This is a genomic window from Stutzerimonas tarimensis (genome assembly GCF_042648805.1).
Taxonomy (GTDB): Bacteria; Pseudomonadota; Gammaproteobacteria; order Pseudomonadales; family Pseudomonadaceae; genus Azomonas; species Azomonas tarimensis.
In genome coordinates this window covers 57,463-167,567 of record NZ_JBHRXZ010000022.1, presented here as the reverse complement: position 1 = coordinate 167,567, position 110,105 = coordinate 57,463, and the positions used below count along the sequence as shown (strand labels likewise).

Sequence of the window (110,105 nt, the reverse complement as noted above, 5' to 3'; positions counted from 1 at the left end):
ACCCTTGTGTCCTATACCGCGATGGCCGGTGTGGTGGGCGCTGGTGGCCTCGGTGACTTGGCGATTCGCTTCGGTTACCAGCGCTTCCAGACCGATGTGATGGTGGTAACGGTGGTCCTGCTGCTGGTTCTGGTACAGCTGCTGCAAACCCTGGGTGACCGGTTGGTCGTCCACTATTCCCGCAAATGAAGGAGAGTCCATGAGAATCCTGCTGACTGCCCTCGCCGCCTTCGCGGCGCTTTCCGTGCAGGCTGCCGAACGGCTGCAGGTGGCCGCCACCGCGGTGCCCCACGCCGAGATCCTCGAGTTCGTCCGCCCGGTCCTGGCGGAGGATGGCGTGGACCTGCAGGTCAAGGTGTTCACCGACTACGTGCAGCCCAACGTGCAGGTGGCCGAGGGCCGGCTGGATGCCAACTTCTTCCAGCACCAGCCCTATCTGGACGAATTCAACCGCAGCCGCGGCACCGCACTGGTGAGCGTGGCTGGGGTGCACATCGAGCCGTTCGGCGCTTATTCCCGGCGGGTGGACAGCCTCGAGGCGCTGCCCGAGCGGGCCGAGGTGGTGATCCCCAACGATGCCACCAACGGCGGCCGGGCATTGCTGCTGCTGGCCCAGGGCGGCGTGATCGGCCTGGCCGACCCGGACAGCATCACCGCGACCCCGCGGGACATCACCGACAACCCCAAGCGCCTGCGCATTCGCGAACTGGAAGCCGCCACCCTGCCCCGGGTGCTGAACCAGGTGCACCTGGCGCTGATCAACACCAACTACGCGCTGGAAGCCGGCCTCAACCCCGGCGAGGACGCCCTGCTCATCGAAGGTGCCGAGTCGCCCTACGTGAACATCCTCGTCGCCCGGGAGGACAACGCTACCAGCGAGGCGGTGCAGAAACTCGCGGCGGTGCTCAACAGCGAAGCGGTGCGGGCCTTTATCAAGGAGCGCTACCAGGGCGCGGTGGTGCCGGCGTTCTAGCGCCGCTCGATCAGCGCAGCGCCGGATCGCGCTCCACCAGCCGCGGCAGCACCTCGGCCAGCTTGGGCACGTCCAGCGGATAGCGCACGAAACCGTGCAGGCGTGCATCCGGGCCGATGATGGCGAGGTTGCCGCTGTGGTCGACGGTGTAGTTCTCGCGGCTGGTGTCGCCCGGGATGAAGGGGATGCCAAGCACGTTCGACAGCGCCTGGATATGCTCGAGGTCGCCGGTCAGGCCGAGGAACTCGGCGTCGAAGAAGCCCAGGTAGGTCCGGAGCTGTTCGGGCGTGTCGCGGTGTGGATCGACCGTGACCAGTACCGTGCGCAGGCGCTCCAGGGTGGCTTCCGGCAGGCGCGCCTGCAGGTTGCGCAGCTCCGCGAGGGTGGTCGGGCAGATGTCCGGGCAGAAGGTGTAGCCAAAGGACACCAGGCTCCAGCGTCCGGCCAGCTGATGCAGGCGCAGGGGTTCTCCGTTCTGGTCGATCAGCTCGAGATCCGGCGTTTCGCGTGGCTGCGGGAGCATGATGACCCCGGCTTCGCTGAGCACGGCCTCGTCCTGCGGGGCGTCATCGAGCCCCCGGTAGAGCTGCGCAGCTATCACCGCAAGGATCAGGGGTATGAGTAGCAGCAGGCCTTTCTGGGCAGTCTTCATCGGTCGCCGGGCTCGATCATCCAAATAGCCGCCAATAGTGATCCAGCAGCAGCGCGATGAACAGCAGAAAGAGATAGAGGATGCTGTAGCGGAAGGTGCCCATGGCCACATCCGGCCGGCTGTCGCGGTAAAGCGCCAGGGACCAGTAGAGAAAGCGTGCGCCGAGCAGCCCGGCCGCCAGCAGATACGGCAGGCCGGACATGCCCAGCGCGTAGGGTAGCGAGCTGACCAGCAGCAGCAAGAGGGTATAGAACAGGATGTGCTGCTTGGTGTGGTGCACGCCGTGGGTCACCGGCAACATGGGTATCGCGGCCTTGGCGTATTCGTCACGGCGGTGGATGGCCAGTGCCCAGAAGTGGGGCGGCGTCCAGGTGAAGATGATCAGCAGCAGCAACAGCGGCTCGGTGCTGACCTGGCCGGTGACCGCCACCCAGCCCAGCAGCGGCGGTGCAGCGCCGGCCAGCCCGCCGATAACGATGTTCTGTGGGGTGGCGCGCTTGAGAAACACCGTATAGATCACCGCGTAGCCGAACAGCGAGGCCAGGGTCAGCCAGGCGGCCAGCGGATTGGTGAAGGTCAGCAGCAGGGCCATGCCGCAAAGGCCCAGGCCCAGCGCGAAAAGCAGGGCACTGGCTGGCGGCACCCGGCCCTGGGCCAGCGGCCGCTGCTGGGTGCGCCGCATCTGCGCATCGATGCGCCGGTCGAGCACATGGTTGACCACCGCGGCCGCGGCCGCGCAGCAGGCGATGCCGAGATTGCCGAACAGCAGAATTTCCAGGGGCAGGGCACTGACACTGGCCAGCAGCATGCCGACCAGGGCGGTCACCATCAGCAGCATCAGCACCCGCGGCTTGGTCATTTCCAGATAGTCGCGCCAGCGCGCGCGGTGGGTCTGGGTCAGGGCCGTCATGGCTGTATCTCCGGGCGAATCGCATGAAGGGGAGGCGTCCGGACAGGCTGCCCGGATGCCTGCATCGGCCGCAGCCGGTAATTGACCAGCACCAGGGCCAGCAGCAGGGCTGCGGCACCGCCGTTGTGCGCCACCGCCAGCGACAGCGGCATGTGCAGCAGAACCATGGCGATGCCGATCGCCAGCTGCGCCGCCAGCGCCATCAGCAGCAGGCCGGCCAGCCCCCGCAGCCCCCGGCGCCAGAGGCTGAAGGCCAGCGCCAGCAGCACCAGGCTGAGCAGCAGGGCGCCGAGCCGGTGGGTCAGGTGGATGGCGGTACGGGCGTCGTTGTAGAGCAATCCGCCCAGGTAGTTGGGGCCCACGTCCTGGGTGAGGTGAAAGCCGTTGGCGAAGTCCGCCGTGGGCCACCACTGCCCCTGGCAGGTGGGAAAGTCCAGGCAGGCCACTGCTGCATAGTTGCTGCTTACCCAGCCGCCCAGGGCGATCTGCAACACCGCCAGGATCAGCGCAGCCAGGCCCAGGCGACGCAGCCCCCGAGGAATTCCCGGCGCCGCCGGGAAACGCCCCGACAGGCGCAGGCAGAGCAGAAACACCAGCGCCAGGGTGGTCATGCCGCCCAGCAGGTGCAGGGTGACCACCTGGGGCCAGAGCTTGAGGGTGACGGTCCACATGCCGAACATCGCCTGGGTGATCACCACCGCGAGCAGCAGCAGGGGCAATCGGCGCGGCATTTGCGGACGCCGGAGCGCCAGTACCGCCAGGCCGAGAATCGCCAGCCCGAGGGCACCGGCAAAGTAGCGGTGGACCATCTCGAACCAGCCCTTTGCCACCTCCAGCGGCGCATCAGGAAAGCGCTCCAGCGCCAGGTTCTGCTTGCCTTCGCTCATGGGTACGCCAAGAAAGCCATAGCAGCCCGGCCAGTCCGGACAGCCGAGTCCAGCGTCCACCAGCCGGGTAAAGGCGCCGAGCAGCACCACCAGCAGGGTCAGCAGCAGGGTAGCCAGGGCGAGGCGCATTCCGGGGCGGGCCATCTAGATCTCCTTGCGGCTCAGCCAGGCGTCCGGGGCTCGGACGCCGGCCGTGGGGGCGGGCGCGGCGGCTCGCTGCCGGCTGGTCGCAAGCCGACATACAGCCACAGGCCAAGCACCGCGGCCGCCAGGGCGAACCATTGAAAAGCGTAGCCGAGATGCCGGCCGACGGTCATCGCCGAGCCCGGCCAGTCGACGCGGTAGGCGGCAGGGCCGGCTTCCAGCCTCAGTTCGTAACCGACACCGTCTCGCTCCAGGAGTGCCCAGACGGCTTCCATCTCGATGTGCTGCAGGCGCAGCGGCCATTCACCGCTGCTCGGCGGCGGCAGCCTGAAGGGTTGCGCCTGGGGATGGGCGACCCAGGCCGTCAGCCGCAGACGCTCGCGCGGGGTGTCCATGGGCAACGGCAGATGCCGGTCCGGCCAGGCCTGCCAGCCACGGTTGAGCAGTACCCAGCGGCCGCTGGGAATGTCGAAGAAGGGCTGCAGGAGTTCGGCGCCCACCTGGCCGTCGCGGCTGCGGTTATCGAGGATGAAACTGTGGTCGGCATCGAAGCGGCCGTCCAGGCGCACCCGCTGACGCGCCTCGAACGGCTCTTGCAGGCTGGCCAGGGGCTGCGCCGGGGCGGTTGCCTGCTGTTCCAGCAGGCTCTGCCTGGCGGAGCGCTGCTCGGCGCGATCGAGCTGCCACAGCCCGAGCCAGACGAACAGTGGCAGGCCCAGCAGCAGGAGCAGGCTCGCCGGCAGGCCCGGCCGGAACCGGAGCGGCGCTAGCGGCCCGGGCATCGGGCGCATCCGTTGCGCTTGCTCATGCCTTCGCCTGCTCGTTTTCGTGCAGCGAGTGCTCGTTCTTGCGCAGCCCGCGAATGTTCATTCCGGCGAGAAACACCTGCACCAGGATCAGGCCCCAGGCGTCTGCCTGCAGCCCCCAGGCGATCCACAACACGTTGCTCAACAGAAAGCACCAGAAACCGATCATCCGCCGCGCCGGGCGCAACGAGCCGATCATCCAGGCAGCGATGATGGTGACCACCATGGCAGGCCACTCGAGCAGATCGATCCAATCCACGACAATCCTCTTCACAGGCCGGAGAGTGTCGTCGCCGGCTGGCAGCGACAAGGGTTGGTGCGGTGCCGGCAGTGCTTAGTTCCGTCTACGCATTGCCCTAGAGCAGGCTCATCTGTTGCCCGGGCGGGGCGAAGCGGCTGCAGTCGAGGCCGAACGCCTCCTGCCGCTGGCCATAGCCGAGGCGTTTGCAGGCCAGGCGGAAGCGTTGGGCCAGCAGCGCGGCGAAGGGGCCTTCGCCGCGCATGCGGCTGCCGAAGCGGCTGTCGTAGTCGGCCCCGCCGCGGCATTGGCGAACGAGGCTCATCACATGCTCTGCGCGCTGCGCAAAATGCTCGGCGAGCCAGGCTTCGAACAAGGGTCCCACTTCATGGGGCAGGCGCAGCAGTACGTAGCCGGCCGAACGCGCCCCCGCGTCGCGGGCCGCCTCCAGCATCGCTTCCAGTTCCCGATCGTTGATCATCGGAATCATCGGTGCGCACATCACGCTCACCGGCACGCCGGCGTCGTCCAGCGTACGCAGCGTTCGCAGGCGGGCCGATGGCGAGGCGGCGCGAGGCTCCATGATCCGCTTGAGTTCGTCGTCCAGCGTGGTGAGGCTGACCGAGACGCTCACCAGTCGTTGCTCGGCCAGGGCAGCCAGCAGGTCCAGATCCCTGAGCACCAGGGCACTCTTGGTGATCAGGTGCACGGGATGCCGGAAACGCAGCAGAACCTCCAGCGCCTGGCGGGTCAGGCGCTGCTCGCGCTCCAATGGCTGATAGGCGTCGGTGTTGACCCCAAGGGCGATGGGCTGAGGGACATAGCCCGGCTTCGACAACTCGGCCTCCAGGCGTTCGGCCAGATTGGTCTTGGCGATCAGCCGGGTCTCGAAATCGAGGCCGGGGGACAGGTCCCAGTAGGCATGGCTCGGCCGCGCAAAACAGTAGATACAGCCGTGTTCGCAGCCACGATAGGGATTGATCGAGCGATCGAAGCCCACATCCGGCGACTGATTGCGGCTGATCACCGTTTTCGCCTGTTCCAGACGAACCTCGGTGAGGCACGGCGCAGGGACCTCCTGCTCCCAGCCGTCGTCACAGGCCTCGCCAGTGATCGGCGCGAAGCGGTTGGGTGGGTTGTGTGCGGTCCCGCGTCCGCGGGGCGTGATAGGGGGACGCATGCCGGCCGGCTCCATAAGCTGTATGTATGCACAGTAATGAGAGCGGCAGAGATTGACCAGCACCGATGATCGGTGACGACTTTGTGCCAATTCAGGAAAACCCTAGTTTTTATCAGCGTCCGGATTGGGCAGGCGTCAAAAATTGGGCTGATGTAAGTGATCGAAGATGTAAGTTGTAAGCCTTTTTCACAATGAGATAACGCCGAGCTTACATATAACAATAAAGTTTAAGAACTCGATGCCTTCTTACCGGCGGCCGAATCTTTCCTGAAATTTCCGGAACTAAGAGAAACGCAGTTCGGAATGCTTTACGGAAAAACTACTGCCACTTGCATGCATGGAGTATGGACATATGCGCCCTACGGGTTCCTTTCATTCGCGGGAAAACAATTTTGATTTCCTGAGATTCTTCGCAGCCTCTGTCGTTATTGTTTCTCATTGCTATTTCATGCTGGGACTGGAAGAGATGGAGCCTTTTCTGCTGACTACAGGCTATGAAGATGGCGGTGCGATAGCAGTTGGGGTGTTCTTCGTCATTAGCGGCTATCTAATTACCGGCTCGTACCTGAATAGTAGTTCAAGATTTAGTTATTTCCTCAAGCGCGCACTTCGTCTGTTTCCAGCGCTGTTCGTAGCCATACTCTTGACCGTATTTCTAGTCGGGCCGCTGGTGACGACGCTGAATCTGACCGAATACGTCAGTGAGACGCGAACATGGATGTATCTCCGCAACATCATGCTTATGACGAGTTATGACCTTCCGGGGGTTTATCTGGACAATCCCTATACCGGAGTGGTCAACGGTTCGCTGTGGACACTACCGATGGAGGCGAGCATGTATGTCGGCGTGGCGGCGCTGGGCATGATCGGCTTTCTCAGGCGCGGCCTGATCTTCATCCCCCTGGCGGCATTGGCGGCTGGGGAGTTCTGGCTGATCGCCTACCTGGGTATCAGTTCGTTCACGGTAGGCAAGTTCTTTCAGCTGGGGTTGCTGTTCTTTATCGGCGCCGCGTTCTATCTCTACCGTGACCTGGTGCTCTGGAAGGGCTGGATCGCACTGCTGCTGGCGCTGGCCATGGTGCTCAGCTTCCGCACGCCACTGGGCTACCCCATGTATTTCGTGGCGATGCCCTACGTGGTCCTCTATCTCGCCTACGCGCCGATTCCCTGGCTGTCGCGCTTTGGCAAGTACGGCGATTTTTCCTACGGCATCTACATCGTGCATTTCCCTCTGATGCAAGCCTGGGTGCTGATGCTCGGGAGCGGGGTGTCGATCCTGCAATTGCTGCTGCTGACCTACGTGCCGACCTTGGTCCTGGCAGCACTTTCATGGCATTACGTCGAAGCGCCAGCGCTCAAGCTCAAGCGACTGTTTGCTGCTGCGCCAGACCCCGGACAGGCCGCTCCCGCGCGTGGAGACAGCGATGACACAGGAGCTGGCAGCGAAGACCACCAAGACCATCCGGGGGTGGCGGTCTTGGTGAGAAAATAGCGGGAGGAAGCTAAAAGAGCCGGTTATTCCGGCTTCTTCAGCTTGGGGTTGGGGAAGAACTGCACGGTCTGCACGCCGGGAACTGCCGGCCGGGGCTGGCCGCCGTTGACCCGGGTGTTGAGCTCCAGGGGCACGGCCTGGCCTTGTTCGTTGAGCGTGTCGGCGTAGCCACAGGCGACGCATTCCCGATGTGGGACGCCGTCCAGGTCCCACATCCTGACGCTGTCATTGGCACTGCAGGCCGGGCAGACCGCCCCGGCGATGAACCGCTTCGGCTGGCTCATGCGGCGTCCTCGGAAAGGCCCAGGTGGCGCAGCAGTGGGTCGATCGATGGCTCGCGACCGCGGAACTCGACGAACAGCACCATGGGCTCGCGAGAGCCGCCCTGGGCAAGGATCGCCTCGCGGAAGGCGCGTCCGGTCTCCGGGTTGAACACACCCTCTTCCTCGAAACGCGAGAAGGCGTCGGAGGAGAGCACCTCGGCCCATTTATAGCTGTAGTAACCGGCCGCATATCCGCCCGCGAAGATGTGCGAGAAGCTGTTGGGAAAACGGTTTTCAGCCGGCGGACGCATCACCGAGACCTCGTCGCGCACGCTTTCGAGCACCTCCGACACGCTGCGGCCGTCGCCATGGGTGGCGTGCAGTTCGAAGTCGAACAGCGAGAACTCCAGCTGGCGCACCATCATCATGCCGGACTGGAAGTTGCGCGCCGCCAGCATGCGATCGAGCATCGCCTGGGGCAGGGCTTCGCCGGTCTGGTAGTGGCCGGAGATCAGTGCAAGGCCCTCGGGCTCCCAGCACCAGTTTTCCATGAACTGGCTCGGCAGTTCCACGGCATCCCAGGCGACGCCATTGATGCCGGACACCCCCGCGTGTTCGACGCGGGTCAGCAGATGATGCAGGCCGTGGCCGAACTCGTGGAACAGGGTGGTGACCTCATCGTGGGTCAGCAGCGCGGGCTGGCCGCCTACCGGCGGGGTGAAATTGCACACCAGGTTGGCCACCGGGCTCACCAGGCGACCGCTGCTGTCGCGGCGCTTGTCGCGGGCGCCATCCATCCAGGCGCCGCCACGCTTGTGCGAGCGGGCGTAGAGATCGAAGAAGAAGCGTCCGACGTGCTCGCCATTCTCGCGAATCTCGAACAGGCGCACGTCGGGGTGCCAGCTGTCGAACTCCTCCAGTTCGCAGATCTCGATGCCGTAGAGCTTCTGTACCATGGAGAACAGCCCCGACAGTACCTTGTCGATGGGGAAGTAGGCACGCAGCTCTTCCTGATTCAGGCTGTAGCGGCTCTGGCGCAGCTTTTCCGCGTAGTAGCCGGCATCCCAGCTCTGCAGATCGTCCAGGCCCTGCCCGGCGGCAAAGGCGCGCAGCTCGGCCAGGTCCTTCTCGGCGAATGGCTTGCTGCGCCGGGCCAGATCGTGCAGGAAGCCGAGCACCTGCTCGGTGGACTCGGCCATCTTGGTCGCCAGGGACAGCTCGGCATAGCTTGAGAAACCCAGCAGTTGCGCCAGCTCGCGGCGCAGGTCGAGGATTTCCTGCATCACCGGGGTGTTGTCGAACTGCCCGGCGTTGGGGCCCTGGTCCGAGGCGCGGGTGGAGTAGGCGGTGTACAGCTCGCGTCGCAGTTCGCGGTCGTCGGCATAGGTCATCACCGCGTAGTAGCTGGGAAACTCGAGGGTGATCAACCAGCCGTCGAGTCCCTTGGCCTCGGCGGCATGGGCCATTTGCGCCTTGGCCGAATCGGTGAGACCGGACAGGGCGGCTTCGTCGGTGACGTGCTTGGTCCAGGCCTGGGTGGCGTCCAGCACCTGGTTGGAAAACTGGCTGCCGAGCTCGGAGAGCTTCATGCGGATGGCGCCGAAGCGCTGCTGTTGTTCGGCAGGCAGGTCGATACCGGACAGGCGGAAGTCACGCAGCGAATGCTCGAGGATGGTCCGCTGGGCCACATCAAATGCGGCCGCTCCGAGGCTCTCGGACAGGGCCTGGTAGGCTTCGAAGAGACCACGGTTCTGGCCCAGCTCGGTCCAGTAGGCCGAAAGCTTGGGCAGGCACGCCTGGTAGGCGTCGCGCAGGGCCGGGCTGTTGCACACGGCGTTGAGGTGGCTCACCGGACCCCAGGCATGCGCCAGGCGTTCGTTCATCTCGTCCAGACCCACCACCAGGGTTGCCCAGTCCAGGCTGTCGGCAGGACGCGTCAGCAGTTCCTGCAGGGCGATGCGGTTGTCGGCGAGAATGCAGTCCACGGCCGGCTCGACGTGCTCGGGACGGATCTCGGAATAGGGAGGAAGGTCGAAATCTTGAAGCAGGGGATTATTCGCGCTCACGGTTCACCTGGATTTTCAGTCGGTTCAACGTCTGACCACAGCGGACGCATGGCAGGCGCTCGTGGTTCCATCTTAAAGACAAATGCACGCCACCGCAGCTTGAGGGTTTCTATCGTGACGATTCGCAACTATCGCAACATGACGCCGGATATCGGCGAACGCACCTTCATCGACGAGTCCGCCGTGATCATCGGCGACGTGGCGTTAGGCGCCGACTGCTCGGTCTGGCCGCTGGCGGTGATCCGCGGCGACATGCACCACATTCGCATCGGTTCGCGCACCAGCATCCAGGACGGCAGCGTGCTGCACATCACCCATGCCGGGCCGTTCAATCCCGACGGCTATCCGCTGGTCGTCGGCGATGAAGTGACCGTCGGCCATCAGGTCACCCTGCACGGTTGCCGCATCGGCAATCGGGTGTTGGTGGGCATGGGCAGCATCGTCATGGACGGTGCCGTGGTGGAGGACGAAGTGATGATCGGCGCCGGTAGCCTGGTGCCACCGGGCAAGACCCTGGAGAGCGGCTTTCTCTATGTGGGCCGGCCGGTCAAGCAGGTTCGGCCGCTGAACGATGACGAGCGTCGGTTCTTCAGTTATTCGGCGGACAACTATGTGCGGCTCAAGGAGGGCTATCTGGAGCACGGTGGCTGGGAGGCGGCTCAGGCGCTGTCGACCTGAGGGAGGGTCAAGGCTTGAGGAGGCGTAGCCGCTGACTCGGCTGTCGGCCAGGCGCAGGCAAAAAAAACCGGCGGGCCCAGGGGCGTCGCCGGCAAAGCTCACGCACAAGTCGTTTACTGCACGTCGTTCAGAAGATCGCGCCGCATCATGCTCTTGATCTTGATCAGGTGTTCATCCTCCTGCACCTTGCAGCGCACGAAGCTGTCGGCGATCTGCTTGTGCCCGGCGGCTTCGGACAGTTCGATCAGCAGCTCCCAGGCGGCGTTGTCCGCCAGCTCCACGGTGAGCAGGGCGTTCAGGCACTGCGGTACGTTGGTGCGCGGATCGCTGAGCACCTGCACGATCCCCATGGCCATGACCCCGACCACGTCGGCGCAGGGAGTCTGGGCGGTCGGATCGGCGCCAAGGCTCTCGATGGCGTGGGCAATGGTGAGCATGTGCTCGTACTCTTCGTCACGGATCTGCTGGAGGGCGCCCACCATCGCCGGGTCAGCCTTCTCCATGCCGCCGACCTTGGCGATCATTGCCTCGTAAAGGCGCACGCCATTGCGTTCGTAGGCCAGCCGCTCGCCGAGCTTGTCGACCAGCAATTCGGGGCTCTTGCCGCGCACCATGTCGAAGGTGGACTTGAGCATGCCCTTGGCCGAGCCCGGCACCGGCACCGAACCGATGCGATCCGCCTCGTTGCTGCGCAGGGTGCGCTCCTCGAGCATGCGCATGCGGTCACCGGGTACATCCGGCATCCAATGGTTGGCGGCTTCCATCATCTTCTTGGAGTCTTTTGGCGACATCTGTACGCCGGTGAAGTTTGTGCCCAGTTTCGCTGCGTCTGCCATGTGTGTTCTCCTCAGGAAGCCTTGCGCATGAGTTCGGTGCCGGGCGCCCACTGGTAGCCGGCCGAGACGATGTCCGAGGCGATGCCGTCGGCGTGCAGGCCGTTCCGGTAGGCCAGCGAGCCCTCGGCTTCCTGCGACTTGTCGACGTAGTCGATGCCGTGGGCGCGCAGGTCCACCTCGGCGGAGAGCACCTTGCGCACGAAGTCGCGCTGGCTCTTGAATTCGATCATCTTCGGCAGCGGCCCGCCGAGAATCTCGGCCGGGTCGCGGCCCTCGATTTTCTTCAGTGCTTCGCAGGCGACGTTGAAATGGCCCAGTTCGTAATCCAGGAAGCGCTCCCAGATCGCCTTGATGCGCGGGTTGGTTTCCTGATCGGCGCAGCTGGCGTAGGCGTAGACCTCCATCGCTTCGTGCACGATCCACTTCTCGATGTGGCTTTCGCCCGGGTCGGTGAGGGAGCCGTACTGGGTTACATGCTGCTCCTCGACCGAGGCGATTTCAGCGTACAGCTGGCGCGCCAGGGGGTCGGCGAACAGCGGGCCGACATTCATGTAGTAGTCGTGGGTCTGGTATTCCGCGGCGGTAATCATCGCCGCGTGGATCTTGGTGATGAGATCGGCGTGCTGGCGATCATAGTGATCGCGCACGTCGTCAGCCGGATGGCGGTGATGCTGCGAGGTTGGCCGACCGGGAATGATGTCGGTATAGCCCTGCAGGATGTTGTTCGCATCCTTGCCCTCGAGACGGTCGAGCATTGCCGAATAGCGGTAGAGGTGGTCGAAATCTTCCAGCAGGCCGAAGCGGTAGGTCTGCGCCTGGTAGGGATCGGGCTCGGTCTGGGCGACCGCCGCGGTCACTTCGATGGCCACCTGCTCGTAGGCCACGGTGGTTTCCAGTGGCGAATGGTCAGCGGAGAGCAGCCAGTTGACCGTAGTGGCCTGATGTTGCTCGCTGCGGCGGATCTCCGCCAGCGGCAGGCGCAGTTCCTTGTTGAAGCGGGCGATACCGTGCTTCAGGCGCAAGGCGTCGGTTTCGATGCCGTTCATGAGAATGACGCGTACCCGGGTGAAAGCATCGTCGTCGAGCTTGCTGATGGGCTTGCCCGCCATCTCCCTCCAGGTGAACGTCTGCTTGTCGAGGGGAGTGCCCTTGTTATCCAGGATGCCGGAAATGTCCATGTCGCCTCCACAGTGGGAAATTCGGTCCCGTGAGGGACAGCTTGCTGAAAGGGACCGGGGCTCTGCGATGACAATTCCCTCGGGTTCCAGCTATCGATTCGCCTTGATTGATAGATGAACTAGATGGAACCCGCTGGGCTAAGGCTAATACCGCCCAGTTTAGTGGGCTAAGCGCTCCGCTTGTTGTTTTTCCAGACGTTCAAGTCGCGTTCGCCGCTCGTCGGGTGGTTTTCTCGCCAGACGTGCGACCGTTTGGTGGAACGCTACCCAATCCCGCTCTGACGCTTCGAACAGGGCGGCAAAGGCTTCCACCCAGCGATGGTAAAGACCGAACGGCAGGAGGCTGGCATTGTTCAGTGGTCTGGCGAACCAGTGGTCGAAATAGCCACGTCCCTGCCAGGCTTCGTCGCGCAGCTGGCGATAGCGGGTGCGCAATGCGCTGAACTCTTCACGCTTGCGCTGCCGCATCTCGCCTTCTGCAAGCGGCTGCGCGTAGAGAAGGCGCAGCCGCTCCCGGGCGTCGAGCATCAGTTCGATGAGTTGCTGCTGTGCCTGGGCGCGCGTCTCGTCCGGGTCGGACAGGCCCCGATGGGCCCGCCACTGGCGCAGCCCTTCGCGCTCGACGAAGGTGGCATAGGATTCGTTGAATTCGGTATCGCCGGGAAGGTACAGCCGTTGATGTGCCAGTTCGTGGAAGATGAGCGCAGCGAGTCCGTCGTCGTCACGGTACAGCATGCTGCTCAGCAGGGGATCGGCAAACCAGCCGAGGGTGGAATAGGCCTCGATGCCGATGACCTGGGTATCCAGGCCCCGATGACCGAGCCGGGCGGCTTCGGCACGGGCCGCGCCCTGCCGGTAATAGCCGCGATAGGCGACGCAGCCGGCAATCGGAAAGCACCAGGTGTGCGGCTCCAGGGAATACGCCTCGGTGGCGAACAGGTTCCATACCGCATAGGGCTGTGACAGGGTGGCATAGGCACGGTAGCTGTCGTTGTCCGGCAGGCCCAGGTGTCCGCTGGCAAAGGCGCGTGCACCGAGCGCCTGGGCCAGGCGCGCCTGCAGCTGTGGATCGGCTGCCTTGTCGTCGAGAATCGCCTGGATCGGCTGACGCTGGCTCATCAGCTGCAGATGGCCACCGGCGAGCTGGCCATAATAGGTTGTACAACCGTTCAGCAGGAGCAGTGCCAGCAGCGGAACCGGTCGCAGTCGGGCGAGGTCCATGCCGACGGCCTTGCGCCGTAACCCATGCTGGCTGGCCGAAGTCGTGTCGCCGCGCCGGTTCATCGATTTCAAGGAGCTCCCCCATGCGTGGACTGCTGCCCGGTCTGCTGATCCTTTCCCTGACAGGTTGTGCCACCCTGCTGCCGCCGCCCCGCCACGACCCGGCGCAGGCCTGGATCGACCTGCAGACCCTGCAGCAGGACGCCGCGTTCGAGGCCGCGGCCGTGGATCATCAGGCGCTCAAGGATGGCCGCTATTTCCAGGTGGCGCCAGGCGGTCGCCGGCTGGACATGAATTATCGCTTCGTGGTCAGCCCGGCCAACGTGGGTGGCGACCAGGGCATGGAGCGCGACTGCCGGCTGGTGCTGCACTACGACCGCTTCGACGCCGGCAGTCGCTACCGGCTGGTGGCCGGTGGCCGCGGCTTCCGGCCTTGGGCCAAGCTCTACGACGAGCAGGACTTCCTGATCGCCCAGGCCGAAGAGAAGGGCTGCGGCAGCACCCTGGCTGGCGGCTGAACCGTGGCCTGGCGGGTCTGGCCAGGGCTCCTCGGCCCTTTGCTTCTCAGCGGTTGCGCGGGCGTGCTGCCGAGCCCCTCACCCGAACAGGCCTGGGTCGAGTTGCGCGTGACACCACCCAGCGCCGTGTTCATGGCCGACCGGCTCGATGGCCAACGCACGCCCGATGGGCGTTATTTTCAGCTTCCGTCGGCTCGACATGAACTGCAGACACGCTATGACTTCGAAATCGGTAGCGCTGGTTTCGGCGGCGACATCCAGTACCTGCACTGTCTCATGGTGCTAGTGTACGACGGCTTCCAGCCAGGCCAGCGCTACCTGCTCGAGGCACGAGCGCTGGGCTACCAGCCTCAGGTCTGGCTCTATGATGACAACCGCCAGGTGCTGGCCGAAGCCCAGGTCGCCCGCTGCCATTGAGCGCCGCCGACCGTCAACCTGCAGCCGAGTATTCCGATGTCCCGACTCGATGATGTGCGCTTTTCCGTGCTTGACCTTGCGCCCGTGCGTGATGACGGCACTGCCGCCCAGGCCCTGAACAGCTCCCTGGCCCTGGCCCGCCATGTGGAAGGGCTCGGCTTCGAGCGATTCTGGGTGGCCGAACACCACAACATGGACGGTATCGCCAGCTCGGCCACCGCGGTGCTGATCGGCCATCTGGCGGGCGGCACCTCGAGGATTCGCGTCGGCGCCGGCGGGGTGATGCTGCCCAACCATTCTCCCTTGGTGGTAGCCGAGCAGTTCGGCACCCTCGATGCACTGTACCCCGGACGCATCGATCTGGGGCTGGGCCGGGCGCCGGGCGCCGATCCCTTCACTGCCCGTGCGCTGCGCCGCGACCGCCTCGGCAGTGCCGACGACTTTCCCTCCGATGTGGAAGAACTGCAGGTCCTGCTCGGTCCTCGCCAGCCCAACCAGGGCGTGATCGCCATGCCGGGGATGGACAGCGGGGTCGTGCTCTGGCTGCTCGGCTCCAGCCTGTTCAGCGCCCAGCTCGCGGCGCAGAAGGGTCTGCCCTACGCCTTCGCCTCGCACTTCGCGCCACGCTACATGCACGACGCGATCCGCATCTATCGGGAAAACTTCACGCCTTCCGAGACGCTGCAGCAGCCCTACGTGATGCTCGGCGTGCCGCTGATCGCCGCCGACAGCGACGCGCGGGCCGAGTACCTTGCCACCACCGCCTACCAGCGGGTGCTGGCGCTGCTGCGCGGCCAGAGCCTGGTGCTGCGCCCGCCGGTGGAGAGCATGCAGGGGCGCTGGTTGCCCCACGAGCAGGAAGCCGTGGGCAGTTTCCTTGGCATGGCGCTGGTGGGCGGACCGGGCAAGGTGCGCGGGCAGCTGGAGGTGTTGCTGGAGCAGACGGGCGTCGACGAGCTCATCTTCACCAGCGACCTGTACGAGCCAGGGGACCGGCACCGGGCCTTCGAGATTCTCGCGGGCCTGCGCTAGATCTGGCGGGACAGGCATCACCCCAGGGTAACGCAGGCCCGCCTGGCAAGGTCTGTCTCTAGCCGCGCGTGGTGCTGCCCGCGTCGAGTTCGCGCATCAGCAGGGCGTAGGACAGGTCGACGTTTTCCGGCACCGGCAACCAGAGGAGGTGGCCGTCGCCGGGAGCCACGTCGGTGCGCTCGCCGGTTTTCTTCTCCAGCGCTTCGAGGTTGAAGCTGAGGTTACCCTGCGGGGTCATCAGCTCCAGCCGGTCGCCGACGGCAAAGCGGTTCTTGACGATCACCTCGGCCAGGCCGCCGCGGCGCTCACCGGAGAGCTCGCCAACGAACTGCTGGCGCTCGGACAGCGAATAGCCGCGTTCGTAGTTCTGGTATTCGTCGTGCACGTGGCGACGCAGGAAGCCCTCGGTGTAGCCGCGATGGGCGAGGGATTCCAGGGTGTCCATCAGCGACCTGTCGAACGGCCGGCCGGCCGCCGCGTCGTCGATGGCCTTCCGATAGACCTGGGCGGTGCGCGCGACGTAGTAGTGGCTCTTGGTGCGACCTTCGATCTTCAGCGAGTGCACGCCCATCTGCACCAGCTTCTCCACGTGCTGCACGGCGCGCAGGTCCTTGGAGTTCATGATGTAGGTGCCATGCTCGTCCTCGAAGGCTTCCATGTATTCGCCGGGGCGCTTGGACTCCTCCAGCAGCATCACCTTGTCGGTGGGCGCGCCGGCGCCCAGGGTCGGGTCGACCCGGTCAGGTGAGACCTGCCTGACCGGGATCGGCTCGTGGACGTGGACGATGTTGCCCAGCTCGTCTTCCTTGCCCTCGTGGGTCTTGTACTCCCAGCGGCAGGCGTTGGTGCAGCTGCCCTGGTTGGGGTCGCGGTGGTTGAGGTAGCCGGACAGCAGGCAGCGCCCGGAGTAGGCCATGCACAGCGCACCGTGGACGAACACCTCCAGCTCCATGCCTGGCACTTGCTCGCGAATCTGGCCGATCTCCTCGATCGACAGCTCCCGCGAGAGGATCGCCCGGGTCAGTCCCTGGCGCCGCCAGAACTCGACACTGGCCCAGTTGACCGCGTTGGCCTGCACCGAGAGGTGAATGTTCATCTCGGGGAAATGCTCGCGAACCATCATGATCAGCCCGGGATCTGACATGATCAGCGCGTCCGGAGCCATTTCGATCACCGGCTGCAGGTCCTTGATGAAGGTCTTGAGCTTGGCGTTGTGCGGGGCGATGTTGACCACCACGTAGAGCTGCTTGCCGAGCGCGTGGGCCTCGTCGATGCCCTGCGCCAGGTGCTTGTGATCGAACTCGTTGTTGCGCACCCGCAGGCTGTAGCGCGGCTGGCCCGCGTACACCGCATCTGCGCCATAGGCGTAGGCGTAGCGCATGGATTTCAGGGTGCCGGCGGGGGAGAGCAATTCGGTCATGGCAGGATTCGCGGGGTAAACGGAAAGGTCGGGATTCTACCCGGTCTGGCCGGCCCCGTGCGCGGTGGCCGGGGTTCGGCGGTCGGAAGGTCGCCGGGTAGGCCTCAGCTGCCGGTGCGCAGGGTGAGGTTGCTGGTCACCACCCCGTCCTCGACCCGCTGCAGGCTGGCTTCGTCGAGGCGCACGCCCTGCGCCTGCAGGGTGGCGATCCAGTCGAGCAGCGCGGCGCTGGAGGCTTCCGGCAGGCTGACGGTAAGCCCGCCGTTGCGTGCACTGTCGAAGCTCTCCACGGTCAGCCCGTGCTGCAGGGCGGTGGCGGTGACCAGACCCTGCAACTGGTCGGGGGCCAGGGTCGGTCGGCTGACCCGGGACATCTGCCGTGCCAGTTCGGTGTTCTGTTCGATGTAATGGTAGAGGTCGCGCTGTTGTGCGTAATAGCCGCGCGCCTCTTCCAGCGAGCGCTGGGCGGGCTGCCAGATGGCCAGGTAGAGCACCACCAGGCCGACGAAGGCGCCGAGCGCCAGCAGTGCCATCCGGTCGCGCGGCGACAGGCCTTGCCAGCGGTGCCACAGGGGTGAGCGGGCGAGCCCACCGGTCAGACGTTGCATGAAGGGCATCGGGTCAACCTCCTATCACTACGCGTGCGCTGACGCCCAGGCCATCACGGCTGGCCGAACCAAGCTGCACCGGCTGGCCGGTTTCGCCCAGCCGCTGGCGAAACTGCTCCAGCGCGGAGAAGTCCGGCGCATTGACCTGCATCGCCAGGGCGCCGCCCTGTTCGTCGTACTCCAGCTGCTGGATGGTGACCGGCGTGCCGCTGGCGACGGCGTTGGCGGCCTGATCGAGCAGGCGCAGGAAGTCGGCCGAGGGCGTGGCGGCCAAAGACAGGTGCTGGTCGAACTGGGCCCGCAGGTTGACGATGCGCTGGTCTTCGGGAAACAGCTCGAGGTACAGCGCGCGGCTGGATTCGGCGAAGGCGTCGCCCTGGCGCTCGAAGTACCAGGCCTGGCCGAGGGTCAGCGCCACCTGCACGGCAAGCAGCACGGCGGCCAGGGCCAGCACCGGCTTCCAGCGACCCAGGCCGTCGCCGTCCCGGCCCACGGCAAATTCGCCCTGGGCCAGGTCCAATGCCGCCACTCGGCCGTCGGCGAGAAAGCGGAAGGGATCGGCCAGGCGGTGGTACTCCTCCACCTGCTCGGGTGCCTCGGCGGCGCTGCCATGGGCCTGGCGGGGTGGTGGGCAGCCCCTGGCCAAGTCTGGCCAGTTGGCCACGGCAAAGGCCAGGCGCGCTTCGGGCCCGCCGCCGAGCAGGCCGCGGTTACCGAGAAACAGCAGCTGCAGGCCATCGCGGGGCAACAGGTCGGCATCGGCATGAATGGCGCCGATGGTCAGCTCCAGTGCCTGCAGCTGGGCGAGCCAGTCGGCCAGCAGTCGGCGACGGATCGCCACTACGCGATGACGTCCATCCTCCATCAGCTCGCCCCGCGCCAGGTGCAACTCGTCGACATTTTCGGCAAGCAGCTCCTCGACCGCATAGGCCAGCGCCTGGTCGATCCAGCGCGCCTTGCGGGTCGGCAGTTGCACGGCGAAAAAGCTGCACACCTCGGCCGGAAGCACCAGTGCGACGGGCGCGTCGCTGGCGCACTCGGCCAGCGCTTGCCAGCTGCCGGTGCCCTCGCCGGGCTGCCAGTACACGCGGGTCTGGCCGTCGAGCGGGTTGGGTGTGTCGGGGGGCAGGAACAGCATGTCCATGGAGGCTCAGTTTCCTTCTCTGGAGAGGCGGGCCGGCTGGCCCAGGTGGCGTTGCAGCACGCGCACGCTACCGTCGGTTTCGCGTTTGAGCAGGCTGACCAGCACCTGCCGGCGATCGCCCAGCTGAACTTCGCTGGTCGCCTGAAAAAATTGACTGTTCACCGCCAGCTCGGTGCCCTTGAGTTCGGTGCCGGCCAGCGCCGGCTGGGCCAGGAACGCCGCCATATGGGCATGGCCACGGGCCGGGCGGTCGCGCACCGCGGCCTCGGCGGCGGCCAGGCTGATGTCATCGTCGAGGCTGGCGATCACCAGCGCGCCGGCGCTGTTGAGGTTGAGCGCCACGTCTGCCGGAAGTGCCGCGACATGCGGTGCCAGGCGCTGATAGTGCTCTTCGGTCATGTCCAGCAGCAGGCGCAGCTCGGAAACATCGTAGAGGCGCCGGCCGCCGGTGCGGTAGGGCGGATCGAGCAGCAGGTAGGCGTTGTCCTCGGCGCCGTAGGCACCGCTCGGGTCCTGGTCGGGGTCCAGCCAGTCCAGCAGACGCTCGGGGTAGGGCGCTTCGATGTCCAGCCGCGCCAGCAGACGGCGGAACTGGGCAATGGCGGCCTCATTGGGTTGCTGGCTGCGCATCAGGCTGTTCAGGTTGAAGCGCCCGGCCAGGTCTTCGATGTGCAGGTGGATCTCACCGTGATCCACCGGAAACGGCGGCCGGGGCTGCGCCCAGGCTTCGCCGGGATGGTCGACCAGCCGCTGGGCGTCGTTTTCGCGGTCACGCTGCAATAGCGATTTGGCCAGGATCTCGCCGCCCAGGGCATAGTGCAGCGCCTGTTGCGCATGCAACTGGTTGCTGCTGGCGCGAATCGCCAGGTGCTGGCGGGCGATCATCCCGGCGCTGACCACGGTCACGATGGCCACCACCAGCAAGACGGTGATCAGCGCCACACCGCGCTGCGGGCGGTTCATGGCTGGACTCCTTCGGGCACACCCTCGAAGGGGTTGCCGGCCGGCTGGCGGAAGGGCCCGTCGGGCAGCCGCAGCAGGCGCTCGATACGTCCGTAGCGCGGATGCTCGAAGCTCAGCTGCAGGGCGCGTGGCATGCGCTCGGAGGCGGCCTCGGGATCGCCGCGCTGGTTGTCGAAGGGCGGCCACTCCTCATGCCAGGCCGCTTCCTCGTCCTGGAAGCGCACCTGCAATTCGCGCACCCCGCTGAGTACCGACTGCACCCGCGGCTGGCTGCCGACGTCGCGGTCGAGCACCACCCAGTAGAGCCGCTCGAGGCGGTCGCCGCTCAGCCGCCAGCCGACCCGCTGGTAGTCCGAGCGGACCAGCCCGGTGGGGTTGCGCCAGCCGCCGCGGGTGAACTCGAACAGGGGGTCGCCAGGACGCCGGTCGGGACGGGCGACAAAGGCCGCCTGCTCCTCGCCGTAGCCATCTCGCACCGGACGTGGCGAGGCATGCAGGATGTCGCGCTCGAACGCCCAGACTGCGCGGCTGAGCTCGCGCAGCGCCTGCTCCTGTTCCAGGGTCGCGGCGTCGCTGCGCAGCACCGCGTCAAGCATGCGATAGGTGCCAAGTCCCAGCAGTGCGAACAGGGCGATGGCGATCAGCAATTCGAGCAGGGTGAAACCGGCCTGGCGGGGCATCAGGGCACCTCGACGAAACCGGTGAGGCTGGTCAGCGCGCGCTCATTGGGTGCGGTGCGCGCCGACGCTTCCGCCAGGGCAACCCAGACTGTCGCGCGCAGCATGCCGGGGTCGCTGCTGGCTTCGACCGCGCTTTCCACCTGCCACTGGCGGCCGGCGTAGTGCAGCTGCTGGGTCTCGCGGCCGGGGGTGGGCGTCGGGCGTGCCAGTTGCAGCTCGGTGAGGCGATTGTCGGCGATCCACCCGGCCAGGGTGAGGTCGGTGAGCCGCGAGGCGTTGTTCAACCCGCGTCCGGTGGCGGTCAGCACCGCAGCCGCGACGGTGGCGAAGATGGCCAGGGCGACCATGACCTCGAGCAGGGTGAATCCTGCAGGGCGACGGCGGCTCACTGGCGCTCCACCGGTTCGGCGCGGGGCAGTGCGAAGCCGTCGCTGGCCAGCAGCCAGGCGCTGCCGGCCGTGCGCCGCTCGCTCAGGCGCAGGCTGAAGGGCGACAGTTCGCCACTGGAGAGCAACAGCAGCTGCGGTTGCAGGCCGGCCGGCTCGCGTGGATTGCTGCCGGTCAGGCGCAGCGCGGCGCCGTCGAGCTGCAGTTCCAGCCGCGCCCAATCCGGCAGGCTGTGCCGACGCTCGTGCCCGGTCGCTTGCCAGGTGCCCTGCGCCGGATCGTAGCTCAATACCCGATAGCCCTGGCTGTCGAGCAGCAGGCCGTACTCGCGGTTGTCCAGTACCGCTTCATCGGCCAGCACGCCGATCAGCGCAGCCAGACGCTGGGCCTCGCTGCGCAGCTCGCGCGCCTGGCCGCCGCCGCTGGAAAACACCGCCAGCCCGATCAGGCTGCCGATCACCACCAGCACCACCAGCAGCTCGACCAGGGTAAAGCCGCGGGCGCGTCTGGCGCTGCCCGGCCCGCCGGTTCCGCGGCCTTTTGCCATGGGGGTCACTGATCCCAGTTACCGATGTCGGCGTTCATGCCGCTGCCGCCTTCCTTGCCATCGGCACCCAGCGAATACAGGTCGAAAGGACCGCGGGTACCCGGCGCGAGGTAGCGGTAGTCGTTGCCCCAGGGGTCCTTGGGCAGGCGCTTGAGGTAGCCGTCGGGGTTCCAGTTCTTTGGCTGCGGGTTGCCGCCGGGGCGCGTGACCAGCGCTTCGAGGCCTTGCTGCGTGCTGGGGTAGGCGAAGTTGTCCAGCCGGTACATGTCCAGCGCGGCGGCCACGGCCTTGATGTCGCCCTGGGCGACGGTCACCTTGGCCTGGTCCGGCCGGCTCATCACCTGGGGCACGACCAGTGCGGCAAGAATGCCGAGGATCACCACCACCACCATGATTTCGATGAGGGTGAAGCCACCCTGTTTGCGCACGTTCATCGTTTACTACCCTACGAGTTGATTGAGAGAGAGCACGGGCATCAGGATCGCCATGACGATCACCAGTACCACCGCGCCCATGAACACCAGCATGAACGGCTCGAACAGGCCCACCAGCAACGCGATCTGCGCGGCCAGGTCGTTTTCCTGGTTCCGCGCCGTACGCGCGAGCATCTGTTCCAGTTCGCCGGACTTTTCCCCGCTGGCGATCATGTGCAGCATCATCGGCGGAAACTCGCCGGTGCCTTCCAGGGCGCGGGTCAGGCTGCTGCCCTCGCGCACCTTTTGCGCCGCCTCGACCACCTTGTCGCGGATGCGCAGGTTGCTGATGACCGCCGCTGCGATCGCCAGCGCTTCCACCAGCGGCACGCCGCTCCTGGTGAGAATGGCCAGGGTCGAGGCGAACCGCGCGGTGTTGGCCGCCCGGCTGAGCCGGCCGACCAACGGCAGGCGCAGCAGAAAGCCATGCCAGCGGCGTTTGAAGCCCAGTTCGCGCAGGGCCTGGCGAAAGCCCAGCACGGCGCCGGCCGCCAGCAGCAGAAACAGCCAGCCCCAATTCTTTACCAGGTCGCTGGCGGCGATCAGCGCGACGGTCAGGCCAGGCAGCGCCTGGCCGGAGTCGACGAACACCCGCACCACGTCCGGTACCACGAAACCGAGCAGGAAGCCGACGATCGCCAGCGAGGCGACCATCAGGATCACCGGGTAGAGCAATGCCAGCTGGATCTTCTGCCGCGACTGCTGGCGCTGGTCGGTGTAGTCGGCCAGCTGGTCGAGAACCGGCCCCAGATGCCCGGCATGCTCACCGGCCGCCACGGTGGCGCGGTACAGCTCGGGGAACGCCGAGGGATAGGCGCGCAAGGCCGCGGCCAGGCTGTGGCCTTCCATCACCTTGGCGCGGATCGCCAGCAGCATCGACTTGATCTTCTGCGAGCTCGATTGTGCCGCGGCGGCGCGCAGCGCTTCCTCGATGGGCAGCGCCGCCTGCACCAGGGTCGCCAGCTGACGGGTCACCAGCGCCAGGTCGCGCGCCGAGAGGCCGCGGCCGAAGCCAGTGCTGCCCTTGTCTTCGCGTGCCTTGGCCGGCCTCACGTCGAGAGGCGCCCACTGCTTCTCGCGCAGCTGCTGGCGCGCCTGGCGCGGACTGTCGGCCTCGATGACGCCCTTGAGTTCACGGCCCCGGGGGTCGAGGGCGCGGTATTCGAAAGCGGCCATCAGTGCAACGCCTCAGGCAGAAGGGATCGCCCGCGAGCGGCGACTGGAAGCGAGAACGCCATGGACCTATTCCTCCCGCGTCACGCGCAGGACTTCTTCGAGGGTGGTCACGCCCTCGCGGACCTTGCGCATGCCGTCCTCGCGGATGCCGGGGCCGAGGGTGCGGGCGTGGCGGGCCATCTCCTGCTCGGCGACCCGGGTGTGGATCATGCTGCGCAGTCGGTCGTCCAGCAGCACCAGTTCGTAGATGCCGGTCCGGCCGCGATAGCCCAGGCCGCGGCAATGCTCGCAGCCCTCGGCGTGAAACAGGGTCGGCGGCTGGGTCGGGTCGACGCCCAGCAGCGCGCACTCGGCGGCGTCGGCGACATAGGGGCGGCGGCAGTCGGGGCAGAGCACCCGGACCAGCCGCTGGGCGAGCACCGCCAGCAACGAGGAGGAGATCAGAAAGGGCTCCACGCCCATGTCCACCAGGCGGGTCACCGAGCCGATGGCGCTGTTGGTGTGCAGGGTGGAGAGCACCAGGTGGCCGGTGAGCGAGGCCTGCACCGCCATGTCCGCGGTTTCCTGGTCGCGGATCTCGCCCACCATCACCACGTCCGGATCCTGCCGGAGGATGGCGCGCAGACCGCGGGCGAAGGTCATCTCCACCTTGGTGTTGACCTGGGTCTGGCCAATGCCTTCGAGGTGATATTCGATCGGGTCCTCGACGGTTAGGATGTTCCGCGATCGGTCATTGAGGGTGGTCAGCCCGGCATACAGCGTGGTGGTCTTGCCCGAGCCGGTCGGGCCGGTGACGAGAATGATGCCGTGTGGCTTGACCAGCGCATCGGCCAGGCGTGTCCGGTCGCGATCGCTCATGCCCAAGTGGCCGAGGGTCAGGCGCCCGGCCTGCTTGTCCAGCAGGCGCAACACCACCCGTTCGCCGTTGGCCGAGGGCAGGGTGGAGACGCGGATGTCCACCTCGCGCCCGCCGACGCGCAGGGAGATGCGGCCGTCCTGCGGCACGCGCTTCTCGGCGATATCCAGGCGCGCCATGACCTTGATCCGCGATACCAGCAGGGCGGCCAGTTCGCGCTTGGGCTCGACGATCTCGCGGAGGATGCCGTCCACCCGGAAGCGCACCACCAGGCGCTTCTCGAAGGTTTCGATATGGATGTCCGACGCATTCTCGTTGATCGCCTCGCCAAGGATGGCGTTGATCAGGCGAATGATCGGCGCGTCGTCCTCCTGCTCCAGCAGGTCCTCGGTCTCGGGAACCTGCTCGGCAAGGCTGGCGAGGTCCAGGTCGTTGCCCAGGCCTTCTGCCATGAGCATCGCCGAGGAGCCCTCGTGCTGGTAGGCCATGCCCAGCGCCTGCTCGAAATCGGCAGCGGGCACCCAGCTCACCGGCAGTGCGGTTCCTGCCAGGCGCTGGGCTTCCTGCAGGGCGGTGAAGGGCGCGCCTTCGCGGGCGCAGAGCCGCAGCCCCCCCTGCTCGACGAGCAGTACACCGTGACGGCGGGCAAAGGCGAAAGGCAACCTGCGGGGCGCGGGGGTCTCGATCGGATAGCTGTCGGTCATGTCCGTTTCAAGCATCGGGTCTCTCTGCAAGCGTAGCGGCCAAAAAGGCCTGGCGGTGAACTGCTCTGATCACCTGCTCGAGCAGGCACCGGACAAGCGAAGAATATGAGCGCCAGAAAGGCGGGCCCGCGCGGAGGCTGCCGGTGATCGGCAGGCCTACCATTAAGGGTGGCGTATGTTGCAATCCTGTGTCGGCGGAAGCCGTCGCTGCCGGTGCAGGCGCGACGGTCAACTCGTCGAGGGAGTGCCAGTCAAACAATCTGTGACCGCGTTCACGAAAAAAGTTTCGCACAGCACTGCGGAGAGGCAAGCTGATTCCGATGGCCGGGGCGCCGCGCCTGTCGACCGGAGCTGTATCGGCCACGCAGAGCGGCTTCCTTTCGTCGTGCCGGCGACGGAACGCAGCGGGGCCGTGGCGGTCTGCAGGGAAATAACCCGACGAGTACCCCTTCATGAAGACTTCCCTGCTTGCCCTTGGCACCGCTGCACTGTTGCTGGCCGGCCCGCTGTCGGCTGCCAGCTTTGTCGCCACCACCGATGTGCTGGTGCGCGGCACCGTAGACATCACCAATGCCACCACGCGAGCGACGGCAGCAGTGTTCGGCGACGACAAGGTAGTGCTCGATGCCCGCGACGACGCAGCCCGCTACGTGGCCAGCGAGGGTGCCCAGCGTGGCGCCTTCCTCGAGGCGGCGCTGGTGCACATCCGCGGCAAGCTGCCCGAGCTGCAGGCCGATGACGGCGCGCTGGCCGAGGCTATCCTGATGCTCTGAGGCGGCCTCGCATGGCCGTTTTCCTCCGTGGCCGATATTCGCTGGCCACGGCCCTGGTGCTGGCGCTCCTGAGCCTGGGAGCCCGCGCCGAGCTGCGCCTGGAGCTGGTCGGGCCGCTGACCGCGGCCGAGCGCGAGGCCAGCCAGGCACTGCTGGATGAGGCGTTGCTGGCGTTGCCGCCTGCCTTTGCTCAGCGTCTGGACCGCTCGGTGAGTGTGAGCTGGAGCGGAGGACTGCCCGAGGCGGTCTATGGCCGCGCCAGCGGAGATCGTCTGCAGCTCAACCGCCGGCTGCTCGCCAGGCTCAGCGATGGCCGCGCCGCGAACGAAGCGTCCGACCGTGCCCACCGGACCTTGCGTCGGGAGCTGCTGGCCACCGTGCTGCACGAGCTGACGCACCTCTACGATCACGCCCGGCTGTGGACGGCGCCCGAGCATGCTCTGCAGGCACGCTGCCGTCAGCAGTCGAGGCGCCTCGGGCAGGCGGGTCTGTCCCATGACTGCCGGGGCCAGAGTGATCGGCGCTTCACCCTCAGCGATGACCCGCGACTGCTGGATCTCGCCGGCTGGCCACAGCAGGTCGGCCAGCGCGGTGCGCGCGAGCGCGACAACGGCCATGTCGCCCGAAGCCCGGACGCCTATGAGCTGGCCAGCCCGCGTGAGTACGTCGCGGTAAACATGGAATATTTCCTGCTCGATCCGAGCTTCGCCTGTCGACGGCCCGCACTGTATCGCCACCTGTCCGAACACTTCGGCTGGCAGCCTCCGTCCAAGCCCTGTGAGACCCGTCTGCCGGTGCTCAACGCCGGACGCGATTTCGCCAGCACGCCGCTGGCGAATCTCGACCCCCGACGGGTCTACGAGGTGGACTACCTGTTCGCCGACGCCAACCAGAACATGATGAGCCGCTGGGGCCACAGCATGCTGCGGCTGGTGATCTGCGCGCCCGAGCGAGTCGAGCCGGGGCCGGACTGCCGGCTCGACCTGCAGCACCATCTGGTGCTGTCGTTTCGCGCGTTCATCGACGACGTACAACTGTCGAGCTGGGACGGCCTGACCGGTGAATACCCCTCGCGGCTGTTCGTCCTGCCGCTCGACCAGGTGATCGACGAATACACCAAGCTCGAGCTGCGCGGGCTGTCCTCGGTGCCGCTGAAACTCTCGCGCGAGGAACTGCAGGCGCTGGTCGAGCGCAGCGTCGAACTGCATTGGAGCTATGACGGGCAGTACTACTTCCTGACCAACAACTGTGCCGTGGAAACCCTCAAGCTGCTTCGCGCGGGCATCGACCGGCCGGCGCTGGCCTCGCTCGACAGCATCCTGCCCAATGGCCTGCTGACCCTGCTGATCCGCCGCGGACTGGCCGACGACGGGCCGCTGCAGGACGCCGATCAGGCGCGGCGGCTGGGCTATCGCTTCGATTCCTACCGCGAGCGCTACGAGGCGATGTTCTCGGTCGTGAAGAAGCGCCTGGCGATCGACCAGTCGCGGGTCGAGGACTGGCTGGCGCAACCGGCAGAAGCCCGCCATCGCTGGATGGGTCAGGCCGATCTGCAAGCCGGTGCGGCCCTGCTGCTGCTGGAGCAGGCGGCTCGGCATCGCCAGCTGCTGCTGATCCGCGACGAGCTCAAGCAGCGCTACCTGAGCGGCCGTGGCACCGATGACCAGCGCCTGGCCCGCGCCGACGAAGCCCTGCAGGGCATCCTGGCGAACAGCGGTTATCTGAGTCGACCGGCCGAGCTGCTCGAAGGAGAGGGCTACGGCATTCCCCAGCAGGCCGAACGGGCGCGACTGGAAACCCGAAGCAGCGAGCGCCAGGCGCGGTTGCAGCAACTGGCCCAGGTACTCGACGAGGAAGCACGCAGCCTGCTGAGCGACGCGCGGCGCGAGGAGCTCGAGCAGATCGACAGCAACCTGGCCGCCCTGGGAAGCCATCTGCGCGGGCTGCACCGTCAGCGGGGCGGCCTGCAACTGCCTTAGCCGGGCACGCCCGACATTGGGCAACAAAGGGTAACGCCTTGCCCTGGGCATCGCCGTGGGCCCTGCCGTCAGGCTACAGCCTGCTGAAGTCGCGGACTGCAGAGCAAGCGGGGGGCTGCGCCAGCGTTACGCTGGTCCGGAAGGGTTGAACGTTGCCACAGAGGCTCAGTCGGTAACTTTAAGCCCATGCAACGGAGGAGACACCCATGTTGAAGTTTCTTGGCAGCACCGTCGGCATCATCTTCCTGATCGGCCTCGCCGTGGTAATCGGTTTCTTCATGCTGATTTTCTGATCGTCCCACATCCGTATCTGCCGCCCCGCTTCCTGCGGGGCGCATGCGGTTGAGCGCCATGGTTCTTCATTCCAGCTCTTTTTCCCTGCCCAACCTGCTGCGGCTGCTGCTGGCGATGTGGCTGGTGTTTCCGGCCCTGGCCACGGCCCAGGTGGAGGACAACTTCGGTACGGTACGCCTCGACGGCCGCGCATTGTTCCGCGTCGGGCCGACCGCCGAGCTCGAGGCACGACCACGGGCGCGGCAGATCGAGCAGCAGCTGCAAGCGGTGCTGGAAACGCCCCAGGCGATCCGCCCGGCGCGGATCCAGCCGGCCGAGGGCGGGCAGGGTCGGTTGGTCACGGTGGCCGGGCGAACCTTGCTGAGCGTCAGCGCCGAAGATGCCGAGGCCAACGCGCTGTCGCTGGAAACCCTGGCGCGGGACTGGGCCGCGGTGATCGACGATGCGCTGGCGCGCGCGCTGGAACGCCGGGGTTCGGAGCGCGGGCGCTTCGTCACCGGCGTTCGCGCCAGCGTCGAGACGGCTTTTGCTCGACTGGTCGAAGCCGGCATCAGCATCATTCCCCGAGGTCTTGCGGTGCTGGTGGTGATCCTGGTGTTCTGGGGACTGGCGGCCGGGGTGCGGCAGCTGGTTCACATGCTGTCGGGCCGGATGATCCGCGACCGTACCGTGGAAAACCTGATCAAGCAGGTGAGCTATTACGCCATCTGGCTGATGGGACTGGTGGTGGCGGCCTATGCGTTCGGCGTCGAGCCCGGTTCGCTGGCCACCGGGCTTGGCCTCACCAGCCTGGCGCTGGGTTTCGCGCTGAAGGACATCCTTTCCAACTTCGTCAGCGGACTCTTGATCCTTACCCTGAGACCGTTCGAGCTCGGCGATCAGATCATCATTGGCGAGACCGAGGGCAGCGTCGAGCGTATCGAGCTGCGCGCCACCCAGATTCGCACATACGACGGCCGCCGGGTGCTGGTGCCGAACGCCGAGATCTTCACGTCGCGGGTCACCAACAACACCGCGGCTCCGGTGCGCCGCGGCAAGGTGCTCTGTCACTTCGAGTATCAGGACGCCCCGCAGGAAGTGATACGCCTGCTCAGCGAGGCGGCCCAGGCGACGCCGGGAGTGATGGCGGACCCGCCGGTCACGGTGCGGGTACATGAGCTGGCCAAGGCGGATGTGATCTACGAGGTGTGCTTCTGGGCCGACTCGCGTCGCTCGGATTTCGTCCTGACCGCGTCGCAGATCCGTGGCTCGATCATCCGAGCCTTGCAGCAGGCACGTCAGGCGGCGCCGCGCTTCGACAGCTGAGCGGCCTGAACGACAGGCAAAAAAAACCTCGAACTTCGTTGGGGGAGGGGGAAGTTCGAGGTTCAACCCGGACCCTTAGGGCGGGGGTCCGCAGATCTGCCAACACTTAACACAACAAGGAGCATCGAAAGGCTTGCGGGCCCTTCAAGAGCTCAGACAGGGCGGGGTGCGGAAAAGTTCAGCCCTGTCGGTAAAAATGATCTCAATGTGCCTCATCCCAGTTACGGCCAACACCGGTATCCACCCGCAGCGGCACGTCCAGGGTGGCAGCGCCGCTCATCAACGGGACGATCGCCTGGCGAATCGGCTCGATGAGGTCGTCGCGAACTTCCAGTACCAGTTCGTCATGCACCTGCAGGATCACTCGGGCGTCCTGGCCGCTGTCGAGCAGCCAGCGATCCACGGCGATCATGGCGCGCTTGATGATGTCGGCAGCGGTGCCCTGCATCGGCGCGTTGATCGCGGTGCGTTCGGCGCCCTTGCGCATGGCGCCGTTCTTCGAATGGATTTCGGGCAGGTACAGCCGGCGCCCGAACAGCGTTTCCACGTAACCCTGCTCGGCGGCCTGGCGACGGGTACGCTCCATGTAGTCGAGCACGCCCGGGTAACGGGCGAAGTAGCGGTCGATGTAGGCCTGCGCCTCGCCGCGGCCCACGTTGATCTGCTTGGCCAGGCCAAAGGCGCTCATGCCGTAGATCAGGCCGAAGTTGATCGCCTTGGCGCTGCGTCGCTGATCACCGCTGACCTCCTCCAGCGGCACACCGAATACCTCGGCGGCAGTGGCGCGGTGCACGTCCAGATCGTTCTGGAAGGCGTGCAGCAGGCCTTGGTCCTGCGCCAGGTGGGCCATGATGCGCAGCTCGATCTGCGAGTAGTCCGCCGCCAGCAGCGAGTAGCCTTGGGGTGCGACGAAGGCCTGACGGATGCGCCGGCCCTCGGCGGTGCGAATCGGGATGTTCTGCAGGTTCGGATCTGATGACGACAGCCGCCCGGTGGCAGTGACGGCCTGGTGGTAGCTGGTGTGGATACGCCCGGTGCGCGGGTTGATCTGCTGCGGCAGCTTGTCGGTGTAGGTACCCTTGAGCTTGCTCAGCGAACGATGCTGCATGATCACCTTGGGCAGCGGGTAGTCCCGCTCGGCCAACTCGGCCAGCACGCTTTCGGCCGTGGAGGGCTGGCCGCCGCTGGTCTTGCTCAGTACCGGGCAGCCGAGCTTGTCATAAAGAATGGCGCAGAGCTGCTTGGGCGAGCCGAGATTGAACTCTTCACCGGCGACGTCGAAGGCCTCGCGCTCGAGCGCCACGAGTTTCTCACCCAGCTCCTGGCTCTGCAGGCCCAGCAGTCGGGCGTCCACCAGGGCCCCGGTACGCTCGATGCGCGCCAGCACCGGCACCAGGGGCATCTCGATCTCGTCCAGCACCCGCTTCAGCGAGGGGGTGGCGTCGAGCTTGCCGAGCAGGGCCTGGTGCAGGCGCAGGGTGACATCGGCGTCTTCGGCCGCGTAGGGCCCGGCCTGTTCGATGGCGATCTGGTCGAAGGTGAGCTGCTTGGCGCCCTTGCCCGCGATGTCCTCGAAACGGATGGTGCCGCGTCCGAGGTATTTCAGTGCGAGGCTGTCCATGTCGTGGCGGGTGGCGGTGGCGTCGAGCACATAGGACTCGAGCATGGTGTCGAAGGCCAGGCCGCGCATTTCGATGCCGTAGTGCATCAGGACGTTGATGTCGTACTTGCCATGCTGGCAGATCTTCGCCTTGCCCTCGTCTTCGAGCAGCGGCTTGAGCGCGGCGAGCACGGCGTCACGATCGAGCTGCTGCGGCACGCCCATGTAGCTGTGGCACAGCGGAACGTAGGCCGCCTTGCCCGCCTCGATGGCAAAGGATACCCCGACCAGCTCCGCCCTCTGGGCGTCGATGCTGGTGGTCTCGGTGTCGAAGGCGAAACTGTCGACCGCCTGCAGGGCCGCCAGCCAGGCGTCGAAATCAGCCTGCTCGAGGATCGTCTGGTATTCGGCTTCGGCCTGGATCGAGCCGCCCGCTGGCGACGTCTCAGCCGTGCCGTCGGCCTTGGCTTCGCGCAGCAGTTCGTCCAGCCAGTTCTTGAACTCGAGTTCGCGGTAGAGCCCGATCAGCGCCTCGCGCTGGGGCTCGCCGGGCATCAGCGCGGCGACCTCGACATCCAGCGGCACGTCCAGCTTGATGGTCGCCAGCTCGTAGGACAGGAAGGCTGCGTCGCGATGTTCGGCCAGCTTGGTGCCCAGCGACTTGGCGCCGCGAATCGGCAGCCCGGCCACCTGGTCGAGGTTGTCGAACAGGCCGCGAAGGCCACCCTCGATGCCGTTGAGCAGCCCGCAGGCGGTCTTTTCGCCGACCCCGGGAACGCCGGGGATGTTGTCGACCTTGTCGCCCATGAGCGCAAGAAAGTCGATGATCAGCTCCGGACCGACACCGAATTTCGTTTTCACGCCATCCACGTCCAGCACGCTACCGGTCATGGTATTGACCAGGGTAACGTGCGGGCAGACCAGCTGGGCCATGTCCTTGTCGCCGGTGGAGATCACCACGTCGCGCTCGAGGGCCGCGCAGCGCCGGGCGAGGGTGCCGATCACGTCATCGGCTTCCACCCCGTCGACACACAGCAGCGGCAGTCCGAGCGCCCGCACGCTGGCGTGCAGGGGCTCGACCTGCGCGCGCAGATCGTCCGGCATGGGCGGACGATGGGACTTGTAGTCGGCGAAGAGTTCATCGCGGAAGGTCGGTCCCTTGGCGTCGAACACCACGGCGAACGGGCTCTCTGGATACTGGCGGCGCAGGCTCAACAGCATGTTCAGCACGCCCTTCACCGCCCCGGTCGGCTTGCCTGTGGAGGTGGTCAGCGGCGGCAGGGCATGGAAGGCGCGGTAGAGATAGGAAGAACCGTCCACCAGGACGAGAGGCGTTTGGCTCATGAGCAGAATCAACCTTTTCACATGGGCCAGCAGCTAGACTTTGCTGACCACTCTACAAAGGACACAGAGTACCATGCGCGCCTTCAAACACCTGTTGCTCGCCAGCCTGCTGAGCCTTGCCCCTCTGGCCGGCATCGCCCAGGAAGCGGGCGCCGAGGAGCCGGAGGTCACCATCCGCCAGGATGCTGACCGCACCGTCGAGGAGTACCGCATCAACGGTTTCCTTTATGCGATCAAGATCACCCCCAAGCGCGGCAAGCCCTATTTCCTGGTGCGTGCCGACGGCGACCAGCATTTCGTGCGTGCCGAGCATCCGGACATGCTGATCCCGGCCTGGGAAATATTACGTTGGTAAGCGAGTAGACCCATGTCCGTGTTCACCCCGCTGGAGCGATCCGAGCTGGAAGACTTCCTGGCGCCTTATCGGCTCGGCCGCCTGCGCGATTTCCAGGGCATCGCCGGCGGCAGCGAAAACAGTAACTTCTTCGTCAGCCTGGAGGGGGGCGAGTTCGTCCTCACGCTCGTCGAGCGCGGGCCGATCGCCGACCTGCCGTTCTTTGTCGAGCTGCTCGACGTATTGCACCAGGCCGGCCTGCCGGTGCCCTATGCCTTGCGCAGCGAGGACGGCGCGGCGCTGCGCGCGTTGGCGGAAAAGCCGGCATTGTTGCAGCCGCGGCTGCCCGGGGCCCATGTCAGCCAGCCCAATGCGCACCACTGCAGCGAGGTGGGCGGACTGCTGGCGCGCCTGCACCAGGCCACGCGCACGCACATTCTAGAACGCCCCAGTGACCGCGGCCTCGACTGGATGCTGCGGGAAGGCCCGCTGCAGGCGGTGAGCCTGGCCGATGAGCCGCTCGCGCTGTTGCGCTCGGCGCTGGAGGAAGCCGTGCGGGTCAGGCCGCGTGTCGCCGAGCTGCCGCGTGCCAACCTGCACGCCGACCTGTTTCGCGACAACGTGCTGTTCGATGGTCCGCACCTGTCGGGGGTCATCGATTTCTACAACGCTTGCTCGGGGCCCATGCTCTATGACCTGGCCATCGCGGTAAACGACTGGTGCTGTGCCGCCGATGGCAGCCTGGACTTGCCGCGGACCCAGGCGCTGCTGGCCGGATACTCGGCGCAGCGCCGCTTCACCACTCAGGAGTCCGAGCTGTGGCCGGCCATGCTGCGCATCGCCTGCCTGCGCTTCTGGCTGTCACGGCTGATCGCCCGTGCCGAGCATGCCGGCCGCGAGGTGCTGATCAAGGACCCGGACGAGTTTCGCCGCAAGCTCGAGGTGCGTCAGCAGATATCCATCGCCCTGCCGCTGGCACTCTGATCGCCTGGGCCGACACGCTGGCCCGAATCCCACCGGGTGGGATTGCTCGAGGCTTCAACTGGGGCGGCCCGAATGGGAAGATTGGGGTCACTGAAGCGGCTGGAGCCTCGACCTTGAACCGACCCTTGCTCAACTGCGACATGGGCGAAAGCCTCGGCGCCTGGCGCATGGGTGCCGACGAAGCGGTGATGCCTCATGTCGACTGCGCCAACATCGCCTGCGGCTTTCATGCCTCCGATCCCGGCACCATGCGCCGCACTGTCGCCCTCGCGCTGGCCCACGGCGTTCGCATCGGCGCCCACCCGTCCTATCCGGATCTGGTCGGCTTTGGCCGCCGTTCCATGGCCTGCACACCCGAGGAGGTGGAGGATATGGTGCTCTACCAGCTTGGCGCGCTGGACGGCCTGTGCCGCGCCGAGGGCGGCCGGGCGAGCTACGTCAAGCCGCATGGCGCGCTATACAACGACATGATGAAACGACCCGAGCTGCTGCGTGCGGTGCTGCGTGCGCTGGCCGGTTACGGCGGTGGACTGGCGCTGATGCTGCTGGCCCGCCGCGACAACGTCGAGGCCGAGGCGCTGGCCGCCGAGGCGGGCGTGCCCTTGCTGTTCGAGGCCTTTGCCGACCGCGGCTATGATGCCCAGGGTCATCTGCTTGCCCGTGATCTGCCGGGGGCGGTGCACCATGACCCGGCACGGGTGGTGGCCCAAGCCCTGGCGCTGGCGCGCGGTGAAGCCCTGACCGCCAGCGATGGCAGCCCGCTGCGGCTGCGGGTCGACACGCTCTGCGTGCATGGTGACAACGAGGCGTCGATCGCCGCGGTGAAGGCCATCCGCGAGGCGCTGGGGTGACGCCGCAACTGGCCACCGTCGCCCTCGATTGCCTGCTGGTGCGACTGTTCGAGCGCATCGAGGAGACCAACCTGCCTTGGCTGACGGCTGCTGCCGAGCGGCTCAGGGCAGTGTTCGGCGAGGCACTGGTGGAGCTGGTGCCCTCGTACACCACCCTTCTCGTGCAATACGACCTGCTGGTCCTGGACGAGCGCCAGGCGCGGGAGCGCGTCGAGGCAGCGCTTGTCGATCTCGACGCGGCGCCAGCACAGGGCGGGCGGCGGCACGAATTGCCGGTGTGGTACCACCCCTCGGTCGGCCCGGATCTGGAACGTCTCGCCGCACGCGCCGGCATGGGCATCGACGAGCTGATCAGGCATCACGGCGCGCGGGACTACGCGGTGTTCGCCCTTGGCTTCGCGCCTGGCTTCGCCTTTCTCGGCCTGGTGGAAGAAGCGCTTGCCGCGCCGCGTCTGGCCAGCCCGCGCCCGCGCGTCGCCGCCGGCAGTGTGGGCATTGCCGAGCGGCAGACTGCCGTTTATCCGCTGGCCTCGCCGGGTGGCTGGAACCTGATCGGGCGCTGCCCGCTGCGCTTGTTCGATCCGGCCCGGGAGGGCTACAGCCTGCTTCTCCCGGGCGACTGTGTGCGCTTCGTGGCCATCGGCCACGCCGAGTTCGTCCGCCTGGGTGGCGATGACAACCCGCTGGAGGGTCCATGAGCCTGCGTGTCGAACGCACATTGGGATTGGCCCAGCTGCAGGACGGCGGTCGCTTCGGTGTGCGCCATCTCGGGGTGACCCAGGGCGGCGCGCTGGACTGGGTGGCGCAATACTGGGCCAACTGGCTGCTGGGCAATCCGCTGGCCGCGGCCGTGGTGGAAATTCCACTGGGTGGGCTGACCCTCTGCGCTGAAGCGGATACCACCCTGGCACTCTGTGGCGCCGAACTCGCGGCGAGCCTCGACGGCGTGCCGCTGCCGGCCTGGGCGAGCTTTGCCGTGCGCGCCGGCCAGCGGCTCGAGTTCGGTCCGCCACGGCAGGGTGTACGCGGTTACCTGGCCGCGCCCGGTGGCTTCGAGGCTCCAGGCGTGCTTGGCGCCTGCGCCACGGTCACCCGAGAAGGTCTTGGCGGCCTGCACGGCGACGGCCGGTCGCTGGCGGTGGGTGATCGGCTGGCATTCGCCGCGGCGAAGCGGGCAACCCGCGCGGTACCTCCGGCGCTGCGGCCGGAGATCGAGGCTACGGCCGTGCTCGACCTTCTGCCCGGCGCGCAGATCGGCGATTTCGCCGGACTCAGCCTGTTCGAGGCGTTCAATGCCGAATGGCACCTCGATGCGCGCAGCGACCGCATGGGCGCACGCCTGCGTGGGCCAGTGCTGAGGTATCAGGGCGCCCCGATGGTGTCGGAGGGCATCCCGCTGGGCGCTGTTCAGGTACCGCCGGACGGCCAGCCCATCGCGCTGCTGAATGACCGCCAGACCATCGGAGGCTACCCACGGCTAGGCGCCTTGACACCCACCGCGGTGGCGCGGCTGGCGCAGGTACCGGCCGGTTCCCCGGTGCGCCTGCGGCCGGTCGCCCAGGGCGAGGCGCGCCGTCGGCTGCTCGCGCTACTGGCGCAGTGGCAAGCCTGACCTAGGTGTTTGGTGCCGTTTCGTCGCGAGCCGCGTTGCAGCGTCAAATGGCGCCAGGTCGGGCGGCGTTCCGCAGGCTCCGGCGCGGCCGCGAACGAAATGGCAACAGACCCTAGAGGGCGACCTCGCAGCGATTGCGGCCGCCATGCTTGGCCTGGTAGAGCGCGCGGTCGGCCCGTTGCAGCAGGGGCTTGTAGTCGGGGTGGCCGTCGTGCACCGCCAGGCCGATGCTTACGGTCAGGTGCAACTCGCCCTGGGGAATCCTGAAGGGCTCGCGGGAAATCAGCTGGCGCAGTTTCTCCGCCGTGGCCAGGGCTTTTGCCGGATCGATGTCGACCAGGATCAGCAAGAATTCCTCACCACCCAGGCGAAACGCATAGTCGCCGCCACGGGTGTTGCACAGGAGCAGCCCGGCGAGCTGTTGCAGGACCATGTCGCCCGCTTCGTGACCATGGGTATCGTTGATTGGTTTGAAATGGTCCACGTCGATCATCAGCACCGCAAAACTGTGGCCGGACTGGCGACAATGCAGGACTTCCTTGCCCAGCACCACCGGCAGAAACTTGCGGTTGAGCAGCCGCGTGAGCACGTCGCGGCCGGCGTCCAGGTCGCAGGCCTGCTCGAACAGGCTGTCGAGCAGGAACTTGATGGACTTGGTGGCCTCGCGTACCTGCCGCAGCAGATGCAGGCTGTCCTCCGCCGTACGGTACGGCCCGGAGACGCCCATCAAGGGCAGGCCGAGGTCGATGTCCTCGATCGACTTGAGGATGCTGGCGCACTCTGGCGAGCCCTGGAAAGCATGCGAAGCCTTGTGGCGAAACCACAGGCCGAATTCCGAGCTGGCCAGCGAGGGCAACTCATCGGCGCTGTCCCCGGATGCCAGGGCAAACATCAGCTGGTTTTCCCAGTCGAGCAAAGCGGCGCGCTGGCGCTCCTTTTCGGCGCCGACATTCTGCGAAACGGAAAACAGGCGGTAGGCTTCCTCCGCACGCGAGTTGCGATCATGGGACTGGGAGAAGGCGTGGCACATGATCTCGATGGCCAGATCCACCAGGCCGTTGGCCAGTCCGCTCGCCTCGCGCCAGGTTGCAGGCGGGAAGCTCTCCTGGACCTGGATTGCCAGGCGCTCTTTCAGACAGCGCGCCCCGCGCAGGACCAGGCTGACGGGAATTTCGATGCGCGCATGAACATGCCCCACCCGGTGCTGCAGTTCGATCAGCTCCTGCACGTCCGCTAGCGTGCGGGCAGCAAAGAGCGTGGCGATCCAGCCGCTCATGGACCGGTGCAGACCCGAGCGGACCTGGTCATGGTGAAGAAAGCTGGCCGATGCCGGGTCGGCCAGCATCTCATCGTAGAACTGGGTGGCCAGGTCGCTGGCGAAATCCTGGGCGATGTCACGCAGCGCGCTGGCCACATCCATCGGGTAACGCTCGACCAGACCCTGCCACTCGGCGATGAGCTGTTCGGTGGGAAAAGATTGCATCGACACACTCGTTTCCTGGCAGGAGCAGTTCCTGCGTGACCTATGACCGCGGCGCCGGAAGCTGGGCCTCCAGTTCCCTCACCTGCGCCTGTACCCAGGCTTCGGCGCGCTGGTTCAGTGCTGCCACTGCCCGCGGCCCTTCGCCTTCGAGCCACATCGGCGGGCCGATCACCACGTCGATGGTGCCGGGATGCTTCTTCCAGCCCAGCCGCGGCCAGAAACTGCCCGCGTTATGCGCAATGGGCAGCACCGGAACGCCGGCGCTGGCGGCCAGCGCGGCACCGCTGCGGGAGAACTTGCCGGGCTCGCCCACGGGGGCACGGGTGCCCTCGGGGAAGATCAGCACCCAGACCCCCTGCTGCAGCCGTTCGAGGCCCTGGCTGGCCACCTGGCGCAGCGCTTCCTTGGGGTTGTCGCGGTCGATGGCGATGGGCTTGAGCAGGCGGATCGCCCAGCCAAAACAGGGCACATGCAGCAGCTCGCGCTTGAGCACCTGGGTCATGGGCTCGAATTGCGCGGTGAGAAAGAAGGTTTCCCAGGTGCTCTGGTGGTTGGCGAGGATCACACAGGGCCGTTCCGGCACCTGCTCGAGACCGCTGATCCGGTAGTCGATGCCCACGATCGTCCGCGCCAGCCACACTGCCGCGCGGCACCAGCGCTGGGCAACGAAACGGTAGCGGCCGCGAAACGACAGGAAGGGGCCGACCAGTATGCTGGCGACGCACCAGACCACTGCGCTGAGGCACAGGGCCAGGTAGAACAGCAGCGTACGCAGATTCTGCAGCAGGTTCATCGCTGGATTCCCAGCAGATGGTCGGCGACCGCCGCCAGGTCGTCGAAGACCTTTGTCCCCGGCGGCAGCGATCCCTTCAAGGTACGCAGGCCCTTGCCGGTCCTGACCAGGTAGGGCAGGCCGCCGAGGAGCATGCCGGCATGCAGGTCGCGATGGCTGTCGCCCACCACCGGCACGCCCTTGAGATCAGGCATGTGGAAGTGTTCGGCGACGCTGCGGAACAGCCCGGGCAGCGGTTTGCGGCACTGACAGCCGTCATCCGGCCCGTGCGGGCAGTGCACGATGAGTTCGATGCGTCCGCCCAGCGCCATGACCTGCTGCTGCAGGTGAAAGTGCATGTCGCTCAGGGTCTGGGCGTCGAGCAGGCCGCGTGCCAGCCCCGACTGGTTGGTGGCCACGGCCACCGTCCAGCCGGCGCGGCAGAGGCGTGCGATGGCCTCCAGCGAACCGGGGATCGGGAGCCACTCCTGGACCGACTTGACGAAGGCGTCGGAGTCCTCGTTGATCACGCCGTCGCGGTCGAGCACGATCAGTTTCATCGGTCTAGCCAAGTGCGGAAATATCGGCGACACCAAGGAACAGTCCTCTCAGCTTGGCCAGCAGGGCATAGCGGTTGGCCCGCACGTCGGCATCCTCGGCATTGACCAGCACCGCCTCGAAGAAGGCGTCGATCGGGTCGCGCAGGTTGGCCAGACGCTCCAGTGCCTCACGGTAGCGGCGTTCGGCAGCCAGCGGCACGACGGCATGGTCGGCCTGTTGGATCGCCGAATACAGCGAGAACTCGCAGGCGTTGTCGAAGTAGCGTGGCTCGATGGCCTCGGGCAGCCGGCCGTCGTACTTGTCCAGCAGGTTGGAGACGCGCTTGTTGGCGGCGGCCAGGGCCTCGGCTTCAGGCAGCGCGCGGAAGGCCTGGACAGCCTGCACCCGCTGGTCGAAGTCGAGTGCCGAGCGCGGCTGCACGGCGCGTACCGCCAGGTACACCGTCACCTCCACGCCCTCGTCCTCGTAGCGCGCACGCAGGCGATCGAAGATGAACTCCAGTACCTGGGAGGCCAGGCCGTCGGCCTTGACCTTGTCGCCGTAGCCGGCCACGGCGATCTCTACCGCACGCACCAGGTCCAGCTCCAGGTTCTTTTCGATGAGGATGCGCAGCACGCCAAGGGCGGCACGACGCAGGGCATAGGGGTCCTTGCTGCCGGTGGGCAGCATGCCGATGCCGAAGATGCCGACCAGGGTGTCGAGCTTGTCCGCCACCGCCAGGGCAGCGCCTGTCAGGGTCTCGGGCAGCTCGGCACCGGCGCCGCGTGGCATGTACTGCTCGTTGAGGGCCAGGGCCACGTCGCGCGGCTCGCCATTGTGCAGGGCGTAGTAGTAGCCAGCGATGCCCTGCATCTCCGGAAACTCGCCGACCATCTCGGAGGCCAGGTCGCACTTGCTCAGCAGGCCGGCGCGGGCGGCGTGCTCGGGCTCGCCACCGATCTGCCCGGCAATCTGCGCGGCCAGGCGCGAGACGCGCACGGCCTTGTCGTAGACGCTGCCAAGCTGTGCCTGGAAGACCACGTGGGCCAGGCGCTCGTTGAAGCTTTCCAGTGGCTGCTTCTGGTCCTGCCGATAGAAGAATTCGGCGTCGGTGAGGCGCGGGCGCACCACCTTCTCGTTTCCGGAAACGATCTGCGCCGGGTCAAGGCTCTCGACATTGGCCACGGTGATGAAGCGCGGCAGCAGACGGGCCTCTTCGTCCAGCAGGCAGAAGTACTTCTGGTTGTCCTGCATGGTGGAGATCAGCGCCTCCTGGGGCACTTCGAGGAAGCGCTCCTCGAAAGAGCAGACCAGAGGCACTGGCCACTCGACCAGCGCGGTCACCTCGTCCAGCAGCTCGGTGGGAACCACGGCGCGGCCTTCCTGCTCCTTGGCCAACTGGTTGACGCGGGCTTCGATCAGCGCGCGGCGCTCGGCGAAATCAGCGATTACCGAGGCCTTGCGCAACTCCTCGGCATAGGCCGCCGGCGAGGTGATCAGCACCGGCTCGGGATGGTGGAAGCGATGACCGCGGGACTCGCGACCGGCGCGCTGAGCGAGCAGCTCGCAGTCGATGACCCCGTTGCCGAACAGCATCACCAGCCACTGGGTCGGACGGACGAACTCTTCCTTGCGCGCGCCCCAGCGCATCCGCTTGGGAATCGGCAGATCGTTCAGCGAGGCTTCGACGATATCCGGCAACAGACTGGCCGCCGGCTGACCGGGAATGGTACGGGAAAAGCGCAGCTTCGGCCCGCTGCGGTCGATCTCGGCCAGGTCCACGCCGCACTTGCGGGCGAAGCCGAGGGCGGCCTGGGTCGGCAGTCCTTCGGCATCGAAGGCGGCCTGCAGCGGCGGACCGTCGAGATTGATGGCGCGATCCGGCTGCTCGGTGGAAAGCGCCTCGACCAGCACTGCCAGGCGCCGCGGCGCCGCGTAGACGCGCACCGCGCCGTGCATCAGGCTGGCATCTTTAAGACCCAGCAGAATGCCGTCGCGGAAGGCATTGCCGAGGGCTTTGAGCGCCTTGGGTGGGAGTTCTTCGGTACCCAGTTCGACCAGAAAATCGAGAGCACTCATTCAGCAGCCTCCAGCTTGGCCAGGACTTCGTCACGCAGTTCGGGGGTGGCCATCGGGAAGCCAAGGCGCGCGCGCGCCTGCAAATAGCTCTGGGCGACGGCGCGGGCCAAGGTGCGCACGCGCAGGATGTAGCGCTGGCGCTCGGTTACCGAGATGGCCCGGCGCGCGTCGAGCAGGTTGAAGGTGTGCGAGGCCTTGAGGACCATTTCGTAGGTCGGCAGCGGCAGCTGCAGCTCGCTGAGGCGGTTGGCCTCGCTCTCATAGAAGTCGAACAGCTCGAACAGCTTCTCGACATTGGCGTGCTCGAAGTTATAGGCCGACTGTTCCACCTCGTTCTGGTGGAACACGTCGCCATAGGTCACGACGCCGAAGGGGCCATCGGAATAGACCAGGTCATACACCGAGTCGACGCCCTGCAGGTACATGGCCAGGCGTTCCAGGCCATAGGTGATCTCGCCGGTGACCGGGTAGCACTCGATGCCGCCGACCTGCTGGAAGTAGGTGAACTGGGTCACTTCCATGCCGTTCAGCCAGATCTCCCAGCCCAGGCCCCAGGCACCGAGCGTGGGCGATTCCCAGTTGTCCTCGACGAAGCGCACGTCGTGCACCAGCGGGTCGATGCCAATGGCCTTCAGGGAACCGAGGTAGAGCTCCTGGAAGTTGGCCGGGTTGGGCTTGAGAACCACTTGGAACTGGTAGTAGTGCTGCAGACGGTTGGGGTTGTCGCCGTAGCGACCGTCGGCAGGGCGGCGGGAAGGCTGCACGTAGGCGGCGTTCCAGGATTCCGGGCCGATGGCGCGCAGGAAGGTGGCCGTGTGGAAGGTTCCGGCGCCCACTTCCATGTCGTAGGGCTGCAGCAGTACGCAACCCTGCTCGGCCCAGTAGTGTTGCAGGGCGAGGATCAGGTCCTGGAAGGTGCGCACGGCGGGCATTGTCTGGCTCAAGAGTTCACCTGTGCTGGGCTTCGACGTAAAACGCCGGAGTATACCCGATCGCTCCGCTGCTGACCCAGCGCACAGGGCCCCGTCGCAAGGCCTGCCGCGCCTCCCGCCAGGCGAAGCGCGAGCGGTCCCGTGCAGGAGCGGCAGGGAGCTGGCGCAGGCGTTAGACTAGGCGCTGGTAGCTGAGCTGGAGTGTCCCGGTGGAAAAGATCAAAGGCGCCATCGTCGTCGGCCTGTTGCGCGCCCTGGCCAGCCTGCCCTGGCCGATGGTGCAGCGACTCGGCGGGCTGATCGGCTGGCTGATGTGGCGACTGCCCAACCGCTCGCGGAAAGTGGCGCGAATCAACCTGTCCAGGTGCTTTCCCGAGCTGAGTGCGGCCGAGCAGCAGGCGTTGCTTGGTCGAACCCTGAAAGACACCGGCAAGACCCTGGCCGAGAGCGCCTGCGCCTGGATCTGGCCGCCGGAAAAGTCGCTGGCACTGGTGCGTGAGGTGGAAGGGCTCGAGGTGCTGCAGGAAGCGCTGGCCTCGGGCAAGGGGGTGGTCGGCATCACCAGCCATCTGGGCAACTGGGAGATGCTCAACCATTTCTTCTGCTCGCAGTGCAATCCGATCATCTTCTACCGACCGCCCAAGCTCAAGGCAGTGGACGAGTTGCTGCGGGTGCAGCGGGTGCAGCTCGGCAACCGGGTCGCGCCGTCCACCCGAGAAGGGATTCTCAGCGTGATCAAGGAAGTGCGCCGGGGCGGTGTGGTGGGAATCCCGGCCGATCCGGAGCCGTCCGAGGCCAGCGGCATCTTCGTGCCCTTTTTCGCTACCCAGGCGCTGAGCAGCAAGTTCGTTCCCGGCATGCTCGCCGGTGGCAAGGCGCTCGGGGTGTTCCTGCACGCGGTGCGCCTGGAGGACGGCTCGGGCTATAAAGTAATTATCGAAGCGGCGCCGGATGCCATGTACAGTCTCGAACCGGCAACCGGGGTCGCTGCGATGAGCCGGGTGGTGGAGCGCTACGTGCGTACCTGGCCCAGCCAGTACATGTGGACCATGAAGCGCTTCAAGAAACGGCCCCCCGGAGAAGCGCGCTGGTATTGACGCAAGGAGGTGGAAAGCAGATGAAAAACATGCGGCAGCACCCGCGCACCAATCTGAATTGCCGAATCCGGATCTGTCACGAGAGCCTTGGCGAAGTGGTGGCGCAGACCCGCGACCTCTCCGATGGCGGGGTGTACGTCAAGCACCCGCTGCTGGCCAACCTGAGCTGCGGCACGCTGGTCACCGGCCAGGTTCAGGACCTGCCGATTCCGGCGCCCCTGCTGGAGATGGAAGTGATGCGCGTCGACGCCGAAGGCGCCGGCCTGCGCTTTGTCCGCCGCGAGGAGTCGTAGGGCCGGGCTCCGGGCCGATCAGAAGAACGTCAGTCCCGCCTGGAACAGGCGCTCCACATCGCGGATGTGCTTCTTGTCCACAAGGAACAGGATCACATGGTCGCCCGATTCGATTACCGTATTGTCATGGGCGATCAATACCTCTTCGTCGCGGATCACCGCGCCGATGGTGGTGCCGGGCGGCAGGCCAATGCGGTCGATGGTGCGGCCTACCACCTTGCTCGAGCGGGCATCGCCGTGGGCGATGACTTCGATGGCTTCCGCCGCGCCTCGCCGCAGGGAATGGGCGCTGACGATGTCGCCACGACGCACGTGGGTCAGTAGCGAGCCGATGGTGGCCAACTGCGGGCTGATGGCCACGTCGATCTCGCCGCCCTGGATGAGGTCGACGTAGGCGGGGTTGTTGATGATGCTCATCACCTTGCGCGCGCCGAGCCGCTTGGCCAGCAGCGAGGACATGATGTTGGCTTCGTCGTCATTGGTCAGGGCGAGGAAGATGTCCGCCTCGTTGACGTTTTCCTCCACCAGCAGGTCGCGGTCCGAGGCGCTGCCCTGAAGCACGATGGCACTGTCCAGGACATCGGACAGATGCCGGCAGCGAGACGGGTTCATCTCGATGATCTTGACCTGATAGCGACTCTCGATGGCCTCGGCCAAGCGCTCGCCGATGTTGCCGCCGCCAGCGATGACGATCCGCTTGTAGCTGTCCTCGATCCGCCGCATCTCGCTCATGACAGCGCGGATATGGGCCTTGGCGGCAATGAAGAACACTTCGTCGTCCGCCTCGATGACGGTGTCGCCCTTGGGCAGGATCGGCCGGTTGCGGCGGAAGATCGCCGCCACGCGGGTGTCCACGTTGGGCATGTGGTTTTTTAGCTGGCGCAACTCCTGGCCCACCAGCGGGCCACCGTAATAGGCCTTGACCGCCACCAGCTGGGCCTTGCCCTGGGCGAAGTCGATCACCTGCAGCGAGCCGGGGTATTCGATCAGCCGCTTGATGTAATTGGTGACCAGTTGCTCGGGGCTGATCAGTACGTCGACCGGAATCGCCTCGTTGTCGAACAGGTCGCCGCGCACCAGGTAGGCCGCCTCGCGCACCCGGGCGATCTTGGTCGGGGTATGGAACAGGGTAAAGGCGACCTGGCAGGCGACCATGTTGGTTTCGTCGCTGTTGGTCACCGCCACCAGCATGTCCGCGTCGTCGGCGCCGGCCTGGCGCAGCACGGTCGGAAAGGAGCCGCGGCCGACCACGGTACGGATGTCCAAGCGATCATTGAGGTCGCGCAGGCGGTCGGCGTCGGTGTCGACGATGGTGATGTCGTTGGCTTCGCTGGCCAGGTGTTCGGCAAGGGTCCCGCCCACCTGTCCCGCACCCAGGATGATGATTTTCACGAACGCGCTGCTCCTCTGGCGGACACTCGCCCAGGCTGTGCTGTCATCGGCTGGCTGGCGCGGCGGCCACCTTGATCAGTTTGGCGTAATAGAAGCCGTCATGCCCCTCGGCCTGCGGCAGCAGCTGACGACCGTGGGGTTGCGCCAGGCCGAACGCGCCGGCAATGGCCAGCTCGCGGGCGCCGGGTGTGCGGGCGAGGAAGGCCGCGATGGTATCGCTGTTTTCCTCTGGCAGCACCGAGCAGGTCGCGTAGAGCAGGATGCCGCCGACTTCCAGGGTTTCCCAGAGCGCATCGAGCAGTTGCCCCTGCAGCGCGGCCAGGGCGGCGATGTCGGCTTCCTGGCGGGTCAGCTTGATGTCCGGATGGCGACGAATCACCCCGGTGGCAGAGCAGGGGGCGTCGAGCAGAATGCGCTGGAACGGCTGGCCGTCCCACCAGGCCGCGAGCTCGCGGGCATCGGCCGCGATCAGTCGGGCCTGCAACTGAAGACGGCTGAGGTTCTCGCGGACTCGGCCGAGGCGGCCTGGCTCCCCGTCGATGGCCACCAGTTCAGCCAGCGCCGGTTGCCGTTCCAGCAGATGGCAGGTCTTGCCGCCGGGCGCGCAGCAGGCATCGAGCACGCGCTGCCCCGGGGCCAGTTCGAGCAGCCCGGCGCTGAGTTGGGCGGCTTCGTCCTGCACGCTGAAGCGGCCCTCGGCGAAACCCGGCAGGCCCGGCACCTCGCAGGGTATGGCCAGGCGGATGCCGTCCTCGCTGTAGGGGCAGGCAAAGGTCTCGATCGAAGCATCGGCGAGTTCGGCCAGATAGTCGTCGCGGCTTGTCTGGCGGCGGTTGACCCGTAGCGTCAGCGGTGGGTGCAGGTTGTTTGCCGCGCAGATCGCTTCCCAGTGTTCCGGCCAGTCGGCCTTGAGGCGCTTCTGCAGCCAGCGCGGATGGGCGACGCGAATCACCGGGTCGTGCTCCAGCTCCGCCAGCAGGGCCTCGCCTTCCCGTTGCGCGCGGCGCAGCACGGCATTGAGCAAACCCTTGGCCCAGGGTTTCTTCAGCTTGTCGACGCAGCCGACGGTTTCGCCGATGGCGGCATGCGGCGGGATTCTCGTGTAGAGCAACTGGTAGAGGCCGACGAGGAGCAGCGCCTCGACATCGCGATCGCCTGCCTTGAACGGCTTCTGCAACAGGCTCGCGGCAAGGCCGGCCAGACGCGGCTGCCAGCGAGCGGTGCCAAACGCCAGCTCCTGGGTCAGCCCGCGGTCACGTGGGGCGACCTGGCTCAGGGGTTCCGGCAGGCTGCCGCCGAGCGAGGCCTTGCCGCCGAGTACCGCGGCCAGGGCGCGGGCGGCAGCGAGACGCGGGCTCAGGCTCACTGGCCGAGAACCGTGCCGACGGCGAATTGCTCGCGGCGGCTGTTGTAGAGGTCGGCAAAGTCCAGCGGCCTGCCGCCAGGCAGCTGCAACCGGCTCAGGCGTAGCGCGGCCTCACCACAGGCTATCAGCAGTCCGTCGCGGCTGGCCTCCAGAATTTCGCCCGGCTTGCCCTGGCCCTGGGCTTCACAGGCGCCGTGGATTTTCAGCGTGGCACTGTCAAGCGTGCTGTGGCAGATCGGCCAGGGGTGAAAGGCCCTGATCCGTCGGGCCAGCTCGGACGCTGGTCGGCTCCAGTCCAGCCGGGCCTCGTCCTTGTTCAGCTTGTGGGCGTAGGTGGCCTGGCTGTCGTCCTGCCGGACAGCATTCAGAGTGCCCGCGGCCAGTGCCTCGACACCCTCCACCAGCGCCTGTGCGCCCAGCCGGGCCAGCCGGTCGTGCAGGCTGCCGCCAGTGTCTCCAGGCTCGATAGGGGTGCGGACCTTGAGCAGCATCGGGCCGGTATCGAGTCCGGCTTCCATCTGCATCAGGGTCACGCCGGTCTCGGCGTCACCTGCCTCGATGGCGCGCTGGATCGGCGCGGCACCGCGCCAGCGTGGCAGCAGCGAGGCGTGGCTGTTGATGCAGCCGAGGCGCGGGATGTCCAGGACCGCTTGGGGCAGGATCAGGCCGTAGGCGACCACCACCAGCAGGTCGGGCTGCAGCGCGGCCAGTTCGGCCTGGGCCTCGGGGTCGCGCAGCGATGCCGGCTGCAGCACTGCGATGCCCTGCTGGCTCGCCAGCTGCTTCACCGGGCTCGGCATCAGCTTCTGGCCGCGCCCGGCAGGACGGTCGGGCTGGGTATAGCAGGCGATGATCAGGTGACGGCTGGCCAGCAACGCCGCCAGGTGTTCAGCGGCGAAATCCGGCGTGCCGGCAAAGACGATGCGCAAGGGCTGGGTCATGGGGCTCTGCTTGAAACGTGGAAAAGGCCTGCATGCAGGCCTTGCGGGACGGTCAGGCGCGTTGGCGGTGCTGCTTTTCGAGCTTCTTGCGGATGCGATCGCGCTTGAGATTGGACAGGTAGTCGACGAACAGCTTGCCGTTGAGGTGATCGCATTCGTGCTGGATGCACACGGCCAGCAGGCCCTCGGCGATCAGCTCGTAGGGCTGGCCGTCGCGGTCGAGGGCCTTGACCCGGACCTTCAGCGGGCGATCGACGCCTTCGTAAAAGCCGGGCACCGACAGGCAGCCTTCCTGGTATTCGCCCATCTCCTCGCACAGTGGCTCGATCTCAGGGTTGATGAACACCCGCGGCTCGGCATCGTCCTCCAGGTCCATCACCACCACCCGCTGGTGAACATTCACCTGGGTCGCGGCCAGGCCGATACCCTGCGCGTCGTACATGGTTTCGAACATGTCATCGACCAGTTGCCGGATGTCGTCGTCCACCTCCTCGACCGGCTTGGCAACCGTGCGCAGGCGCGGATCGGGAAACTCCAGAATGTTCAATATGGCCATAGATGTTTGTGATCCACTTATGGAATCGGGTCATTTTCCGCTGCTAAGATGGCGAGCGGCTTAATACCCTGCCAGGCCGGTGCGTGGCAGGTCCGGCAGGACCGCCCGGCGAGTCCGGACCACGCACAGCGGATTGCATAGGCCTCGTAACGAGCAGCCACATCATAAAGGGATTCACCATATGAGGAAAACACTAGTCGTCCTGCTGCTGGTCGCTGCCGGGGGGCTGGCTCAGGCCGCGGTAGAGCTCAAGGAAGGGCATCCCGAGCAATACACCGTGACTCAGGGAGACACCTTGTGGCACATCTCCGGGCGTTTCCTCAGCAAGCCCTGGGAATGGCCGCAACTCTGGCACGCCAATCCACAGATCGAGAACCCGCACCTGATCTATCCCGGTGACGTGCTCAGCCTCGTCTACATCGACGGCCAGCCGCGGCTTAGCCTCGAGCGGGGGGCCTCGCGCGGGACCATCAAGCTGTCGCCGCGCATCCGCACCACGCCGATGGCCGAGGCGATCCCGAGCATTCCGCTGGACGCCATCAACAGCTTTCTGCTGAAGAACCGCATCGTCGAGGATACCCAGGAGCTGCAGCGCGCGCCCTACATCGTCGCCGGCAATGCCGAGCGCGTGGTCAGTGGTCAGGGCGACCGCATCTATGCGCGTGGTGCCTTCGACAGCTCGCTGCCGAGCTACAACCTGTTCCGCCAGGGCAAGACCTACCTGGATCCAATCAGTGGGGAGATGCTCGGCATCAACCTGGACGACATCGGCAGCGGCGACATGGTCGCGGTCGAGGGCGACATCGCCACCATCAGGCTGACCCGCACCACCCAGGAAGCTCGCCTCGGCGACCGCCTGCTGCCTGGCGAGGAGCGTGCCATTACCTCGCGCTTCATGCCGAGCCCGCCGTCGTCGTCCATCGACGGCCTGATTCTCGACGTGCCGCGCGGCGTCTCGCAGATCGGCCAGCTCGATGTGGTCACGCTGAACAAGGGTGCGCGTGACGGCCTTGCCGAGGGGAACGTGCTGGCGGTCTACAAGACCGGCGAGACCGTGCGTGATCGTCTCACCGGCGAACAGGTCAAGATCCCCGATGAGCGCGCCGGCCTGCTGATGGTGTTCCGCACCTACGACAAGCTCAGCTATGGCGTGATCCTGCAGGCCGAGCGGTCGCTGGCCGTGATGGACAAGGTCCGTAACCCCTGATCGCCAATCGCTGGTCTCTCTCGCGCGCCGCCAGGATGCGGCGCCGCAGGACAAGGAACCGTCATGTCCCTGCTGTCTCCTTCCGAGTGCGAGGCGCGCCTGCGCCTGCATGCACTGCCTGAGCTTGGTCCGCGCCGCCTGCGCAAGCTTCTGCAAGCCTTTCCCGATGCTTCCTCGGCGCTGAGTGCACCTGCAAGTGCCTGGCGCGCGCTTGGCCTGCCGGCTGCCTGTGCCGAGGCGCGGCGTACCGAGGCGGTGCGCCGCCAGGCTGGCCGTGCGCTGGCCTGGCTGGAGGCGGCGAACCACCACCTGCTGTGCTGGGACGACCCGCGCTATCCGGCGTTGCTGGCGGAGCTGCCCGATGCGCCCGCGCTGCTGTTCGTGGCGGGCGAGCCTGCCCTGCTCGAGCGTCCACAGCTGGCCATGGTCGGTAGCCGGCGTGCCTCGCAGCCAGGGCTCGACAACGCCAGTGCCTTTGCCCGGAGCCTTGCTGGCGCCGGCTTCGTCGTCACCAGCGGGCTGGCGCTGGGCATCGACGGCGCGGCCCACCAAGGCGCGCTCGCCGTCGGCGGCGACACCGTGGCGGTTCTCGGAACCGGGCTCGAGCACCTCTATCCGTCGCGTCACAAACCGCTGGCGGCGAATATCCTTGCCAGGGGCGGGGCCCTGGTGTCCGAGTTGCCGCTGGACTGCGCGCCCCATGCGAGCAACTTCCCCCGCCGCAACCGCATCATCAGCGGGCTTTCGCTGGGCGTGCTGGTGGTCGAGGCAAGCCCTTCGAGCGGTTCGCTGATCACTGCGCGGCTGGCGCTGGAGCAGGGGCGCGAGGTGTTCGCGATACCAGGTCCCATCCATCATCCGGGCGCGCGTGGCTGCCATGAGCTGATCCGCCAGGGTGCGACCCTGGTGGAATGCGTGCCGGACATCCTCGAGGCGTTGCGCGGTTGGCAGCAGGTGGCGCCGGTCGCCTTGCCATCGCGGCCATTGCCTGCTGACGGGGCGGACGCCAGCCATCCGCTGATGCGCCACCTGCGTGCGGCGCCCATGAGCAGCGAGGCCCTGGCCGCTGCTGCCGGTCTGCCGCTACCGGAACTGCTGAGCGCACTCACCGACCTGGAGATCGAGGGGCGCATCCTCTGCGAGGGAGGGCTCTGGCTGCCACGCAATTAGCTTTGGCAACGATCCGTGCTTGGGTAGACTGCCGGCAGCAACGAGGGGGCGGGATATGGTCAGCGAGTGGCGAATCGGGCAGGCGGCACGGGTAGTCCAGGCAGGGGGGGTGATCGCCTATCCGACCGAGGCGGTGTGGGGGCTGGGCTGCGACCCCTGGGACGGCGAGGCGGTGCTGCAATTGCTGGCGCTGAAGGCCCGGCCGATGGAGAAGGGCTTGATCCTGGTCGCTGAAAACATGGCGCAGTTCGACTTCCTGCTGCATGACCTGCCGGAGATCTGGCTCGACCGCCTCGCTGGCAGTTGGCCGGGCCCCTACACCTGGTTGGTGCCGCACCAGAATCGGCTGCCGACCTGGATCTGCGGTCAGCATGATTCGGTGGCGCTGCGGGTCAGCGACCATCCGCTGGTGCGCCGGCTGTGCGCGCAGACCGGCCCCCTGGTCTCGACCTCGGCCAACCCCGCCGGCCGCCCGGCGGCACGCAGCCGCCTGCGGGTGCAGCAGTACTTTGGCGACAGCCTCGACCTGGTGGTCAGTGGCGCACTCGGCGGACGGCGAAATCCCAGCCTTATCCGCGACCTGCGCAGCGGCGACGTGGTGCGCGCCAGCTGATCCGGGCGGACGGATCAGGGCAGCAGGATGGTCGACCCGGTGGTCTGCCGGCTGGTCAGTGCCTCCTGTGCCTGGGCCGCGTCAGCCAGGGCGAAGCGCTGGCCGATCTCCACCGAAATGTGCCCGTTCTCGATCATCTCGAACAGCTCGGCGGCCATGGCTCGCAGCCGTTCCGGCGTGTCGGCGTAGCCGGCGAGTATCGGTCGGGTAACGAACAGCGAGCCCTTCTGCGCCAGGATGCCCAGGTTGACCCCGGTCACCGGGCCCGAGGCGTTGCCGTAGCTGACCAGCAGCCCGCGCTTGGCCACGCAATCGAGCGAGGTATCCCAGGTATCCTTGCCAACCGAGTCGTAGACCACCGGACATTTCTGCCCATCGGTCAGCTCCATCACCCGCTGGACCACGTCTTCCCGGCTGCGGTCGATCGTCTGCCAGGCGCCAAGCGCGCGGGCCTGCTCGGCCTTTTCGGCTGAACCGACCACCCCGATGAGCCGCGCGCCCAGGGCCCTGGCCCACTGGCAGGCAATCGAGCCCACGCCTCCGGCAGCGGCGTGGAACAGCACGGTTTCTCCGGCCTGCAGCGGGTGGATCTGGCGCAGCAGATACTGTGCGGTCATGCCCTTGAGCATCACCGCGGCCGCCTGCTCGAAGGAGATCGCCTGCGGCAGGCGGACCAGGTTCGCGGCAGGCAGCACATGCTGTTCGGCATAGGCACCGAGCGGGCCGGTGCCGTAGGCGACGCGGTCACCCGGCTGGAAGTCCTCGACCCCCGCGCCCACCGCCTCGACCACCCCGGCACCTTCGTTGCCCAGGCCTGACGGCAACGCGGGCGGTGGGTACAGCCCGCTACGGTAGTAGGTGTCGATGAAGTTCAGCCCGATCGCATGGTTGCGCACCCGCACCTCACCCATACCTGGCTCTGGCTCGGGCCTGTCCACCCATTCGAGGACTTCGGCTCCGCCGTGCTGGCTGAATTGAATACGCTTGGACATGCGACCTCCTGGGGTGGGGAAAGCCCTATCCAACCCGCTGCGGGGGCGCCCGTCAATCCGCCGGATGCTATGCTTGCCGGCTTGAGTAGCCGTTGGCACCCGCTGGTGCCTCTGTCCGAGGACATTCCGTGAACGACATGACCCTTGCCGTGAAGGCCTACCTGCTCGATCTGCAGGACCGCATCTGCCAAGCCCTGGAAGCGGAGGACGGCCGGGCACGCTTCCACGAGGACAGCTGGGAGCGTCCCGACGGTGGCGGCGGGCGTACCCGGGTGGTCGAGGGCGGTGCGCTGATCGAAAAGGGCGGGGTCAATTTTTCCCATGTTCACGGGGTGAACCTGCCGCCATCCGCCAGCGCCCACCGCCCGGAACTGGCCGGGCGCAGCTTCGAGGCACTGGGGGTGTCGCTGGTGATCCACCCGGAAAACCCCCACGTCCCCACTTCCCATGCCAATGTGCGCTTTTTCATCGCCGAGAAGGAGGGGGAAGCACCGGTATGGTGGTTTGGCGGAGGCTTCGACCTCACTCCGTACTACGCCGTCGAGGAAGACTGCGTGCACTGGCACCGGGTCGCGAGCCAGGCCTGCGGGCCGTTCGGCATGGAGATCTACCCGCGCTACAAGGAATGGTGCGATCGCTACTTCCACCTCAAGCACCGCAATGAGCCGCGTGGCGTGGGCGGACTGTTCTTCGACGACCTCAACCAGGGCGACTTCGGCACCTGCTTTGCGTTCATGCGCTCGGTGGGCGACGCCTACCTGCCGGCCTATTTGCCCATCGTGCAGAAGCGCCGCGATACCCCCTTTGGTGCCCGCGAGCGTGAATTCCAGGCCTATCGCCGGGGCCGCTATGTCGAGTTCAACCTGGTCTATGACCGAGGCACCACCTTCGGCCTGCAATCTGGCGGACGCACCGAGTCGATCCTGATGTCGCTGCCGCCCGAGGTTCGCTGGGGCTATGACTGGAAGCCCGAACCCGGAACCCCCGAGGCACGGCTGACCGAGTACTTCCTGACCGACCGGGACTGGTTGGCGGAATAGCCGCAAGCCGTGCCGGCTTCGGCTCTTGCTTGCCGCTAACCTCTTGAAGTTGCTCCGACAGGATTTCCCATGGACCGCTACGCCGTATTCGGTAACCCCATCGCCCACAGCAAGTCGCCGATGATCCACCGGCTGTTCGCCGAGCAGACCGGGCAGGCGCTCACCTACGAGGCCATTCTCGCCCCGCTCGACGATTTTGCCGGTGCGGCGCGCACCTTCTTCCGCGACGGCCGTGGGGCCAATGTCACGGTGCCCTTCAAGGAGGACGCCTATCGCCTGGCCGACAGGCTCAGCGAACGTGCGCGCCGGGCTGGCGCGGTGAATACCTTGATGAAGCTGGAGGACGGCAGCCTGCTCGGTGATACCAGCGACGGCGCCGGACTGGTCAACGACCTGAACAATGCCGGGGTCGAACTGACCGGTCGGCGAATCCTGCTGCTGGGCGCCGGTGGCGCCGTGCGCGGGGTGATCGAGTCGCTCCTGGAGCGTCGGCCAGCGGCCTTGGCGATCGCTAACCGAACCCCGGAAAAGGCCCAGGCCCTGGCGCAGATCTTTGCCGATCTGGGCGAGGTCGCGGCCTTTGGCTTCGATCAGCTGAGCGAGCCGGTGGATGTCATCATCAACGGTACCTCGGCAAGCCTGACGGGCGCGCTGCCGCCGATCCCGGCGAGCCTGATACAGGCTGGGCACACGCTTTGTTACGACATGATGTACGGTCGTGAGCCGACTGCCTTCAACCGCTGGGCCGAGGCCCAGGGCGCTGGGCGGACCCTGGACGGGCTCGGCATGCTCGTCGAGCAGGCGGCCGAATCCTTTGCTCTCTGGCGGGGCGTGCGACCCGATGGCTCAGTGGTACTGGCTGAGCTGCGACGCGGACTCGCGATAACAGCCTAGGCCCTGCCGCCGGGTTTCTTCTGCACCTCTGTGGTCACTCGTAGTCTATATAAAGACATATCCAACCGAGTGGAGGAGCCCGCTAATGTCATTCCTATCGCACAAGTCGACTGCCCGCAGCGAAATGGAGAAAGAGATCCGTCGCCTGAGTGCCGCGCTGGAAAGTCTCAAGAAGGATGCCGCGAAGGAGTCGGAGCACCGGTTCGACAGCTTGCGTCACAAGCTCGAGTCGCTGTTCGAGGATGCCCACCTGGACGAGCGTGGCGCCCGGGTGGCGGAAACCACGCGTGAGGCGAGCGAAGCCGCACGCGAATGCGTGCGCAGTCATCCGATGACCAGTGTGGTGGTGGCCGCGGGTGCCTTCGCCCTCATCGGCTTTTTGCTGACCCGTCGCTGAGCCGCCATGCGTAATCTGGAGACGCCGGTTCGCAAGTTCGCCGTCTACGGAGCGCACTCCAGCCTCGGCAGCGCCCTGCTGTACGAGTTGCTGACGCGTCAGCACGAGGTGCTGGCGCTGCTCGACGATCTCAACTCCATCGCCGCCCGGCCTGGCCTGCGCGCCAAGCTGGCCGAGCCCTGCAGTGCCGAGCATGTGGGCGAGAGCGTGGCCGGCTGCGATGCGGTGCTCTATCTGTTTCCCCGTCGCGATGGTGAGGCAACCGAGCTCTATGAGGTGCTCGACGGCCTGCTCACCGGGCTGCCTCCGGTGCATGTGCAGCGATTGATCCTGATCGGCGACTTCGCCGGCTTCGATGGAGACCCGGAAACCGCCGCTGCGCTGCAGCGGCTAGCGCTGCATCCCCTGCACTGGACGTTGGTCGATACACCCGATTCCGGCTTCGATCTGTCCCTCGATGACTTTCTCGACGATCTTGATGGACGCAGGATGTCGCTGCTGCGCCTGGCTTCGGGGATCGTCGACGAGCTGGAGAGTCCCGAGCACATCCACGAGCGTGTCCGTTTCCATACAGAATCCGACCGCTGACCCCGGTGATGCCCTGCCATGACTGTCGCAAAGGCGACAGGCCAACCCTCGATAGGCGCTAGCTGTCCCGTGGCCGCTGGCCTGCAGCCAACCGGCAGAGGTCTTGCAGGTGATCGCTCATCACGTCATGAGCGATCCCATGTCCAGCCAGACCGCGCCCGATTGCACCGCCGCCCTCGCCAGCGTGCGGGCCTACCACCAGCGGACCAAGCACCGCTTCGAGGGCTATGCTCCGGGCCCGGACACGCTCGACTGGGACGAACAGCCCGCGCCCTTCCGGCATTTCACCGGTGCCCCGCAGATCGCGCTGCCGCGGCTTGCCGAGGTGACTGCCGGGAGCCCACTGGAAGATGCCCTGGCGCGCCCCTTCGCGGCCTTGTCAGTGCCGTCGGCAGCGCTGCCGGCTGAGTTGCCGACGCTGGGCGCCCTGCTGCAGCTTTCGCTCGGCCTGACCGCCTGGAAAAGCCTCGGGCCGGATCGCTGGGCGGTACGGGCCAATCCCTCCAGCGGCAATCTGCATCCCACTGAAGCCTACCTGCTGGCTCAAGGCATTCATGGCCTGGGCGACGGGCTTTATCATTACCGTCCGGAAACCCACGCACTGGAGCTGCGCGCCCGCCATCCGAACCGCGCCGGCGAGCCGCGCCTGGGATTGCTGCTCAGTTCGGTGATGTGGCGCGAGGCCTGGAAGTACGGTGCGCGTGCCTTTCGCTATTGCCAGCTCGACTGCGGTCACGCCATCGGCGCGCTGCGCTATGCAGCGGCCGCGCTGGGCTGGACATTGAGCGAGCAAGCGCACCTCGGCCAGGCGACGCTGGCCTGGCTGGCCGGGACCGACCGTCAGGCCGAGTTTCCCGCGCGTCGCCAGGCCGAAACCGAACGGGAGGAAGTCGAGCTTCTGCTGGCGGTCGGTCTGGACGGCGGCCCCGCCGCGCCCTGGACGCCTGAAGAACTCGCGCAGCTTGCCGATCGTGCAGTCTGGCAGGGCATGGCCAGCCCCATCGATCGCCACCCCATGTACCGCTGGCCGATGATCGAGGAAGTCGCCGCGGTCACCCGCCATGTCGACCGCCCCGCTGCGCCGGCGGCCCCCCGGCCGTGGCTGGTGGGGTCCGTTTCCGGTGAGGTGGGCCAGCAGCCGGTGCGACAATTGCTGAGCGAGCGGCGCAGCGCCCAGCGTTTCGATCACTACCACCAGATGCCGCTGAGCCAGTTCGCCTCGCTGCTCGCGCCGCTGCAACCGTCCGGCCTGCCCTGGGATGTCATGGAGCAGCCCTCGCGGATTGCCCTGGTGCTGTTTGTCTCGCATGTCGAAAGCCTCGTGCCAGGGCTCTACCTGCTGCCGCGCACCCTCAGCCAGCTCGCCGAGCTGAAACAGAACCTTTCAGGTGAGTTCGTCCATGAGCCAGTCGCCGGAGTGCCTGGCCTGCTGCAGCTGAAAACCTTCGAACCCATGCCCCTGCAACGCATCGCCCGCAGCCTGCACTGTCATCAGGACCTGGCGGCCAATGCCTGTTTTGCGGTGTGCATGCTCGCCGAGTTCGACGCGACGCTCGCGGCGCAGGGCCCCGCAGGCTACCGGCAGCTGCACCGTGAGGCGGGATTGATCGGTCAGGTGCTTTATCTGCAAGCCGAGGCCCACGGGCTTCGTGGCACTGGTATCGGCTGCTTTTTCGACGACCCGGTGCACGCCTTGCTCGGCCTGGAAGGCAGCGCCTGGCAGAGCCTCTATCACTTCACCGTCGGGCGAGCGATCACCGACCGGCGTATCGAAACCACCCCGGCCTACAGCTGACCTGCGGAGACACCCCATGACCATCGCCGAACGCGCCCCCCTTCAATGCCTCAGCGCCACCGAGGCCGCGGCCCTGATCCGCGCCGAGCCGGACATCAAGGTGTTCGACGTGCGGGACATGCAGAGCTTCAAGCAGGAGCACCTGGCCGGCGCCATGCATCTGACCGAGGACCGCGTGCCGCTCTGGCTGACCCGTCTGGAGAAGACGACGCCGGTGCTGATCTACTGCTACCACGGCAACTCCAGCAAGACCTTCGCCCAGATGTTCTCGGACTTTCGTTTCGCCCGGGTCTACAGCGTCGACGGCGGCTACCGGCCGCTGGCCAATGCCCTCGCCGAGCCTGCCAAGGCGGCGGTAGACGAGCTGAGCGAGGCGCTGGCGGCCTTCATGGTGCAGTGGGATTTCGACCCCAGGGACCTGAACGCACCGGGCGAGCATGGCCTTACGCCGCTGATGCGTGCTGCCCTCAGCGGCGAGCAAGGACTGGTCACCGAGCTGCTGGCCCTCGGAGTCGACGTGCATGCACGCAATGACGACGGCAATACCGCCCTCTGGCTGGCCTGCGTGCCGCGCAGCACGGCCATTGTCCAGGCGCTGATCGAGGCCGGAATCAGCCTGGACAACCGCAACGACGCCGGGTCCACCGCGCTGATGTACACCGCGTCGAGTGACCGACCGGAACTGCTCAAGCTGCTGCTCGACGCGGGCGCCGACCCGCAGGTGCGCAACTTCGACGACCTGCGCGCGGTGGAGCTGGCAGCTTCGGCCGCCTGCCTCAAGCTGCTGCGCCATACGGCAGACTAGCGGTGATGCGCTTTCCACTGCGGCTGGCGGTGGCCAGCAAGGACGGCCTGGCCATCAGCGAACATTTTGGCCACGCCAAGCGCTTCGCGGTGTACGAAGTGGCCCCGGAGTGCTGCCGGCTGCTCGAGCAGCGGGAGGTGGAGCATTACTGTCTGGGCAACAGCTCCAGCCAGACCGCCATGGCCGGCATTCTGGAAGCGATCAAGGATTGTCACGCGGTGTTTGTCGCCAGGATCGGCGACGGGCCGACCGACAAACTGACTGCCATCGGTGTGGCGGCGGTGTCCGGCTATGCCTGGGAGCCGATCGAGGCGTCGTTGCTCGATTATGTCAGGCGCCTGGCTGCCGGCGAGGCGCTGGCATGACCCCGGCGGGGGTAGCGGACTGGGTCGCGGCCCATCCGCTGGCACCGGCCGAGGTCGATTGCACGGTGGCGGTCATGCTCAAGATCCTCGACGGCAAATGCAAGATGCGTCCTACCGAGAAAAGGGTGATGGAATGGCTCTACGACAGCGTTCGCGATTGCCCGGGTGAACGACTCGATGCCGATACCCATGCGCTGATCGATGAGGCGCGCCGACAGCCTGACGAGTCGATGAGACTCTGCGTATACGAGCGGCGGGTGCTTGCCGAGACGGTCATTTCACGGCCGGTCATGAAGGCGTTCAAGGCCATGATCCGGCAAAAGGGGCTGCTCGACCCAGGGCACGACCAAGAGGAAGCCGAGGCATGACCCTCAAGTTCTACATGACGCCGGGCTCGTGCAGCACCGGCATCCATATCCTGCTCGAGGAACTGGAGCTGGCGTTCGAGGCCCATGTGCTCAACCTGCCCGCAGGGGACCACCTGAAGCCAGAGTATCTGGCGATCAACCCCAAGGGCACCATTCCCGCGCTGGTGCGCGACGACGGGTCGGCACTGACCGACTTCATCGCCATCGCCAGATGGCTGGGAGAGGCCTACCCGCGCGCCGGACTGCTGCCGCGTACGCCTGACGACGAGGAACGGGTCAGGGATATCATGGACTATGCCGGGCATGTGATGCACGGCCAGGGGTTCACCCGCATCTTCACCACCGAGCGCTACAGCCATGATCCGGAGCGCCATGCCACGATCCAGGCCGAAGGCAGGGCGATCGTCGAGCGCGGCTTCGATTACCTGAATCGCCTCATGGCGGGCCGCGAGCATGTCGCCGATGACTTCGGTATCGCCGATGCGTCGCTGTTCTACATTGAGTTCTGGGCCGACCGCATCGGCATTGCACTGCCGGGGCACTGCCGGGCACATTTCCAGCGCCTGCTCCAGCGCCGGGCCGTGCGCCAGGTACTGGCCGAGGAAGGCTACGCTTCGCTGCTGCGCGGGTGAGTCAACCGATGCAACGATGATGGCCTGTTCGACTCAAACGAAAGACCTCTCATCAGCGCAGCGGGAGCAAAACCTCGGATGGGTACGCCGGACAAGCAATACATCGAATGGCTGGTCAGTCAGTCCATGCTTCACGCCGCCAGGCAGCGCGCCCGGCTTTATTCGGGACAAGCCCGGCTCTGGCAGCGGCCGTACGCACAGGCGCGGCCGCGTGACGCCAGCGCCATCGCTTCGGTGTGGTTTACCGCCTATCCGGCCTCGATCATCACTCCGGAGGAAGGTTCGGTGCTCCAGGCGCTGGGTGACGAACGCCTCTGGCACGCGCTCTCCGAGCTAGGCGTGCAAGGCATCCACAACGGCCCGATGAAGCGCTCCGGTGGGCTCAAGGGGCGCGAGTTCACCCCGACCATCGACGGCAACTTCGACCGCATCAGCTTCGACATCGACCCCGCCCTGGGCACCGAGGCGGACATGCTCTACCTGAGCCGGGTGGCCGCGGCGCACAACGCGGTGGTCATCGACGACATCGTCCCGGCGCACACCGGCAAGGGACCGGATTTTCGACTCGCCGAGATGGCCTACGGGGACTATCCCGGCCTTTATCACATGGTCGAGATCCGCGAAGAGGACTGGCCTCTGCTCCCGCCAGTGCCCGAGGGGCGCGATGCGGTCAACCTGTCGCCCGCCGTGGTCGACCAGCTCAGGGACAAGCACTACATCGTCGGTCAATTGCAGCGGGTGATCTTTTTCGAGCCTGGCATCAAGGACACCGACTGGAGTGCCACCGACGAGGTGGAAGGGGTCGATGGCAAGCGGCGGCGCTGGGTCTACCTGCATTACTTCAAGGAAGGCCAGCCTTCGCTCAACTGGCTCGACCCCACCTTTGCTGCGCAGCAGCTGATCATCGGCGATGCCCTGCACGCCATCGATGTGGCTGGGGCGCGGGTGCTGCGCCTGGATGCGAACGGCTTTCTCGGCGTCGAGCGGCGCGCCGAAGGCACGGCCTGGTCGGAGAGCCATCCGCTGTCGGTGACCGGCAACCAGCTGCTTGCCGGAGCCATTCGCAAGGCTGGCGGATTCAGCTTCCAGGAGCTCAACCTGACGCTTGATGACATTGCGGGAATGTCCCAGGGTGGGGCCGACCTGTCCTACGACTTCATCACCCGGCCGGCCTATCATCACGCGTTGCTGACCGGTAATACCGAGTTCCTGCGGCTGATGCTGCGCGAGGTGCATGCCTTCGGCATCGACCCGGCCTCGCTGATCCATGCGTTGCAGAACCACGATGAGCTGACCTTGGAGCTCGTGCATTTCTGGACCTTGCACGCCTATGACCATTACCACTACAAGGGCCAGACCCTGCCCGGCGGCATCCTCCGCGAACATATCCGCGACGAAATGTACGAACGCCTGGCCGGCGAGCATGCGCCCTACAACCTGCGCTTCGTCACCAACGGCGTGGCCTGCACCACCGCCAGCGTGATCACCGCGGCGCTGGGCATTCGCGATCTGGACAGCATCGGCCCGGCCGATATCGAGCAGATCCAGCGCCTGCACCTGCTGTTGGTGATGTTCAATGCAATGCAGCCCGGTGTCTTCGCGCTGTCGGGCTGGGACCTGGTCGGCGCGCTGCCGCTGCCGCCGGAGCAGGTCGAGCATCTCATGGGCGACGGTGACACCCGCTGGATTCACCGCGGAGCCTATGACCTGGCCGATCTGGACCAGAGCGCGCGGGAGTCGGCCGAGGGGCTGCCAAAGGCGCGGGCACTCTATGGGAGCCTGGTCGCCCAACTGCAGCAAGACGGCTCCTTCGCCTGTCAACTCAAGCGCATCCTCAGCGTACGCCGCGCCTACGATATCGCCGCCAGCCGGCAGATCCTCATCCCGGACGTCGAGGCGCCTGGGCTGCTGGTGATGGTGCACGAGCTGCCGGCTGGCAAAGGCGTGCAGATCACCGTGCTGAACTTCAGCGCAGACCCCATCAGCGAGACTTTGAACCTGCCCGGCGTCGCGCCCGGCCCGGTGGTGGACATCATCCATGAAAGCGTCGAAGGTGACCTGACCGAGAGCGGCGAAATGCTGCTCAACCTCGACCCCTACGAAGGCCTTGCCCTGCGCGTGGTCAGCGCTGCCTCGCCGGTGGTCTGAGTGAACAGTCGGAACCTGTCAGGGCGCGTCGCTGGCGTCCGGCAGGTGCAGGGTGACCTCTGTACCATGCCCCGGGGTCGAGGTCACCTCCACCTGGCCGCCTGCCTGGCGGGCGAAGTTGTAGGTCATTGGCAGGCCCAGGCCGCTGCCGGCGCCCGGAGGCTTGGTGGTGAAAAAGGGTTCGAACACCTTCGACAGCATCTCAGGCGGCATGCCGCGGCCATTGTCGGAGACGCGCAGGCTGACGTACCTGCCCACGGGCAGGTTGAGCTGTCCGGCTCCGGCGCCGTCCAGTCGGGTGACAAAAGTCGTGATATCGATGCGCCCACCGGTCGGCTCGAGGGCGTCGCGGGCGTTGAGGCAGAGATTGAGCAGGGCGTTTTCCAACTGATGGGGATCGGCCTGGACCACCGGCAACGGGTCGACAAGGTTCAACCGGAGTTCGATGTCGGAACCCAGGGTTCGCCGGATCAGCTCCGTCATTCCTTCGACCAGCGCATTGATCGCCACCCGCTCGGTCTGCGCCGGCTGGTGGCGGGAAAAGGTCAGCAGCCGATGAGTCAGCGCTGCGGCGCGATTGCAGGCGTTGCGCGCCTCCTGGGCGTAGCGCTGCAACCCGGCGATCTCCCCCTGGGCCAGCTTCAGCTGCAGAAGGTCCAGACTGGCGGTGATGCCGGTCAGCAGGTTGTTGAAGTCATGGGCCAGGCCGCCAGTCAGTTGGCCGACCGCTTCCATTTTCTGCGCCTGGCGCAGGGCGTCTTCGGCGCGTTGGTGCTCGGCCACGGCCTCGGCTACACGTGCCTCCAGGGTTTCGTTCAGTTCACGCAGGGCATGCTCGGCCTTCTTGCGCGAGGTGATGTCGGTGCAGGCGCCCGCGAGGTAGGCGGGTTGGCCATGCGCATCGTGAAAGACGTGGCCGTTGGCTGCGATCCAACAGGTGGTGGTCTGGCCCTCCAGGCGAAATTCGGTGGCCAGAGGTTCGCCATTTGCGCTGCGGCCGAGCTGTTCACGGACGGCTGATCGGTCGGCGGGATGCACCTGGGCGATAAAATGCTCCACCGAGCCTATCTGCTCTTCCTCGGTCAGCCCGAAAATGCGCGCCAGGGCGCTGTCGACATACAGCGCCCCGGTGACCAGGTTCCAGCGAAAGGTTCCTGTTCCCGAGGCCAGCAACGCCGCCCGCAGACGCTCGTCCATGGATTGCCGCTCGACTTCCGCCTCCTGGCTTTCCAGCATCCGCTCGGTGACGTCTTCGACCTGATGCAGCACATAGCGCACCTGGCCGTGCCGGTCATGCACCGGAGCGTTCAGGGGACGCCAGTAGCGAGGCTCGAAGCCGCCGCCCTGGTGATCCGGGCGGCGGATGTCGTAGCGGGTTACCGCCATGCGATCCGCCCGCCCGGTTTTCAGCACCCGCTCCAGCGACGCCCTGAGTACCGAGGCACCGTAGTCGTTGGCATCGTCGGGGTTGTGGCCGAACACTTCGAACAGCGGCCGCCCGATGATGTCCTCGCGGCGAGTGCCAGTGATCTGCAAGCGCGCCTCGTTGGCGGCGACCATGGTGAAATCGTCATCGACCGCCAGGACCAGGCAAGGGGAGAGTATCGCCTCGAACAGGCGCTGATAATCCGGTTCTTCATGGACCCTGGCCTGTTCGGCGGACCGGTCCGCCTGCCCTTGTTGGCATGGCCGGCTCGCCTCCCCTCGGGGGCCATGCCTCATCCGGCCAGCACCGAGTCCACCAGCGCCTTGGCCTCCTCCTGGATGCGCTTGAGATGAGCCTCACCCTCGAAGCTCTCGGCGTAGATCTTGTACACGTCCTCGGTGCCGGACGGGCGCGCGGCGAACCAGCCGCTCTCGGTCTCCACCTTCAGCCCGCCAATGGCCGCACCGTTGCCGGGGGCCTCGGTGAGGATGCGGGTAATCGGCTGCCCAGCCAGTTCGCGGGCGGTGACCTGGGACGCCGAAAGCTTGCCCAGTTTCGCCTTCTGCTCGCGATCGGCCGGGGCATCGATGCGCTGGTACACCGGCGCGCCGAAGCGTTCGGTGAGTGCCTGATAACGCTCGCCCGGGTCCTTGCCGGTCACTGCGGTGATTTCCGCCGCCAAGAGGCCGAGGATCAGCCCATCCTTGTCGGTGGACCAGGCGCCGCCGGCCTTGCGCAGGAAGGATGCGCCCGCCGACTCCTCGCCGCCAAAGCCCAGGCTGCCGTCCATCAGGCCATCGACGAACCACTTGAAGCCCACCGGTACTTCCACCACCTTGCGGCCGATGCCGGCAGCCACGCGGTCGATCATCGAGGAGGACACCAGGGTCTTGCCGATCCCGGCATCGGCGCTCCACTCGGGACGATGGGTGAACAGGTATTCGATGGCTACCGCGAGGTAGTGGTTGGGGTTCAGCAGGCCCACCGAGCGGGCGACGATGCCGTGGCGGTCATGGTCGGTGTCGCAGGCGAAGGACACGTCGAAGCGGTCCTTGTTCTCGATCAGCCCGGCCATGGCGTGGGGCGAGCTGCAATCCATGCGGATCTTGCCGTCCCAGTCCAGGCGCATGAAGCGAAAGCTCGGGTCGACGCGGGTGGAAATCACCTCGAGCGGCAGCCTGAAGCGCTCGGCGATGCGCGGCCAGTAGTGCACCCCGGCGCCACCCAGCGGATCGACGCCGAATTTCAGCCCCGAATCACGTATCGCGTCCAGGTCGATCACCTGCTCCAGCCCGCCTACGTAGGCGCCGATGAAGTCGAAGCGCTGCACGCAGGCCGCCTTCATCGCCTGGGCGAAATCCATCCGCTGCACGCCATCCAGCCCGGCGACCAGCAGGGCGTTGGCGCGCTCCTGGATCCACTTGGTCACCCCGGTATCGGCCGGGCCGCCGTTGCTGGGGTTGTACTTGAAACCGCCATCGGCCGGCGGGTTGTGCGAGGGGGTGATGACGATGCCATCGGCCAGGCCGCTTGTGCGGCCGCGGTTGTATTCGAGGATGGCGTTGGAAATCGCCGGGGTCGGCGTGTAGCCGGGCTCGCCGTTTGTCTCGGGGCAGCCGGCGTCGATGCGTGTTTCGATCCCGTTGGCAGCCAGCACTTCAAGTGCCGAGACGAACGCCGGCTCCGACAGCGCGTGGGTGTCCATGCCCATGAACAGCGGACCGTCGATACTTTCCTGGCGGCGGTAATCGCAGATCGCTTGGGTAGTGGCGAGGATGTGCCACTCGTTGAAACTGTTCTTCAGCGACGAACCCCGATGCCCGGACGTACCAAAGGAAACCTGCTGCGCCGGGTCGGCCGGGTCGGGCCGCTCGCTGTAATAGCGCGAGACCAGGCGGGGGAGGTTGACCAGGGTGTGTTCCTCGGGAAGGCGTCCTGCGTTGGGGTGCAAGCTCATGAGTCGATCCTTTGATGGGTAAACGTAGCGCGCCCCAAGTAAAGCATGCCGGGGCATCCAGACACGAATCAGACCCCGTCGAGACGATTTTATCCCCGCCCGGCTTCGGCCGGCATGGCCGTGATGGGGGCGAATCCCCCGTTTTCAGGCGGCGGGGTCGGAACCATCCGACGGCTACCCGCTCTCTTCAGGAGCAGGCAGCGCCCGCGTCGGCCACCATTCGGGCGCCGCCTCGCTCGTTGTCAACCCCTCTACAGGACCTGCCGCCATGACTCGTCTGGATTCGCTGTCTCGCTACACGCCTCAAGCCCTCGCGGTGCTGCGCATCGTGACGGCGATCATCTTCATGCTGCACGGCACGCAGAAGCTGTTCGGTATTCCCGAGCCAGCCCATGGCATGCCGGAGCTGTTTTCGCTGATGTGGATCGGCGGGGTACTGGAGTTTGTCGGCGGCCTGTTCATCCTGTTCGGTCTGTTCACCCGGCCGGTGGCCTTTGTGCTCAGCGGCGAGATGGCGGTGGCCTACTGGATGTTCCACGCGCCCAACAACCTTTTTCCGACCCTCAATGGTGGGGATGCCGCTATCCTCTATTGCTTTGTCTTCCTGCTGTTCTTCTTCACCGGCCCCGGTGCCTGGAGCGTCGATGGCAGGCTCAAGCACAAGACCTAGGTCGCGCAGGGAGCCTTCATGGCCAGCAAGCCCAGTCACAGCTCGCAGCAGAAGCGCCTCGCCGTGCTGATCGATGCCGACAACGCCCCGGCCTCCATCGTCGAGGGGCTGTTCGAGGAGATCGCCAAGTACGGTGTAGCCAGCGTCAAGCGCATCTACGGCGACTGGACCGGGCCACAGCTCGGCAGCTGGAAAAAGGTGCTGCTGGATCATTCGATCCAGCCGATCCAGCAGTTCGCCTACACCCGGGGCAAGAACGCCACCGACAGCTCGCTGATCATCGACGCCATGGACCTGCTCTACACCCGCCGTTTCGACGGCTTCTGCCTGGTTTCCAGCGACAGCGACTTCACCCGCCTGGCCGCCCGCCTGCGCGAGGAGGGCCTGACCGTCTACGGCTTCGGTGAGGAAAAGACCCCCAAGCCCTTCGTGTCCGCCTGCGACAAGTTCATCTACACCGAGATCCTCCGCGCCCCGGCTGCCGAGGTGCTGCCGGCCGAGCCCATGCCAAGCGAAGGCAAGCCGGGCGACGGGCGATCGGAGGCCGCTGCGCCGCGCCCGCAGAAGGTGCCCGTGGACTTCATTGCCAAGGTGCTCGACGACATATCCGACGAGGACGACTGGGTCCAGCTTGGTGCCCTGGGTTCCAACATCAGCCAGCTCAGGCCAGCCTTCGATCCGCGCCTGTATGGCTTCAAGAAGCTCAGCGACCTGATCAAGGCTCAGTCGAAGCATTTCGAACTGCAGGAACGGGGCCAGACATCCAGCGGAGGCAAGGCACTGTACGTGCGCAACCGGCGCCGGAACGGCGGCTGAGCGGGGCACCGCCATCCGTCTCGCGCGGTCTGTCCGATGTCCGCGACAAGCGGCAGCACCGCGGCCTCATCCATTTTGCGCCCAGGCGTTCATCTGCCGCTCCAGCAGCGTCAGCGGCAGGGCGCCGTGGCGCAACAGCTCGTCATGGAAGCGGCGCAGGTCGAAACGCTCGCCCATCGCCTCGCGTAGCCTTCGGCGCAGCCGCAGGATCTCGGCCATGCCCACCGTGTAGGTGGTCGCCTGCCCGGGCATCACCAGATAGCGGTCCACCTCGTTGATCACCTGACCGGTGCTCGATGGCGTGTTGCAGTACAGGTAATCGATGGCTTGCTGGCGGGTCCAGCGGCGCGCGTGGATACCGGTGTCCACCACCAGCCGGCAGGCGCGCTTGAGCTCCTGCACCAGCCGGCCAAAGTCGGACCAGGGGTCCTGGTACAGCCCCATCTCCCGGGGGATCAGCTCGCTGTAGAGCCCCCAGCCTTCGATATAGGCGTTGTACCAGGCATAGCGGCGAAAGCTCGGCAGGTGGTGCAGGCGATTGGCGATGGCGAACTGCATGTGGTGGCCGGGCAGGGCCTCGTGGTAGGCCAGCGCCTCGGTGGCGAAGGTGGGCAGCTGGCGCATGTCGTGCAGGTTGAGGTAGAAGATGCCCGGCCGGCTGCCATCCGTCGAAGGGCCCTGGTAGAAGGCGAGCCCCGCGGTCTTTTCGCGGTGCGGCTCCACCGGCTTGATCAGCAGCTCGTCTTGCGGCAAGCGGTTGAACAGCTCCGGCAGGCGCGGTTCCATGGCCGCCACGGTCGCCTTCATCTCGGCCAGATAGCGCGCCCGCCCGGCGTCGCTGTCCGGGTAGTAGAAGTCGGGATTTTCCCGGGCATGCTCGAAGAGGTCCGCCAGGCTGCCGTCCACCCCCAGCCCGCTTCTCAGGCCGAGGATTTCTTCCTGCAGGCGCATCACCTCCCGCAGGCCCAGCTCATGGATATCATCGGCGGACAGCTCCGTGGTGGTTTCCCGCGCCAGGCAGAAGCGATACCAGGCGTCACCGTCCGGCAGCGCCCAGGCACCGGCTTCCCCCGCTGCCCGGGGCTTCTGGCGTTCGAGAAAAGCGGCCAGCCGCCGGTAAGCCGGCAGTACCGATTCGCTCAGCGCGCGGGCCGCTTCCTGCAGCAATGCCTGCCGCTCGGCGGTCGGCAGATTGCCGAGGCGGTCCAGCTTGTCGGCCAGATCCCGATACAACGGGTTGCCCTCCACCGCCTGCGGGTCGCCATCGGCGACAAAGGCCCGGCAGTCGCCGATCATCTGCGGAAACAGATAGGCCGGCGGCACCATGCCCACGGCCTCGCGCCGCTCCAGTTCGATGATCACCTGGTTGCAGGCCCGGTCGAAAGCGCCTAGCCGGGCAATGTAGGCGCGGGCGTCGGCGACGTCGGCCACGCGATGCATGTTGATCATGAAGGCGGGAAAGTCGGTGTGCAGGCCGAACTTCTGGTTCACCAGATAGCCGTGGTGGCGAAAGCGGAACCCGTCCAGCAGCGCCTGCGCATCATAGCGGAACATCTCATGGCTCAGCCGATCCTCCACGCACAGTAGCGCCGGATCGAAGCGTTCGAGCTCCTCCAGTTGCGTCGCGACCAGATCGTGCTCGGCCACCCGGGCGGCGTCTGAATAGTCGTCGAGCTCGTCGGCGCGGCGGCGGATGCCGAGGGTCGTCAGCGTCTGCGGCGAACGCTCGATGCGCGCCTCGAAGGCTTCTTCGAAGAACTGATGCAGCTGTGGATTGGCGCCGGGACTCATGTGTCACTTCCCTCCGGGCCGGTGAAAGGCATGGGGACGGACCAGGTGAATGAAGGAGCAGAGCATGGGGACTCCCTGAATGGACTGGTATCCCGTTGACCTGCAGCGTTTTCGCCAGGTTCTGCCTGGCCGCCAGGGCACGGATGCTGGCCGACCGGCAGCGCCTTTTCGTGTCGAGCACCGGCGGTGGGGCGGTTGACGCTGGCGAAGGTGCCGCGCAGGGGGCGTCGTATGTCCAGATCTTGGGCGGCCATAGGGGGGTGTCAGGCATGCGCTCCTCGAGCGGATGGGCATGGGTGCGATCATTGTGCGGCAGAGTGCGGCATGACGGTTCTCCTACTGAAGGAAGGGATGTCAATTCAGAGACCTGCCCCAGGCCGCTTGCATGCTTGCCAGGCGCGCACTGCCCGTTCGGCGGCTCTGCTGTCGACGGCGATGTTCATCTCGCGGCCGTGCTCTGTCTTGTACGCGGGACGGGCGGTCTTGCCGAGGCGGTGAGTCACTTTCGATCAGCTCTGAATGGTGCAAGTTCTCGATAGGGCGCGCATTTCTGGTGCGCTTTTCATGCGTATTTCTCGGCAGCCCTTGTCGCAGCAACCCATGCGAGGCGTCCTTTTTATCGGTGCCACTGCGCTGAAGGCGCGCATGTGGCTGAAATGAAAAGCTTTGGCACGCTCTCTGCTTATTTGAATTCATGCTTGTATACAAGAGCCGTTCCCCAGTCAGCGCTCATTCCACCGGTCGGCTCGGACAGCGCCATCGCAGCGACGAGAGCTTTGCAGGCCGCCCTGTGCGGGCGTTGTGCCAGGGGATCGATGCCTTTGCGGCTCGACACCTTCCAATGAGCCGACCCGCCAGGCCGAAAGGATCCTGGCGGTTATCGATCTGCCGGTCGTACCGACTGAGCCCTGTATGCCCAAGGCAGGCGCGCCTGGCGCGTCACGCCGATCCGTTCATCAATCGAGGAAGCTGTCATGAGTTCTATCAACCGTCGCGACTTCATCAAGCTGGCCAGTCTGATCGGCATGAGCGCCGCGCTGCCGCTGAGCATGGCGCGCGCTGCCGACAAGCCGCTGATCGTCGGTTTCATCTACGTCGGGGCACGTGACGACTTCGGCTATAACCAGGCCCATGCGCAGGCCGCCGCCCTCATCAAGGCGCTTCCCAACGTGAAGGTGATCGAAGAGGAGAACGTGCCGGAGACCGTGGCGGTGCAGAAATCCATGGAGGCGATGATCCGCCAGGATGGCGCGACGCTGATCTTCCCCACCTCCTTCGGTTATTTCGATCCGCATGTGGGCAGGGTGGCCAAGAAGTACCCGGACGTGCGTTTCGCCCATTGCGGCGGTCTCTGGCAGGAAGGCAAGGACCCGATGAATGCCGGCAGCTTCTTTGGCTATATCGACGAGGGGCAATACCTGAACGGCGTGGTGGCCGGGCACATGAGCCAGTCCAAGAAGCTCGGCTTCATCGCCGCCAAGCCCGTGCCGCAGGTGCTGCGCAACCTCAACGCCTTTACCCTGGGCGCTCGCTCGGTGGACCCGGAGATCACCATGACCGTGATCTTCACCGGTGACTGGTCGCTGCCGGTCAAGGAAGCCGAGGCGGCGAACAGCCTCATCGATCAGGGCTGCGACGTGCTGACCTGCCATGTGGATGGACCCAAGGTAATTGTCGAGACCGCCGAGAAGCGCGGCGTGATGAGCTGCGGATACCATGCCAGCCAGGCGGCCCTGGCGCCCAATGGCTATCTCACCGGTGCCGAGTGGAACTGGGAGACGCCTTATCGCGCCCATGTGGAAGCGGCGCAGGCGGACAAGCCGATGCTCAACTTCATGCGGGGCGGCCTCAAGGAAGGCTTCGTGAAAACCTCGGCGTACGGTCCGAAGGTCAGCGATGCCGCCCGGCAGCAGGCCGACGCCATCAAGGCGCAGATGCTCGAAGGCTCGTTCGTCATCTACAAGGGTCCCATCAAGGACAACAAGGGCAACCTGGTAATCCCCGAGGGCACCGAGCAGGCGCAGACCGATGTCGCGCTGGAGCGCATGGATTATCTGGTCGAAGGCGTTCGGGGCCAGATCTGAGGCCGCTATGAAGAGTCTCGATCACAGGGCCGCGCGCGTGCTGGCCGGGGTGCTGCCCGGCCTTCCCACCCTCCTGGCGGTGATGTCCTCCTGCCTGCTGTTTCTGCTGTTCCTCGCCGTGCAGCAGAAGCCGGCGCTGGAGGCCGGCGCACTGGTGCTGGAGGGCGCCTTCGGCTCGTCGTTCGCCTGGGAAAATACCCTCCAGCGTGCGGCGCCCTTGATGCTGACGGCCCTGTGCGTGGCGCTGCCGGCCCGCGCGGGGCTGATCATCATCGGCGGCGAGGGCGCGCTGGTGCTCGGAGGCCTGGCCGCCGCCGTCCTGCCGCTATGGCTGCCGGCCCTGCCGCCTGTGTCCATGCTGGTGGCGATGGCGCTGGCGGCGATGCTGGTGGGCGGCCTGTGGATCGCTCTTTCCGGCTGGATGCGCCAGACGCGCGGCCTCAACGAGACGATCGGCAGCCTGCTGCTTTCCTACATCGGCATTGCCCTGTTCCGGCAATTGGTGGAAGGACCGCTGCGCGATCCGGCCAGTCTGAACAAGCCGTCCACGGAGCCGCTGGAGGACGCCTATCTCATCGGCACCGTCAGCGATGCCTTCGAGGTCCACTGGGGCCTGGTCGCCGGGGTCGTGGCCTGCCTGCTGGCCCACGTGCTGGTGCGCCACAGCGTCAGCGGCTTCTCGCTGGGCATCGTGGGCGGCAACGTGCGCACCGCGCGGATGCTCGGCCTGCCCGTGGATCGCCTGGTCATACTGACCTGCCTGCTCGGCGGCGCGGCGGCCGGGCTGGCCGGCATGTTCGAGGTGGCGGCGGTGCAAGGCAGCGCCAATGCCGCGCTGATCGCCGGTTACGGCACCAGCGGGATCCTGGTCGCCTTCGCCGCCCGGCACAACCCGCTGGCGATCATCGTCTGCGCGACCCTGCTGGGCGGCGTGGAGGCCAGCGGCAGCCTGCTGCAGCGGCGTCTCGACCTGCCGGATGCGACGACACTGATCCTCGAGGGCATCCTGTTCATCAATCTCCTGGCCTGGGAGGCCTTGAGCGGGCGCATCAGCCGCTGGCGCCTGCGCCTGCTGGAAAGCGCCAGCCCACCCGCCAAGGGAGTGCTGCAACATGACTGACATCGACTGGATGACCTTTTTCCTGGCCTTGCTGGCGGGCGGCATCCGTGTGGGCACGCCCTTTCTGTTCGTCAGCCTGGGCGAGTGCCTGACCGAGAAGGGCGGGCGGATCAACCTCGGCCTGGAAGGCATTCTGGTGGCGGGCGCGATGACCGGCTATGCCGTGTCCTACCTGTCCGGCTCGCCCTGGCTGGGCGTGCTGGCGGCAGGCTGTAGCGGGCTGGCGCTGGGCTTGCTGCATGGCGTGGTCTGTTCGCTGCCGAAGGTCAACGACATCGCTTTCGGCATCGCCCTGATCCTGCTCGGCACCGGGCTTGCGTTCTTCCTCGGCAAGGCGTTCATCCAGCCCCAGGCGCCCATGCTGCCTTCGTTTTCCCTGGGCGCCTGGAGCTCGGATGAGCGGGTGCGCTCGGCGCTCAACATCAATGTGCTGTTCTTCGTCGGCATCGCCCTGGCGATTCTCTTGCACTGGGGCCTGCGGAGCACCCGCTGGGGCCTGATGCTGCGCCTGGTCGGCGACCATGCCGAGTCGGCCCAGGCCCTGGGCTATCGGCCGCTGCGGGTGCGTATCTGCGCCACCTCCATCGGCGGCTTCCTGGCCGGAGTCGGGGGCGCCTACCTGTCGCTGTACTATCCGGGCAGCTGGAATGAAGGGCTGTCCAGCGGCCAGGGGCTGATGGCCGTGGCTTTGGTGATCTTCGCTCGCTGGCAGCCCTTGAACTGCCTCTGGGCCTCCCTGCTGTTCGGCGCCGCCGGCGCCATCGGCCCGGCGCTGCAGGCGGTGGGGATCAGCACCGGATACTACCTGTTTGCCGCCGCGCCCTATGCCCTGACCCTGCTGGTGATGTTCATCACCTGCCGGCCCAACCGAACCCTCACTGGCGCCCCAGGCGAACTCAGTCTCACTCGATAGAGGTAAACACGTATGTCCAGCGGACTTGGTGGTTTGAACAAGTCGCCCAACGGCGTCGTCATCGGTCTGGCGCAGCTGTCGCTGCCGGATCCCCATACCCGCGAAGCGCTGTGGGAGCAGACCCAGAGAGTGGTCGAGATGGTCGGCAAGGCCCGGCGCGGCATGCCGAGCATGGACTTGATCGTGTTCCCGGAATATTCCCTGCACGGGCTGTCCATGGATACCTCGCCGGAGATCATGTGCAACCTGGAGGGTCCCGAGGTCGCCGCCCTGCGCCAGGCCTGCGTGGACAACCGCATCTGGGGCTGCTTCTCCATCATGGAGGCCAACCCCAACGGCAATCCTTTCAACAGCGGGATCATCGTCGACGATACCGGCGAGATCCGCCTGTACTACCGCAAGATGCACCCCTGGGTGCCGGTAGAGCCCTGGGAGCCCGGCGATCAGGGCATTCCCGTCTGCGACGGGCCGCGTGGCAGCAAGCTGGCGCTGATCATCTGCCATGACGGCATGTTCCCGGAAATGGCCCGGGAGTGCGCCTACAAGGGCGCCGAGATCATGATTCGGACCGCGGGTTACACCGCGCCGATTCGCCATTCCTGGCAGATCACCAACCAGGCCAACGCCTTCTGCAATCTCATGCAGACCGCCAGCGTGTGCATGTGCGGCTCCGACGGCACCTTCGATTCCATGGGCGAGGCCATGTTCGTGGATTTCGACGGCAGCGTGATGAACCAGGGGGGCGGCCGCGCAGACGAAATCGTCTGCTGCGAGATGCGCCCGGACCTGGTCCGCGAGGCGCGCATCCATTGGAGCGTGGAAAACAACATCTACCAGTTCGGCCATCGCGGTTACTCGGCGGTCAAGGGCGGCGCTCAGGACTGCCCCTACACCTACATGCACGACCTGGCGGCGGGCCGTTATCGGCTGCCCTGGGAGGATGACGTCGTGCATACCGATGGCACCTCCTGCGGTATTGCGGCGCCCGAACGCCTCTACAAGCCTTCCTGAGGAGTGACGCCATGAGCACCCGCTATCTCGCCTCGGCCCCTTACCCCTGGCCGTACGATGGCCGGCTCGATCCGGCCAACACCGCCCTGGTGATCATCGACATGCAAATCGACTTCTGCGGAGTGGGTGGCTACGTCGACAGCATGGGATACGACCTGTCCCTGACCCGCGCGCCGATCGAACCCATCAAGTCGGTACTCGAGGTGATGCGCGCCCAGGGCTTTCACATCATCCATACCCGCGAAGGGCATCGCCCGGACCTTTCCGACCTGCCGGCCAACAAGCGCTGGCGCTCCCGGCGCATCGGCGCCGGCATCGGCGACAGCGGACCGTGCGGGCGCATCCTGGTGCGCGGGGAGCCCGGTTGGGAAATCATTCCGGAGCTCGCGCCGCTCCCGGGCGAGGTCGTGATCGACAAGCCGGGCAAGGGCTCCTTCTGCGCCACGGATCTGGAGCTCATCCTGCGTACCCGGGGCATCGACAATCTGATCCTTACGGGGATCACCACCGACGTCTGCGTGCACACCACCATGCGCGAGGCCAACGATCGCGGCTTCGAATGCCTGATCCTGGCGGATTGCTGTGGCGCCACGGACCATGGCAATCATCTGGCCGCGCTCAACATGGTCAAGATGCAGGGGGGCGTGTTCGGCGCCGTGGGGGATTCCGCCATGCTGCTCGATGTGCTGGGGCGGACCTGAGCCATGCGTGCCCTGAGTCTGGAAATCATCGGCGCCGGCAAGACCTTCGGAAGCTTCCGGGCGCTGGATGATGTCTCGCTGAAGGTGCGCGCCGGCAGCGTGCATGCGCTGCTCGGCGAGAATGGCGCCGGCAAGAGCACCCTGGTCAAGGGGATCGTCGGCTACGGGCCGCTCGATGAAGGCTCGATCGTCGTCAACGACCGCGAGCGGAACATCCGCATGCCACGCGATTCGCATGCGCTGGGGATCGGCATGGTCTATCAGCACTTCACCGTGGCGCCGGGGCTCAGCGTGGCGGAGAATCTCGTGCTGTCGCGGGGCGATCTTGGCTGGCGCATCGATTGGGCCCGCGAGCGCGAACGGCTGGCGGCCTTCATGGCGCGCATGCCGTTCCAGCTCGATCTGGATCGCCCGGTCAGCAGCCTGGCCGCCGGCCAGAAGCAGAAGCTGGAGATACTCAAGCAGCTCTACCTGGAGCGGCATTTCATCATTCTCGATGAGCCGACCTCGGTGCTCACCCCCCAGGAAGCCGACGAGGTGCTGGGACTGATGCATGACATGGCGCATCGGGGCGAGGTATCGGTGCTGATGATCACCCACAAGTTCCGCGAAGTGACGGCGTTCGCCGACGATGTGACGGTGCTGCGCAAGGGCCGTCTGGTCGGCAGCGCGGCGGTCCCGGCGACCTCGCCGGAGTCGTTGGCGATCTGGATGATGGGCCAGGCGGATACCCGCACCGTGGCCCTCGAAAGGCCGCCGGTGACGGCCCGGGCGCCACGCCTCGAGGTCCGGGGGCTGGATGTGCCGGGCGATAAGGGCACCCTGGCGGTCAATGGGCTGTCCCTGGCCGTGCGTCCCGGGGAAATCGTGGGGATCGCCGGGATTTCCGGCAACGGCCAGCGCGAACTCACCGAAGCGCTGCTCGGCCAGCGCAAGGCCAGCGCAGGCGAAATCCGCGTGAACGGCAATCCCTACCGCGCCAGCCGCCGCGAGATGCAGCGCATGCAGGTCTACAGCCTGCCCGAGGAGCCGTTGCGCAATGCCTGTATCGCGGCCATGAGCGTGGCGGAGAACCTGGCCCTGCGCAACTTCGACCAGGCCCCGCTGTGCCGCCACGGCTGGCGAATCGACCGGCGCGCGATCCGCGCCCAGGCGCAGGCGCTGATCGCGCGTTTCCAGGTGCGCCCGGCCGATCCCGAGCGGCCGATCGGTACGCTGTCGGGCGGCAACGTCCAGCGCGCCGTGCTGGCCCGTGAGCTGACCGAGGGCGTCTCGGTGCTCATCGTGTCCAACCCGGTGTTCGGACTGGACTTCGCCTCGGTCGCACTGATTCATCGGCGCATCGTCGAGGCGAGGAACGCCGGCGCCGCGGTGCTGCTGCTGAGCGAGGACCTGGATGAACTGCTGGAGTTGTCCGATCGCATCCTGGTGATCCATGACGGGCAGATCGGTTTCGAAACCGACGCAGCCCAGGCGGACCGGGCCCTGCTGGGGCATTACATGGCGGGCGGCGACGCCCGGGCGGAGGCCGTATGATCCAAGTCGATGCCAGGCCTGACGGATTCAGCTTCGAGCCGTCGAGCACTGCCCTGGTGGTGATCGATATGCAGCGCGACTTCATCGAGCCGGGTGGCTTCGGGGCTGCGCTGGGCAACGACGTGACCCCGCTCAAGGCCATCGTGCCGGCGGTGAGACGCCTGCTGGCGCTGGCCCGGCAACAGAGCCTGCTGGTGATCCATACCCGCGAGTCGCACCTGCCGGACCTGTCCGACTGCCCGCCCGCCAAGCAGGCGCATGGCCTGCCGGGCATGCGGATCGGCGATCAGGGACCCATGGGGCGCATTCTGGTGCACGGCGAGCCGGGCAACCAGATCCTCGAGGAGGTCGCACCGCTCGCAGGCGAGTGGGTGATCGACAAGCCCGGCAAGGGCATGTTCTATGCCACCGGCCTGCACGAGCGCCTCGTGGCGCGCGGGATCAGCCATTTGCTGTTCGCCGGCGTCACGACGGAGGTGTGCGTACAGACCAGCATGCGCGAGGCCAACGATCGCGGCTACCGCTGCCTGCTGGTCGAGGAGGCGACCGAAAGCTATTTCCCCGAATTCAAGCGGTCCACGTTGGACATGATCATCGCCCAGGGCGGCATCGTCGGCCGTACCGCCCGCCTTTCGGCTCTCGAAGCCGCCCTGCATGAGGACGCACCATGATTGCTGTATCCATGATCAACCGGCCCGAGGTGGTCGCCTCGGTCACGGCGGCCTTCGAGGATTACGAGCGCGCCCTGGTCGCCAATGAGCTGGAGACGCTCGACGGCTATTTCTGGGATGCCCCGCATACCGTGCGCTTCGGTGTGGCCGAGAATCTCTACGGCGGCCAGGCCATTGCCGCCTACCGGAGGGTCTGCCAGCCTGTAGGCGCAGGCCGGCGTCTGCGAAACACCGTCGTGACCACCTTCGGCGAGGACTGCGCGACGGTGAGCACGGAATTTACCGATGGTGTCACCACGCGCGTCGGGCGCCAGATGCAGACATGGATGCGCCTTGAGGGGCAGTGGAAGGTCGTCGCAGCCCATGTCAGCATCGATCTCAGCACGCTAGAACGCCACGAGTGACTTATGGCCCAGATCCAGAGCAACGCACTGGCCGAGCAGATCTATGCCAGGATCAAGCAGGAGATTTTCGACTTCTACCTGCTGCCCCATGATCGTTTTACCGAGACCCAGATCGCCGATCGCTATCAGGTGTCCCGGACCCCGGTGCGCGATGCCCTTTACCGCCTCCAGCGGGAGGGCTATCTGGATGTGGAGTTCCGCCGCGGCTGGATGGTCAAGGCTCTGGACTTCACCCGGATCGACGAGCTGTACGAGCTGCGGGTGGTGCTGGAATCCGCCGCGGTGGATCGTCTCTGCGCCCTCACGGATCTGCCGGAGGCGCTCGAAGCGCTCTGTCAGTTGTGGATGGTGTCGCCAGAGCAGCGGCAGACCGAAATGCAGGTGGTCGCCGAGCTCGATGAAAACTTTCACAGCGGTCTGGTGGCCGCCGCAGGCAACCGGGAAACGCTGAGGGTGCACCGGGAGGTGACCGAGCGTATCCGCATCGTGCGTCGTCTGGACTTTTCCAAGCGTGCCCGCATCGAGGAAACCTACGCCGAGCATGCCGGCATTCTCAGGGCGTTGCTGGCCCGCAAGCGCGACGACACCCTCCGCCTGCTGCACGCTCATATCGAGCAGAGCAGGATAGAGGTACGCAAGCTGAGCCTTTCCATGCTGTCCGAGGCGCGCCGCAGACACGAAGCCTGATAGCGGTCGGCTCGCGGTGCCGGGTGCGGACCATTCATGCCAGAGCATCGCGGTAGTGGCGGGACCGTTTCCCGGGCGAGCGCCCGCTACGAGGCGCCGGGGCGGACACGGCTGCGCCGAGGTCCGCCCGCTCGTTACTGGCGCGCGCCGCGCACGCCTTCGGCCAGTTCGCGACACAGGCCAAGCACACCTTCAACCGCCTGCTCGCTGCTCCCCGCCTTGGCAATCTGGTCGATCAACGCCGAGCCCACGACGACGCCTTCGGCCAGACGCGCCACCGCGGCGGCCTGTTCCGGGGTGCGGATGCCGAAGCCGATGGCCACCGGCAGGTCGGTGTGGCGCTTGAGCCGCGCGACGGCCCCTTCGATGTGCTCCAGGGTCGCCGAGCCCGCGCCGGTCACGCCGGCCACCGAGACGTAGTAGACGAAGCCGGAGCTGCCGTTGAGTACGGTGGGCAGGCGGTTATCGTCGGTGGTGGGGGTGGTCAGGCGGATGAAGTCGATGCCGGCGGCCTGGGCCGGGTCGCAGAGTTCGTCGTTGTGTTCGGGCGGCAGGTCGACCACGATCAGGCCGTCCACGCCGGCTTCGCCCGCCTCGGCGATGAAGCGCTCGACGCCCATCTTGTGGATGGGGTTGTAGTAGCCCATCAGCACGATGGGAGTGGTGCTGTCGGTCTCGCGGAATTCGCGGATCATCTGCAGCGTTTTCGCCAGGTTCTGCCTGGCCGCCAGGGCGCGGATGTTCGCCAGCTGGATCGCCGGGCCGTCGGCCATGGGGTCGGTGAAGGGCATGCCGAGTTCGATCACGTCGGCGCCGGCCTCGGGCAGGCCCTTGAGGATGGCGAGCGAGGTGGCGTAGTCCGGATCGCCGGCGGTGATGAAGGTGACCAGGGCGGCGCGGTTCTGTTCTTTCAGCTCCGCAAAGCGGGTCTGCAGGCGGGAGTTGCCCGAGCTCATATGTGTTCTTCCTGTTCGTCGTAATGGTGCATGACGGTCTGCATGTCCTTGTCGCCGCGGCCGGAGAGGTTGACCACCATCAGGTGATCCTTCGGCAGCCCGGGGGCGCGCTTGAAGACTTCGGCCAGGGCGTGGGATGACTCCAGCGCCGGGATGATGCCCTCCAGCCGGCAGCAGATGTGGAAGGCCTTGAGCGCCTCCTCGTCAGTGATCGAGCAGTATTCGACGCGGCCGATGTCGTGCAGCCAGGCGTGTTCCGGGCCGATGCCGGGGTAGTCAAGGCCCGCTGAGATCGAATGGGCGTCGCTGATCTGGCCGTCCTCGTCCTGCAGCAGGAAGGTGCGGTTGCCGTGCAGCACACCGGGTACGCCGCCGTTGAGGCTGGCGGCGTGCTGACCGCTCTCGATGCCGTGGCCGGCGGCTTCCACGCCGATGATCTCGACGTTTTCCTCATCCAGGAAGGGGTGGAACAGGCCCATGGCGTTGGAGCCGCCGCCGATGCAGGCGACCAGCGAGTCGGGCAGGCGGCCTTCCTGGGCCAGCATCTGGTCGCGGGTTTCGCTGCCGATCACCGCCTGGAAGTCGCGGACCATGGCCGGGTAGGGGTGCGGGCCGGCGACGGTGCCGATCAGGTAGAAGGTGCTGTCGACGTTGGTCACCCAGTCGCGCAGGGCCTCGTTCATGGCGTCCTTGAGGGTGCCGGTGCCGGCAGTCACCGGGATCACCTCGGCGCCGAGCAGCTTCATGCGGAAGACGTTGGCCTGCTGGCGGTCGATGTCGGTGGTGCCCATGTAGATCACGCACTTCATGCCGAAGCGGGCGGCCACGGTGGCGGTGGCCACGCCATGCATGCCGGCGCCGGTCTCGGCGATGATGCGCTGCTTGCCCATGCGCCGGGCCAGCAGGATCTGGCCAATGCAGTTGTTGATCTTGTGCGCGCCGGTGTGATTGAGCTCTTCACGCTTGAGATAGATCCTGGCGCCGCCGCAGTGCTCGGTCAGGCGCTCGGCGAAGTACAGCGGGCTCGGACGGCCCACGTAGTCGCGCTGGAAGTAGGCGAGTTCCTTGGCGAATTCGGGGTCGGCCTTGGCCTTCTCGTATTCGGCGGCCAGCTCGTTGATCAGCGGCATCAGGGTTTCGGCGACGAACTGGCCGCCGAAACGTCCGAACAGGCCGCGGGCGTCTGGACCGGTGCGGTATGAAGTCATGGAGGGCTCCTTTCGTGGGTGCCGGCGCGCCTGTGGGCGCGGTTCGCGAGCAAGCTCGCTCCTACAAGGTTCGGTTCCGTGAGGGGAAAGGCATTCCGCCTGTAGAGCCGAAGAGGGATGTCGCGCATCCGCTTCTGTATTGATGTATTTACAGCTCAGGCGCAGCTTGCAGCAGCAGCGCCTGGGATAAAAGCGATAAGATCGCTGCGACCTGTCAGGAAGTCTCACATATATGGCCCGCGACCTTCCCCCGCTCAATTCCCTGCGCGCGTTCGAGGCGGCCGCCCGCCTGGGTGGCGTCAGCGAAGCGGCGCGTGAGCTGCACGTCACCCACGGGGCCATCAGCCGGCAGGTGAAGCAGCTGGAGGAGGCGCTGGGCGTGGCGCTGTTCGTCAAGGACGGGCGCGGCGTAAAACTCACCGTTGCCGGGCTTCGGCTACGGGAAGCCACAGGCGAGGCGTTCGGCCGGTTGCGCGAGGCCTGCGAGGCGCTGCAGCGCCAGACCGCCGAAGCGCCCTTCGTGCTCGGTTGTCCGGGGAGCCTGCTGGCGCGCTGGTTCATCCCGCGTCTGGACCAGCTCAATCGGGAGCTGCCCGAGCTGAGGCTGCAGTTATCCGCCAGCGAGGGCGAGCTGGACCCGCGCCGGGCCGGGCTGGATGCCACGCTCCGGTATGCCGAACCGCCCTGGCCGGCGGACATGCAGGTGTTCGAGCTCGCTGCCGAACGCATTGGGCCGGTGCTCAGCCCCTTGCTGCCGGGCGCCGGGCGGCTGGCCCGGGCGCCGGTCCAGGCCTTGCTGGACGAGCGATTGCTGCACACCGCCTCGCGTCCGCAAGCCTGGCCGGAATGGGCGGCGCGCCAGGGCCTTGCGGCTGATCGGCTGCGCTACGGGCAGGGCTTCGAGCATCTCTATTATCTGCTGGAGGCGGCGCTGGCCGGGCTGGGTGTGGCCATCGCGCCGCAGCAACTGGTGGCCGATGACCTGGCTTCTGGCCGGCTGTTGGCGCCCTGGGGCTTCGTCGAGACGCGGGCGCGTCTGGCGTTGTGGGTGCCCAGGCGAGGCGGCGACCGACGCGCGCAGCGTCTGGCCGACTGGCTCGACGTGCAGATGTCGGGCTAGCTGGCCAGGTCGGCCGCGGCCTTTTGCGGGACGCTGTAGCCGTGGGGATTCTGGCTTTGCCAGCGCCAGGCGTCGGCCAGCATGCAGGTGAGGTCGCGTTCGGCGCGCCAGCCCAGTTCCGCGAGCGCCTTGCTCGGGTCGGACCAGCACTGGGCGATGTCGCCGGGTCGGCGTGGCTCGAAACTGTGGGGCAGGGCGCGGCCGAGCACCTTCTCGAAGGCATAGACCATCTCCAGCACCGAATGGCCCAGACCGGTGCCGAGGTTCCAGACCGAAACGCCCTGGACCTGTTCCAGCCGCTCGAGGGCTTTGAGATGCCCCTTGGCCAGATCGACCACATGAATGTAGTCGCGGATGCCGGTGCCATCGGGGGTTGGGTAGTCGGAGCCGAACACACTCAGGGATTTTCGCCGGCCCACCGCCACCTGGAGCATGTAGGGCAGCAGGTTGTTCGGGATACCGTTGGGATCTTCGCCGATCAGTCCGGATTCATGGGCGCCGATGGGGTTGAAGTAGCGCATCAGGCCGATCGACCAGCGCGGATCGGAGGCGGCCAGCCCGTGCAGGACATTTTCCGCCATGAGCTTGGATTGCCCGTAGGGATTGGTCGGCTGTCCGGTCGGCGCTTCCTCGGTAATCGGCATTTGCTGGGCGTCGCCGTACACGGTGGCCGAGGAGCTGAACACCAGCTTGAAGATGCCGGCCTCGGCCATGGCCTGGCACAGCGCGATGCTGCCGCTGACGTTGGTCTCGTAGTAGCGCAGCGGTTCGCGCACGCTTTCGCCGACTGCCTTGAGTCCGGCGAAATGCAGCACCGCGGTCACCGGATAGGCGGCGAACAGGGCGGTGAGCATCGAACGGTTGCGCACGTCACCGCGGACGAACTGGACGGGGCGCCCGGCAATCCGCTCGACACGGGCCAGTGCCGTACGCGAGCTGTTGCAGAGGTTGTCCAGGACCAGGACCTCATGGCCCGCCTGCAGCAACTCGAGTACCGCATGAGACCCTATATATCCCGCTCCGCCTGTTACCAGGATCATCCGTTGTCCTCCGTTCGCTACGTTTTTCGAGCACGCCAGAAAGTTGCGGTGGCCGCGCTGGGCGGCACTGCGGGGCGTTCGACTCAAGGGGACGACAACGGAACTTCGCCAGCAAAATCAGGCATTCCGCGTCCGTAAAGATTTGTTTCCTGTGTGGGTAGGAGCGATGGCATGCCGCCAAGTTCCCTGGAAGGAAGGCACACAGCCGAAACCGGTCGCCTGTCAAGTGATTGGGAACCTCCCGTGCCGGTTGACCGTCCATTGACGCGCAGCATGTCCTAACCAAAAGGTCAGACATTGCGCCGAAACGCCCATGAATCGTCGCACAGGGGCGCGCCAGGAGGCTTAGCTGGAACGCCTGATGGAGCGCCTGGCCTACACAATCCGGAGAACGACACCATGAGTTGGGCCGGTCCCTTCCAGTACGACATTGGCAAGACGAACAACCGTGGCGAGAATCCGGTGGAAGTGGTTTTCGACGACAGTTTGCCGACCTTACTCTGTCTCTCACACCTGCGATGGAGCTTCGTCTACCAGCGCCCCCAGCACCTGATGTCGCGCTTCGCCCGGGACTACAATCTGCTGTTCTGGGAAGAGCCCATCACCACCGAGGCCGCCGAGCCCTGGCTGGAAGTCCGTCCCGATGCCAGCGGCGTGCAGGTCCTGGTGCCGCGGCTGCCAGAGGGCCGCGCTGGCGAGGCGAGCGAGCGGGACCAGCGCGAATTGCTCAACGGATATCTGGACAAGCTGGGCGTGGGTAATGAGCTGCTGCTCTGGTACTACACCCCCATGAGCCTGGCGTTCTCCGACCATCTGTGGCCACGCCTGACCGTCTATGACTGCATGGACGAGCTCTCGGCCTTTCGCGGCGCCCCGCCCGAATTGATCGAACGTGAGACCGAACTGCTGCGCCGGGCCGAGCTGGTGTTCACCGGCGGTTACAGCCTCTATGAGGCCAAGCGCGAGCGTCACGACAACGTTCATCCCTTTCCCAGCAGCGTTGACGTGGAGCATTTCGCCTCCGCCCGGCAGCCGCAGCAGGACCCCGAGGACCAGGCCCGGATCGGCTTTCCCCGGCTGGGTTACTACGGGGTGATCGATGAGCGACTCGACCTCGATCTCCTGGAAAAAGTCGCGGATATGCGGCCTGACTGGCAGATCGTCCTGTTAGGACCGGTGGTCAAGATCGACCCGGCCGAGCTGCCGCGGCGCGACAACATTCACTACCTCGGCGCCAAGGCCTACGACGACCTGCCGCAATACCTGGCCGGCTGGGACGTGGCGATCATGCCGTTCGCCCTGAACGAATCGACGCGCTTCATCAGCCCGACCAAGACCCCCGAATACCTGGCCGGCGGCTGCCCGGTGGTGTCCACCCCGATCATCGACGTGGTTCGGACCTATGGCGACACCGGCATCGTGCGCATCGCCGACTCGCCGGAAGCCTTCGTCGAGGCCGCAGCAGAAGCCCTGGCTGACGCTGCAGAGCCTGATCGATTGCTGGAAACCGCCGACGGCATCCTGGGCGACATGTCCTGGGAATTCACCTGGTCCCTGATGAAGGAGAAAATGACATGTTCGATGTGAAACCGCAGGATGGCCACCCAGAGCGCGCAGCCGGTGGCGGCCGTGGGCCCGAGCGATGTCCGCAAGGCTTCGACTACCTGATCGTCGGGGCTGGTTTCGCCGGCAGCGTACTGGCCGAGCGGCTTGCCGCAGGGATGAACAAGCGTGTGCTGGTGGTTGATCGGCGGCCGCACATCGGCGGCAATGCCTACGATCATTACGACGATACCGGTGTGCTGATCCATCGCTACGGTCCTCACATCTTCCATACCAACTCCCAGCGGATCGTCGATTATCTCTCCCGTTTCACCGAATGGCGCGCCTATGAGCATCGGGTTCTGGCGGAGGTGGACGGCCAGCAGGTGCCGATCCCGATCAACATGACCACGCTGAACAGGCTGTACGATCTGAATCTTTCCACCGAAGAGGAAGCGGCGGCCTTCCTCGCCAGCCGTGCCGAGCCGGTGGAAGACATAAAGACCAGCGAAGACGTGGTGGTCAACGGGATCGGCCGAGAGCTGTACGAGAAGTTCTTCCGTGGTTACACCCGCAAGCAGTGGGGCCTCGATCCCTCGCAGCTGGACAAGATGGTGACCTCGCGGGTGCCGACCCGAACCAACGCCGATGACCGCTATTTCGGCGACAGCTTCCAGCAGATGCCCAAGCATGGCTACACGCGAATGTTCGAGCGGATGCTCGATCACCCCAACATCAAGGTGATGCTCAACACCGATTACCGCGAGATCCGCGAAGAGGTGCTCTATCGCCACCTGGTGTACTGCGGGCCGATCGACGAATACTTCGACTTCCGCTACGGCAAACTGCCCTACCGCTCGCTCAGGTTCCAGCATGAGAGCCGAGACCAGGCCTGGTTCCAGGACGTCGGGGTGGTCAACTACCCCAGCGAGGACGTGCCCTATACCCGCATCAGCGAGTACAAGCACCTGACCGGGCAGGAGCATCCCAAGACCAGCATCACCTACGAATTCCCATCGGCCGAGGGGGATCCCTACTACCCGATCCCGCGACCGGAAAATGCCGAGCTCTACAAGCGTTACCAGAAGCTCGCCGAGCAGACCCCGGGGGTGACCTTCCTCGGCCGTCTCGGTACCTACAAGTACTACAACATGGACCAGGTGGTGGGGCAGGCGCTGGCCCTGTACAAGCGGATCGAGGAGGGCGAGCAATCCTTTGCCGCCCCTGCGGAGCCGCGGATCAAACAGGCGCTTTGAGCGCCGTGTGTCGAGCGGGTGCTCCTGTGCTCGCCTGATGCCGTCCATAATGCGCTGCCGGCGGGGTTTGCTGCCGGCCAGGAGACTTCATGCATCGACCGACCCTCTTCGACAGTTTTTTTCTTGGCGGCTTCGAATGTTCGACGCACCGCCGGGCCGACGGGCGCCGACTCGACATGCTGGCCGCTACAGGCCATGACCGCTGGGCCGCTCAGGACCTTACCAGCCTCCGCCTGCACGGCATCCGCGGCGTGCGCGATGGCTTTCGCTGGCACCTGATCGAGCGGGTTCCCGGCCAGTACGACTGGTCCAGCGTGCTGCCGCAGGTGCAGGCGGCCGCTGAGCGGGAAACCCAGGTGATCTGGGACCTGTGCCATTACGGCTGGCCTGACGACATCGACATCTGGCGCCCCGAGTTCGTCGAGCGCTTTGCCCGTTTCGCCGCCGCCGCGGCACGGTTGGTGGCCGACCACAGCGACGCCGTGCCCTTCTATGCACCGATCAACGAGATCTCCTTCTGGTCTTGGGCCGGCGGCGACATGGCGATGATGAACCCCATGGGCCGTGGCCGAGGGCTGGAACTGAAGCACCAGCTGGTGCGCGCCAGTATGGCCGCCATCGATGCCATTCGCGAGGTGGACCGACGGGCACGCTTCGTCCAGGTCGATCCGGTCATCCACGTGCGCGCGACCTCGGTACGCCCCGGGCCGCAACGCGAGGCGGAGAACTGCCGCCAGGCCCAGTTCGACGGCTGGGACTTGTTATCCGGACGACTCTGGCCGGGTATGGGCGGCAAGCCGGAGTATCTCGACATCATTGGCGTGAACTACTACTCGGATAACCAGTGGTACCTGGGCGGCGACACCATTCCCGTGGGCCATCCCGATTACCGGCCGTTCAGTGGCATCCTCAGCGAGATCCACAAGCGCTACGGGCGGCCGATCCTGGTTGCCGAGACCGGCGCGGAGGGCGACCTGCGCGGGGAGTGGCTGGGCTATGTCAGCGAGCAGGTGGCGATGGCGCAGGCGCGCGGCGTGCCGGTCGAAGGCATCTGCCTCTATCCGGTGCTGGACTACCCCGGCTGGGAAAACGACCGCCATTGCCCGACCGGCCTTTACGGTTTCCCCGACTCGGAGGGCATTCGCCCGCTGCACCCGGGCCTCGCCGATGAACTGCACCGGCAACAGGCGCGCTTCGCCGAACTGGCGAAAACCGCCAAGGCGTCGCTCGGGTGAACGCCGCGGCTGCTGCGCGGGCGCGCCGTGACCGGCCGTTGCCGCGGCAGCCGTTGCCCTTTCTCTGGTACTACGTGGCCAACCGGCCCCTCCATTTCAGCGGCCTGCTGATCCTGATCATCGCCGCCGCATCCTGTGCGGTGGCTGTCCAATACGGCATGAAGCTGCTCGTGGACGCCATGTCCGGCGAGCCCGGTGCAGTCAATGTATGGTTGCCGCTGTGGCTGTTTCTCGGACTGATCGTCGCGGAAAACATCTTCTGGCGGCTGGGTGGCTGGCTTGGCTGTCGCACCGTGATCGCCAGCTGCGTGGATATTCGCGTGGATCTGTTCCGCTATCTAACCGGCCACCCGATGCGTTATTTCAACGAGCACTTCGCCGGCTCGCTGGGCAACCGCATCTCTGCGGTAGGTGGCTCGGCCGGAGCCATCTATGGCGGCCTGGCGTGGAAGATCCTGCCGCCGGTGGTCGACTTCATCGGGGCGGTGGTGGTGCTGCTGCTGGTGGATATGCGCATGGCACTGGCGCTGGTGGGCTTCGTGGTGCTGGTGGCGCTGATGATCACCGGCTTCGGCATCCGTGGTCGGCACAAACATCAGCGCTTCGCCGCCCAGTCGGCGCGAGTCGGCGGCGAACTGGTGGACGCGGTCTCGAATGTCTGGACCATCAAGGCGTTTTCCGCCCGCGACCGCGAAAGCGAACGCCTGGCGCGGGAAATCGGCTACGAGGCCCGGGCCCAGCGACGCAGCTGGATGTACCTTGAAAAGGCCCGGGTACTGCACGACATCTGTCTGGCGGTGATGGCCGGCGGCATGCTGGTCTGGGCCATCCTTCTGTGGCAGCGTGGCGCGGTCACGGCCGGTGACGTGGTACTGGTCAGCGCGCTCACCTTTCGCATCCTGCACGGCTCGCGCGACCTGGCCCTGGCGCTGGTGGATGCCACCCAGCAGATCGGTGCCATCGCCGATACCCTCGACATCATCAACCAGCCCCATGCGCTGGAAGACGCCCAGGATCCGCTGCGCCTGGCCAGCGGGCATATCCAGTTCGACGGGATGCGCTATGGCTATGCCGGTCGCAGCCCGATCTTCGATGGCTTCGATCTGGATATCCCGGCCGGGCAGAAGGTGGGCATCGTCGGCGCCTCGGGCGCCGGCAAGTCGACCCTCATCAGCCTGGTACAGCGGCTCGATGATGTGCAGGCCGGGCGCATCCTGATCGATGGCCAGGACATTTGCCGGGTCAGCCAGGACAGCCTGCGCGAGCGCATCGCCGTGGTGCCGCAGGAGACCGCCCTGTTCAACCGCAGCATCCGCGAGAACATCCGCTACGGGCGCCCGCAGGCCAGCGATGCGGAAGTGGAGCAGGCCGCGCGGCATGCGTTCTGCCATGGTTTCATCAGCGAGCTGCCCGAAGGTTATGACACCCTGGTGGGTGAGCGTGGGGTGATGCTGTCGGGGGGCCAGCGCCAGCGCCTGGGTATCGCTCGGGCCTTTCTCAAGGACGCGCCCATCCTGATTCTCGACGAGGCCACCTCGGCACTGGATACCGAGTCCGAGGCCGAAATCCAGGCGGCGCTGAACAAGCTGGTGCAGGGCCGCACGGTGCTGGCGGTGGCCCACCGGCTGTCCACGCTGTCCACCTTCGACCGCATCCTGGTGCTGCAGCACGGACGCATCGTCGAGGACGGAGCGCCGTATGAACTGCGTCAGCGAAAGGGCGCCTTCGACGCGCTCTGGCGCATGCAATCCGAAGGATTTACCAAGGATCCCGCCGCATGAATAGAGCCCTGATCAATTCCAGCAGCATCCGCGCGCTGGGCTACGACCCGGAAACCCACCTGCTGGAAATCGAGTTTCACAGCGGTTCGGTCTATTGCTACGAACAGGTGCCTGAGCAACTGGTGCTGAACCTCTTGCAAGCCGAGTCTCCGGGTGGCTATTTCAATCGGATCTTCAAGCCCTGCCAGTTTCCCTATCGGCAACTGTTGTAGCGCCGCGAGGGGTATCTCCCCGGCCCAGCGGCACGCGACGCAGCACTCCCGGGTCGAGGGCCAGCATGCGAACCGTGCGGCTGGTTTCCACCAGGCTAGCCGGGTCGCGTTCGACGGGAAGCTGCAGCAGTTCCCGGGTAAGGTTGAGCACCAGCGCCTCGCGCGAGAGTACCCCGGCAGCATTGTAGGCGTAATAGGCACCGATCAGCTGGCGCAGGCCGAGGGGCAGTCGCCACTGGGTGCGCAGGGCCGAGCCGAAACCCGCTCCCTGCCCACGCAGGGCCCGCTCGATGTCCCTTTCGTGCAGCTCGCCACCTTCGTCTAGCCAGCCCTGGAGCGCTCGCAGCACGGCCAGTTCGCCCAGATTGTGGAGTAGCCCGGCGGTGTAGCAGAGCTCGGCATCCAGACGTAACTGGCGCGCCAGCCAGCCGGCGGCTTCGGCTGCCTGGGCTGCTTCCCGGCAGCACTCCGCGGCCTGCTTGGCCAGTCGCGCGTCGGCCAGCTGGGCGTTGCGCTCGATGAGCAGGCGCAGCACCAGATTCAACGAGCGTTTCACCCCCAGCCGCGCCAGTGCCTGGGACAGGGTCTGGCAACTGGTGGGCTGGCGCGCCGCCGCGCTGTTGGCGGCATGGATCAGCCGCGCGGTGGTCTGCGGGTCGCCACGGAACAGCCGCTCGAGGGCGTTCAGATCCTGCTCGTCGCTCTGCATGCAACGGCTGGTGGCGTCACGCACTTGCTCCAGCAGGGGGCCACCAGGGTTGTTCTCGCGCAGGCCGGACAGGTAGTCATCCAGCGACAAGGGCGACATCGGCGGGGTGGCGGCAGCCTCGGGCAGCAGGACGGCGAGGCGTCGCTTCAGGTCCTGCTCGTCGATTGGCCGGGCGAGGTAGGCCGCTGGTGCGTAGGGCAGCGCCGCGCGGACGCTGGCGGCATCGACCTGTTCACTGATGAGAATGCAGGGCAGGCGGCTACCGGGTCCACCGCGGCGTATCTCGCGCAGCAGCGCCAATCCGCTCATGTCCGGCAGATTGAGGTCGATCATCGCCAGGCTCGGAGCGATACGCTGGAGGGTGTCGAGGGCCTGCTGGCCCACGCTGTGACGAATGACTGGGGTGCCTGGGCGCAACGCCTCGACCAGTCGGGTCAGCTGGTCGCCGGGACCGCTGTCGGGGCAGACGACCAGCACGGGTGCAAGAGTGACGGACACGATGGACTCGCAAGAGGACGAGAGACCCCTCCTGCACGGAGGGGGACGGTTACAGGCCGAGGCAGAGGTACTTCATCTCGAGGTAGTCGTCGATGCCGTACTTGGAACCCTCGCGGCCGAGCCCGGAAGATTTTACCCCACCGAACGGCGCCACTTCCGTGGAAATCAGCCCGGTATTGATGCCAACCATACCGTACTCCAAGGCTTCGGCGACGCGGAACACCCTGCTGAGGTCGCGGGCGTAGAAATAGGAGGCCAGGCCGAACTCGGTGTCATTGGCCAGGGCGATGGCCTCGGCCTCATCGCTGAAGCGAAACAGCGGCGCGAGGGGACCGAAGGTTTCTTCCTTGGCCACCTTGGCATCATGCGGCACATTGACCAGTACGGTGGGCTCGAAGTAGCTGCCGCCGAGGCTGTGGGCCTTGCCGCCGAGCGCCAGTTCGGCACCCCGGGACAGGGCGTCGTCGATGTGCTCGCGGACCTTGCCGGTGGCGCGGTCGTCGATCAGCGGGCCGATCTCGACGCCGTCGTCCAGGCCGTTGCCGACCTGCAGCCCGGCCACCGCCGCCTTGAATTTCTCGGCAAAGGCGTCGTAGACGCCGTCCTGCACATAGATACGGTTGACGCAGACGCAGGTCTGCCCGGCATTGCGGTACTTCGAGGCCAGGGCACCCTTGACCGCCTCGTCGAGGTCGGCGTCATCGAACACGATGAAGGGTGCGTTGCCACCCAGTTCGAGCGAAACCTTCTTGATCCCCGGTGCGCTCTGGGCCATCAACCGAGCGCCGATCTCGGTGGAGCCGGTAAAGGATATCTTGCGCACCGCCGGGTTGGCGGTGAGTTCGTTGCCGATGTCGCCGGCCGAGCCGGTTATCACATTGAGCACGCCCTTGGGAATCCCGGCGCGGTCAGCGAGTTCGGCCAAGGCGAGGGCGGAGAAGGGCGTCTGGCTGGCCGGCTTTACCACCAGGGTGCAGCCGGCAGCCAGCGCCGGGCCGGCCTTGCGGGTAATCATCGCCGCCGGGAAGTTCCAGGGGGTGATGGCGGCGCAGACACCGATCGGCTGCTTGATGACGATGATGCGCTTGTCGCCCTGATGCGCGGGGATGGTGTCGCCGTAGACCCGCTTGGCCTCTTCGGCGAACCACTCGATGAAGGAGGCGGCGTAGGTGATTTCGCCCTTGGCCTCGGCCAGTGGCTTGCCCTGCTCCAGGGTCATCAGCCGGCCCAGGTCATCCTGGTGCATCATGATCAGTTCGTACCAGCGGCGTAGCTTCTGTGCCCGCTCCTTGGCGGTGAGGCTGCGCCACGCGGGCAGGGCTCGTTCGGCGGCGGCCACTGCCCGGCGGGTCTCCTCGGCACCCATCCTGGGCACCGTGCCCAGTGCATCGTTGCTGGCCGGGTTGAGCACCTCGAGGGTTGCGCCGCTGTCGGCGTCCAGCCACTGGCCGTCGACGAAGGCTTGTTGGCGGAACAGCGTGGTGTCGTCCAGTTGCATGGTGTTCTCCTGCTCAGCCGGGTTGTCCCGGCAGGAAAAAAAGGTCGTGGGAATAGGGGCGCCTATAGCGGCTCGCTCCACAGGCTGAAGCCGATGGCCGCTGTTTCTCCGGGGGCCAACTCGACGGCATCGTCCATGACATTGGCCGTCTCGATGCAGAGCATGCCCTGCCAAGCGTCGTCGGCGAACTGCGAGAGGCGCCGGGCCTTGTCGATCCAGGGGTTCCAGACGATGGCCGAGCGCGATCCCCGTGCCTCGAGGCAGATCCGCCGGCCCCAGGCATGGTCGTGGAGCTCAAGCAGCGCCGGGGTGTCCAGGTAGATGCGGTCGGTTTCGCCGGTAAAGGTCACTGGGCCCTGCTGGCGCCGCTCGGCCCAATCATCAAGGGTGTCGAGATAACGGCAGCCGTCCAGCGCCGGAATGCTCGCCCTGGCGATATCGCCGACTGGAAGATAGCTGTGCAGTGCCTGGCTCAGCGCCAGCGAGCGGCTTCCGGCGTTGTGGCTGCTCAGGGTCAGGCTCAGGCGACCGTCGAGGCGCAGGCTGAGCCGTGGTAGAAGACCAGGCGGCCAGCCTTCGAGCCCCTCGGCAGGCCGCGTCAGGAATTCGAGAGTCGCCGCGCCATCTTCGCTGCGGATTTCCTCGAGCTGCCAGGGCAGGTTGCGCACCAGGCCATGGAAGGGCGCCTGGGCCGGGTCCGGATGCAGGTCGCGGACCGCCGCCGGGTTGCGTGAAAGATCGCCGAACCAGGGCCAGCACAGCGGTACGCCGCCGCGCAGTGATTGTCCGGCCTGGAACGCCGCCTCTTCGCTGAGCCAGATCAACGGCTTCTCGCCGCGTCGGCCGTAGCTCAAGAGCTGGGCGCCCTGTTCGGCCACCAGCAGTTCGGCGTCGCCGAGGCCGATCTTCCAGCAGGTCAGGGCATCCCGCGTCTGGCGTTCGATCCGTAGGGCGTCGCTGGCCATCGATAGTGCTCCTCTTGTCCGTTGAGGCCATTAGATAGCCCGCGGCGGAAAAACGCCAATCCTCGCCTTATCGGTGCTAGGGGCCGTAGAACAGCGAGAAGCCGAACGGAGGAGCGCCGGGCAGCTGGCGGAGCGCGTCCTCGATCAGCTTCGAGCAGGTCTTCGGCGACCTGCGATTTTTCCAGCATCACATCCATGAACACGAACAGCGACACCGCCAGCATGGTCTGGTTGTTCATGATGCCGAACAGGTGACTGGAGGGGTACTGTGATGGGCGGAAGGGGAGGCGATTCCAGGCAGCCGGCGCGCCCGGCAGCAATGGGCTTGTCCCCGCCGGTGAAGCGGGGACGGGGCCTCAGCTCAGCAACTGGGCGTCGAGGCTGATCTGGGCGTTGAGTACCCGCGATACCGGGCAGCCTTCCTTGGCCTTGTTGGCAATTTCCTGGAATTTGGCCTCATCGGCGCCGGGCACGCGGGCCTTCAAGGTCAGGGCGATGGCGGTGATGGTGAAACCGGCGTCGGTCTTGTCCAGGGTGACCTCGGCTGCGGTCTCGATCTGCTCGGGCGTCAGTCCCTCCTGGCCGAGCATGTTGGCGAAGGCCATGGAAAAGCAGCCGGCGTGCGCCGCCCCGATGAGTTCTTCGGGGTTGGTGCCCGGGGAGTCCTCGAAGCGGGTATTGAAGCCGTAGGGGTTGTTCTGCAGGGCGCCGCTCTCGGTGCTGATCGTGCCCTTGCCGTCCTTCAGTCCACCCTGCCACATGGCCGATGCGGTTTTTTTCATGTCGGTTCTCCCGGTTGATGGCGATTGTGATGTTCAGAGAGACGGTGCCGGCGCGAGTTCCACTGAGTACGATCGGACCGCCACGACGCTTGCCATCTCCGCTCTCGTCCACAGGCTCTTGCCCTCAGCCCTCAGCCCTCAGCCCTCAGCTTGCTGCCTACCCCACCACCCCCACCTCCAGCACCCGCCCAAGGGCGGTGAGAAGCTGCGCATCGCTGATGGGCTTGTGCAGCCAGCTCAGGTACGGGTCGTCTTCCGGCACGCGGAAGTTGTTGGCCGCGGAAATCACCACGATGGGCAAGCGGCGGGTCGCCGGATCGCGGCGCAGCTCTTCGATCAGTTCGCGGCCGTTGCCGTCGGGCAGGTGCAGGTCGAGGGTTAGCGCGGCGTAGCTCTGGCTCAGGATTCGCTCCCGGGCGGCGTGCAGGCTCTGCACCCGGTCCACCGCATAGCCTGCGTTGCGCAGCATCATGTGCAGCAGGCGACCGGTGTCCGGCTCGTCCTCTATCACCAGCAGGCGCGGTTGGTCGGGGTCGTCTTCGCTGGTCAGCGCATCCTGGGTCGGCAACTCGAACCAGACGGTGGTGCCTTCGCCGGCACGGGTGTCGAAGCCGATGGTGCCGCCCATGCGTTCGATCAGCTCCTTGCTGATGGCCAGGCCCAGGCCGCTGCCGCCCATGGTCCGGCTGTCGGAGCTGTCGGCCTGGGCGAAGCGGGTGAACATGCGCTCATGAAATGTTTCGGGAATGCCCGGGCCGGTGTCACTGATGTTGACACGTACACGCGAGTCGCCCGGGGTGCAGCCGACCACCACCTCGCTGCCGGGTGGCGAGTGCTTGATGGCATTCGACAGCAGGTTGCCCAGCACCTGTTGCAGGCGCTGGGCGTCGACCCGCACGCAGCAGCTCTGTGGCACCTCGCCGCTCAGCCTGCAGCCGACCTGGTGCTCGGCGGCAAAGCTTTCGGCGGCGTCCAGCGCCTCTTCCAGCTGCGGCCCCAGCGACTCGTCGGCCAGGCTAAAGCGCATCTTGCCTGCCTCCATCTTCTCCAGATCGAGCAGGTCGTTGATCAGGTGGCTGAGGCGCAGGCTGTTCTGGTGGGCGATGTCCAGCAGTGGCCTCATGGTCTCCGGCACCTCACCGAGCGCGCCGCCGGTGATCAGCCCCAGCGAACCGCGGATGGAGGTCAGCGGCGTGCGTAGTTCGTGACTCACGGTGGAGACGAATTCGCGCTTCAACTGCTCGATACGCTTGCGCTCTGTCAGGTCCATGATGGTGCCGCTGACGCGCAGCGGGCGATCATGCGAGTCGCGTTGGACAAAGCCGCGCAGCAGGGTCGGCACCCGGTGACCGTCGCAGTGCAGCAGACGCGCTTCGGAGGTGAAGTGATTGCTTGTCGAGGAGAGGATCGTTGTCAGCTCCTCGCGACCCGCCGCCAGGTCCTCTGGCGACATCAGGCGTTCCCAGCTTGGCGCGCCGGCCGGCTGATCATGCGGCGGATAGCCGAGGATCTGCCAGGCGCGGGGCGAAGCGTAGAAGCTGTGGTCCTCGAGGTTGATGTCCCACAGGCCGTCGTTGCTCCCCTTGAGCGCCAGGGCCAGGCGCTCCTCGCTCTGGCGCAAGGCCTGGCGGCTCTGCCGGGTGTCCTCGGTCATGCGCCGCGCCAGGGCTTCGGCACGCGATTGGCGCGACAGCAGGGTAAAGGTGAGAAAGAACAGCAGCAGGCCAAGAGCGGTACCCAGCAGGACGACCAACGGCCCGCGCAAAGGGGCCTCGGACTCGAAATCCGGCAGGCTGCCGAGCTGCAGCGTCCAGGTCTGACCATGATGCTCGAGCTGGCGCAACAGCGCGAAGCGTGGCTTGTGGTCGAGGTCGGCCGGGCGTGTGGTGTAGATCTGCTGGAGTGGATCGAGCCGGTCGCTGGCGTAGATGGTCAGGTCCAGCGACAGGTCGGCGGCGCCGAGAATGCCGCGCATCAGGTCATCCACCCGATAAGGGCTGTAGACGAAGCCGCGCAAGGCCTGCATGCGCGCCATCGCTCCGTCGAGCGAGGCGTCCTGCCGGTAAACCGGCACGTACATCAGCAGGCCGGCCTGCACCGGTCCCTGGATCTCCTGCACCAGCACTACCTTCCCGGTGATGCTCGGCTCGCCGGTCTCGCCCGCGCGCTGCATGGCCTGGCGGCGTATCGGCTCGGAGTACATGTCGTAGCCGAACGCGGTGAGGTTGCGGCCGCTGAAGGGTTCGAGATAGACGATGGGCATGTACAGCTCGCGCTCGCCCGGCGGATAGATGGCGTAGTCGGGAAAGCCCTCGGCGCGGATGCCCTCCAGGTGCGCGGCCCGCTCCGCCGCCGGCACCACCCGGCTGAAGCCGACACCCTGGATGCCCGGGTAGCGCTCGCTCAGCGCCAGGCGTTCGACGTAGCCTTGCCACTGTTGACGACTGACCTCGCCATGCAGCTCGAACAGCGCCGCGCCAGCGAGCAGGATCTGTTCGTGGAAGGCCAGGCGGCGGCCGATGGACTCGGTGATACGATCGGCAATCAGCGCAAACTGCTGGCCAGCGGCCTCGCGCTCCTGATGGCGCAGGTGCAGGTACACGGCGAGCTGGGCGAGCAGGGCGGTGCACAGGACCAGCCAGGCCAGAGCGCTGCGCCGACTGAACAATGCGCGCCATGTCGACGCGCCGGAATCGGATCTGGGGTAGCTCATGCGGGAAACGCTACCAGCGAAGCGTCGGTGGCTGACAGCTTTTTTTGACCCGTGACGGGCCAGCGGGTTCGCCGCGACTAGGGAAGCGCCAGGCGGGTCTGGCCGTAGTGCATGCGCTCGAGGTCCCATTCGATGCGCTCGGGCGCGCAGGGGCGGCCAAAACCGAAGCCCTGGCCCAGGTCGCAGCCCTCTTCGAGCAGGAAGGCTGCCTGTTCGGCGGTCTCCACTCCCTCTGCCACCACGCTCAGCCCCAGGTTGTGCGCCAGGCCGATGACCGAACGGGTGATGGCGGCGTTTTCCGGGTCGTGCGGCAGGCCGCGCACGAAGCCCTGGTCGATCTTCAGCTTGTGCACTCGCATCCGCTTGAGCCGCGCGAGGGACGAGTAGCCTGTGCCAAAATCATCGATGGCCAGTCGCACGCCCAGCTCGCGCAGGCGGTCGAGAATGATCATCGCGGCATCGGCGTCCTCCATTACCGCGCTCTCGGTGATTTCCAGCATCAGATAACCAGGCTCCAGGCGGCTCTCGGCGAGCACTTGGGATACATGCAGGTCCAGCTCGCCGCGGGTGAACAGCCGGCTGGAGATGTTCACCGCGACAAAGTCCAGCGAGCGCCCGCTGTCGAGCCATCCGCGTATCTGCCGGCAGGCCTGCTGCAACATCCAGCGATCGATGCTGGAGATCAGCCCGCTTTCCTCGGCGGCGGGGATGAACGCCGCGGGGGAGATCAATCCGTGGTCGGGATGATCCCAGCGCACCAGTGCCTCGAAGCCGATGATGCGGCCGTCGCGCAGGCAGTGCACCGGCTGGTAATAGGCCACCAGCTGTCGCTGTTCGAGAGCCTGGCGCAAGGCGGTACCCAGCTCGACGCGCTGGCGTGCCTGATTGGTCAGGTCCTGGCTGTAGAAGGCGTAGGTGGAACGACCCGAGCCCTTGGCCTTGAACAGCGCCGAGTCGGCGTTGCGCAGCAGTTGCTCCACGTCCTGGGCGTCGTTGGGGTAGAAGACGATGCCGATGCTGGCGCTGATGAAAAGCTCCTGGCCGCAGAGACTGAACGGCGGATCGAGGCAGTCGAGCAGGCGCAGCGCCAGCGCGGCGGCGCGCTCGGCGGTATAGCCCTGGCAGAGCAGGGCGAACTCGTCCCCACCAAGCCGGGCCAGGGTCATCTCGTCCTGCTGGTGCAGGCGCAGGCGCTCGGCGACGAGCTTGAGCAGGCTGTCGCCGAGGTTGTGACCGAGGCTTTCGTTGATGTCCTTGAAGTGGTCGAGGTCGATCAGCAGCAGGGCGCCGCCGGTCTGGCCCTGCCCGGAAGTGCTGCGTTCCAGTTCCTGCCGGGTGCGCTCGATGAACAGCAGCCGGTTGGGCAGGTCGAGCAGCTGGTCGTAGTGCGCCAGGTGGGTGATCTCTTCCTGGGAGCGCTTGAGCAGGGTGATGTCCGAAAACACCGCGACGTAATGGCTGACCTCGCCCTGTTCGTCATGGATGGCACGGATGTTCTGCCATTGCGGATAGATCTCGCCGCTCTTGCGGCGATTCCAGATCTCGCCGCTCCAGCAGTGCTGGTCACGCAGCGCGTTCCACATGATGCGGTAGAAGGCCGCATCGTGACGTCCCGAGCAGAACAGCCTGGGCGTCTGGCCGATCACGTCCGCCTCGCTGTAGCCGGTAATGGTGCACAGCGCCGGGTTGACGTGAATGATGCGCTGCTCGGCGTCGGTGACCACCACGCCTTCCTGGGTACTCTCGAACACCGCCGCGGCGTTGCGCAGGTAGGTCTCATGTTCGCGCCGCGCCGCCTGCTGTGCTTCCAGCGCGGCCAGGTAGTGTCGGCCGAGCAGGTACAGCAGGAGGGCGGTGAACAGGATGAAACCGCTGCCCTTGACCAGTTGCAGGTGTTCGCCCGTGACCGGATCCTCGACCCAGTGGGCAAGCAGCAGGTCGCTCGTCAGCACCCACGCCAGTGCCAGCAGGCAATAGCCGAGGCAGAGTCGCAACAGTTTCGCATGCATGTCTTCATATCCCCGCACGAGGCACTTCATGAAGAAAGGAAGGGCGGATGATACTCTCGGCGCGCCTCGCGCGACGCCTTGTTTTCACATTAGGACAGATGGCAGCCAAGTGCCATGCTGCTTTCAGAGCCGCCGCTGGTCGGTTTCCTGCAGGCGAAGCAGGTAGCGGCTGCCGCCGAGCTGGCGCATCTGCTGGGAGATCCAGCTGGCGCGACGGTTGATGTAGTCGCTGGGGCGGCTGGCGCTCCAGACCCGCGGATTAGGCAGCACCGCGGCCAGCAGCGCGGCCTGGCGGTTGGACAGGTAGGGCGCGCCGACCCCGAAGTGATGCTGCGCGGCGGCCTCGGCGCCAAAGATGCCCGGGCCCCACTCGACGCTGTTCAGGTACACCTCGAGAATCCGCTGTTTGGGCCAGAGACCTTCGATCAGGAGTGTGAACCAGGCCTCGAAGCCCTTGCGCAGCCAGCTGCGGCCCGACCAGAGAAAGAGGTTCTTGGCCACCTGCTGGCTCAGGGTGCTGCCACCACGCAACGAGCCGCCGCCAACGTTGTGCGCCATGGCCGCACGAATCGCCGCCAGGTCGAAGCCCCAGTGCTCGGCGAAATGCTGGTCCTCGGCCGCGATCACCGCCATCTTCAGGTCGTCCGGCAACTCCTCCCAGGGGCGCCAGGTGCGCTGCAGATCGATCGCCTGGCCGCTGGTCCAGGATTCGATCTTGCGCTCCACCATCAGTGCGGTGAAGGGCGGTGGTACCCAGCGCAGCAGCAGCACCAGCAGCATCGAGAGCGCCACCAGCAGGAGCAGGACCTTGGCCAGGCGAAACAGCAGGGATCGGAACATGTCGTCGGCGCAGCGGTGAAAGCGCGCAGTATATACAGCGCGGCGGCGAGGCTGGGTACACTGCAATCCCCCAGCCGCTTCAGGATCCCCATGGCTCGCGTCTTTCTCATGCTCGCGGCGCTGTCCGGCCTTACCGGCGTCGGCCTTGGCGCCTTCGCTGCCCACGGCCTGCGTGGCCGGCTCACCCCGGCCTATCTGGAGGTGTTCCAGACCGGCGTCCATTACCAGCAGATTCACGCCCTGGCCTTGCTGGGCGCGGGACTGCTCGCGCTCAGGCTGCAGAGTCGCCTCCTGCTCGCTGCGGGCGCCCTGTTCGGCCTCGGCATCCTGTTGTTCTCTGGCAGCCTCTACCTGCTGACCCTGAGCGGCCTCGGTCGGCTGGGCATGATCACACCCATCGGCGGCGTCTGCCTGATGGCCGGCTGGCTCCTGCTCGGGATGGCGGCGCTGCGCCTGCGCCCTACGCCATGACCGGCGGCTTGGTCGGGGCCCGGGTTCGGCGCTAGAATGCCCGGCCCAGCCAGCCGATGACCCTGCCCATGCACATCCAGTTGAACGGCGAACCCTGTGAACTGCCTGCCGGCCAGAGCCTGGCCGACCTGATCGAGCGCCTGCAGCTGGGCGGCCGCCGTGTTGCGGTGGAGCTCAACCTGGAAATCGTACCGCGCAGCCAGTTCGCCAGCACCGCGCTCACCGAGGGCGATCGGGTCGAAGTGGTCCATGCCATCGGTGGCGGCTAGCGCCGACCCTTCGACCGCCCGATCCGCCCGTCTCGACCCTGAGGAACCGCCCATGAGCTCTGCCCCGATCGACAAGCCGTTCACCCTGGCCGGCCGCACCTACCAGTCGCGCCTGCTGGTGGGCACCGGCAAGTACAAGGACATGGACGAGACCCGTGCGGCCATCGAAGCCTCCGGCGCGGAGATCGTCACCGTGGCCGTGCGCCGCACCAACATCGGCCAGAACCCTGGCGAGCCGAACCTGCTCGAGGTGATCAGCCCGGATCGCTACACCATCCTGCCGAACACTGCTGGTTGCTACACCGCCGAGGAAGCGGTGCGCACCTGCCGCCTGGCCCGTGAGCTGCTCGACGGCCACAAGCTGGTGAAGCTGGAAGTGCTGGCCGACCAGAAGACCCTGTTCCCTAACGTCATCGAGACCATCAAGGCCGCCGAGGTGCTGGTCAGTGAAGGTTTCGAGGTCATGGTCTACACCAGCGACGACCCGATCATTGCCCGCCAGCTGGCCGAGATCGGCTGCATCGCGGTGATGCCCCTGGCCGGCCTGATCGGCACTGGGCTCGGCATCTGCAATCCCTACAACCTGCGCATCATCCTCGAGGAGTCGACGGTGCCGGTGCTGGTGGATGCCGGGGTCGGTACCGCCTCCGACGCCACCATCGCCATGGAACTGGGCTGCGAGGCGGTGCTGATGAACAGTGCCATCGCCCATGCCGGGCAGCCGGTGCTGATGGCCCAGGCCATGAAGCACGCCATCGAGGCCGGTCGCCTGGCCTACCTGGCCGGACGCATGCCGAAAAGACTCTACGCCAGCGCTTCTTCGCCGCTGGATGGGCTGATCCGTTAGAGCCGAGAGGAGCGCGGTGGCTCGAGGCAGGACGAAAGGGCCCGCCTCCAGGCGCGGCGCTTGAGCTGCAATTGATCTGAATACGGCCTGTCGGGGCAATCTGCCCCATGGCCAGCTGCCATTTCTCTGACCGTGAAACACATGACCGACATCCTGGATTCCGCCGAAAACGTCGTCCCGCGCATGCGCACCATCAAGAGCTTCGTCATGCGCGCCGGGCGTGTGACCGAGGGCCAGCAGCGCGGGCTCGAGGTGGGCTGGCCAGGGTACGGGCTGGAGCTGGCCGACGGGCTGCGCGATTTCGACCAGGTGTTTGGTCGCAGCGCCCCGCGGACCTTCGAGATCGGTTTCGGCATGGGCCATTCCACCCTGGAAATGGCGGCCGCCGCCCCGGAGCAGGACTTCATCGGCGTGGAAGTCCACAAGCCTGGGGTCGGTGCGCTGCTCAATGGTGCGCTGCACCAGGAGCTGAGCAACCTGCGGGTGTACAGCTGCGACGCCCTGGACGTGCTGCGCCAGTGCGTGCCGGATGCCGGCCTCGACCGGGTACTGCTGTTCTTCCCCGATCCCTGGCACAAGAGCCGGCATCACAAGCGGCGCATCGTCCAACCGGCCTTCGCCGAACTGGTCCGGCAGAAGCTGAAGGTCGGCGGGGTGCTGCACATGGCTACCGACTGGGAGCCCTATGCCGAGCACATGCTGGAGGTGATGAGCGCCGCGCCGGGCTACCGCAACCTGGCCGAGGATGGGCGCTTCGTGCCGCGTCCCGACGAACGGCCGGTGACCAAGTTCGAGCGCCGCGGCGAGCGCCTGGGCCACGGTGTCTGGGACCTCAAGTTCGCTCGCCTGGACTGATCCAGCAAGTTGCTCGAGCGGCGGCAGTTGCCACCTTGCACTGGCCAACGAAGGGCGGGAACACTAGGCTGAAGGCACGGAAACATTTTGCAAGGAGCCGTCAATGAACGTCCGCGTTCAGGAGCCGATCCGTTCCGAGGGTCACGTCCCGAGCTACTACGCCGCCACCGCCAACCGTCCGCTCGACTGCCCACGCCTCGAAGGTGATCTGCGCGCCGACGTGTGCATCATCGGCGGCGGCTTCACCGGGTTGAACACTGCCATCGAATTGGCCGAGCGTGGCTTTTCCGTGGTGCTGCTGGAGGCGCGGCGGATCGGCTGGGGCGCCAGTGGGCGCAACGGCGGGCAGCTCATTCGCGGCGTGGGGCACGACGTGGAGCGCTTCGAACCGGTGATCGGCGAGAGCGGCGTCACCGAGCTCAAGCGTATGGGCATCGCCGCCGTGGATATCGTCCGCCAGCGCGTCGAGCGCTACGCGATCGACTGCGACCTGACCTGGGGCTATTGCGACCTGGCCACCAAGCCCCGTCACCTAAAGGCCTTCGAGGAGGATTATGCCGACCTCATGCGCCTGGGCTATCCGCACCGGGTGCGCCGGGTGTCGAGGGCCAACCTGGGTGAGGTGATCAACTCCCCACGCTACCTGGGCGGTCTGCTCGACATGGGCTCGGGCCACCTGCATCCGCTCAACCTGGCACTCGGCGAAGCGGCGGCGGCGCAGTCGCTGGGGGTGCGATTGTTCGAGAACTCGGCGGTCGAGCGCATCGAGTACGGCGCCGAAGTCCGTGTGTCGACAGCGCAGGGTACGGTCCGCGCCGATAATCTGGTGCTGGCCTGCAACGCCTACCTCAACGGCCTGCAGCCGACCCTGTCTGGCAAGGTGCTCCCGGCGGGCAGCTACATCATTGCCACCGAGCGCATGCCCGAAGGGCTTTGCCGCGACCTCCTGCCGGGCAACGCGGCGGTCTGTGACCAGCGCGTCGCGCTGGATTATTTCCGGCTCTCGGCCGATGGCCGACTGCTGTTCGGCGGCGCCTGCCATTATTCGGGGCGCGATCCCAAGGACATCCGCCGTTACATGCAACCAAAAATGCTCAAGGTGTTTCCCCAACTGGCCGGCATCGGCATCGAATACCAGTGGGGAGGCATGATCGGCATCGGTGCCAACCGGCTTCCGCAGATCGGCCGACTCCCCGACCAGCCCAACGTCTACTTCGCCCAGGCCTATGCCGGGCATGGGCTGAACGCCACGCACCTGGCCGGGCGCCTGCTGGCTGAGGCAATCGCTGGCCAGCAATCCGGCGGCTTCGACCTGTTCGCCTGCATCCCCCACGCGTCCTTCCCCGGTGGGGCCCGACTTCGTTCGCCCTTGCTGGCCCTGGGCATGCTCTGGCATCGTCTGCTGGATCTACGATGAGACTGCAGCCGGTATTTGCTGTCAGACTGAAAGACCCCCTCAGAACCAGGAGCCTTCGTGGTCATCCGCCTGCTGTTCCTGGCGTTCCTGTTGCTGGCCGGTTGCGTCAGCCAGCCCTACGAGGCGACACCTTCCCATAGCCTGCCGGCTGGCCATTCCACGCTTGGCCAGCACATCGCCCGGCTGGCCGAATCGCATCCGCAGGATCATTCCGGCTTTCGCCTGCTGGCCTCCAGCACCGATGCCTTCAACGCGCGTGGCGAGATGATTCGGGCCGCCGAGGTGAGCCTCGACATTCAGTACTACATCGTCGATGACGGCCTGACCACCCGAGGCCTGGTGGCGGACTTGCTCGATGCGGCGGACCGCGGTGTACGGGTGCGCATCCTGCTGGACGACACCGCCAGCGATGGCGTCGATCGCGCCCTGGCCACCCTGGCCGCGCATCCCAACATCGAGATTCGGGTATTCAACCCGATCTACCGCGGCCGTGGCACCCTGGTGACGCGTCTGTTCGGCCGCGCCGCAAACTTCTCGCGGCAGCATCGACGCATGCACAACAAGCTGATGCTGGCCGATAGCAACCTGGCCATCGTGGGCGGCCGCAACCTGGGCGATGTGTATTTCGATGCTGATCAGGTCTGGAACTTCATGGACATGGACCTGCTCGGCGCCGGCCCGATCGCGGCGCGCCTCGGCGGCAGTTTCGACGAGTACTGGAACCACCGTCTCAGCGTGCCGATTCAGCGTTTTCTGCGCCACCCCCCACTGGGCGAGGACCTGCGCGAGGCTCGCGATGGCATCGTGCGCTACTTCGCCAGAGCGCGGGTCTCCGACCGCGACCACTATGAGCGGTTGATGGCCTACCGTTACGAGGACGGGTTTCTCGAGTGGCTCGAGGAGATGACCTGGGCGCCCGGCGAGGCCTACTGGGACAGCCCGGACAAGATTCTTGCCCAAGGCCTGCCGCCGCCGGAGTTATTGCTGGTCACCGAACTGCTGCCCGTGCTGGAGCAGACCCGCGACGAGCTGGTTCTGATTTCCGGCTACTTCGTGCCCACCGCAGACGGGGTTCAGCTGATTCGAACCCAGGTCGAACGTGGCATCCAGGTCGCCATCATGACCAACGCTCTGGAGGCCACCGACGTCCCTCTCGTTCATGGCGGCTACGCACCCTATCGGCACGAATTGCTGGAAATGGGCGTGCGCCTGTTCGAGCTGCGCCGTCAACCCGGCCAGGAGCCCTCGTTCAGCTACAGCGGGGATTCCGAATCCAGCCTGCACAGCAAGGCGGCCATTATCGACGGCGAGCGGGTCTTCATTGGTTCGCTGAATTTCGATCCGCGTTCGGTGTGGTGGAACACCGAGGTCGGAATCCTGGTGGACAGTCCTGAACTGGCGCGGGAAGTGCATCGGCTGTCGCTCGAAGGCATGGCGCCGGCGGTCAGCTACGAGGTTCGGCTGCGCGAGCAAGACGGCGCGCAGCGGCTGGTCTGGGTTGCCGAGGACGACGGCGAGGTCGTCCTGCTGGAGCGCGAGCCCGGGGGGCTATGGCGCCATGTCAATGCCTGGATGGCCCGCATCCTGGGTCTGGAAAACCTACTTTGAGCAATGAATAACGCATGCAACTGAACGCCGATTTCTCCTTTCCCGCCCGGGTCGACAGCGCCTTCGTGGCTTGGCAGCCGACCCCTTACCCCGGCATCTCGCGGCTGACTTTCGATCGGCTCGGTGACCAAGTGGTGCGGGCCACCAGCCTGGTGCGCTTCGACCCCGACAGCACCTTCGGCGCCCACGAGCATGGCGGCGGTGAGGAAATCTTCGTGCTGGGGGGCGTGTTCAGCGACGAGCAGGGCGACTATCCGGCCGGCAGCTACCTGCGTTTTCCTCCCGGCAGCCGTCATCAGCCGTTCTCCCGCAAGGGCTGCGTGCTCTTCGTCAAGACCTGGCAATTCGCCCCGGACGACCGCGACAGCCTCGTCCTCGACACCCGCCGGCAACACTGGCGCCCGGGGCTGGTGGAGGGCCTGAGCATCCTCCCGCTGCACCAGCATGGCGAAGAGCATACCGCCCTGGTGCGTTGGCAACCCGGCACCCGCTTCAACCCCCACGGTCATCCGGGTGGGGAGGAGATCTATGTCATCGATGGCGTCTTCAGCGACGAAACCGGCCACCACCCCGCCGGAACCTGGCTACGCAACCCCCGGGACAGCTGGCACACCCCCTACAGCCTCGAAGGCGCGCTGATCCTGGTGAAGACCGGACATCTGGCGAGAGCCAATTGCTGGGATGCATGGCAGGCCCGCGCGACTGCGAGGTAATTGCTGAAAGCTCACCCGGGCAGGACATCATCGGCAGTGCGACTGGCCTGACACCCATTCTGTGAACCCTCCCTCACGGCTGGCCTTGCGGCCTTGTCCCTTTCGCCATGCGGTTCCATTGTTTCTGCGAGAGATTTCGGGGGCGAGGCCGGAACCCAAGTGCCCAGGGTTAGCAATCACCTGAGAGAAATCATTAACCTCAGGTTAACGATCAGCCCCTGCCCTTGATTGATGGACCCCTCCGGCCTCTCTACCTTCAGCTCCACGACAGCGGAAACTCGTGGAGAAACCATGACAACAAGAATATCCCCCCCGCCGCAGTGGTCGCGTCGTCGCAGCGAAAAGCAGCGGCGACTCGAGCAGGTGCGCAAGCTGGCCGACGGTGTGGTGCTGCCCACCGAGCGGATCGTCGAGGCCCTGGAGGCCCTCATCGCCCCTGGTGACCGAGTGGTGATGGAAGGCAACAACCAGAAGCAGGCGGATTTCCTCTCCCGCTCGCTGGCCAAGGCCGATCCGGGCAAGCTCAACGGCCTGCACATGATCATGCCCAGTGTCAGCCGCAGCGAGCATCTCGATCTGTTCGAGCGCGGCATCGCCCGCAAGCTGGACTTCTCCTTCGCCGGCCCGCAGAGCCTGCGCATCGGCCAGTTGCTGGAAGACGGCCTGCTGGAAGTCGGCGCCATCCACACCTATATCGAACTCTACTCGCGCCTCTTGGTGGACCTGATCCCCAACGTGGCGCTGGTGGCCGGCTTCAAGGCCGACCGCGAGGGCAATCTCTATACCGGGCCGAGCACCGAGGACACGCCGGCGCTGGTGGAAGCGGCGGCCTTCTCCGACGGCATCGTCATCGCCCAGGTCAACGAGATCGTCGACGATCCCCGCGACCTGCCGCGGGTGGATATCCCTGCGTCCTGGATCGACTTCGTGGTGGTGGCCGACAAGCCGTTCTATATCGAGCCGCTGTTCACCCGCGACCCGCGCCACATCAAGCCAGTGCACGTGCTGATGGCGATGATGGCGATCCGCGGCATCTATGAAAAACACAACGTGCAGTCGCTCAACCACGGCATCGGCTTCAACACCGCCGCCATCGAGCTGATCCTGCCCACCTACGGCGAACGCCTGGGGCTCAAGGGCAAGATCTGCCGCAACTGGACGCTGAACCCGCACCCGACCCTGATTCCGGCCATCGAGACCGGCTGGGTGGAAAGCGTCCATTGCTTCGGCACCGAGCTGGGCATGGAGAACTATGTGGCGGCGCGTCCGGACGTGTTCTTCACCGGCCGTGACGGCTCGCTGCGCTCCAACCGCATGATGTGCCAGCTGGCCGGCCAGTACGCGGTGGACCTGTTCATCGGCGCCACCTTGCAGGTCGATGGCGATGGCCATTCGTCCACCGTGACCCGTGGCCGCCTGGCCGGCTTTGGCGGCGCGCCGAACATGGGCCACGACCCTCGCGGCCGCCGTCATCCGACCCCGGCCTGGCTCGACATGGCCACCCCCGGCGGTGAAGGTCCGGTGACCTTGCTCGAGCGCGGCAAGAAGCTCGTGGTGCAGATGGTCGAGACCTTCCAGGAGGGCGGCAAACCCACCTTCGTCGACCGCCTCGACGCGGTGGACGTGGCGAAGAAGGCCGGCATGCCGCTGGCGCCGATCATGATCTACGGCGACGACGTCACCCACCTGCTCACCGAGGAAGGCATCGCCTACCTGTACAAGGCCCGCTCGCTGGAAGAGCGCCAAGCGATGATCGCCGCCGTGGCGGGCGTCACCAGCATCGGCCTGCGCCACGATCCTTCAGTGACTGAGCGCATGCGCCGCGAAGGACTGATTGCCCTGCCCGAAGACCTCGGCGTGCGACGCCAGGACGCCACCCGGGAGATGCTCGCCGCCAAGAGCATCGCCGAGCTGGTGGAGTGGTCCGGCGGTCTCTACAACCCGCCCGCGAAATTCAGGAGTTGGTGACATGCGCGCATTCCTCGAACAACAACCGCGCCCCGAACTCGCCGATGCGCTGGCCGACCTGGCCGTCGCCGCGCTGATCGACGAGGCCGAGCTCTCACCCAAGCCGGCACTGGTGGACCGTCGTGGCAACGGCGCACACAGCGACCTGTCGCTGGAGCTGATGCGCGTCTCGGCCTGGTCCCTGTGGCCGGCCTTCCGCGCCATGGCCGTCGCTGGAGAGACCCATGGCAAGGCCGATCAGCCCCTGCGCGAAGCCATCGGCCAGGCCGGCCGGGACGGCGAGGCCGGCATGATGGCCGTCACCGCTGGGGTGAATACCCATCGCGGCGCCATCTGGGCACTGGGATTGCTGACCACCGCCGCGGCACTGGCCCCGGAGGCGAACAGCGCCGAACTCGCCGGGGTCGCTGCCGGACTGGCCCGCCTGCCGGATCGCCTGGCGCCCGCGCAGCCAACCAGCCACGGCGAGGGTGTACGCCAACGCTACGGCGTCGGTGGTGCCCGGGCGGAAGCGGAGAGCGGCTTTCCCGCCGTCATCGAGCGCGGCCTGCCGCAACTGCGCACCAGTCGCAACGCCGGCGCCGGGGAAACCCACGCCCGCCTCGATGCCCTGCTGGCGATCATGGCCGGTCTGGACGACACCTGCGTGCTGCATCGCGCCGGCCCCGACGGGCTGGCCTGCATGCAGCAGGGCTCGGCGGCGGTGCTCTCGGCTGGCGGCAGTGCCAGCCTGGCCGGTCGCCGCGCCCTGAAAGCGCTGGAGCACGACCTGTTGGCGCTCAACGCCTCGCCCGGTGGCGCAGCCGATCTGCTCGCCGCGACCCTTTTCCTCGACCGCCTGGACCACGTGCGCCAGGCGCAGATTGGGAGCCTTTGATATGGAAACCCTGTCCTTTAGATTTCCCGCCGGCCAGGCGCCGAGGCTGCGTGCCCAGGTGGGCTGCGTCGGCTCCGGTGACCTGGAAGTGCTGGCCGAGCCGGGCGAGAGCGGCATCCTGAACATCCAGGTGGTGACCTCGGTGAACGGCAGCGGCGAGCGCTGGAAGGCACTGTTCGAGCGCATGTTCGCCGGGGCCAATCCGCCCGCGCTGAACGTCGATATCCATGATTTTGGCGCCACCCCGGGTGTGGTGCGCCTGCGCCTGGAACAGGCGCTGGAGGAGGTGGCCGATGTCTGATCTGAACGCACTGCTCAACAGCTGCAGCTTCACCGAACTGGGCGCCCGCCAGCGCGCCGCGGCACTGCTCGATCCGGGCTCGATGCGCGAACTGCTGGACCCCTTCGAGCGGGTCAAGTCGCCCTGGCTGGAAGCGCAGGGCATTGTCGCTCAGGCCGATGACGGCGTAGTCATCGCCAAGGGCCAGATGGCCGGCCGGCCGGTGGTGGTGGCCGCCATCGAGGGTAACTTCCAGGGCGGCAGCATGGGCGAAGTGGGTGGCGCCAAGATCGCCGGCGCTCTGGAGCTGGCCGCCGAGGACAACCGCAACGGCATTCCCACCGCTGCCGTGCTGCTCTTGGAAACAGGCGGTGTGCGCCTGCAGGAGGCCAATCTGGGCCTGGCGGCCATCGCCGAGATCCAGGCCGGCATCGTCGAGCTGCGCCAGTACCAGCCGGTGATCGCGGTGATCGCCGGTCCCGTGGGTTGCTTCGGCGGCATGTCCATCGCCGCTGGGCTGTGCAGTCACATTCTGCTGACTCGCGAGGCGCGCCTGGGCCTGAACGGCCCGCAGGTGATCGAGCAGGAGGCCGGCATTGAGGAATACGACTCGCGCAACCGGCCGTTCATCTGGAGCCTGACCGGCGGCGAGCAGCGCCATGCCTGCGGGCTGGCCGACGGCTACCTGGCCGATGACGCCGACGCCATCCGCGAGCAGGTGCTGGCCGTGTTCGAGGCGCCTGGCGAGGGGCTGCCACGCAGCCGCCAGCACGGGCGATTCCTGCAGCTGCTGGCACGGGTCGATACCGCGCAACAGGCCGACGCCGAAGGCGTGCGTGCCTTCTACAAAGGAGAACAGGCATGAGCACTTCGACTTCCGGGCGCGGGCTGAGCTGGCTCAAGGCGCTGACCGACAACGCCGACGAACGTCCCGGCTACCCCGCCTCGGTGCGAGTGGTGGATGCTGAACTGGGCGGCGCGCCGGCGCGCTACCTGGCGGTGGTACCCGACGCCGAAAACCCCTTTCCCCGCGCCCGCCACGGCGAGGTGGGCCTACTCGAAGGCTGGAGCCTGGCCCGTGCAGTGGACGAGTTGATCGAGGCCGACCGCGACTTGCGCGACAAGCGCGACAAGCGCGCCATCGTCGCCGTGGTGGATGTGCCCAGCCAGGCCTATGGCCGCCGTGAGGAAGCCTATGGCATCCACCAGGCCCTGGCCGGCGCGGTGGACAGCTACGCCCGCGCCCGGCTCGCTGGCCATCCGGTGATCGCCCTGCTGGTGGGCAAGGCCATGTCCGGCGCCTTTCTCGCCCACGGCTACCAGGCCCAGCGGATCATCGCCCTGCGCGACCCCGGGGTGATGGTTCACGCCATGGGCAAGGAGTCTGCCGCGCGCGTCACCCTGCGCAGCGTCGAGGAGCTGGAAGCCTTTGCCGCCAAGGTGCCGCCGATGGCCTACGACATCGACAACTACGCCTCCCTGGGCCTGCTCTGGGAAAGCCTGGCGGTGGACAACATCGAGCAGCCCGGCGCCGTCGACCTGGCCCCGGTGCGTGATTGCCTGGTACAGGCGCTGACGGATATACGAGAGAACACCAATGACCTGTCCGGGCGACTTGGCGGGGTCAACCGCGCCGCCTCGCGGCGGGTGAGGGAGCGCCTGCGCGCCCAGTGGTAGCCCCGTCGTCAGGGACGACAGCCAGCCGACAACAACAAGCACGAGGAGGCCGCACCAATGAACAGAACGCCGCGTCCCCATGATCTGCTCTGGGGCATGACCCCGGGGCACCTGCCAGGCGATGCGCCGGTCTGGGCGGTCGAGGTACTGGCCGCCGGTCTGCCGGTGGTGGTGCGTCGGGCGCCGGCCCGAAACGGCCTGGTGCCCGTCGGCATTCGCGGAAAGGCCCGCGTGCAGCGCCTGGCTACCTGGATGCCTGCCTCGGCAATCAGCCGCGTTCTTTCTCCAGAGGCATTGGCCTGCACCCCGCTGGAGCCCGGCGATGATTGGGTCTGGCTGGCCCTGGCACAGATCCGTCCGCTGCTGGATCGCCTCGGTCTCGACTGGGGCGTGACCGGCAGCGCGGCCTGGCAGCTCGCCACCGGGCTTGCCGTCCTGCACCCGGACAGCGACTTGGACCTGCTGTTGCGGACCCCGGACTGCCTGGGCCGGGCCCGCGCCGCCCAGCTGCTGGCCCGCCTGGAATTCCTGCCCTGCCGGGTCGACCTGCAGCTGGAAACCCCGGCCGGCGCCATCGCCCTGCGCGAATGGGCCAGCGGCGCGTCCCTGGTGATGCTCAAGGCCTGCGACGGCCCGCGGCTGGTGGCTGATCCCTGGTGGAAGGAGGCGGCATGAGCAGTCTGTTCGCCTTTCCGGGGCAGGGCGCCCAGCGCCCGGACATGCTCGACGAGCTGCCGGAGTGCGCCGCGCCACTGCTCGCCGAGGCCAGCGAGATTCTGGGCGAGGACGTACGAGCGCTGGACAGCGTCTCGGCCCTGCAGAGCACCCGCGCCGTGCAGCTCTGCCTGCTGATCGCCGGGGTCGCCGCGGCCCGCTCGCTGATGGATCGCGGAGCCCGTCCCGACTATGTGGCCGGCCTGTCCATCGGCGCCTACGGCGCAGCGGTGGCGGCCGATGCCCTGGCCTTCGCCGATGCGCTGCGGCTGGTCTCGCTGCGTGGCGAATTGATGCAGCAGGCCTGGCCGCAAGGCTACGGCATGACCGCCATCATCGGACTGGAGCTGGCCCAGGTGGAGGCGCTGCTAGCCGGTGCCGAGGGGCCGGTGTACCTGGCCAACATCAATGCCGCCAACCAACTGGTGATTGCTGGCAGCGAAGCGGCCATGGCCGAGGTGGGAAGGCATGCCCGGGCGGTCGGCGCCGGGGCGGTGAAGCGTCTGGCGGTCAGCGTGCCGTCCCACTGCGAGCTGCTGGCCGGGCCGGCGGCGGAGCTGGCCGAGGCGTTCGCCAGGGTCGAGCTCAGGCACCCGCAGGTGCGCTATCTGAGCAGCAGTTCGGCACGGCCAGTCCTCGCCCCGCAAGCCCTGCGCGACGATCTGGCATTCAACATGTGTCGGGTCGTCGACTGGCAGGGCACCCTGCAGAATGCCTACGAGCGAGGCGTACGCCTGCATGTCGAGATGCCCCCCGGTGCGGTACTCAGCGGTCTGGCGCGCCGGGTGATGGAGCAGGGAACGGCGGTCGCCTGGCAGGGTGCCCGCCTCGATACGCTCGATGCGCTGCTGCGAGAGGAGGGCTCGGCCGACCAATAAAAGCCCCCGATGCTGAGCGAAGTACAAAAACAATTCACTTCGAAAGGACAACAACAATGATCATCTACGGTGTAGCACTGTTAGCCATCTGTACCCTGGTCGGCCTGTTCATCGGCGACCTGCTCGGCGCGCTGTTCGGCGTGCCCTCCAACGTCGGCGGCGTGGGTTTCGCCATGATGCTGCTGATCTTCGGCGGCGGTTACCTGGCCAAGCGTGGCTTTCTCAGCGGCAAGACCAACCAGGGCATCGAGTTCTGGAGCGCCATCTACATCCCCATCGTGGTCGCCATGGCTGCCCAGCAGAATGTGGTCGGCGCCTTGAGCGGCGGGCCAGCGGCGATCCTGGCCGGTGTCGCCGCGGTGGCGGTGAGCTTCGCGCTGGTCCCGGTGATCAGTCGGATCGGCCAAAAGGATGATCCGGTCTCGCCCGACGAGAGCGCTAAGGACGACTCGACCACCCAGCCCCGTATCGCTCAGCCTGCCCAACGGTGACCGCCATGATCCTTGAATCCCTGACCAAAGTCCTCAACGGCTACGGCATGATCACCGGCTTCGCGGTGATCGGCGCCACCATGTGGTTCTCCTACTGGGCCTCGGCCAAGCTGACCCGCGGGCGGCTGCACGGTTCGGCCATCGCCATTCTCATCGGGCTCGCGTTGTCCTACTTCGGCGGGGTCTGGACTGGCGGGCAGAAGGGCCTGGTGGACATTCCGCTGCTGTCGGGCATCGGCATCCTCGGTGGCGCCATGCTGCGCGATTTCGCCATCATCGCCACCGCCTTCGGGGTGAACGCCGACGAGCTCAAGCGGGCCGGCATGAGCGGGGTGATCGCGCTGTTCGTCGGTGTGTTCGCCTCGTTCTTCGCCGGCGCCTCGGTGGCCTACGCCTTTGGCTATACCGACCCGGTGAGCCTGACCACCATCGGCACGGGCGCTGTGACCTACATCGTCGGCCCGGTCACCGGCGCGGCCCTGGGTGCCAGCTCCGAGGTGATCGCCCTCTCCATTGCCGCCGGCCTGATCAAGGCCATCCTGGTGATGGTCGCCACGCCCTTCTTCGCGCCGATGATCGGCTTGAACAACCCGCGCTCGGCGGTGATCTTCGGTGGGCTGATCGGTACCTCCAGCGGCGTTGCCGGCGGCCTGGCCGCCACCGACCCGAAACTCGTGCCCTACGGCTGCCTGACCGCAGCGTTCTACACTGCCCTGGGCTGCCTGCTCGGCCCGTCGCTGCTGTACTTCATGATGCGCGCCATCGCCTGAGGGCATACAACAAGAGACCGGCCCGGGCACGCGCCCGGGCCGGTCTTCATATTGGCTGGCTTCAGCCGGCGATCTTGCTGTCTTCCCAGGCCAGGGCGACGTCGAGCATGCGATTGGAAAAGCCCCACT

110 protein-coding genes and 1 pseudogene (2 of these 111 only partly in view) are annotated in these 110,105 nt (G+C 66.4%); 64 read left to right on the top strand and 47 right to left on the bottom strand.

Features of this window, described 5'->3' with window-relative positions; all coding sequences use genetic code 11:
- Positions 1-189, top strand: partial view of a methionine ABC transporter permease gene (locus tag ACFOMF_RS09930; RefSeq protein WP_386364334.1) — the final stretch only. It extends 477 nt beyond the left edge of the window; the window shows 189 of its 666 coding nt (coding positions 478-666); the start codon falls outside the window, past its left edge; it ends in the stop codon at positions 187-189.
- A gap of 10 nt (positions 190-199) precedes the next feature.
- Positions 200-973 carry a MetQ/NlpA family ABC transporter substrate-binding protein gene (locus ACFOMF_RS09925; protein WP_386364332.1) on the top strand — a complete coding sequence of 258 codons (774 nt, stop codon included), beginning with the start codon at positions 200-202 and terminating at the stop codon, positions 971-973.
- A gap of 10 nt (positions 974-983) precedes the next feature.
- Here ACFOMF_RS09925 and ACFOMF_RS09920 read toward each other — a convergent pair whose 3' ends face one another.
- The 6 genes from ACFOMF_RS09920 to ACFOMF_RS09895 all read right to left on the bottom strand — a co-directional run bounded on the left by ACFOMF_RS09920 (position 984) and on the right by ACFOMF_RS09895 (position 5,790).
- Positions 984-1,625, bottom strand: a complete 642-nt coding sequence (locus ACFOMF_RS09920; protein WP_386364330.1) for an SCO family protein — start codon at positions 1,623-1,625, stop codon at positions 984-986.
- A gap of 16 nt (positions 1,626-1,641) precedes the next feature.
- Complete coding sequence (gene cyoE, locus ACFOMF_RS09915; protein WP_386364328.1) at positions 1,642-2,535, bottom strand: heme o synthase; 894 nt, start codon at positions 2,533-2,535, stop codon at positions 1,642-1,644.
- Positions 2,532-3,551 (bottom strand): COX15/CtaA family protein, encoded by a 1,020-nt coding sequence (locus ACFOMF_RS09910; RefSeq protein WP_449342990.1) that lies wholly within the window; start codon positions 3,549-3,551, stop codon positions 2,532-2,534. The genes cyoE and ACFOMF_RS09910 overlap by 4 nt, the downstream gene beginning before the upstream one ends.
- 32 nt (positions 3,552-3,583) lie before the next feature.
- A complete protein-coding gene (locus ACFOMF_RS09905; protein ID WP_386364324.1) occupies positions 3,584-4,348 on the bottom strand; it encodes an SURF1 family protein in 765 nt (254 codons plus the stop codon).
- Between the two features lie 22 nt (positions 4,349-4,370).
- The gene (locus tag ACFOMF_RS09900) at positions 4,371-4,631 is read right to left on the bottom strand and encodes a hypothetical protein (RefSeq protein WP_386364322.1); all 261 of its coding nucleotides are present in this window, start codon (positions 4,629-4,631) and stop codon (positions 4,371-4,373) included.
- Between the two features lie 97 nt (positions 4,632-4,728).
- Positions 4,729-5,790, bottom strand: coding sequence for a PA0069 family radical SAM protein (locus ACFOMF_RS09895; protein ID WP_386364320.1), 1,062 nt, complete (start codon positions 5,788-5,790; stop codon positions 4,729-4,731).
- A 352-nt stretch (positions 5,791-6,142) separates the two neighbouring features.
- Between ACFOMF_RS09895 and ACFOMF_RS09890 the strand changes: the two genes are divergently transcribed.
- Positions 6,143-7,282, top strand: coding sequence for an acyltransferase family protein (locus ACFOMF_RS09890; protein ID WP_386364317.1), 1,140 nt, complete (start codon positions 6,143-6,145; stop codon positions 7,280-7,282).
- A gap of 23 nt (positions 7,283-7,305) precedes the next feature.
- Here the strand turns inward: ACFOMF_RS09890 and ACFOMF_RS09885 are convergent, their stop codons facing one another.
- Positions 7,306-7,566 carry a YheV family putative zinc ribbon protein gene (locus tag ACFOMF_RS09885; RefSeq protein WP_386364316.1) on the bottom strand — a complete coding sequence of 87 codons (261 nt, stop codon included), beginning with the start codon at positions 7,564-7,566 and terminating at the stop codon, positions 7,306-7,308.
- Positions 7,563-9,611 carry an oligopeptidase A gene (prlC, locus tag ACFOMF_RS09880; RefSeq protein ID WP_386364314.1) on the bottom strand — a complete coding sequence of 683 codons (2,049 nt, stop codon included), beginning with the start codon at positions 9,609-9,611 and terminating at the stop codon, positions 7,563-7,565. The genes ACFOMF_RS09885 and prlC overlap by 4 nt, the downstream gene beginning before the upstream one ends.
- A 114-nt stretch (positions 9,612-9,725) precedes the next feature.
- Here prlC and ACFOMF_RS09875 point away from each other — a divergent pair, with 114 nt between their 5' ends.
- Positions 9,726-10,289 (top strand): gamma carbonic anhydrase family protein, encoded by a 564-nt coding sequence (locus tag ACFOMF_RS09875; protein ID WP_386364312.1) that lies wholly within the window; start codon positions 9,726-9,728, stop codon positions 10,287-10,289.
- 113 nt (positions 10,290-10,402) lie between these two features.
- Here the strand turns inward: ACFOMF_RS09875 and ACFOMF_RS09870 are convergent, their stop codons facing one another.
- The 3 genes from ACFOMF_RS09870 to ACFOMF_RS09860 form a co-directional block, all read right to left on the bottom strand.
- The gene (locus tag ACFOMF_RS09870) at positions 10,403-11,125 is read right to left on the bottom strand and encodes a ferritin-like domain-containing protein (protein ID WP_386364310.1); all 723 of its coding nucleotides are present in this window, start codon (positions 11,123-11,125) and stop codon (positions 10,403-10,405) included.
- A gap of 11 nt (positions 11,126-11,136) precedes the next feature.
- Positions 11,137-12,303 (bottom strand): hypothetical protein, encoded by a 1,167-nt coding sequence (locus tag ACFOMF_RS09865; RefSeq protein ID WP_386364308.1) that lies wholly within the window; start codon positions 12,301-12,303, stop codon positions 11,137-11,139.
- Between the two features lie 159 nt (positions 12,304-12,462).
- Positions 12,463-13,524 carry an aminopeptidase gene (locus tag ACFOMF_RS09860; protein ID WP_386365785.1) on the bottom strand — a complete coding sequence of 354 codons (1,062 nt, stop codon included), beginning with the start codon at positions 13,522-13,524 and terminating at the stop codon, positions 12,463-12,465.
- 83 nt (positions 13,525-13,607) lie between these two features.
- Here ACFOMF_RS09860 and ACFOMF_RS09855 point away from each other — a divergent pair, with 83 nt between their 5' ends.
- From ACFOMF_RS09855 to ACFOMF_RS09845, 3 genes are read left to right on the top strand one after another with little or no spacing between them, the layout of a single operon-like run.
- Entirely contained in the window at positions 13,608-14,042 is a 435-nt protein-coding gene (locus ACFOMF_RS09855; RefSeq protein ID WP_386364306.1) for a PA0061/PA0062 family lipoprotein, read from the top strand.
- A 3-nt stretch (positions 14,043-14,045) separates the two neighbouring features.
- On the top strand, positions 14,046-14,459 hold the full coding sequence (locus ACFOMF_RS09850) for a PA0061/PA0062 family lipoprotein (protein WP_449342986.1): 414 nt from the start codon (positions 14,046-14,048) through the stop codon (positions 14,457-14,459).
- A 36-nt stretch (positions 14,460-14,495) separates the two neighbouring features.
- Positions 14,496-15,491 carry an LLM class flavin-dependent oxidoreductase gene (locus ACFOMF_RS09845; protein ID WP_386364302.1) on the top strand — a complete coding sequence of 332 codons (996 nt, stop codon included), beginning with the start codon at positions 14,496-14,498 and terminating at the stop codon, positions 15,489-15,491.
- A 58-nt stretch (positions 15,492-15,549) separates the two neighbouring features.
- On the opposite strand, the gene trhP is transcribed toward ACFOMF_RS09845, so the two are convergent.
- The 10 genes from trhP to gspE all read right to left on the bottom strand — a co-directional run bounded on the left by trhP (position 15,550) and on the right by gspE (position 24,449).
- Positions 15,550-16,911, bottom strand: coding sequence for a prephenate-dependent tRNA uridine(34) hydroxylase TrhP (trhP, locus tag ACFOMF_RS09840; RefSeq protein WP_386364300.1), 1,362 nt, complete (start codon positions 16,909-16,911; stop codon positions 15,550-15,552).
- A gap of 104 nt (positions 16,912-17,015) precedes the next feature.
- A complete protein-coding gene (locus ACFOMF_RS09835) occupies positions 17,016-17,519 on the bottom strand; it encodes a type II secretion system protein M (protein WP_386364298.1) in 504 nt (167 codons plus the stop codon).
- Between the two features lie 13 nt (positions 17,520-17,532).
- Positions 17,533-18,663 (bottom strand): type II secretion system protein GspL, encoded by a 1,131-nt coding sequence (gene gspL, locus ACFOMF_RS09830; protein WP_386364296.1) that lies wholly within the window; start codon positions 18,661-18,663, stop codon positions 17,533-17,535.
- Between the two features lie 6 nt (positions 18,664-18,669).
- A complete protein-coding gene (gspK, locus tag ACFOMF_RS09825; RefSeq protein WP_386364294.1) occupies positions 18,670-19,626 on the bottom strand; it encodes a type II secretion system minor pseudopilin GspK in 957 nt (318 codons plus the stop codon).
- Positions 19,623-20,306: a type II secretion system minor pseudopilin GspJ gene (gene gspJ, locus ACFOMF_RS09820; RefSeq protein ID WP_386364292.1), complete on the bottom strand. Its 684-nt coding sequence runs from the start codon at positions 20,304-20,306 to the stop codon at positions 19,623-19,625. The genes gspK and gspJ overlap by 4 nt, the downstream gene beginning before the upstream one ends.
- The gene (gspI, locus tag ACFOMF_RS09815) at positions 20,306-20,695 is read right to left on the bottom strand and encodes a type II secretion system minor pseudopilin GspI (protein ID WP_386364290.1); all 390 of its coding nucleotides are present in this window, start codon (positions 20,693-20,695) and stop codon (positions 20,306-20,308) included. Before gspI ends, gspJ begins: the two co-directional genes overlap by 1 nt.
- Positions 20,692-21,240: a type II secretion system minor pseudopilin GspH gene (gene gspH, locus ACFOMF_RS09810; RefSeq protein WP_386364288.1), complete on the bottom strand. Its 549-nt coding sequence runs from the start codon at positions 21,238-21,240 to the stop codon at positions 20,692-20,694. The genes gspI and gspH overlap by 4 nt, the downstream gene beginning before the upstream one ends.
- Before the next feature lie 5 nt (positions 21,241-21,245).
- The gene (gspG, locus tag ACFOMF_RS09805) at positions 21,246-21,674 is read right to left on the bottom strand and encodes a type II secretion system major pseudopilin GspG (protein ID WP_386364286.1); all 429 of its coding nucleotides are present in this window, start codon (positions 21,672-21,674) and stop codon (positions 21,246-21,248) included.
- Between the two features lie 6 nt (positions 21,675-21,680).
- On the bottom strand, positions 21,681-22,889 hold the full coding sequence (gene xcpS, locus ACFOMF_RS09800) for a GspF family T2SS innner membrane protein variant XcpS (RefSeq protein ID WP_386364284.1): 1,209 nt from the start codon (positions 22,887-22,889) through the stop codon (positions 21,681-21,683).
- 66 nt (positions 22,890-22,955) lie between these two features.
- Entirely contained in the window at positions 22,956-24,449 is a 1,494-nt protein-coding gene (gspE, locus tag ACFOMF_RS09795; RefSeq protein WP_386365783.1) for a type II secretion system ATPase GspE, read from the bottom strand.
- A 452-nt stretch (positions 24,450-24,901) separates the two neighbouring features.
- On the opposite strand from gspE, the gene ACFOMF_RS09790 reads away from it, so the two are divergent.
- The 4 genes from ACFOMF_RS09790 (at position 24,902) to ACFOMF_RS09780 (ending at position 28,800) form a co-directional block, all read left to right on the top strand.
- Positions 24,902-25,222, top strand: coding sequence for a DUF2388 domain-containing protein (locus tag ACFOMF_RS09790; protein ID WP_386364282.1), 321 nt, complete (start codon positions 24,902-24,904; stop codon positions 25,220-25,222).
- Positions 25,223-25,233: 11 nt separating this feature from the next.
- A complete protein-coding gene (locus ACFOMF_RS09785; RefSeq protein ID WP_386364280.1) occupies positions 25,234-27,201 on the top strand; it encodes a DUF7844 domain-containing protein in 1,968 nt (655 codons plus the stop codon).
- A 206-nt stretch (positions 27,202-27,407) separates the two neighbouring features.
- Positions 27,408-27,494, top strand: coding sequence for a hypothetical protein (locus tag ACFOMF_RS18390; protein WP_449342989.1), 87 nt, complete (start codon positions 27,408-27,410; stop codon positions 27,492-27,494).
- A 58-nt stretch (positions 27,495-27,552) separates the two neighbouring features.
- On the top strand, positions 27,553-28,800 hold the full coding sequence (locus tag ACFOMF_RS09780) for a mechanosensitive ion channel family protein (RefSeq protein ID WP_386364278.1): 1,248 nt from the start codon (positions 27,553-27,555) through the stop codon (positions 28,798-28,800).
- A gap of 202 nt (positions 28,801-29,002) precedes the next feature.
- Here ACFOMF_RS09780 and polA read toward each other — a convergent pair whose 3' ends face one another.
- Complete coding sequence (gene polA, locus ACFOMF_RS09775; protein WP_386364276.1) at positions 29,003-31,744, bottom strand: DNA polymerase I; 2,742 nt, start codon at positions 31,742-31,744, stop codon at positions 29,003-29,005.
- A gap of 73 nt (positions 31,745-31,817) precedes the next feature.
- Here polA and ACFOMF_RS09770 point away from each other — a divergent pair, with 73 nt between their 5' ends.
- From ACFOMF_RS09770 to ACFOMF_RS09750, 5 genes are all read left to right on the top strand, one after another.
- A complete protein-coding gene (locus ACFOMF_RS09770; RefSeq protein WP_386364274.1) occupies positions 31,818-32,099 on the top strand; it encodes a DUF2782 domain-containing protein in 282 nt (93 codons plus the stop codon).
- Positions 32,100-32,111: 12 nt separating this feature from the next.
- Complete coding sequence (locus ACFOMF_RS09765; RefSeq protein ID WP_386364272.1) at positions 32,112-33,062, top strand: homoserine kinase; 951 nt, start codon at positions 32,112-32,114, stop codon at positions 33,060-33,062.
- A 113-nt stretch (positions 33,063-33,175) separates the two neighbouring features.
- Complete coding sequence (locus tag ACFOMF_RS09760; protein WP_386364270.1) at positions 33,176-33,913, top strand: 5-oxoprolinase subunit PxpA; 738 nt, start codon at positions 33,176-33,178, stop codon at positions 33,911-33,913.
- The gene (gene pxpB / locus ACFOMF_RS09755; protein WP_386364268.1) at positions 33,910-34,611 is read left to right on the top strand and encodes a 5-oxoprolinase subunit PxpB; all 702 of its coding nucleotides are present in this window, start codon (positions 33,910-33,912) and stop codon (positions 34,609-34,611) included. The genes ACFOMF_RS09760 and pxpB overlap by 4 nt, the downstream gene beginning before the upstream one ends.
- Positions 34,608-35,525: a 5-oxoprolinase subunit C family protein gene (locus ACFOMF_RS09750; protein WP_386364266.1), complete on the top strand. Its 918-nt coding sequence runs from the start codon at positions 34,608-34,610 to the stop codon at positions 35,523-35,525. Before pxpB ends, ACFOMF_RS09750 begins: the two co-directional genes overlap by 4 nt.
- Positions 35,526-35,637: 112 nt before the next feature.
- On the opposite strand, the gene ACFOMF_RS09745 is transcribed toward ACFOMF_RS09750, so the two are convergent.
- The 5 genes from ACFOMF_RS09745 to glyQ are packed head-to-tail and all read right to left on the bottom strand — an operon-like array spanning position 35,638 to position 41,343.
- Positions 35,638-37,008 carry a diguanylate cyclase gene (locus ACFOMF_RS09745; RefSeq protein WP_386364264.1) on the bottom strand — a complete coding sequence of 457 codons (1,371 nt, stop codon included), beginning with the start codon at positions 37,006-37,008 and terminating at the stop codon, positions 35,638-35,640.
- 40 nt (positions 37,009-37,048) lie between these two features.
- Positions 37,049-37,801, bottom strand: coding sequence for a lysophospholipid acyltransferase family protein (locus ACFOMF_RS09740; RefSeq protein WP_386364262.1), 753 nt, complete (start codon positions 37,799-37,801; stop codon positions 37,049-37,051).
- Positions 37,798-38,340 (bottom strand): D-glycero-beta-D-manno-heptose 1,7-bisphosphate 7-phosphatase, encoded by a 543-nt coding sequence (gene gmhB, locus ACFOMF_RS09735; protein WP_386364260.1) that lies wholly within the window; start codon positions 38,338-38,340, stop codon positions 37,798-37,800. Before gmhB ends, ACFOMF_RS09740 begins: the two co-directional genes overlap by 4 nt.
- Positions 38,341-38,344: 4 nt before the next feature.
- Positions 38,345-40,399 (bottom strand): glycine--tRNA ligase subunit beta, encoded by a 2,055-nt coding sequence (glyS, locus tag ACFOMF_RS09730; RefSeq protein WP_386364258.1) that lies wholly within the window; start codon positions 40,397-40,399, stop codon positions 38,345-38,347.
- Positions 40,396-41,343: a glycine--tRNA ligase subunit alpha gene (glyQ, locus tag ACFOMF_RS09725; RefSeq protein WP_386364255.1), complete on the bottom strand. Its 948-nt coding sequence runs from the start codon at positions 41,341-41,343 to the stop codon at positions 40,396-40,398. Before glyQ ends, glyS begins: the two co-directional genes overlap by 4 nt.
- Positions 41,344-41,540: 197 nt before the next feature.
- Between glyQ and ACFOMF_RS09720 the strand changes: the two genes are divergently transcribed.
- Positions 41,541-42,428: a lysophospholipid acyltransferase gene (locus ACFOMF_RS09720; RefSeq protein WP_386364253.1), complete on the top strand. Its 888-nt coding sequence runs from the start codon at positions 41,541-41,543 to the stop codon at positions 42,426-42,428.
- Between the two features lie 20 nt (positions 42,429-42,448).
- The gene (locus ACFOMF_RS09715; RefSeq protein ID WP_386364252.1) at positions 42,449-42,721 is read left to right on the top strand and encodes a PilZ domain-containing protein; all 273 of its coding nucleotides are present in this window, start codon (positions 42,449-42,451) and stop codon (positions 42,719-42,721) included.
- 18 nt (positions 42,722-42,739) lie between these two features.
- On the opposite strand, the gene trkA is transcribed toward ACFOMF_RS09715, so the two are convergent.
- Genes trkA through def form a run of 4 tightly spaced genes read right to left on the bottom strand, consistent with a single transcriptional unit; the run spans position 42,740 to position 46,976 of the window.
- Positions 42,740-44,113 (bottom strand): Trk system potassium transporter TrkA, encoded by a 1,374-nt coding sequence (gene trkA / locus ACFOMF_RS09710; protein WP_386364250.1) that lies wholly within the window; start codon positions 44,111-44,113, stop codon positions 42,740-42,742.
- Positions 44,114-44,156: 43 nt separating this feature from the next.
- Positions 44,157-45,473, bottom strand: coding sequence for a 16S rRNA (cytosine(967)-C(5))-methyltransferase RsmB (gene rsmB / locus ACFOMF_RS09705; protein ID WP_386365781.1), 1,317 nt, complete (start codon positions 45,471-45,473; stop codon positions 44,157-44,159).
- Positions 45,474-45,475: 2 nt separating this feature from the next.
- Positions 45,476-46,420 carry a methionyl-tRNA formyltransferase gene (fmt, locus tag ACFOMF_RS09700; RefSeq protein ID WP_386364248.1) on the bottom strand — a complete coding sequence of 315 codons (945 nt, stop codon included), beginning with the start codon at positions 46,418-46,420 and terminating at the stop codon, positions 45,476-45,478.
- Positions 46,421-46,472: 52 nt separating this feature from the next.
- Positions 46,473-46,976 (bottom strand): peptide deformylase, encoded by a 504-nt coding sequence (gene def / locus ACFOMF_RS09695; RefSeq protein ID WP_386364246.1) that lies wholly within the window; start codon positions 46,974-46,976, stop codon positions 46,473-46,475.
- Positions 46,977-47,157: 181 nt separating this feature from the next.
- Here def and ACFOMF_RS09690 point away from each other — a divergent pair, with 181 nt between their 5' ends.
- The 3 genes from ACFOMF_RS09690 to ACFOMF_RS09680 all read left to right on the top strand — a co-directional run bounded on the left by ACFOMF_RS09690 (position 47,158) and on the right by ACFOMF_RS09680 (position 49,966).
- The gene (locus tag ACFOMF_RS09690; RefSeq protein WP_386364244.1) at positions 47,158-48,183 is read left to right on the top strand and encodes a LysM peptidoglycan-binding domain-containing protein; all 1,026 of its coding nucleotides are present in this window, start codon (positions 47,158-47,160) and stop codon (positions 48,181-48,183) included.
- 63 nt (positions 48,184-48,246) lie between these two features.
- The gene (gene dprA, locus ACFOMF_RS09685) at positions 48,247-49,353 is read left to right on the top strand and encodes a DNA-processing protein DprA (RefSeq protein ID WP_386364242.1); all 1,107 of its coding nucleotides are present in this window, start codon (positions 48,247-48,249) and stop codon (positions 49,351-49,353) included.
- 55 nt (positions 49,354-49,408) lie between these two features.
- Positions 49,409-49,966, top strand: a complete 558-nt coding sequence (locus ACFOMF_RS09680; protein ID WP_386364240.1) for an L-threonylcarbamoyladenylate synthase — start codon at positions 49,409-49,411, stop codon at positions 49,964-49,966.
- Between the two features lie 14 nt (positions 49,967-49,980).
- On the opposite strand, the gene ACFOMF_RS09675 is transcribed toward ACFOMF_RS09680, so the two are convergent.
- The gene (locus ACFOMF_RS09675) at positions 49,981-50,958 is read right to left on the bottom strand and encodes a quinone oxidoreductase family protein (RefSeq protein ID WP_386364238.1); all 978 of its coding nucleotides are present in this window, start codon (positions 50,956-50,958) and stop codon (positions 49,981-49,983) included.
- 137 nt (positions 50,959-51,095) lie between these two features.
- Between ACFOMF_RS09675 and hemF the strand changes: the two genes are divergently transcribed.
- From hemF to treS, 10 genes are all read left to right on the top strand, one after another.
- Positions 51,096-51,998, top strand: a complete 903-nt coding sequence (gene hemF, locus ACFOMF_RS09670; protein ID WP_386365779.1) for an oxygen-dependent coproporphyrinogen oxidase — start codon at positions 51,096-51,098, stop codon at positions 51,996-51,998.
- Between the two features lie 69 nt (positions 51,999-52,067).
- A complete protein-coding gene (gene aroE / locus ACFOMF_RS09665) occupies positions 52,068-52,892 on the top strand; it encodes a shikimate dehydrogenase (RefSeq protein WP_386364236.1) in 825 nt (274 codons plus the stop codon).
- 85 nt (positions 52,893-52,977) lie between these two features.
- Positions 52,978-53,289 (top strand): DUF883 family protein, encoded by a 312-nt coding sequence (locus ACFOMF_RS09660; protein ID WP_386364234.1) that lies wholly within the window; start codon positions 52,978-52,980, stop codon positions 53,287-53,289.
- A gap of 6 nt (positions 53,290-53,295) precedes the next feature.
- Positions 53,296-53,877 carry an NAD(P)H-binding protein gene (locus ACFOMF_RS09655; RefSeq protein WP_386364232.1) on the top strand — a complete coding sequence of 194 codons (582 nt, stop codon included), beginning with the start codon at positions 53,296-53,298 and terminating at the stop codon, positions 53,875-53,877.
- A gap of 139 nt (positions 53,878-54,016) precedes the next feature.
- Positions 54,017-55,672: a SagB/ThcOx family dehydrogenase gene (locus tag ACFOMF_RS09650; RefSeq protein ID WP_386364230.1), complete on the top strand. Its 1,656-nt coding sequence runs from the start codon at positions 54,017-54,019 to the stop codon at positions 55,670-55,672.
- A gap of 16 nt (positions 55,673-55,688) precedes the next feature.
- Positions 55,689-56,477, top strand: a complete 789-nt coding sequence (locus tag ACFOMF_RS09645) for an ankyrin repeat domain-containing protein (RefSeq protein WP_386364228.1) — start codon at positions 55,689-55,691, stop codon at positions 56,475-56,477.
- A 5-nt stretch (positions 56,478-56,482) separates the two neighbouring features.
- Positions 56,483-56,842 (top strand): NifB/NifX family molybdenum-iron cluster-binding protein, encoded by a 360-nt coding sequence (locus ACFOMF_RS09640; RefSeq protein WP_386364226.1) that lies wholly within the window; start codon positions 56,483-56,485, stop codon positions 56,840-56,842.
- Positions 56,839-57,210: a hypothetical protein gene (locus tag ACFOMF_RS09635; RefSeq protein WP_386364224.1), complete on the top strand. Its 372-nt coding sequence runs from the start codon at positions 56,839-56,841 to the stop codon at positions 57,208-57,210. The genes ACFOMF_RS09640 and ACFOMF_RS09635 overlap by 4 nt, the downstream gene beginning before the upstream one ends.
- Positions 57,207-57,842, top strand: a complete 636-nt coding sequence (locus ACFOMF_RS09630) for a glutathione S-transferase family protein (RefSeq protein ID WP_386364222.1) — start codon at positions 57,207-57,209, stop codon at positions 57,840-57,842. Before ACFOMF_RS09635 ends, ACFOMF_RS09630 begins: the two co-directional genes overlap by 4 nt.
- A gap of 78 nt (positions 57,843-57,920) precedes the next feature.
- Entirely contained in the window at positions 57,921-59,990 is a 2,070-nt protein-coding gene (gene treS, locus ACFOMF_RS09625) for a maltose alpha-D-glucosyltransferase (protein WP_386364220.1), read from the top strand.
- Between the two features lie 18 nt (positions 59,991-60,008).
- Here the strand turns inward: treS and ACFOMF_RS09620 are convergent, their stop codons facing one another.
- Positions 60,009-61,712: a hybrid sensor histidine kinase/response regulator gene (locus ACFOMF_RS09620; RefSeq protein WP_386364218.1), complete on the bottom strand. Its 1,704-nt coding sequence runs from the start codon at positions 61,710-61,712 to the stop codon at positions 60,009-60,011.
- On the bottom strand, positions 61,709-63,373 hold the full coding sequence (gene pgm, locus ACFOMF_RS09615; RefSeq protein WP_386364216.1) for a phosphoglucomutase (alpha-D-glucose-1,6-bisphosphate-dependent): 1,665 nt from the start codon (positions 63,371-63,373) through the stop codon (positions 61,709-61,711). Before pgm ends, ACFOMF_RS09620 begins: the two co-directional genes overlap by 4 nt.
- A gap of 268 nt (positions 63,374-63,641) precedes the next feature.
- Here pgm and ACFOMF_RS09610 point away from each other — a divergent pair, with 268 nt between their 5' ends.
- Together ACFOMF_RS09610 and ACFOMF_RS09605 are read left to right on the top strand one after the other, a co-directional pair.
- A complete protein-coding gene (locus ACFOMF_RS09610) occupies positions 63,642-64,043 on the top strand; it encodes a DoxX family protein (protein WP_386364214.1) in 402 nt (133 codons plus the stop codon).
- Between the two features lie 18 nt (positions 64,044-64,061).
- Positions 64,062-64,859, top strand: a complete 798-nt coding sequence (locus tag ACFOMF_RS09605; RefSeq protein ID WP_386364212.1) for an NYN domain-containing protein — start codon at positions 64,062-64,064, stop codon at positions 64,857-64,859.
- A gap of 66 nt (positions 64,860-64,925) precedes the next feature.
- Here ACFOMF_RS09605 and ACFOMF_RS09600 read toward each other — a convergent pair whose 3' ends face one another.
- The gene (locus ACFOMF_RS09600) at positions 64,926-66,650 is read right to left on the bottom strand and encodes a DUF885 domain-containing protein (RefSeq protein ID WP_386364210.1); all 1,725 of its coding nucleotides are present in this window, start codon (positions 66,648-66,650) and stop codon (positions 64,926-64,928) included.
- A gap of 140 nt (positions 66,651-66,790) precedes the next feature.
- Positions 66,791-66,921, bottom strand: a pseudogene (locus ACFOMF_RS09595) (glutathione-dependent disulfide-bond oxidoreductase); the annotation flags it as partial.
- A 703-nt stretch (positions 66,922-67,624) separates the two neighbouring features.
- Here ACFOMF_RS09595 and ACFOMF_RS09590 point away from each other — a divergent pair.
- Genes ACFOMF_RS09590 through ACFOMF_RS09550 form a run of 9 tightly spaced genes read left to right on the top strand, consistent with a single transcriptional unit; the run spans position 67,625 to position 75,777 of the window.
- Positions 67,625-68,734, top strand: coding sequence for a BMP family ABC transporter substrate-binding protein (locus ACFOMF_RS09590; RefSeq protein ID WP_386364209.1), 1,110 nt, complete (start codon positions 67,625-67,627; stop codon positions 68,732-68,734).
- A 7-nt stretch (positions 68,735-68,741) separates the two neighbouring features.
- Positions 68,742-69,854: an ABC transporter permease gene (locus tag ACFOMF_RS09585; RefSeq protein WP_386364207.1), complete on the top strand. Its 1,113-nt coding sequence runs from the start codon at positions 68,742-68,744 to the stop codon at positions 69,852-69,854.
- Positions 69,847-70,767, top strand: coding sequence for an ABC transporter permease (locus ACFOMF_RS09580; protein WP_386364205.1), 921 nt, complete (start codon positions 69,847-69,849; stop codon positions 70,765-70,767). The genes ACFOMF_RS09585 and ACFOMF_RS09580 overlap by 8 nt, the downstream gene beginning before the upstream one ends.
- Before the next feature lie 12 nt (positions 70,768-70,779).
- The gene (locus ACFOMF_RS09575; RefSeq protein ID WP_386364203.1) at positions 70,780-71,778 is read left to right on the top strand and encodes a formamidase; all 999 of its coding nucleotides are present in this window, start codon (positions 70,780-70,782) and stop codon (positions 71,776-71,778) included.
- Positions 71,779-71,789: 11 nt separating this feature from the next.
- Complete coding sequence (gene biuH / locus ACFOMF_RS09570; protein ID WP_386364202.1) at positions 71,790-72,479, top strand: biuret amidohydrolase; 690 nt, start codon at positions 71,790-71,792, stop codon at positions 72,477-72,479.
- Positions 72,480-72,482: 3 nt separating this feature from the next.
- Positions 72,483-74,015, top strand: a complete 1,533-nt coding sequence (locus tag ACFOMF_RS09565; protein WP_386364200.1) for an ABC transporter ATP-binding protein — start codon at positions 72,483-72,485, stop codon at positions 74,013-74,015.
- Positions 74,012-74,686: a cysteine hydrolase family protein gene (locus tag ACFOMF_RS09560; RefSeq protein ID WP_386364198.1), complete on the top strand. Its 675-nt coding sequence runs from the start codon at positions 74,012-74,014 to the stop codon at positions 74,684-74,686. The genes ACFOMF_RS09565 and ACFOMF_RS09560 overlap by 4 nt, the downstream gene beginning before the upstream one ends.
- The gene (hpxZ, locus tag ACFOMF_RS09555; RefSeq protein ID WP_386364196.1) at positions 74,683-75,090 is read left to right on the top strand and encodes an oxalurate catabolism protein HpxZ; all 408 of its coding nucleotides are present in this window, start codon (positions 74,683-74,685) and stop codon (positions 75,088-75,090) included. The genes ACFOMF_RS09560 and hpxZ overlap by 4 nt, the downstream gene beginning before the upstream one ends.
- Positions 75,091-75,093: 3 nt before the next feature.
- Positions 75,094-75,777, top strand: coding sequence for a GntR family transcriptional regulator (locus ACFOMF_RS09550; protein WP_386364194.1), 684 nt, complete (start codon positions 75,094-75,096; stop codon positions 75,775-75,777).
- Positions 75,778-75,911: 134 nt separating this feature from the next.
- On the opposite strand, the gene trpA is transcribed toward ACFOMF_RS09550, so the two are convergent.
- Positions 75,912-76,733: a tryptophan synthase subunit alpha gene (trpA, locus tag ACFOMF_RS09545; RefSeq protein ID WP_386364193.1), complete on the bottom strand. Its 822-nt coding sequence runs from the start codon at positions 76,731-76,733 to the stop codon at positions 75,912-75,914.
- Entirely contained in the window at positions 76,730-77,941 is a 1,212-nt protein-coding gene (trpB, locus tag ACFOMF_RS09540; RefSeq protein WP_386364191.1) for a tryptophan synthase subunit beta, read from the bottom strand. The genes trpA and trpB overlap by 4 nt, the downstream gene beginning before the upstream one ends.
- A 232-nt stretch (positions 77,942-78,173) precedes the next feature.
- Here trpB and ACFOMF_RS09535 point away from each other — a divergent pair, with 232 nt between their 5' ends.
- Positions 78,174-79,061 (top strand): LysR family transcriptional regulator, encoded by an 888-nt coding sequence (locus ACFOMF_RS09535; RefSeq protein ID WP_386364189.1) that lies wholly within the window; start codon positions 78,174-78,176, stop codon positions 79,059-79,061.
- On the opposite strand, the gene galE is transcribed toward ACFOMF_RS09535, so the two are convergent.
- Positions 79,058-80,101, bottom strand: coding sequence for a UDP-glucose 4-epimerase GalE (gene galE, locus ACFOMF_RS09530; RefSeq protein ID WP_386364187.1), 1,044 nt, complete (start codon positions 80,099-80,101; stop codon positions 79,058-79,060). The genes ACFOMF_RS09535 and galE overlap by 4 nt on opposite strands.
- A gap of 399 nt (positions 80,102-80,500) precedes the next feature.
- On the opposite strand from galE, the gene ACFOMF_RS09525 reads away from it, so the two are divergent.
- From ACFOMF_RS09525 to ACFOMF_RS09505, 5 genes are all read left to right on the top strand, one after another.
- Positions 80,501-81,688 (top strand): glycosyltransferase family 1 protein, encoded by a 1,188-nt coding sequence (locus ACFOMF_RS09525; protein WP_386364185.1) that lies wholly within the window; start codon positions 80,501-80,503, stop codon positions 81,686-81,688.
- On the top strand, positions 81,676-82,899 hold the full coding sequence (gene glf, locus ACFOMF_RS09520) for a UDP-galactopyranose mutase (RefSeq protein WP_386364183.1): 1,224 nt from the start codon (positions 81,676-81,678) through the stop codon (positions 82,897-82,899). Before ACFOMF_RS09525 ends, glf begins: the two co-directional genes overlap by 13 nt.
- 89 nt (positions 82,900-82,988) lie before the next feature.
- Positions 82,989-84,134, top strand: coding sequence for a beta-glucosidase (locus ACFOMF_RS09515; protein WP_386364181.1), 1,146 nt, complete (start codon positions 82,989-82,991; stop codon positions 84,132-84,134).
- A complete protein-coding gene (locus tag ACFOMF_RS09510; RefSeq protein ID WP_386364179.1) occupies positions 84,131-85,915 on the top strand; it encodes an ABC transporter ATP-binding protein in 1,785 nt (594 codons plus the stop codon). The genes ACFOMF_RS09515 and ACFOMF_RS09510 overlap by 4 nt, the downstream gene beginning before the upstream one ends.
- Positions 85,912-86,127, top strand: a complete 216-nt coding sequence (locus ACFOMF_RS09505; RefSeq protein ID WP_386364177.1) for a KTSC domain-containing protein — start codon at positions 85,912-85,914, stop codon at positions 86,125-86,127. Before ACFOMF_RS09510 ends, ACFOMF_RS09505 begins: the two co-directional genes overlap by 4 nt.
- Here ACFOMF_RS09505 and ACFOMF_RS09500 read toward each other — a convergent pair.
- The 7 genes from ACFOMF_RS09500 to mtgA all read right to left on the bottom strand — a co-directional run bounded on the left by ACFOMF_RS09500 (position 86,090) and on the right by mtgA (position 96,141).
- Entirely contained in the window at positions 86,090-87,337 is a 1,248-nt protein-coding gene (locus tag ACFOMF_RS09500; protein WP_386365777.1) for an HDOD domain-containing protein, read from the bottom strand. The genes ACFOMF_RS09505 and ACFOMF_RS09500 overlap by 38 nt on opposite strands.
- A 46-nt stretch (positions 87,338-87,383) precedes the next feature.
- Entirely contained in the window at positions 87,384-88,832 is a 1,449-nt protein-coding gene (gabD, locus tag ACFOMF_RS09495; RefSeq protein ID WP_386364175.1) for an NADP-dependent succinate-semialdehyde dehydrogenase, read from the bottom strand.
- Positions 88,833-88,894: 62 nt separating this feature from the next.
- The gene (locus ACFOMF_RS09490; protein WP_386364173.1) at positions 88,895-89,797 is read right to left on the bottom strand and encodes a D-hexose-6-phosphate mutarotase; all 903 of its coding nucleotides are present in this window, start codon (positions 89,795-89,797) and stop codon (positions 88,895-88,897) included.
- A gap of 356 nt (positions 89,798-90,153) precedes the next feature.
- Positions 90,154-90,579 carry an OsmC family protein gene (locus tag ACFOMF_RS09485; protein ID WP_386364171.1) on the bottom strand — a complete coding sequence of 142 codons (426 nt, stop codon included), beginning with the start codon at positions 90,577-90,579 and terminating at the stop codon, positions 90,154-90,156.
- A gap of 157 nt (positions 90,580-90,736) precedes the next feature.
- Entirely contained in the window at positions 90,737-93,292 is a 2,556-nt protein-coding gene (locus tag ACFOMF_RS09480) for a hybrid sensor histidine kinase/response regulator (protein ID WP_386364168.1), read from the bottom strand.
- A 77-nt stretch (positions 93,293-93,369) separates the two neighbouring features.
- Positions 93,370-95,301 carry a putative bifunctional diguanylate cyclase/phosphodiesterase gene (locus ACFOMF_RS09475; protein WP_386364166.1) on the bottom strand — a complete coding sequence of 644 codons (1,932 nt, stop codon included), beginning with the start codon at positions 95,299-95,301 and terminating at the stop codon, positions 93,370-93,372.
- Between the two features lie 123 nt (positions 95,302-95,424).
- Positions 95,425-96,141, bottom strand: a complete 717-nt coding sequence (mtgA, locus tag ACFOMF_RS09470) for a monofunctional biosynthetic peptidoglycan transglycosylase (RefSeq protein ID WP_386364164.1) — start codon at positions 96,139-96,141, stop codon at positions 95,425-95,427.
- Positions 96,142-96,231: 90 nt separating this feature from the next.
- Here mtgA and ACFOMF_RS09465 point away from each other — a divergent pair, with 90 nt between their 5' ends.
- From ACFOMF_RS09465 to madM, 16 genes are all read left to right on the top strand, one after another.
- The gene (locus tag ACFOMF_RS09465) at positions 96,232-96,612 is read left to right on the top strand and encodes a DUF423 domain-containing protein (protein ID WP_386364162.1); all 381 of its coding nucleotides are present in this window, start codon (positions 96,232-96,234) and stop codon (positions 96,610-96,612) included.
- A gap of 68 nt (positions 96,613-96,680) precedes the next feature.
- Positions 96,681-96,881, top strand: coding sequence for a sulfur carrier protein ThiS (thiS, locus tag ACFOMF_RS09460; protein WP_386365775.1), 201 nt, complete (start codon positions 96,681-96,683; stop codon positions 96,879-96,881).
- Positions 96,882-96,933: 52 nt separating this feature from the next.
- A complete protein-coding gene (locus ACFOMF_RS09455; RefSeq protein WP_386364160.1) occupies positions 96,934-97,728 on the top strand; it encodes a thiazole synthase in 795 nt (264 codons plus the stop codon).
- Positions 97,729-97,869: 141 nt separating this feature from the next.
- On the top strand, positions 97,870-98,583 hold the full coding sequence (gene trmB / locus ACFOMF_RS09450; RefSeq protein WP_386364158.1) for a tRNA (guanosine(46)-N7)-methyltransferase TrmB: 714 nt from the start codon (positions 97,870-97,872) through the stop codon (positions 98,581-98,583).
- A gap of 103 nt (positions 98,584-98,686) precedes the next feature.
- On the top strand, positions 98,687-100,000 hold the full coding sequence (locus ACFOMF_RS09445; protein ID WP_386364157.1) for an NAD(P)/FAD-dependent oxidoreductase: 1,314 nt from the start codon (positions 98,687-98,689) through the stop codon (positions 99,998-100,000).
- A 57-nt stretch (positions 100,001-100,057) separates the two neighbouring features.
- Positions 100,058-101,608: a phospholipase D family protein gene (locus ACFOMF_RS09440; protein ID WP_386364154.1), complete on the top strand. Its 1,551-nt coding sequence runs from the start codon at positions 100,058-100,060 to the stop codon at positions 101,606-101,608.
- 14 nt (positions 101,609-101,622) lie between these two features.
- Complete coding sequence (locus ACFOMF_RS09435) at positions 101,623-102,321, top strand: cupin domain-containing protein (RefSeq protein WP_386364152.1); 699 nt, start codon at positions 101,623-101,625, stop codon at positions 102,319-102,321.
- Between the two features lie 291 nt (positions 102,322-102,612).
- The gene (gene mdcA, locus ACFOMF_RS09430) at positions 102,613-104,289 is read left to right on the top strand and encodes a malonate decarboxylase subunit alpha (protein WP_386364150.1); all 1,677 of its coding nucleotides are present in this window, start codon (positions 102,613-102,615) and stop codon (positions 104,287-104,289) included.
- 1 nt (position 104,290) lies between these two features.
- Positions 104,291-105,166: a triphosphoribosyl-dephospho-CoA synthase gene (locus tag ACFOMF_RS09425; RefSeq protein WP_386364149.1), complete on the top strand. Its 876-nt coding sequence runs from the start codon at positions 104,291-104,293 to the stop codon at positions 105,164-105,166.
- Between the two features lies 1 nt (position 105,167).
- Positions 105,168-105,467, top strand: a complete 300-nt coding sequence (locus ACFOMF_RS09420) for a malonate decarboxylase subunit delta (RefSeq protein ID WP_386364147.1) — start codon at positions 105,168-105,170, stop codon at positions 105,465-105,467.
- Complete coding sequence (locus ACFOMF_RS09415; RefSeq protein WP_386364145.1) at positions 105,460-106,311, top strand: biotin-independent malonate decarboxylase subunit beta; 852 nt, start codon at positions 105,460-105,462, stop codon at positions 106,309-106,311. Before ACFOMF_RS09420 ends, ACFOMF_RS09415 begins: the two co-directional genes overlap by 8 nt.
- Positions 106,308-107,123 (top strand): biotin-independent malonate decarboxylase subunit gamma, encoded by an 816-nt coding sequence (gene mdcE / locus ACFOMF_RS09410; RefSeq protein ID WP_386364144.1) that lies wholly within the window; start codon positions 106,308-106,310, stop codon positions 107,121-107,123. The genes ACFOMF_RS09415 and mdcE overlap by 4 nt, the downstream gene beginning before the upstream one ends.
- Positions 107,124-107,180: 57 nt before the next feature.
- A complete protein-coding gene (locus ACFOMF_RS09405; protein ID WP_386364142.1) occupies positions 107,181-107,798 on the top strand; it encodes a malonate decarboxylase holo-ACP synthase in 618 nt (205 codons plus the stop codon).
- On the top strand, positions 107,795-108,715 hold the full coding sequence (gene mdcH / locus ACFOMF_RS09400) for a malonate decarboxylase subunit epsilon (protein ID WP_386364140.1): 921 nt from the start codon (positions 107,795-107,797) through the stop codon (positions 108,713-108,715). Before ACFOMF_RS09405 ends, mdcH begins: the two co-directional genes overlap by 4 nt.
- A 56-nt stretch (positions 108,716-108,771) precedes the next feature.
- Positions 108,772-109,206: a malonate transporter subunit MadL gene (gene madL / locus ACFOMF_RS09395; protein ID WP_386364138.1), complete on the top strand. Its 435-nt coding sequence runs from the start codon at positions 108,772-108,774 to the stop codon at positions 109,204-109,206.
- An 8-nt stretch (positions 109,207-109,214) separates the two neighbouring features.
- On the top strand, positions 109,215-109,976 hold the full coding sequence (madM, locus tag ACFOMF_RS09390; RefSeq protein ID WP_386365773.1) for a malonate transporter subunit MadM: 762 nt from the start codon (positions 109,215-109,217) through the stop codon (positions 109,974-109,976).
- 61 nt (positions 109,977-110,037) lie between these two features.
- Here the strand turns inward: madM and gap are convergent, their stop codons facing one another.
- Positions 110,038-110,105, bottom strand: the end of a protein-coding gene (gene gap, locus ACFOMF_RS09385; RefSeq protein ID WP_386364136.1) for a type I glyceraldehyde-3-phosphate dehydrogenase. Its footprint extends 946 nt past the window's final position; only the last 68 of its 1,014 coding nucleotides appear in the window; its start codon lies off the right edge, out of view; its stop codon occupies positions 110,038-110,040.

What these genes read in the sequence shown, in the direction of transcription:
- ACFOMF_RS09925 (WP_386364332.1), top strand. Translation starts at nt 200, where the DNA reads ATGAGAATCCTGCTGACTGCCCTCGCCGCCTTCGCGGCGCTTTCCGTG.
- ACFOMF_RS09920 (WP_386364330.1), bottom strand. Translation starts at nt 1,625, where the DNA reads ATGAAGACTGCCCAGAAAGGCCTGCTGCTACTCATACCCCTGATCCTT.
- cyoE (WP_386364328.1), bottom strand. Translation starts at nt 2,535, where the DNA reads ATGACGGCCCTGACCCAGACCCACCGCGCGCGCTGGCGCGACTATCTG.
- ACFOMF_RS09910 (WP_449342990.1), bottom strand. Translation starts at nt 3,551, where the DNA reads ATGCGCCTCGCCCTGGCTACCCTGCTGCTGACCCTGCTGGTGGTGCTG.
- ACFOMF_RS09905 (WP_386364324.1), bottom strand. Translation starts at nt 4,348, where the DNA reads ATGCCCGGGCCGCTAGCGCCGCTCCGGTTCCGGCCGGGCCTGCCGGCG.
- ACFOMF_RS09895 (WP_386364320.1), bottom strand. Translation starts at nt 5,790, where the DNA reads ATGCGTCCCCCTATCACGCCCCGCGGACGCGGGACCGCACACAACCCA.
- ACFOMF_RS09890 (WP_386364317.1), top strand. Translation starts at nt 6,143, where the DNA reads ATGCGCCCTACGGGTTCCTTTCATTCGCGGGAAAACAATTTTGATTTC.
- ACFOMF_RS09885 (WP_386364316.1), bottom strand. Translation starts at nt 7,566, where the DNA reads ATGAGCCAGCCGAAGCGGTTCATCGCCGGGGCGGTCTGCCCGGCCTGC.
- ACFOMF_RS09870 (WP_386364310.1), bottom strand. Translation starts at nt 11,125, where the DNA reads ATGGCAGACGCAGCGAAACTGGGCACAAACTTCACCGGCGTACAGATG.
- ACFOMF_RS09865 (WP_386364308.1), bottom strand. Translation starts at nt 12,303, where the DNA reads ATGGACATTTCCGGCATCCTGGATAACAAGGGCACTCCCCTCGACAAG.
- ACFOMF_RS09860 (WP_386365785.1), bottom strand. Translation starts at nt 13,524, where the DNA reads ATGGACCTCGCCCGACTGCGACCGGTTCCGCTGCTGGCACTGCTCCTG.
- ACFOMF_RS09855 (WP_386364306.1), top strand. Translation starts at nt 13,608, where the DNA reads ATGCGTGGACTGCTGCCCGGTCTGCTGATCCTTTCCCTGACAGGTTGT.
- ACFOMF_RS09845 (WP_386364302.1), top strand. Translation starts at nt 14,496, where the DNA reads ATGTCCCGACTCGATGATGTGCGCTTTTCCGTGCTTGACCTTGCGCCC.
- trhP (WP_386364300.1), bottom strand. Translation starts at nt 16,911, where the DNA reads ATGACCGAATTGCTCTCCCCCGCCGGCACCCTGAAATCCATGCGCTAC.
- ACFOMF_RS09835 (WP_386364298.1), bottom strand. Translation starts at nt 17,519, where the DNA reads ATGCAACGTCTGACCGGTGGGCTCGCCCGCTCACCCCTGTGGCACCGC.
- gspL (WP_386364296.1), bottom strand. Translation starts at nt 18,663, where the DNA reads ATGGACATGCTGTTCCTGCCCCCCGACACACCCAACCCGCTCGACGGC.
- gspK (WP_386364294.1), bottom strand. Translation starts at nt 19,626, where the DNA reads ATGAACCGCCCGCAGCGCGGTGTGGCGCTGATCACCGTCTTGCTGGTG.
- gspJ (WP_386364292.1), bottom strand. Translation starts at nt 20,306, where the DNA reads ATGCCCCGCCAGGCCGGTTTCACCCTGCTCGAATTGCTGATCGCCATC.
- gspH (WP_386364288.1), bottom strand. Translation starts at nt 21,240, where the DNA reads ATGGCAAAAGGCCGCGGAACCGGCGGGCCGGGCAGCGCCAGACGCGCC.
- gspG (WP_386364286.1), bottom strand. Translation starts at nt 21,674, where the DNA reads ATGAACGTGCGCAAACAGGGTGGCTTCACCCTCATCGAAATCATGGTG.
- xcpS (WP_386364284.1), bottom strand. Translation starts at nt 22,889, where the DNA reads ATGGCCGCTTTCGAATACCGCGCCCTCGACCCCCGGGGCCGTGAACTC.
- gspE (WP_386365783.1), bottom strand. Translation starts at nt 24,449, where the DNA reads ATGACCGACAGCTATCCGATCGAGACCCCCGCGCCCCGCAGGTTGCCT.
- ACFOMF_RS09790 (WP_386364282.1), top strand. Translation starts at nt 24,902, where the DNA reads ATGAAGACTTCCCTGCTTGCCCTTGGCACCGCTGCACTGTTGCTGGCC.
- ACFOMF_RS09785 (WP_386364280.1), top strand. Translation starts at nt 25,234, where the DNA reads ATGGCCGTTTTCCTCCGTGGCCGATATTCGCTGGCCACGGCCCTGGTG.
- ACFOMF_RS18390 (WP_449342989.1), top strand. Translation starts at nt 27,408, where the DNA reads ATGTTGAAGTTTCTTGGCAGCACCGTCGGCATCATCTTCCTGATCGGC.
- ACFOMF_RS09780 (WP_386364278.1), top strand. Translation starts at nt 27,553, where the DNA reads ATGGTTCTTCATTCCAGCTCTTTTTCCCTGCCCAACCTGCTGCGGCTG.
- polA (WP_386364276.1), bottom strand. Translation starts at nt 31,744, where the DNA reads ATGAGCCAAACGCCTCTCGTCCTGGTGGACGGTTCTTCCTATCTCTAC.
- ACFOMF_RS09770 (WP_386364274.1), top strand. Translation starts at nt 31,818, where the DNA reads ATGCGCGCCTTCAAACACCTGTTGCTCGCCAGCCTGCTGAGCCTTGCC.
- ACFOMF_RS09765 (WP_386364272.1), top strand. Translation starts at nt 32,112, where the DNA reads ATGTCCGTGTTCACCCCGCTGGAGCGATCCGAGCTGGAAGACTTCCTG.
- ACFOMF_RS09750 (WP_386364266.1), top strand. Translation starts at nt 34,608, where the DNA reads ATGAGCCTGCGTGTCGAACGCACATTGGGATTGGCCCAGCTGCAGGAC.
- ACFOMF_RS09745 (WP_386364264.1), bottom strand. Translation starts at nt 37,008, where the DNA reads ATGCAATCTTTTCCCACCGAACAGCTCATCGCCGAGTGGCAGGGTCTG.
- ACFOMF_RS09740 (WP_386364262.1), bottom strand. Translation starts at nt 37,801, where the DNA reads ATGAACCTGCTGCAGAATCTGCGTACGCTGCTGTTCTACCTGGCCCTG.
- gmhB (WP_386364260.1), bottom strand. Translation starts at nt 38,340, where the DNA reads ATGAAACTGATCGTGCTCGACCGCGACGGCGTGATCAACGAGGACTCC.
- glyS (WP_386364258.1), bottom strand. Translation starts at nt 40,399, where the DNA reads ATGAGTGCTCTCGATTTTCTGGTCGAACTGGGTACCGAAGAACTCCCA.
- ACFOMF_RS09715 (WP_386364252.1), top strand. Translation starts at nt 42,449, where the DNA reads ATGAAAAACATGCGGCAGCACCCGCGCACCAATCTGAATTGCCGAATC.
- fmt (WP_386364248.1), bottom strand. Translation starts at nt 46,420, where the DNA reads ATGACCCAGCCCTTGCGCATCGTCTTTGCCGGCACGCCGGATTTCGCC.
- def (WP_386364246.1), bottom strand. Translation starts at nt 46,976, where the DNA reads ATGGCCATATTGAACATTCTGGAGTTTCCCGATCCGCGCCTGCGCACG.
- ACFOMF_RS09690 (WP_386364244.1), top strand. Translation starts at nt 47,158, where the DNA reads ATGAGGAAAACACTAGTCGTCCTGCTGCTGGTCGCTGCCGGGGGGCTG.
- dprA (WP_386364242.1), top strand. Translation starts at nt 48,247, where the DNA reads ATGTCCCTGCTGTCTCCTTCCGAGTGCGAGGCGCGCCTGCGCCTGCAT.
- ACFOMF_RS09680 (WP_386364240.1), top strand. Translation starts at nt 49,409, where the DNA reads ATGGTCAGCGAGTGGCGAATCGGGCAGGCGGCACGGGTAGTCCAGGCA.
- ACFOMF_RS09675 (WP_386364238.1), bottom strand. Translation starts at nt 50,958, where the DNA reads ATGTCCAAGCGTATTCAATTCAGCCAGCACGGCGGAGCCGAAGTCCTC.
- hemF (WP_386365779.1), top strand. Translation starts at nt 51,096, where the DNA reads ATGACCCTTGCCGTGAAGGCCTACCTGCTCGATCTGCAGGACCGCATC.
- aroE (WP_386364236.1), top strand. Translation starts at nt 52,068, where the DNA reads ATGGACCGCTACGCCGTATTCGGTAACCCCATCGCCCACAGCAAGTCG.
- ACFOMF_RS09660 (WP_386364234.1), top strand. Translation starts at nt 52,978, where the DNA reads ATGTCATTCCTATCGCACAAGTCGACTGCCCGCAGCGAAATGGAGAAA.
- ACFOMF_RS09655 (WP_386364232.1), top strand. Translation starts at nt 53,296, where the DNA reads ATGCGTAATCTGGAGACGCCGGTTCGCAAGTTCGCCGTCTACGGAGCG.
- ACFOMF_RS09650 (WP_386364230.1), top strand. Translation starts at nt 54,017, where the DNA reads ATGTCCAGCCAGACCGCGCCCGATTGCACCGCCGCCCTCGCCAGCGTG.
- ACFOMF_RS09645 (WP_386364228.1), top strand. Translation starts at nt 55,689, where the DNA reads ATGACCATCGCCGAACGCGCCCCCCTTCAATGCCTCAGCGCCACCGAG.
- ACFOMF_RS09640 (WP_386364226.1), top strand. Translation starts at nt 56,483, where the DNA reads ATGCGCTTTCCACTGCGGCTGGCGGTGGCCAGCAAGGACGGCCTGGCC.
- ACFOMF_RS09635 (WP_386364224.1), top strand. Translation starts at nt 56,839, where the DNA reads ATGACCCCGGCGGGGGTAGCGGACTGGGTCGCGGCCCATCCGCTGGCA.
- ACFOMF_RS09630 (WP_386364222.1), top strand. Translation starts at nt 57,207, where the DNA reads ATGACCCTCAAGTTCTACATGACGCCGGGCTCGTGCAGCACCGGCATC.
- treS (WP_386364220.1), top strand. Translation starts at nt 57,921, where the DNA reads ATGGGTACGCCGGACAAGCAATACATCGAATGGCTGGTCAGTCAGTCC.
- ACFOMF_RS09620 (WP_386364218.1), bottom strand. Translation starts at nt 61,712, where the DNA reads ATGAGGCATGGCCCCCGAGGGGAGGCGAGCCGGCCATGCCAACAAGGG.
- pgm (WP_386364216.1), bottom strand. Translation starts at nt 63,373, where the DNA reads ATGAGCTTGCACCCCAACGCAGGACGCCTTCCCGAGGAACACACCCTG.
- ACFOMF_RS09610 (WP_386364214.1), top strand. Translation starts at nt 63,642, where the DNA reads ATGACTCGTCTGGATTCGCTGTCTCGCTACACGCCTCAAGCCCTCGCG.
- ACFOMF_RS09605 (WP_386364212.1), top strand. Translation starts at nt 64,062, where the DNA reads ATGGCCAGCAAGCCCAGTCACAGCTCGCAGCAGAAGCGCCTCGCCGTG.
- ACFOMF_RS09600 (WP_386364210.1), bottom strand. Translation starts at nt 66,650, where the DNA reads ATGAGTCCCGGCGCCAATCCACAGCTGCATCAGTTCTTCGAAGAAGCC.
- ACFOMF_RS09590 (WP_386364209.1), top strand. Translation starts at nt 67,625, where the DNA reads ATGAGTTCTATCAACCGTCGCGACTTCATCAAGCTGGCCAGTCTGATC.
- ACFOMF_RS09585 (WP_386364207.1), top strand. Translation starts at nt 68,742, where the DNA reads ATGAAGAGTCTCGATCACAGGGCCGCGCGCGTGCTGGCCGGGGTGCTG.
- ACFOMF_RS09580 (WP_386364205.1), top strand. Translation starts at nt 69,847, where the DNA reads ATGACTGACATCGACTGGATGACCTTTTTCCTGGCCTTGCTGGCGGGC.
- ACFOMF_RS09575 (WP_386364203.1), top strand. Translation starts at nt 70,780, where the DNA reads ATGTCCAGCGGACTTGGTGGTTTGAACAAGTCGCCCAACGGCGTCGTC.
- biuH (WP_386364202.1), top strand. Translation starts at nt 71,790, where the DNA reads ATGAGCACCCGCTATCTCGCCTCGGCCCCTTACCCCTGGCCGTACGAT.
- ACFOMF_RS09565 (WP_386364200.1), top strand. Translation starts at nt 72,483, where the DNA reads ATGCGTGCCCTGAGTCTGGAAATCATCGGCGCCGGCAAGACCTTCGGA.
- ACFOMF_RS09560 (WP_386364198.1), top strand. Translation starts at nt 74,012, where the DNA reads ATGATCCAAGTCGATGCCAGGCCTGACGGATTCAGCTTCGAGCCGTCG.
- hpxZ (WP_386364196.1), top strand. Translation starts at nt 74,683, where the DNA reads ATGATTGCTGTATCCATGATCAACCGGCCCGAGGTGGTCGCCTCGGTC.
- ACFOMF_RS09550 (WP_386364194.1), top strand. Translation starts at nt 75,094, where the DNA reads ATGGCCCAGATCCAGAGCAACGCACTGGCCGAGCAGATCTATGCCAGG.
- trpA (WP_386364193.1), bottom strand. Translation starts at nt 76,733, where the DNA reads ATGAGCTCGGGCAACTCCCGCCTGCAGACCCGCTTTGCGGAGCTGAAA.
- trpB (WP_386364191.1), bottom strand. Translation starts at nt 77,941, where the DNA reads ATGACTTCATACCGCACCGGTCCAGACGCCCGCGGCCTGTTCGGACGT.
- ACFOMF_RS09535 (WP_386364189.1), top strand. Translation starts at nt 78,174, where the DNA reads ATGGCCCGCGACCTTCCCCCGCTCAATTCCCTGCGCGCGTTCGAGGCG.
- galE (WP_386364187.1), bottom strand. Translation starts at nt 80,101, where the DNA reads ATGATCCTGGTAACAGGCGGAGCGGGATATATAGGGTCTCATGCGGTA.
- ACFOMF_RS09525 (WP_386364185.1), top strand. Translation starts at nt 80,501, where the DNA reads ATGAGTTGGGCCGGTCCCTTCCAGTACGACATTGGCAAGACGAACAAC.
- glf (WP_386364183.1), top strand. Translation starts at nt 81,676, where the DNA reads ATGTTCGATGTGAAACCGCAGGATGGCCACCCAGAGCGCGCAGCCGGT.
- ACFOMF_RS09515 (WP_386364181.1), top strand. Translation starts at nt 82,989, where the DNA reads ATGCATCGACCGACCCTCTTCGACAGTTTTTTTCTTGGCGGCTTCGAA.
- ACFOMF_RS09505 (WP_386364177.1), top strand. Translation starts at nt 85,912, where the DNA reads ATGAATAGAGCCCTGATCAATTCCAGCAGCATCCGCGCGCTGGGCTAC.
- gabD (WP_386364175.1), bottom strand. Translation starts at nt 88,832, where the DNA reads ATGCAACTGGACGACACCACGCTGTTCCGCCAACAAGCCTTCGTCGAC.
- ACFOMF_RS09490 (WP_386364173.1), bottom strand. Translation starts at nt 89,797, where the DNA reads ATGGCCAGCGACGCCCTACGGATCGAACGCCAGACGCGGGATGCCCTG.
- ACFOMF_RS09485 (WP_386364171.1), bottom strand. Translation starts at nt 90,579, where the DNA reads ATGAAAAAAACCGCATCGGCCATGTGGCAGGGTGGACTGAAGGACGGC.
- ACFOMF_RS09480 (WP_386364168.1), bottom strand. Translation starts at nt 93,292, where the DNA reads ATGAGCTACCCCAGATCCGATTCCGGCGCGTCGACATGGCGCGCATTG.
- ACFOMF_RS09475 (WP_386364166.1), bottom strand. Translation starts at nt 95,301, where the DNA reads ATGCATGCGAAACTGTTGCGACTCTGCCTCGGCTATTGCCTGCTGGCA.
- mtgA (WP_386364164.1), bottom strand. Translation starts at nt 96,141, where the DNA reads ATGTTCCGATCCCTGCTGTTTCGCCTGGCCAAGGTCCTGCTCCTGCTG.
- ACFOMF_RS09465 (WP_386364162.1), top strand. Translation starts at nt 96,232, where the DNA reads ATGGCTCGCGTCTTTCTCATGCTCGCGGCGCTGTCCGGCCTTACCGGC.
- thiS (WP_386365775.1), top strand. Translation starts at nt 96,681, where the DNA reads ATGCACATCCAGTTGAACGGCGAACCCTGTGAACTGCCTGCCGGCCAG.
- ACFOMF_RS09455 (WP_386364160.1), top strand. Translation starts at nt 96,934, where the DNA reads ATGAGCTCTGCCCCGATCGACAAGCCGTTCACCCTGGCCGGCCGCACC.
- trmB (WP_386364158.1), top strand. Translation starts at nt 97,870, where the DNA reads ATGACCGACATCCTGGATTCCGCCGAAAACGTCGTCCCGCGCATGCGC.
- ACFOMF_RS09445 (WP_386364157.1), top strand. Translation starts at nt 98,687, where the DNA reads ATGAACGTCCGCGTTCAGGAGCCGATCCGTTCCGAGGGTCACGTCCCG.
- ACFOMF_RS09435 (WP_386364152.1), top strand. Translation starts at nt 101,623, where the DNA reads ATGCAACTGAACGCCGATTTCTCCTTTCCCGCCCGGGTCGACAGCGCC.
- mdcA (WP_386364150.1), top strand. Translation starts at nt 102,613, where the DNA reads ATGACAACAAGAATATCCCCCCCGCCGCAGTGGTCGCGTCGTCGCAGC.
- ACFOMF_RS09425 (WP_386364149.1), top strand. Translation starts at nt 104,291, where the DNA reads ATGCGCGCATTCCTCGAACAACAACCGCGCCCCGAACTCGCCGATGCG.
- ACFOMF_RS09420 (WP_386364147.1), top strand. Translation starts at nt 105,168, where the DNA reads ATGGAAACCCTGTCCTTTAGATTTCCCGCCGGCCAGGCGCCGAGGCTG.
- ACFOMF_RS09415 (WP_386364145.1), top strand. Translation starts at nt 105,460, where the DNA reads ATGTCTGATCTGAACGCACTGCTCAACAGCTGCAGCTTCACCGAACTG.
- mdcE (WP_386364144.1), top strand. Translation starts at nt 106,308, where the DNA reads ATGAGCACTTCGACTTCCGGGCGCGGGCTGAGCTGGCTCAAGGCGCTG.
- ACFOMF_RS09405 (WP_386364142.1), top strand. Translation starts at nt 107,181, where the DNA reads ATGAACAGAACGCCGCGTCCCCATGATCTGCTCTGGGGCATGACCCCG.
- mdcH (WP_386364140.1), top strand. Translation starts at nt 107,795, where the DNA reads ATGAGCAGTCTGTTCGCCTTTCCGGGGCAGGGCGCCCAGCGCCCGGAC.
- madL (WP_386364138.1), top strand. Translation starts at nt 108,772, where the DNA reads ATGATCATCTACGGTGTAGCACTGTTAGCCATCTGTACCCTGGTCGGC.